This window comes from Citrobacter sp. Cf116 (genome assembly GCF_030336505.1).
In the GTDB taxonomy this organism is placed as follows: Bacteria; Pseudomonadota; Gammaproteobacteria; order Enterobacterales; family Enterobacteriaceae; genus Citrobacter; species Citrobacter freundii.
The window spans coordinates 518,450-633,792 of sequence record NZ_JAOWEQ010000034.1; the positions used below are offsets into that span (position 1 = coordinate 518,450).

Consider the following 115,343-nt stretch of genomic DNA (forward strand, 5'->3'; position numbering starts at 1 on the left):
CAGGGCAAGCGTCTGGGGCCAGACCCGGACCAGTTCGGCGGTTAACCCCTTCCCTCCAGCCCGACACTCTCGTCGGGCCTTTACTGATTTGAAATATCAGGAAACAATTCACGCACATATATTGTTGTATTTCTTGCAGTCACTGGAGCAGCATTGCGCAACATAACCTGTTAATTATCATATAAATATATTTATTTGATGAATATATTCACCATATCCATAGGTGCGTAACCGTGACTGAGAAAAAAGGTAGCGTAGTCAAATGGCTCCCATTAATTCTTATAACATTCATTTCTGCCGGGCTGTGGCAACTTCCCCCTCCATCCGGGTTAAGTGCGCCAGCCTGGCATTCAGCAATTATCTTCGTTGCGACGATTGCTTCTATCGTGGCAAAAGTTTTACCCATCGGCGCGGTCGGCATTATTGGGATTACGGTTTTTGCACTCGCCTATGCGGCCGGGGATAAAACCGCCAGCGGCGCTATCACCACGGCACTGAGTGAGCTGAACAGTTCACTTATCTGGCTTATCGTCGTGGCTTTTATGATTGCCCGCGGTTTTATCAAAACTGGCCTCGGACGACGCATTGCGCTGCAGATGATCCGTCTGCTTGGCAAGCGCACGCTGGGACTCGCCTACGGTCTGGCCTTTGCCGATCTGATCCTCTCCCCGGCAATGCCGAGTAATACGGCACGCTGCGGCGGTGTCATCTATCCGATTGCCGACTCTCTGGCACGCAGTTTCCATTCGAACCCGGAAGATGAGTCCCGCAGTAAAATCGGTACCTTTCTTATCACCTGCATTGGCAACGTCAACGACGTCACCGCCGCGCTCTTTATGACCGGCTATACCGGCAACTTGTTGGCGGTGAAGTTGGCGGCCAATGCGGGCGTCACGCTGACCTGGGGCAGCTGGTTTATGGCGGCGCTGCTGCCATGCCTTGTGTCCTTACTGCTGGTTCCACTGCTGGTCTACTGGATCGTGCGCCCGGAAATAAAGCACACGCCGGATGCCCCGAACCTGGCGCGCAAAGAGCTGGCGGAAATGGGCAGTATGTCTCGCGGCGAATGGCTGATGCTGGTTACCGTCGGCGTACTGCTGGTACTGTGGATTTTTGGCGATACGTTAGGCGTCGACGCCACTACTGCCTCGTTCGTGGGACTGTCCATTTTATTGCTAAGCGGCGTTCTGAGCTGGGAAGATGTGAAAAGCGAGAAAGGTGCATGGGACACGCTGATTTGGTTTGCCGCGCTGCTGATGATGGCGAACCAGCTGAAAAAACTAGGTTTCACTACCTGGTTTGGCAATCTGATCGGCGATAGTCTGAGCAGTACTATGCACGGTACCAGTTGGGTGATCGTCCTGTTGCTGCTGAATGCCGCCTACTTCTATACCCACTACTTTTTTGCCAGCGGTAATGCACAGATTGCCGCGCTGTACGCCGTTTTCCTCGGCGTCGGCCTGCATCTGAATATCCCCGCAGCCCCCACAGCGTTAATGCTGGCCTTCACCAGCAGTTTGTACTGCTCGCTCACCCAGTACACCCACGCTCGCGGTCCAATCCTGTTTGGTGCCGGGTACGTTCCAACGGGCGTCTGGTGGCGCACAGGATTTATCATTAGCTTGTTTAACCAGGCGGTGTTTATCACCGTAGGTCTGATGTGGTGGAAGGTGTTGGGTCTGTACTAAACTAACTGCGCCCTGACGAATCACCTTACCTGCGGAGAAAAGGAATGACCTGTATTTTCTGTCAAATTGTTGAAGGTAAAGCCCCCTGCCATAAGGTCTGGGAAGACGAGCACCATCTGGCTTTTCTGTCGATTTTCCCGAACACCGACGGTTTTACCGTGGTGATCCCGAAAAAGCATTACCCCAGCTATGCCTTCGATATGCCGCCGCAGGCGTTGGCTGACCTGATGATGGCAACCCAAAAAGTGGCTAAGAAACTGGATAAGGCTTTCCCGGATGTCAGTCGTACGGGGATGTTCTTCGAAGGTTTCGGCGTAGACCATGTGCACAGCAAATTAAGCCCCATGCACGGCACTGGCGATCTAACTCACTGGAAACCGATTGAGTCGCGGCAGACCAAATTTTTCGAGCAATATGAAGGGTATCTGTCATCACACGATCATGAACGGGCGGATGATGCAAAACTGGCCGCATTAGCGGCCAGAATTCGTGAGGCATAAATACTGAGCACTTCTGCCGGATGGCGGTGCAAGCACCTTATCCGGCCTACAAAACTGTGCTGCTCGTAGGCCTGATAAGCATTTCACCACCGGGCAAAGCAAATTAACGTCCCGCTACTTTCCCGCGTTTTTTGTTTGCGGCAGGGGTCTGGCGCTGGTGCGCCACCGGGGTGTGCTTGGTCAACGCCGGGCGGGTATGACGGTTCTGGCGACGTGCTTCGCGCATCTCTTCCAGCGTAGGCGCCGGAACCAGACATTCACGACGACCGCCGATCAGATGCTTTTTACCCATGTCTTCCAGCGCCTGGCGGATTAACGGCCAGTTAGCTGGATCGTGGTAACGCAACAGGGCTTTATGCAAACGGCGCTGCTTATCACCTTTCGGCACCACCACGTCTTCACTCTTATAACCAATTTTACCCAGCGGGTTTTTCCCGGTGTAATACATGGTTGTGGAGTTCGCCAGCGGCGATGGATAAAAGTTCTGCACCTGATCCAGACGGAAACGACGTTGTTTCAGCCACAGCGCCAGATTCACCATATCCTCGTCACGCGTACCCGGGTGCGCGGAGATGAAGTACGGGATCAGGTACTGCTCTTTACCCGCCTGTTTAGAGTAGGTATCGAACAACTCCTTAAAGCGATCGTAGCTGCCCATCCCCGGCTTCATCATCTTCGACAGCGGGCCTTCTTCAGTATGCTCTGGCGCAATCTTCAGATAGCCGCCAACGTGGTGGGTCGCCAGCTCTTTGATATAGCGCGGATCTTCAACCGCGATGTCATAGCGCACACCGGAAGCTATGAGGATCTTTTTAATGCCTTTCAAATCACGCGCCCGGCGATAAAGGTTAATCGTCGGTTCGTGATTGGTGTCCATATGCGGACAGATATCCGGATAGACGCATGACAGACGACGGCAGGTTTGCTCCGCACGCGGTGACTTACAGCGCAGCATATACATGTTCGCCGTTGGGCCGCCGAGGTCGGAAATCACGCCGGTAAAACCTGGAACGGTGTCGCGAATGGCTTCGATTTCATTGATGATCGAATCTTCAGAGCGGCTCTGGATGATGCGGCCTTCGTGCTCGGTGATCGAACAGAACGAACAGCCGCCAAAGCAGCCACGCATAATGTTGATCGAGAAACGGATCATCTCATAGGCCGGAATGCGGCTGTCGCCATACGCCGGGTGCGGCACGCGCTTGTACGGCAGCGCAAAGACGCTATCCATCTCTTCGGTAGACAGCGGAATAGCTGGCGGGTTGATCCAGATGTAGCGATCGCCGTGCTTTTGCATCAGCGCACGCGCGCAGCCAGGGTTGGTTTCGTGGTGCAGGATACGCGACGCATGCGCATACAGCACTTTATCGCCCTTCACTTTTTCAAAGGACGGCAGCAGCACGTAGGTTTTTTCCCACGGTTTCGGACGCGGCGGCTGTACGGTTACCGCTTTCGCTTCCTGCTTTTTCGGTGCGACCGGTTTGTTGTCAGCACACGGCAGATCTTCGCCGTACGGATGCGGGATCGGATCAATCTTGCCCGGCGTGTCGAGACGCGTGGAATCCACCCCACTCCAGCCCGGCAGCGCTTCTTTAACCATAATCGCGGTGTTACGCACGTCGCGGATCTGATCGATGGTTTCGCCCATCGCCAGACGATGCGCCACTTCCACCAGCGGACGTTCGCCGTTGCCGAACATCAGCATGTCGGCTTTGGAATCCACCAGAACAGAGCGACGAACGGTATCAGACCAGTAGTCATAGTGCGCGGTACGGCGCAGGCTGGCCTCAATGCCGCCGAGAATAACCGGCACATCTTTCCATGCTTCTTTACAACGCTGGGTATAGACCAGCGTGGCGCGGTCCGGGCGTTTACCTGCTACGTTGTCTGGTGTGTAGGCATCGTCATGGCGCAGTCGGCGATCTGCGGTGTAACGGTTGATCATCGAGTCCATGTTGCCTGCGGTCACACCAAAGAACAGGTTCGGTTTACCCAAACGCATAAAATCGTCTTTGTTGTTCCACTCAGGCTGGGCGATAATCCCTACACGAAAGCCCTGCGCTTCCAGCATACGGCCGCATATTGCCATGCCAAAGCTGGGATGATCGACGTATGCATCGCCGGTAACCAGAATGATGTCGCAGCTATCCCAGCCAAGTTGGTCCATTTCGTCGCGTGACATCGGCAAAAACGGTGCCGGGCCAAAACAGGCAGCCCAGTACTGCGGCCAGGAGAAAAGGTCTCTGTCCGGCTGGATCAGGGATATTGCGCTCATAATGCTTCCAAAAATGGTAAAAAAATAATCAAAGGCCGGGGATTATACGCTGTATGTCGACAAGAAATGAAGTGGAGTCTGAACCAGGGCAGTAGAAAGTTATATAAATTGTTAAATTTTACGACGCTCATTTTTATCAATCATAATTAACACCATGCCGGCCAGCTGAGATAACTCTTTTTCGGCGGGGGATTTTTCATTGCGACTCAACGATTCACTGCATATTTCCCAGTTACGGGTTGTTGTTCACCTGTGTGGGTTTCTGGTTCTTCTCTACAGCTTTTCTATGCTGCCACCGATGGCCATCGCTTTGTTAAACAAAGAGCGGAGTTTGTTCGCTTTTTTCAGCACATTTATGACTTTCTTCACCCTCGGCGGCGGAGCGTGGCTGGCAACCAAACATGCGGGTATTCAACTGCGAACACGGGATGGTTTCGTTATTATCGTCCTGTTCTGGCTGTTGTTTTCGTTTATCAGCGCGATGCCGATGTGGATGGACGATGGCTTAAACCTCTCCTTTGCGGATGCCCTGTTTGAAGGGGTTTCCGGGATTACCACCACGGGCGCAACGGTAATTGGCGACGTCAGCGCCATGCCGAAGTCGTATCTCTACTATCGGGCTCAGCTCAATTTTATTGGTGGCCTGGGTGTTATTGTCCTCGCCGTGGCGGTATTACCGATTTTGGGTATCGGCGGCATGAAGCTGTATCAGTCTGAAATGCCGGGCCCCTTTAAAGAAGAACGCCTCACGCCAAGACTTGCTGATACTGCACGTACGCTGTGGCTGACCTATGTCATTCTGGGTCTTATCTGTACCCTGGCCTACTGGGCTGCCGGGATGTCGTTCTTCGATGCCTTATGCCACGGGCTGTCGACGGTTTCTCTCGGCGGATTTTCCACTCGCAGTGAAAGCATCGGCTTCTATAACAGCCATGCGATCGAGCTGGTCGCTGGGGTGTTTTCCCTGCTGTCTGCGTTTAACTTCACCCTCTGGTACGTGGCTATCGTGAAACGTACCTTCAAACCCTTTCGTCGTAATGCCGAACTGCGTTTCTTTTTGCTTATTGCGTTGGTTGTCACTCTGATCGCCACCTGGCAAGTTTGGCGGGCAGGCATGTACGGATTAACGGACAGCCTGGTGCATGCTTTTTTTCTGGCCAGTTCGATGCTGACAGATAATGGCCTGTCGACGGCGGATTACGCGCAGTGGCCTTCGCACACGATCTTCATGCTGCTCAGCGCCAGTTTCTTCGGCGGTTGTGTGGGATCGACCTGCGGGGGGATTAAGGTGCTGCGTTTTTTGATTATGTTCAAGCAGTGCCGTCAGGAGTTACACCAGCTCGCGCATCCCCGTGCCCTGCTGAACATTAAAGTGGGCAATAGCGTGGTAAGCGACCGGGTGGTGCGTTCGGTATGGAGCTTTTTCTTTCTCTACGTTTTGTTCACCAGCTTTTTTATCTGGGCGCTCAATCTGATGGGCTACGATCTCTTCTCCTCTTTTGCCACCGTCGCCGCCTGCATCAACAATATGGGGCTAGGATTTGGCGTCACCGCCACGACATTTGGCACCTTAAATGAGGAAGCAAAGCTACTGATGTGCGCGGCCATGATCATGGGGCGTCTGGAGATTTACCCCATTCTGATCCTGTTCTCGCGCATGTTCTGGCGGGCATAACGGAAATCCCGGCGCATTACGGCGCCGGGTTCACCAACATCTGTCCGATTGAGCCACGATCTGCCATTTCCAGCGTCTGGCTATTAAAGTAGAACGGGAAATGGGCCCAGGAAGGCTGTCCGTAATAAACCAGTAATTCAACCTGGCCGTCAACCCAGACGGTATCTTTCCAGCCTCTGTCTTCCGGGAACGGCATCGCGCCATTCACATTACGGATCAGGAACGAGACGCCTTCAATATGGAAGGACTGGGGCATATCCGCCCGCACAGTCCAGCGCTCCCAGGAGCCCTGCTGAGCGGTAATATCCATACGATTGACGTCCCACAGCTGACCGTTGATGCCAGGGTCATCGTCCAGGCTGATATCACGGCTGCGAATCGGCGAACCGCTGAGGATTTCCGTTGGCAGCAGGCGCATTGGCAGGCTGTCAGTCACCAGCGGCAGAAGCCCCGTTGGACGCAGAGTCAGCACCAGCGTGGAGATGAGAATACTGGAAGGCTCAAAGAACCCGCGGATCCTGTCGACAATACTGGCTGCCTCGCCACAGGTGATAGAGACCTCATTACCGTTCGTCATATCCACCAGGATCTCACGACGCTCGCCAGGCGCCAGCGAGAGCTGCTTCACCGAAACGGGTGCAGGTAAAAAACCCTGATCGCTGGAAATCACATGCAGTGCACGGCCATCGCTCATTTGCAGCTGGTAACGACGCGAGTTTGAAGCGTTCAGTAAACGCAAGCGCACCCAGCCGCGGGAGACTTCGACATACGGGCTTTGCGCCCCATTGACCAGCAGCGTATCACCGACAAAGCCACCGCTGCCGGGCTCGCTGTATTCCGGCGTGCCAAAGTTGTCCAGCCGCTTGTCCTGGATAATGACCGGAAAATCATCCACGCCATAGTGGTTGGGAATAGACAGTGATTTACTCACTTCATCTTCAATCAGCCACATCCCTGCAAGGCCATTATAGACCTGCTGAGCAGTACGATTTGGCGTATTGGCGTGATACCACAACGTGGCGGCATTCTGGCGAATCGGTAGCACCGGCGCCCAGTCCGCATTAGGGGACATCATACGCGCCGGGCCGCCCATCAGCGGGCCTGGTACCTGTAACCCGGCGACGGTCATCGAGATATTCTCAGTCAGACGGTTGCTGTAGATAAGCTTGACGTCATCCCCTTTCCAGACGCGGATTGTCGGTCCCAGGTAGCGGCCGTTAATTCCCCAGACAGGTGCGCGCGTGCCTTGTGTAAAGGACCAGTGCGCACGTTGCAGCGTCATAAATAGCGGCTGCCCCCGGCGGGATTCCAGCAGCGGAGGCACAGGTAACGGTTGTTGCTGACCGGCAGCATTAGCCTTCAGCGGAACAGCACCTGCACACAGTGCGATCCCCGATGCCTGAATGAACTGACGCCGACTGAATGACATATAAACTCCATAAAAAACTGGCTATTAACACGCAGGAAGTCATTTCCTGTAAAAAACCCGAATTGCGCGGATTAAACCTTACCGGCGGCTTCCCGCTCAGCAACTTCTTTATCGAGCTCTGCGATTTTTTGTTCCATCAGCGTGCGGCAATGCGCTGCCAGTTCACGAACCTGATCTTTGCCAAAGTGGCTAATATCCACCGGCGGCAACATCTCGACAATCGCCAGACCATTATTGAGTCTGTTTAATTTTATCTTGTTCGAGGTTGTGGAAACGCACACCGGAATAACCGGGACACCAGCAGCAATCGCTGCATGGAACGCGCCGGTTTTAAACGGAAGCAGACCGCGACCGCGGCTACGCGTTCCTTCCGGGAACATCCAGATAGAAATGCGGCGTTTTTTGAAATGATTCACCACGGCAGCAATGGTGCTGTGTGCTTTTGCGCGGTTATTTCTGTCAATCAGCAGGTTACCGGTTAACCAGTACAGCTGCCCGAAGAAAGGGATCCACAGCAGGCTTTTTTTACCCACCGTCACCGTCGGCGGTTGAACGATATTCGCAGCAGTAACCATGTCATAGTTGTTCTGATGGTTACAAATATAGATAGCATTACCATAGTTCTGCGCGTCTGCCGGCATGCGGCACTCGACCTTCAGACCATAAAGGGGAGCCAGGCGGCCAAACATATGACCGAACGTTGCAACGTGTTTTGGATTTCGCGGGCTGAACAGACAGTATATGCAACCGAAAATACAGACCAGAACACAGTAAATAACAGTAATAATTAAACGAAAAATATATAGCATAACAACCTCTAAGGCCTAAGAGCCTGGCATTTTACGTCACCTGATTCATCACGCGGTATCAGGTTAGGGCTTTGTTAAGGGCGGCTCTCTGGAAAAGCGTATTGTTAATCGCAACGCACGAATAAACAACGGTTTCACGGGAATTTTTAACGTTGGCTCTCCCTGGGCTTTAACAGGGAGAGCCGGACGGTAGCGTTATTCTTCGCTGTCGCCGTGACTGGCGCGTCGAGGCGAGTCAATCTCAATGCTGTCGATACGCTGCAGACCACGCATTAGCGTGCCGCGACGGCCACGCTCGCCGGTCACTTTCTGCAACTCTTCGGGACGCAGTTTGATTTTGCGCTTACCGACGTGGATAGTCAGCGTGCTCTGCGGCGGCAGCACGTAAAGTTGCGCCAGACCATCCTCGCCTTTCGCCGCTTCCGCTGAAGGGATATTAATGATCTTGTTCCCTTTGCCTTTCGACAACTGCGGTAAATCGCTCACCGGGAACATCAACATGCGACCAGCCTGAGTAATCGCCAGCAGCATATCGGTTTCATCTTCAATCACCACCGGCTGCATGACGCGCGCATTCTCTGGCAGCGTAATCAATGCTTTACCTGCACGGTTACGTGCTACCAGGTCATTGAAGGTGCAGACAAAACCATAGCCCGCATCCGATGCCATCAGCAGTTTCTGATCATCGCCTTCCATCAGCATGTGCTCAACCGTCGCGCCCGGCGGCAGAGTGAGCTTCCCGGTCAGCGGTTCACCCTGACCGCGCGCCGACGGCAGCGTAATCGGATCGATGGCATAGCTGCGGCCGGTCGAGTCCACGAACACCACCGGCTGATTGCTCTTACCCTTCACTGCCGACTTAAAGCTGTCGCCCGCTTTATAGCTTAATCCCGGCGCATCGATGTCGTGGCCTTTCGCGCTACGCACCCAGCCACTCTGGGAGAGCACAATGGTCACCGGCTCAGACGGCAGCATGTCGTGCTCGCTCATCGCCTTCGCTTCTTCGCGCTCCTGCAGCGGAGAACGACGATCGTCGCCATAGGCCTCAGCGTCAGCCTGCAGCTCTTTCTTCAGCAGGTTATTCATTTTACGTTCAGAAGCCAGAATGGCCTGCAACTGATCGCGCTCTTTCGCCAGTTCATCCTGCTCGCCGCGGATTTTCATCTCTTCGAGTTTGGCAAGATGGCGCAATTTCAGCTCAAGGATGGCTTCAGCCTGGGTTTCAGAAATACCAAACCGCGACATCAGCTCTGGCTTAGGTTCATCTTCATGACGAATAATTTCGATTACTTCGTCAATATTGAGGAACGCCACCAGCAAGCCTTCAAGAATGTGCAGGCGCTTGAGCACTTTTTCCAGACGATAATTCAGGCGGCGGCGCACGGTATCGCGGCGGAACGCCAGCCATTCGGTGAGGATCTCCAGCAGGTTTTTCACCGCCGGACGACCATCAAGACCGATCATGTTCAGGTTTATGCGGTAACTTTTTTCCAGATCGGTGGTGGCAAACAGGTGGTTCATCACCTGCTCCATATCCACGCGATTGGAGCGCGGGACAATCACCAGACGAGTCGGGTTTTCGTGATCCGATTCGTCGCGCAGGTCGTCTACCATCGGCAGCTTTTTATTGCGCATTTGAGCAGCGATCTGCTCCAGCACTTTTGCCCCGGAAACCTGATGTGGCAGCGCGGAAATCACCACCGCGCCGTCTTCTTTCGTCCATACCGCACGCATACGTACGGAGCCGCGTCCGTTTTCGTAAATCTTACGAATCTCCGCGCGCGAGGTAATGATCTCCGCTTCGGTCGGGTAATCCGGCCCCTGCACGATATCCAGCAACTGATCCAGCGTCGTTTTCGGCTGCTCAATCAGAGTAATCGCTGCTTTTGCCACTTCACGCAGGTTGTGCGGCGGAATGTCCGTTGCCATACCAACGGCAATACCGGTCGTACCGTTGAGCAGAATATTTGGCAGACGCGCAGGCAGCATCTTCGGCTCCTGCATGGTGCCGTCAAAGTTCGGCACCCAGTCCGACGTGCCCTGACCGAGTTCACCCAGCAGGACTTCCGCATATTTAGACAGGCGGGATTCGGTATAACGCATCGCCGCGAAGGATTTCGGATCGTCCGGCGCCCCCCAGTTCCCCTGCCCGTCAACCAACGGATAACGGTAAGAGAACGGCTGCGCCATCAGCACCATCGCTTCATAGCAGGCGCTGTCGCCGTGCGGATGGTATTTACCCAGCACGTCACCGACGGTACGGGCGGATTTTTTAAATTTGGCGCTGGCATTCAGCCCCAGTTCGGACATCGCGTACACGATGCGACGCTGAACGGGTTTCAAACCATCGCCAATAAACGGCAACGCCCTATCCATGATGACGTACATGGAATAGTTCAGATAGGCGTTTTCCGTGAATTCATGCAGCGCCAGGCGCTCTGCCATATCGCTCATTAATCGTGGTTCCTCAACTTTGTACCCCTCTATTGAAGGGCAATATTGCCGCAGATACTACCCTATCTGGCGTGTTGAGTCACAAAGAAAAGGGCCGCGGACGCGGCCCTGATGGGGATTACTTAGCAACTTTGGTAATCTGTTTCACGTCGATTTCAACGGAGTTCCAGTCTTTATCCACTTCACCCTGGATTTCAACCACATCCTGCGGTGTGACGGTTACGCCGTTCCAGCGCTTGTGGTCGATATCCACATTCACCGTGCCGGTCGCATCTTTAAACACATACAGGTCGTCGGAAATACGCTCAACGATGTTCCCGCGCAGGGTAACCCAGGTGTCATCACGCAGTGATTTGGCGCTTTCTACTGTCGTGCTGCTACCGTTCGGGCCGACAAATCCGCCGTTTTGGCTCTGCGTAGTGGTTGTCGTTGGCCCAGAGAAGCCGCCCTGCTGAGCTGCCAGAACAGGTGCGGAACACAGTGCCATTACGGCAACCATTGCAGCTAATTTTTTCATCGTCATGTCTCCCTTTCATGTTGGTTTACGACTATTAAATAAGTTAATCCTTAACAAGTTCTTAAGGCAAAAAAAGATACTTTTTTTACTGTACAGAGACTGTAGCCACAGGTTTACTGACTGCAAATGAGTTATCGCAGGGAAGAACATATGCGTATTTTACTGATCGAAGATGACACGTTGATTGGCGATGGCCTGAAAACAGGTTTGAGTAAAATGGGTTTCAGCATTGACTGGTTTACCGAAGGTCGCCAGGGGAAAGAAGCACTCTACAGCGCACCTTATGATGCGGTAATCCTCGACCTGACACTGCCAGGCATAGACGGACGGGACATTTTGCGCGAATGGCGAGCTAACGGGAAGCAGGAGCCGGTACTGATTCTGACCGCTCGCGACGCGCTGGCGGAACGCGTTGAAGGCCTGCGCCTGGGCGCAGATGACTATCTGTGTAAACCCTTTGCGCTGATCGAAGTTGCTGCCAGACTGGAGGCACTGGTGCGTCGTGCCAGCGGCCAGGCCAGCAACACATTGCGCCATGGCCAGGTAACGCTCGATCCTGGCGCATTGGTCGCCACGGCGGCGGGTGAACCTTTGTCACTCAAACCTAAAGAGTTCGCACTGCTGGAACTGTTGATGCGCAACAAAGGTCGCGTCCTGCCCCGCAAACTGATTGAAGAAAAACTGTATACCTGGGACGAAAATGTCTCCAGCAATGCGGTTGAGGTCCACGTTCATCACTTACGCCGTAAGCTCGGCAGCGACTTTATCCGTACCGTGCATGGCATTGGCTACACCCTGGGTGACGCATGAAACTCACACAACGCCTCAGCCTGCGCGTCAGGCTAACGCTTATTTTTCTGATTCTGGCATCAGCCACCTGGGCCGTATCCAGTTTTGTGGCCTGGAGGCAGACTACCGATAATGTCGATGAGCTGTTTGATACCCAGCTGATGCTGTTCGCCAAGCGGCTTAGCACGCTGGATATCAGCGATGTCACCACCTCAAGCAATATGGCCCGCACGCCAAAGAAACTGAAGCATGGCCATATTGATGACGACGCACTGGCGTTTGCCATCTACTCCACCGACGGCAAAATGGTGCTACACGATGGCGATAATGGCCAGGATATTCCCTACAGCTACAGCCGGGAAGGGTTTAGCGACGGCCAACTCAGGGGCGACAGCGATTCCTGGCGCTTCCTGTGGCTGAATTCCGCTGATGGGAAATATCGCATTGTGGTGGGCCAGGAGTGGGAATATCGGGAGGATATGGCGCTGTCGATCCTTACGGCACAATTAACCCCATGGCTGGTTGCGCTGCCGCTGATGTTGCTGATCCTGGTGGTCATGCTGAGTCGCGAACTCAGGCCGCTAAAAAAACTGGCGCAAGCTCTGCGCTGGCGCGCCCCGGAATCAGAAGAGCCGCTCGACTCGAAAGGTGTGCCAAGCGAAGTGCGCCCGCTGGTTGAATCGCTAAATCAGCTGTTTACCCGCATCCACTCAATGATGGTGCGTGAACGCCGCTTCACTTCTGATGCCGCCCATGAGCTGCGCAGTCCGTTGACCGCGCTGAAGGTGCAAACCGAAGTGGTGCAACTGTCAGACGACGACCCGCAAACGCGGGAAAAAGCGCTGGCGCAGCTACATGCGGGAATTGAACGCGCCACCCGACTGGTCGATCAGCTCCTGACGCTTTCGCGCCTCGACTCCCTCGATAATCTTCAGGATGTGGCGGAAATTTCATTGGAGGAGCTACTGCAATCCGCGGTGATGGATATCTACCACCCGGCCCAGCAGGCGCACATTGACGTACGTTTGCAGATTAACGCACACAATATTATGCGCACAGGACAGCCGCTGTTGCTGAGCCTGATGGTACGAAATCTGCTGGATAATGCCATTCGCTACAGTCCGCAGGGGAGCATTGTGGAAGTGACGCTCAACGCCCGCAATTTCAGCGTCAAAGATAATGGTCCAGGCGTTGCGCCGGAGGTACTTACACACATCGGTGAACGTTTTTATCGTCCACCAGGACAAAGCGTGACCGGCAGCGGTCTCGGCCTGTCAATTGTCCGCCGTATCGCAACACTGCATGGAATGTCAGCCTCGTTTGGCAACGCTTCGGAAGGTGGCTTTGAAGCTAAGGTCAGTTGGTAACTGCATTATTATTGCTCAAATAGCAAAAGACTTTGCACATTTTGCTAATTTCACCGCACCGCTGGTGGGGGTAAAATCGTCCTCAAACGTATTTTCTTGAGGACACAAAATGAGCAACATTCTGATTATCAACGGGGCGAAAAAATTTGGCCATTCTAATGGTCAACTGAATGACACCCTGACCGAGGTCGCGGACGGTATCCTGCGCGACCTCGGGCATGATGTTAAAGTCGTACGCGCGGACAGCGATTATGACGTAAAAACAGAAGTGCAGAATTTCGTCTGGGCCGATACGATTATCTGGCAGATGCCTGGCTGGTGGATGGGCGCACCGTGGACCGTGAAAAAATACATCGATGACGTGTTTACCGAAGGTCACGGCACGCTGTACGCCAGCGATGGCCGCACACGTTCAGATGCCTCTAAAAAATATGGCTCCGGCGGGCTGATTCAGGGCAAAAAATACATGCTGTCCCTGACCTGGAACGCACCGATGGAAGCCTTCACTGAAAAAGACCAGTTCTTCCATGGCGTTGGTGTTGATGGCGTCTATCTCCCGTTCCATAAAGCAAACCAGTTCCTGGGAATGGAAGCGCTGCCGACCTTTATCACCAATGACGTGATTAAAATGCCGGACGTCCCGCGTTATATCGCAGAATATCGCAAGCATCTGACCGAAATTTTTGGTTAACTGGTAACCTGGAATTAGAAGGAGTTAACCATGCTTACCGTTATTGCAGAAATCCGTACACGTCCAGGTCAACATCACCGCCAGGCGGTACTGGATCAGTTTGCTAAAATCGTTCCGACCGTACTGAAAGAAGAAGGCTGCCACGGCTATGCGCCGATGGTGGATCATGCCGCAGGTGTGAGTTTTCAGACCACAGCGCCAGATTCAATCGTGATGGTTGAGCAGTGGGAAAGCATCGCGCATCTTGAAGCGCATTTGCAGACCCCGCATATGAAAGCCTACAGCGAAGCCGTAAAAGGTGACGTGCTGGACATGAATATTCGTATTCTGGAGTCGGGTATTTAAGGTTGTCGATTTGCCGGATGACGCTTTGCTATCCGGCATATAATCGCTTCGTCAGATGAGAGCCGGATAAGGCATTTTACGCCCCTCTCCGGCTTTTCTACATGCAATTAGCCTTCAAGATCCGCCAGGTCGCCTTTCTCTTGCAACCAGTTACGACGGTCTTCAGAACGCTTCTTGGCCAGCAGCATATCCATCATTGCGTTGGTACGCTGATCGTCTTCATCATCGATAATGAGCTGCACCAGGCGACGGGTGTTCGGATCCAGCGTGGTTTCACGAAGCTGCATCGGGTTCATTTCACCCAGTCCTTTAAAGCGCTGCACGTTCGGCTTACCTTTCTTGCGCTTTAACTGCTCCAGTACGCCCGCTTTCTCTTCTTCCGTCAGCGCGTAATACACCTCTTTACCGAGGTCGATACGGTATAACGGCGGCAGCGCCACGTACACGTGACCGTGTTTCACCAACGTGCGGAAGTGCTTCACAAACAGTGCGCACAGCAGCGTGGCGATGTGCAGACCATCGGAGTCCGCATCCGCCAGGATACAGATCTTACCGTAACGCAACTGGCTCAGATCGTCGCTGTCCGGATCGATGCCGATCGCCACCGAAATATCGTGCACTTCCTGCGAAGCCAGAACTTCATCGGAAGAGACTTCCCAGGTATTAAGGATCTTACCTTTGAGCGGCATGATCGCCTGATATTCACGATCGCGCGCCTGTTTGGCGGAACCGCCTGCGGAGTCACCTTCGACGAGAAACAATTCGGTGCGATTAAGATCCTGCGCGGTACAGTCCGCCAGTTTACCCGGCAGCGCCGGACCACTGGTCAGCTTTTTACGCACCACTTTTTTCGCCGCGCGCAGACGACGCTGGGCGCTGGAAATCGCCATCTCAGCCAGCAGTTCGGCGGACTGTACGTTCTGGTTCAGCCACAGGCTGAAGGCATCTTTCACCACGCCAGAAACAAACGCCGCACACTGACGCGAAGAGAGGCGTTCTTTGGTTTGTCCGGCAAACTGCGGATCCTGCATTTTTACCGACAGCACGTAAGCACAGCGATCCCAGATATCTTCCGCCGACAGCTTCACGCCACGCGGCAAAATATTGCGGTATTCGCAGAACTCGCGCATCGCATCCAGCAGACCCTGACGCAGACCGTTGACGTGCGTCCCGCCCTGCATAGTTGGGATCAGGTTCACATAGCTTTCGGTCAGCAGCTCACCGCCTTCCGGCAGCCAGAGCAGCGCCCAGTCCACTGTCTCCGTCTCACCGCTGAAATTACCGATAAACGGTTTTTCCGGCAGAGTCGGTAGGCCATTCACCGCTTCGCTCAGATAGTCATTCAGACCATCCTGGTAGCACCAGCGCTGTTCGCTGTTGTTGACCTCATCCTTGAAGGTGATCTCAACGCCCGGGCACAGTACCGCTTTGGCTTTCAGTACGTGCGTTAAGCGCGAAACAGAAAAACGCGGGCTGTCAAAGAAGCTTTCATCCGGCCAGAAGTGCACGCTGGTTCCGGTATTGCGTTTGCCGCAGGTACCGACAACCTGTAAATCCTGCACTTTATCGCCATTCTCAAACGCGATGTTGTATACCTGCCCATCGCGGCGTACGTTCACTTCCACACGTTTGGACAGGGCGTTAACAACGGAGATCCCCACACCGTGCAGACCACCGGAGAACTGGTAGTTCTTGTTGGAGAACTTGCCGCCCGCGTGCAGACGACAGAGGATCAGCTCAACCGCCGGAACGCCCTCTTCAGGGTGAATGTCTACTGGCATGCCGCGTCCGTCATCAATGACTTCCAGAGACTGGTCGGCATGTAAGATCACGTCCACGCGTTTCGCGTGGCCCGCCAGTGCTTCATCCACACTGTTATCAATCACTTCCTGTCCAAGATGGTTCGGACGGGTCGTATCGGTGTACATCCCAGGGCGACGGCGTACCGGCTCAAGCCCAGTGAGTACCTCAATGGCATCAGCGTTATAAGTTTGCGTCATGGTTTAAATAAGCAATTCGAATTGATCGTCAGAAACTGTGCAGTCCAAGGAAATCGACAATCGGGTTGAAATAATCTTCGAAGCCCGTGAATGCGTGGTTTCCGCCCTCAATAACTGTCTGACGGCAGGAGGCGTAATACGCCACCGCCTGGCGGTAGTCCAACACTTCATCGCCCGTTTGTTGGAGCAGCCAGATCAAATCCGGCGCTTCCAGCGGGTCAATCTGCATGACTTTAAGATCGTAAATATGGCGTGACTCTAGCACATATTGCTGCCCCGTGTAGGGGTTCTCGTTTTGACCGAGATAGTCGACCAGCAGTTCATAAGGCCGTACAGCAGGGTTCACCACCACTGCCGGCAGCATAAAACATTGCGACAGCCAGGTGGCGTAATAACCACCTAATGAGGAGCCGACAATCCCCAGCGACTCTCCGCCATGTTCAAGAATGATCGATTCCAGCATCTCTGCGGCCTGGGCCGGATACGGCGGCAACTGCGGTACGATCATCTCAACGTGCGGATGGTGCTCCGCCAACCAGTTTTTCAGCAAACACGCCTTCGCCGAACGAGGAGAGCTATTAAATCCGTGAAGATAGAGAAGCGTAGACATCAGTAGCCTTCTGAAGCGGTATCAGGGTGGAACCGATTACCCTGCAGACGACGTACCTGGGTCTGCAACGTCCCGTCAGCAAAAAGCTCCAGCGTCCGCCAGCCGGGGCTGATGGTATCCAATGTGAAGTTGGAACAGTGCGGCTTAAACTGCACGCAGGTCGATGGCGTCGCCAGCAGGCGGCGTCCGTTCCAGTCCAGATCCAGTTCCTGATGAATATGCCCGCACAGCAGATACTTCACGCGTGGATAGTTCACCAGCACGTTATCCAGCTCAGCGGCATTGCGCAGGCTATGCTGATCGAGCCAGCTACAGCCCGCAGGCAGAGGATGATGATGCAGAAGCAGCAAGGTATTACGCTCTGGTGCATCAGCAAGTTTACGCTCCAGCCATTCGAGCTGGAATTCACTTAATTCACCGTGGGGAACGCCGAACACCTGGCTGTCGAGCAGCAAAATTTGCCACTGTTCGCCGATGAAAACACGCTTGGCAGGGGAAATTCCCGCATCCTGCAGCGCGCTGTACATTGCCGGCTGAAAATCGTGATTGCCCGGTAGCCAAACGCAGGGCGCACGAAAGCTTGCGATGCCCTCAGCAAAATGCTGATAGGCCGCAGCGGATTGATCCTGCGCCAAATCACCCGTCGCGACGATCAGATCGTACTCAGGCGACTCTGCATGTATGGCATCCAGTACGGATTGATAACTGTCCCAGGTATTCACACCCAGCAGCGTTTCATGCTTTTCGGCAAACAGGTGAGTGTCTGTAATTTGTAAGATCCTGACTCTGGCCTCACCAGCCAAAGGAAGGGTTAACAGGCTTTCCAAATGGTGTCCTTAGGTTTCACGACGCTAATAAACCGGAATCGCCATCGCTCCATGTGCTAAACAGTACCGTAGCCAGTCGGCCAGAAACTGATTAATTTGATGCTTTTCGTCGCGTTGATGCAACTTTTTATTTGGATAATCATACCGCGCTTTGAAGCGAAAGATCTGCTGACTTGAACACACTTCAGCCACCCTCGCGTCATGATACAGGCGCACGGTCAATGACGGCAGGCTCCAGTATGTGACGACCGGCGCCGTTTGTTCGATCGCGACAAGCGTAGTGTATCGGGTCGATTCAACGATCGTTAACCGATATTGTGCGTTTGCTACCTGATAGCTCACTGTTTCACCGGCTGCATCATTACGTGGCAGCAGGCGGCGCAATTGCGAATAGTTGGTTTCGCAAAGGCGCATCATTTCAGGGAAGTCAGGTGTGTAACGCTTCATTTTTTCCACTCAGTTTTTAACTCTTGATAGTGCAGCTGTAACCATTGCAAGGCGATGACAGAAGCCGCGTTGTCGATTTTCCCCTCTTCTACCCATTGATAAGCCTGCTCCCGGCTCACCACATGAACACGAATATCTTCGTTTTCATCAGCCAGACCATGAATTCCGCTCGCGGTCGTAGCGTCCACTTCGCCAACTAAAATAGACAGGCGCTCACTGGTGCCGCCAGGGCTTGCCAGATAGCTCAGAACGGGTTTCGTACGTTTAACGTCCAGTCCGGCTTCTTCCATCGCTTCACGACGGGCCACATCTTCAACGGTTTCGCCCTCTTCGATCATTCCGGCTACCATTTCCAGTAGCCACGGGCTTTCGCTGGTATCAAACGCCGCGATACGGATCTGCTCGACCAGTACAACTTCGTCCCGCTCAGGGTCAAAGGGTAGCAAGACTGCCGCGTGTCCGCGCTCAAAAATTTCGCGCTTTACCTCACCGCTCATACCACCGTTAAACAAGCGATGGCGGAACCGATAAAGATCCAGTGAAAAAAAACCGCGGTATAGCGTTTCTCGTGCAATAATTTCTACATCATTTTTAGTGAAAGTCATTGGCAAGTTGTCTGGTTTACGCATTGTGCTGTCCTGAAACCAATAGTGATTAAAATGTGAATTTCAAGGTCGTTTGACTGATGTTTGAACGCCCTTGTGTTAAATTGATGCAAATTAACGCCGTATGGCACGTAACGCCAACTTTTTGCAGTGGCGGATTCTGCTAGAATCAGCAAATATTTTTACAATTTGATCAGCGCTAAATACTGCTTCACAACAAGGAATGCAAATGAAGAAATTGCTCCCCATCCTTATCGGCCTGAGCCTGTCGGGGTTCAGTACTTTGAGCCAGGCAGAAAACCTGATGCAGGTTTATCAGCAAGCACGCCTGAGCAACCCGGAATTGCGTAAATCCGCCGCCGATCGCGATGCTGCATTCGAAAAAATTAACGAAGCGCGTAGTCCATTACTGCCGCAACTGGGTTTAGGTGCCGATTACACCTACAGCAATGGCTACCGTGATGCAAACGGCGTCAACTCCAACGCCACCAGCGCGTCATTACAATTGACTCAGACGCTGTTCGACATGTCTAAATGGCGTGCCCTGACGCTGCAAGAAAAATCAGCGGGCATCCAGGACGTAACGTATCAGACCGATCAGCAAACGCTGATCCTGAATACCGCTACGGCCTATTTTAACGTACTGAACGCGATTGATGTGCTGTCTTACACCCAGGCACAGAAAGATGCGGTTTATCGTCAGTTAGATCAGACCACTCAGCGTTTTAACGTTGGTCTGGTCGCCATCACTGACGTGCAGAACGCCCGTTCACAATACGACACCGTGCTGGCGAACGAAGTGACCGCGCGTAACAATCTGGATAACGCGGTAGAACAGCTGCGTCAGGTGACCGGTAACTATTACCCGGAACTGGCTTCGCTGAACGTTGATGGTTTCAAAACCAACAAACCGCAGGCGGTGAATGCGCTACTGAAAGAAGCGGAAAACCGCAACCTGACTTTATTGCAGGCGCGTTTAAGCCAGGATCTGGCGCGTGAGCAGATTCGTCAGGCACAGGACGGTCATCTGCCAACGCTGGACCTGACCGCATCTACAGGCGTGTCTGACACCTCCTACAGCGGGTCGAAAACTCATGGTGGTACTACGGGTAATCAGTATGACGACAGCAACATGGGCCAGAACAAAATCGGTCTGAGCTTCTCGCTGCCGCTGTACCAGGGCGGGATGGTTAACTCGCAGGTGAAACAAGCGCAGTACAACTTTGTTGGCGCGAGTGAACAACTGGAAAGCGCACACCGTAGCGTGGTGCAGACCGTTCGTTCTTCATTCAACAACATTAATGCTTCTATTAGTAGCATTAACGCGTACAAACAAGCGGTTGTCTCTGCTCAAAGCTCATTGGATGCGATGGAAGCCGGTTATTCCGTAGGCACACGTACCATTGTGGATGTGTTGGATGCCACCACCACGCTGTACAACGCCAAACAACAATTGGCTAATGCGCGTTATACCTATCTTATCAATCAGTTAAACGTCAAATCTGCGCTCGGTACGCTGAACGAGCAGGATTTGGTGGCACTGAACAATACGCTGGGTAAACCTGTATCCACAACGCCGGATACCGTGGCACCGCAAAATCCACAACAAGATGCCGCCGTGAATGACTTTAACGGCACTGGCAATTTGCCTGCGGCTCAGCCGACAGCAGCACGTTCAACCAGCAGCAACGGCAACAACCCGTTCCGTAACTGATGCTGATGACGGGGCTTCGGCCCCGTCTGAACGTAAGACAACGTAAAGATCCGCCCCTTCCTGCGCATTCTCGCCTCTTCCCGCTTCAATTTCGACCAGTCATCCTCTATCCTGAGCATTATTTACTGTGTTTACCACTGGGTCCTGGAAGACAAAAATGAAACGGACAAAATCTATACATCACGCCTCGTTCCGCAAAAGCTGGAGCGCGCGCCATCTGACTCCTGTCGCCCTGGCAGTTACCGCAGTTTTTATGCTCGCGGGCTGTGAAAAGAGTGACGAAACGGTTTCGCTTTATCAGAACGCTGACGATTGCTCTGCAGCAAATCCGGGTAAAAGCGCCGAATGTACTACCGCGTTTAACAACGCGCTGAAAGAAGCTGAACGTACCGCGCCAAAATACGCCACTCGTGAAGACTGTATCGCTGAATTCGGCGAAGGCCAGTGCCAGCAGGCTCCTGCGCAAGCAGGTATGGCGCCGACCGGTGAAGGTCAGGCTCAGGCGCAGAATCAAAGCAGCGGCAGCTTCTGGATGCCACTGATGGCAGGCTACATGATGGGCCGACTGATGGGTGGCGGAATGGGCGCTCAGCAACCGCTGTTTAGCTCGAAAAACCCGGCCAGCCCGGCTTACGGCAAATACACAGATGCCAGCGGTAAAAACTACGGCGCAGCAACGCCGGGTCGCACCATGACCGTACCAAAAACCGCTATGGCACCGAAACCAGCCACCACCTCTACCGTAACCCGCGGCGGATTTGGTGAATCTGTGGCCAAACAGAGCACCATGCAGCGTAGCGCAAGCGGCACCACCACACGTTCAATGGGTGGCTGATCGTCATGGAAAGAGTCAGTATTGTTGAGCGCCCGGACTGGCGCGATAAAGCCACCGAATACGGTTTTAATTTTCACACTATGTACGGCGAGCCGTACTGGTGTGAAGACGCGTACTACAAACTCACCCTTGCTCAGGTTGAAAAGCTGGAAGAGGTCACCGCAGAGCTACATCAAATGTGCCTCAAAGTGGTGGAAAAGGTCATTGCCAGCGATGAGCTGATGACCAAGTTTCGCATTCCGAAGCATACCTGGGGTTTTGTCCGCCAGTCCTGGCTGACACAGCAACCGTCGCTCTATTCACGTCTCGATCTGGCGTGGGATGGAACCGGTGAACCCAAACTGCTGGAAAACAACGCTGATACCCCAACCTCGCTGTACGAAGCTGCGTTTTTCCAGTGGATCTGGCTGGAAGATCAGCTCAATGCGGGCAACCTGCCGGAAGGCAGCGATCAGTTCAACAGTCTGCAGGAAAAGCTGATCGAGCGTTTCACCGAGCTGCGTGAACAGTATGGTTTTCAACTGCTACATCTGACCTGCTGTCGTGATACGGTGGAAGATCGCGGTACGATCCAGTATCTGCAGGATTGCGCGGCCGAAGCAGAGATCGCTACAGAATTCCTCTATGTAGAAGATATTGGTCTTGGTGAAAAAGGCCAATTCACCGATATGCAGGATCAGGTGATCGCTAACCTGTTCAAGCTCTATCCGTGGGAATTCATGCTGCGTGAAATGTTCTCCACCAAGCTGGAAGACGCTGGCGTTCGCTGGCTGGAACCCGCCTGGAAGAGCATTATTTCCAACAAAGCACTGTTACCGCTGTTATGGGAAATGTTCCCGAATCATCCGAACCTGCTGCCAGCGTATTTCGCCGAAGACGACTACCCACAGATGGATAAATTCGTTGTCAAACCGATCTTCTCGCGCGAGGGAGCTAACGTCTCCATCATTGAGAACGGTAAAACGATCGAATCCGTGGAAGGACCGTACGGTGAAGAAGGTATGATCGTGCAGCAGTTCCATCAGCTACCGAAGTTTGGCGACAGCTATATGCTGATTGGCAGCTGGCTGATCAACGATCAACCCGCAGGGATCGGCATTCGTGAAGACCGTGCGTTGATCACGCAGGATCTGTCACGTTTCTATCCGCATATTTTTGTCGAATGATTGAGAGTGCCGGGTGGCGGCTCCGCCTTACCCGGCCTACGGCACGAACTTAATGCCCGATAAGCGTAGCGCCATCGGGCGTTCATCACCCAACCTGCACCGACAACATACTTAAACTTCCCATCTCGATACCATCTACAGGGATCGTAACAGACTCTTTACCATCCCATGCCCCGAGAACATACAGCAGCGGCAGATAGTGATCTGGCGTCGGGTTCGACAACGATCCACCTTCATGATCGAGATAGTTCACCAGCGGGTGCTGCTCAGCCGGTCCCTGCCAGGTCAGGTTAGCCTTAACATAATCATTGAATGAGGTTGCCCACGGATATGGCGTGTTCTCACCGTGCCAACGCGCAGTACGCAGGTTATGCACCACGTTACCACTGGCCACCAGCATAATACCCTCATCACGCAGTGCCGCCAGCTTGCGGCCCATCTCAAAATGCCAGGCCGCCGGTTTTGTACTATCGATGCTTAACTGCACCATCGGGATGTCGGCATTCGGGTACATCTTGATCAGTACGCCCCAGGAACCGTGGTCAAAACCCCACGCCTCTTTGTCTAACGCGACGGGTACAGGAGCAAGTAAATCAACCAGGTGCTGCGCCAGTTCAGGCGAACCGGGCGCTGGGTAATGGGTGTCATACAGCGCTTGCGGAAAACCGCCGAAATCGTGGATCGTTTTAGGCGCTTCCATCGCTGTCACACCCGTTCCACGGGTGAACCAGTGCGCCGAGACCACCACAATGGCTTTCGGACGCGGCAACGTTTCCCCCAGTTGCTGCCAGGCACGGGTATAAACGTTATCTTCCAGAACATTCATCGGGCTACCGTGGCCCAAAAACAATGCTGGCATACGAGTTGAAGACATGATGATATCCTTACTGAGGGAGTCATTTTGATACCATTACAATACGCTTATTCGGTTGATGAAGAACTCAGATAACCATGATGAAGATCATCAGTTATTTTGACGATCCAGTCCGGAAAGCAGATTGATAAGGAGTTTTATTTGTCGATGTCAGTACCTTTACTTCTGACTTTACTGGCAGGTGCCGCCACGTTTATCGGCGCATTTCTCGGCGTGTTAGGGCAAAAGCCTTCCAACCGCGTTCTCGCCTTTTCTTTAGGCTTCGCTGCCGGGATTATGCTACTGATCTCTCTAATGGAAATGCTACCTGCTGCGCTGGCCGCTGAAGGCATGTCGCCAGCTCTGGGCTACGGAATGTTTATCGTCGGCTTGCTGGGCTACTTTGGCCTGGACCGTCTATTGCCGCATGCGCACCCTCAGGATCTGGTACAAAAAACAACGCAGCCTCTACCCGGATCCATTAAACGCACCGCGATTTTATTAACGCTCGGCATCAGCCTGCACAATTTTCCGGAAGGGATTGCGACGTTTGTTACCGCCAGCAGCAACCTCGAGCTGGGCTTTGGTATTGCGCTTGCCGTCGCATTACACAATATTCCTGAAGGATTAGCCGTTGCAGGTCCGGTCTATGCAGCAACGGGCTCCAAACGTACGGCGATATTCTGGGCCGGGATCTCGGGCATGGCGGAAATACTGGGCGGCGTACTGGCGTGGTTAATTCTGGGGAGTCTCATCTCGCCTGTGGTGATGGCGGCAATAATGGCGGCAGTCGCGGGTATTATGGTGGCGCTGTCAGTCGATGAATTGATGCCACTGGCAAAAGAGATCGACCCAAATAATAATCCCAGCTATGGGGTCCTGTGCGGAATGTCGGTGATGGGGTTAAGTCTCGTCATCCTCCAGTCCATGGGAATCGGATAATCCAGAGGGCGGATGCCACCCTGCTATTTTACAGCATCCGCTCATCCATAGCAGAACGTGAAGGACTATTCCTGTTCCTTAATCACGCTGTTATCTTCACCAGAACGTCGGAAGAGTTTGTTTCGCGCCTCAAGCAATGCGTCTCTGTCTTGTCGGAATGCCCGACAATAACGCTTCATATGGCAATAATAACCCAATGCAACGAGTGCAATTAATACGATCCAATACCAGGCAATAAACATTCTTTCACCCTTAACATTTAACATCATTAAACATTTAACGTTAAAATTTTACATAAACTTATTCTGACATACCCCTATAGTGGCATATTTCAGAAACAAATATATGATTTCGATCATATAAACCAGCAGCTATGCCAATAGCTAAAACAGTTATAAAAAATAAAACTCTGTCGACGAGATCACACTAAGCAATAATAAACATTGTCCTTAAAATACCTCACTCATACTATCCAGAAAACAATAAAAATTAGATTTTGTAGAATAATACACTTCATCAATATTTATATACCCACAATAAAAGTGACATCAGTAGTACCATTTTCATTTTTAGCCATATCGTAAAAACATAATATATTCAGTGGAATTATATTTAAAGTTAATATAAGGAGATATATCCATGTTTAGACAATACCGAAAAACACTTCTCGCTGGCACACTCGCACTGACGTTTGGATTAACCGTTGGAAATTCGTTTGCTGCAGGTTTTCAACCCGCCCAACCCGCAGGGAAGCTGGGCGCTATAGTCGTTGATCCTTATGGAAACGCCCCGCTTACCGCACTGGTTGAATTAGATAGTCACGTTATTTCAGATGTTAAAGTCACCGTTCATGGCAAAGGCGAGAAAGGAGTTCCTGTTACTTATACAGTTGGCAAAGAGTCGTTAGCAACCTATGACGGCGTGCCTATTTTTGGTCTTTATCAAAAGTTTGCTAATAAGGTCACCGTTGAATATAAAGAAAATGGCAAAGCCATGAAGGATGATTATGTGGTGCAAACGTCCGCCATCGTTAATCACTACATGGATAACCGTTCTATTTCCGATTTACAGCAAACGAAAGTTATTAAGGTAGCGCCTGGTTTTGAAGACCGCCTCTATCTGGTGAATACCCATACTTTCACCCCACAGGGGGCAGAATTCCACTGGCATGGTGAAAAAGACAAAAATGCCGGCATCCTGGATGCAGGTCCAGCCGGTGGCGCATTACCTTTTGATATCGCACCCTTTACCTTTGTCGTCGATACGGAAGGTGAATATCGTTGGTGGCTGGATCAAGATACCTTTTACGATGGCCATGACATGGATATCAACAAGCGCGGCTACCTGATGGGTATCCGGGAAACGCCGCGCGGTACCTTCACAGCCGTTCAGGGTCAGCATTGGTACGAATTTGATATGATGGGGCAGATTCTGGCCGATCATAAGCTACCGCGCGGCTTCCTCGACGCGTCGCATGAATCGATCGAAACAATCAACGACACCGTGTTGCTTCGCGTGGGCAAACGCGATTATCGCAAAGAAGATGGCATCCATGTGCAAACCATCCGCGATCAGATAATTGAAGTAGACAAGTCCGGTCGTGTGGTTGATGTGTGGGATCTGACAAAGATACTCGATCCGATGCGTGATGCGCTTCTGGGTGCGCTGGACGCAGGCGCGGTATGCGTCAACGTTGACCTCGCTCATGCCGGTCAACAGGCGAAACTGGAGCCAGATACTCCTTACGGTGACGCCCTCGGAGTGGGTGCAGGTCGTAACTGGGCGCACGTTAACTCCATTGCCTATGATGCCAAAGATGACTCCATTATTATCTCTTCCCGCCATCAGGGTGTTGTCAAAATCGGTCGCGATAAACAGGTGAAGTGGATTCTGGCACCGTCTAAAGGCTGGAATAAGGCGCTGGCAAGCAAGCTGTTAAAACCGGTTGATGATAAGGGCAACGCGCTAAAATGTGACGAAAACGGTAAGTGCGAGAATACTGATTTCGATTTTACCTACACCCAACACACCGCATGGCTCTCGAGCAAGGGGACATTAACCATCTTTGACAACGGCGATGGTCGTGGGCTCGAACAACCGGCATTGCCGACGATGAAATACTCCCGGTTCGTCGAATATAAAGTTGACGAGAAAAAAGGAACCGTTCAGCAAATTTGGGAATACGGAAAAGAACGCGGTTACGATTTCTATAGTCCCATCACCTCGGTTATCGAATATCAGAAAGACCGCGACACCATGTTTGGATTTGGTGGTTCTATTAATTTATTTGACGTTGGACAACCAACCATCGGCAAAATCAACGAAATTGACTATAAGACTAAAGAAGTCAAAGTCGAAATTGATGTCCTTTCAGATAAGCCAAACCAAACGCACTACCGCGCATTACTGGTTCACCCACAACAAATGTTTAAATAATATCGTTAGATTAAGGATTAATTATGTCATCTAAATGGATTACTTCATTATTTAAAAGCGTGGTATTAACCGCCGCACTTGCCTCGTCGTTTGCCGCCTCCGCTTTTACAGAAGGCACTGATTATATGGTTTTAGAGAAACCGATTCCTAATGCTGATAAGACGTTAATAAAAGTATTCAGCTACGCCTGTCCGTTCTGTTACAAATATGATAAAGCCGTGACTGGCCCGGTTTCTGAAAAAGTGGCCGATCTCGTCACCTTCACACCATTTCATCTGGAAACCAAAGGGGAATATGGTAAACAGGCCAGTGAAGTTTTTGCAGTAATGATTGCTAAAGATCAGGCAGCAGGGATTTCATTATTTGATGCCAAATCACAGTTCAAAAAAGCGAAATTCGCTTATTACGCTGCTTACCACGACAAGAAAGAGCGCTGGTCAGATGGTAAAGATCCGGCCGCATTCATTAAAACAGGCCTGGATGCTGCAGGCATGAGCCAGGCAGATTTTGACGCCGCGCTGCAAGATCCCACCGTTCAGCAAACGCTGGAGAAATGGAAAGCGGCATATGACGTCGCCAAAATTCAGGGGGTTCCGGCTTACGTCGTTAACGGTAAATACCTGATCTACACCAAGAGTATCAAATCCATTGACTCCATGGCTGAGCTTGTCAGAGAACTGGCGACAAAATAAACAGGGACGAGGCTATGGTTTTCATAAAAGGATGGTGGCGGGACTTACGTACCACGCCGGTTGATACGCTGATGAGATGGCAGGAACAGCGCTTTCTGTGGCTACTGATGGCCTGCGCGATGGGCGGGTTAATAATATTGGCACACTCGTTTTTCCAAATCTATCTCTATATGGCCCCCTGCGAGCAGTGTGTCTACATTCGCTTTGCCATGTTTGTGATGGTTTTCGGTGGATTGATCGCGGCAATAAACCCTAAAAATGTTGTTCTGAAGCTTATTGGCTGCATTGCGGCATTTTACGGCAGCATCATGGGCATTAAGTTCTCGCTCAAACTCAATGATATTCATCATGCGGTACATAGCCCGGATTCGCTGTTTGGCGTCCAGGGGTGTTCCACCGATCCGACATTCCCTTTCAATTTGCCGCTGGCAAACTGGGCTCCGGAGTGGTTTAAACCCACTGGAGATTGCGGCTATGATGCCCCCATAGTGCCTGATGGCGTGGCACTCAGCAGTACGCAAAAGTGGTTTATCGATCTATACCAACAGTCTGAAGGCTGGTATCTGTTTCCACCGTGGCAATTTATGAACATGGCGCAGGCATGCCTGTTAGCCTTTGGCTTATGTTTAGTGCTGTTGGTGATAATGAGCGGCGCCTGGACTTTAAAACTGACCAGAACCAAATAATTTGAGCAAAAATAAAAAAACCGAAGCCTGGAAGATGGCTTCGGTTTTTTATGCTTACCACAACTAACGTGGTAATAGTCTATTAGCTGGCTTTGCGCTCGTGCGCCTGACGATAAGCCACTAAATCTTCGATAGTGACTACAGCCATATTGTGCTTGCCGGCAAACTCAATGCACTGTGGCGCACGCGCCATGGTGCCATCATCATTAGTCAATTCGCACAGCACACCCGCTGGTTTAAACCCAGCCAGCGTCATCAGGTCGATGGTCGCTTCAGTATGACCACCGCGGGTCAACACACCACCAGCTTGAGCACGCAGCGGGAACACGTGCCCCGGACGGTTCAGATCGGAAGGTTTAGCGCCATCCTTAATTGCCGCACGCACCGTAGTAACACGGTCTGCTGCGGAAACGCCGGTGGTCACGCCTTCTGCGGCTTCAATGGTCACGGTAAAACCGGTACCGTAAGCGCTGGTATTATTTTCCACCATCATTGGCAGATCGAGCTGTTTGCGTCGGTCTTCAGTGATGCAAAGGCATACAATACCGCTACCGTGACGGATGGTCAGCGCCATCTGTTCTACGGTCATGGTTTCTGCCGGGAAAATCATATCGCCTTCGTTTTCACGGTCTTCGTCGTCAAGCACCATTACACCGCGTCCTTCACGCAGCGCAGACAGCGCATGTTCAACACGTTCGAAAGGCGTACCAAAAGAGGAAAGTAGCGTCTGATTCATGGTAAAAAAAACCTCACTAAAATTATGGTTACCAGAATCAGGGCAGTCTTAGGAGTACCGTCTAAGCGGCAAAAAAATAACGTGAGCGGGTCCATGCCCGACTGGATCGTTACTCTCTCCCATCCGGACTCTAACCGTCGGCCCCGGAATTACACCGGATCTGCTGACCTTTTTGCCGTAACAAAAAGCGCTCGCGGGCTTTCAACATCAGTTGATTTACCGCCGGTGGGGAATTTCGCCCCGCCCTGAGAATAAGCGGGTTAACTATAACGCTATTGATTACCTTCATCAACGCCTTTACTCGTCTTAGCTTCACACAATTCTGGTTTATGCCTGTGCCAGTTCGCACTACAATAGGCAGCAACACGTACCAGTTCAGGGAAACCACAATGATTGACCCGAAAAAAATTGAGCAGATTGCTCGTCAGGTTCACGAGTCGATGCCGAAAGGGATCCGCGAGTTTGGCGAAGACGTCGAGAAGAAAATTCGTCAAACGCTGCAGTCACAGCTGACCCGTCTGGATCTGGTAAGCCGTGAAGAATTCGATGTACAGACTCAGGTTTTATTGCGCACACGTGAAAAGCTGGCGCTGCTTGAGCAACGTCTGACTGAGCTGGAATCGCGTGAAAAAACGGCAGAAGTTAAACCTGCCCCCGCGATCCCGTCAGTCGATCCGCAAGAGTAAAACGACAACGGGCCGCAAGGCCCGTTTTTCTGTTAGTGTTCCAGTTCTAGCTTCCTGGCTTCCGTCGCCTGCTGGCAGTACAGCGCATATCGTTTGCAAAACCAGCTACGATGTTCTTCATCCATATTCCCGGTTATCGCCTGGATATCAACGGGATGGCCCTCAGCCTGCATTCTGGCAAAACTACGGGCCAGGAAATCGAAATTGTTCATTGAATACATATTGCTGTTCATGAGCATACCCTCCAGTTATTGAATATCTGCTAAGGCCATATGCTTTTTCTAATTTCAGTATTTCCCTGGATACGAAGTTATTCTGTACATATTGTGCGCAAAAAAACTGCCTGCTTCACAGTTTCCTACGAAATCTAAGAGGGGGATGAGCCCCTTTTCGGATTAAAGACCTGGGTAACGCATGTTATTGTAACGTCATGTAAAAGTAAGAGGTAAAACCATTACTTTTGACACGGACAGGGAACGCAGTAACAGGAGGAAACAACTTGGTATTATTCACGGATTACAACGGCCCCTACCTGTTTGCTATTTCATTTGTACTGCTGATTGGCCTACTGGAAATCATCTCTCTTATTTTTGGCCATTTTCTTTCAGGTGCGCTTGATGCTCACCTCGAACATTACGATGCCCTGACCTCCGGCAATATCGGCCAGGCGCTTCACTATCTCAATATCGGGCGGATCCCGGCACTGATCGTGCTGTGCTTACTCGCTGGCTTCTTTGGACTCTTCGGTATCCTCCTTCAGCATGGCTGGGTCACGCTGTGGCAAGCACCGCTCAGCAACCTGCTGCTTGCTCCGGTGAGTTTTATTCTTGCCGTCTTCGCCGTGCATTACAGCGGAAAAATCATTGCTCCCTGGCTTCCGCGGGATGAAACCACCGCCCTCGCTGAAGATGAATTTATCGGCAGCATGGCGATTATTACCGGCCATTCCGCAAGTGCCGGAACCCCCTGCGAAGGCAAATTTACCGATAAGTTCGGGCAGACTCACTATGTGCTGCTGGAGCCTGAAGCGGGCAAAGAATTCAAAAAAGGAGACAAGGTGCTGATTATCTGCCGACTCTCCGCAACGCGTTACCTGGCCGAGCTAAACCCCTGGCCGACTGTTTTATAATTTTATACAGAGGGATCTTATAGATGGATGATGTTTTTGGCATGTTACCTTCATGGATGTTTACCGCCATTGTGGCGGTGGTCGTCTTAGTAATTATCGGGATTATTTTTGCCCGCCTGTATCGCCGCGCATCTGCTGAACAGGCGTTTGTGCGTACCGGCCTTGGTGGACAAAAAGTGGTGATGAGCGGCGGCGCAATTGTCATGCCTATCTTCCACGAAATTATTCCTATCAACATGAACACCCTCAAACTTGAGGTGAGCCGTTCGACTGTCGACAGTCTCATAACCAAAGACCGTATGCGCGTGGATGTCGTCGTCGCCTTTTTCGTGCGTGTAAAACCGTCTGTTGAAGGGATTGCTACCGCCGCACAGACGCTGGGACAGCGAACACTGTCACCAGAGGATTTACGTGTGCTAATAGAAGATAAGTTTGTTGATGCCCTACGTGCCACTGCGTCGCAGATGACCATGCATGAACTGCAGGATACGCGTGAAAACTTCGTTCAGGGCGTACAAAATACCGTCGCGGAAGACCTGTCCAAAAACGGCCTGGAACTCGAGAGCGTTTCACTCACCAACTTTAACCAGACCGAAAAAGTTCATTTCAACCCGAATAACGCCTTTGATGCCGAGGGTCTGACCAAGCTGACTCAGGAAACAGAACGCCGTCGTCGCGAACGTAACGAAGTCGAGCAGGACGTAGAAGTTGCCGTTCGTGAGAAAAACCGTGATGCGCTGTCGCGCAAGCTGGAGATCGAACAGCAGGAAGCCTTCATGACGCTCGAGCAGGAGCAGCAGGTGAAAACCCGCACGGCCGAGCAAAACGCCAAAATTGCCGCATTCGAAGCCGAACGTCATCGTGAAGCTGAGCAGACTCGCATTCTTGCCGAACGCCAGATTCAGGAAACAGAAATCGAGCGCGAACAGGCGGTGCGATCCAGAAAAGTCGAGGCCGAGCGTGAAGTTCGCATTAAAGAGATCGAACAGCAGCAGGCAACGGAGATCGCCAACCAGACCAAGTCCATCGCCATTGCCGCCAAGTCCGAACAGCAGTCTCAGGCTGAAGCACGCGCTAACGATGCGCTGGCCGAAGCGGTTCGCGCTCAGCAGAACGTAGAAACCACCCGCCAGACCGCAGAAGCGGATCGTGCCAAACAGGTGGCGTTGATTGCCGCAGCTCAGGATGCAGAAACCCAGGCGGTTGAACTGACCGTCCGGGCAAAAGCGGAAAAAGAAGCCGCAGAATTGCAGGCGGCGGCAATTGTGGAACTGGCCGAAGCCACGCGGAAAAAAGGTCTGGCGGAAGCCGAAGCCCAGCGTGCGCTGAACGATGCCATCAACGTGCTTTCCGACGAACAGACCAGTCTGAAATTTAAGCTGGCCCTGCTGCAGTCCCTGCCAGCAGTCATTGAGAAATCCGTTGAGCCAATGAAATCTATCGATGGGATCAAGATTATCCAGGTTGATGGTCTGAATCGTGGCGGCGCCGTCGGTGAAGTGACCGCAGGTAACGTAACCGGAGGGAATCTGGCTGAGCAGGCATTATCCGCCGCCCTTGCCTATCGTACACAAGCGCCGCTGATTGACTCGCTGTTAAATGAAATTGGTTTGTCCGGTGGTTCGCTGTCGGCACTGGCCGATCCGCTGAAAAACAGTCCACAGCCTGTTGAGAAAACGACTGAAGAATAAGAAACAGAAATGCCGGATGGCAACGCTTACGCGTTTTATCCGGCCTACAACCTCGTAGGCCGGACACCGCCATCCGACAAACATTCCAATTGTTATTTATCGCTGTCTTTCTGGATCTTCTTGATGATATTGGTCGTTGAGCAGCCATCTTCGAAGTTCAGCACCAGCACTTCACCGCCGTTCGCCCATACCTCTTTGCTGCCCGCAATATCTTCTGGCTTATAGTCACCGCCTTTGACCAGCAGATCCGGCAGGATGCCGGCGATCAGACGCTGCGGTGTATCTTCTTCAAAAGAGACCACCCAGTCGACGGATTCCAGCGCGCCCAGCACGATCATGCGCTGTTCCAGCGGGTTGACCGGACGCGTTTCTCCTTTCAGACGTTTGGTCGACGCATCGCTGTTTACCGCCACGATCAGGCGATCGCCCAGCTTGCGCGCATTTGCCAGATAGGAAACGTGGCCCGCATGCAGGATGTCGAACACGCCGTTAGTCATCACCACTTTCTCACCGCGCTTGCGGGCGCTGACAACGGCCTGTTTCAGCTCTGATTCGCTCATCACGCCAAAACCAGTATCAGCCCGACCACGCACCGCGTTTTCCAGTTCAATCGGAGAAACGGTGGAGGTTCCCAGTTTACCGACCACAACACCGGCTGCAGCGTTGGCAAAATAGCACGCCTCTTCCAGTGTGTTACCCGCCGCCAGCGTCGCCGCCAGCACGCCGATTACCGTATCGCCCGCACCGGTCACGTCATACACTTCCTGCGCCTGCGTCGGCATATGCAGTGGCGATTTGCCCGGTTGCAGCAACGTCATCCCCTGTTCAGAACGGGTAATCAGCAGTGCGGAAAGGTCGAAATCAGCAATCACTTTCATACCGCGCTCAACCAGTTCATCTTCGCTTTTGCATTTACCGGCTACCGCTTCAAACTCAGACAGGTTCGGCGTTAGCAGCGTTGCGCCGCGGTAACGTTCAAAATCGGTCCCTTTCGGATCGATAAGCACCGGAACTCCAGCCTTACGCGCCAGAGCAATCATCTGCTGCACGCTTGCCAACGCGCCTTTGGCATAGTCAGAGAGCACCAGAGCGCCGATAGAACCCAGCGCCTGGTTAATACGCTCGTGCAGCGGCTGCGGATCCACGCCTTCAAAACCTTCTTCAAAATCCAGACGAATCAACTGCTGGTTGCGGGAAAGCACGCGCAGTTTGGTGATTGTCGGATGCGTCGGCACGGACACGAAGTCGCATTTTACGTTCACATCCGCCAGCGTTTTGCTCAGCGCACGCGCCGCGTCGTCGATACCGGTCAAACCCACCAGACGGGAATTTGCGCCCAGAGAGGCAATGTTCATCGCCACGTTTGCTGCGCCACCGGGACGTTCTTCGATGGTATCAACCTTCACCACCGGAACCGGCGCTTCAGGTGAAATACGGCTGGTAGGACCGTACCAGTAGCGATCCAGCATCACATCACCGACAACCATGACTCCTGCACGTTCAAACTCTGGCAGCGTTACTTTCATTCCTGTCTCCTGAGAGATTCTCTGAGGGTCTTAAAATTTGCGCGCGATAATAGCACACTTCACTCGGCAACCAGCCACTTCTGCCAGCTGTCACGCACCAGCGTACGTTCAGCGTCAAAGTGCTCCAGCGCCACATGGCCCGGAAGTTCCTGCAACGCAAGATGGTGAAGTTCATCACGCAACGTCGTATAAGCACGGGTAAGCGCCAGCGCTTCCTGCTCGTCCATAATGTCGTTTTGCGCCAGCAATTCCAGAATGCGCACGTTATCCGACCAGCGCGTCAGCTTCGGTTTTTCATGCGCATAGCGCAGCACCAGATATTGCGTAATAAACTCAATATCGGTAATGCCACCCTCATCCGCTTTAATATCAAAACGATCCCGATGCTTATTGCCCAAATGGGCGCGCATTTTCTCACGCATTTCACGCACGTCGGTCTGCAAGGTTTTCCCATCACGGACGAGGGTCATGATATCGCGACGAATCGCATCAAACTGAGAGGTCAACTGCGGGTCGCCATATACCACACGAGCACGCACCAGCGCCTGATGCTCCCATGTCCAGGCTTCGTTGCGCTGGTAATCGTCGAAAGCGTCGGTTGATGTCACCAGCATTCCCGCCGCGCCGGATGGACGCAGCCGCGCATCCACTTCGTACAAAATACCGGACGAAGTGCGGGTGCTGAAAAGGTGCATAATGCGCTGCGACAGACGCAGATAGAACTGTCGCCCATCAATCTCACGCTCACCGTCCGTCATCACGTCCATCGGACAATCATGCAGGAAGATCAAATCAAGATCCGAACTGTAGCCCAGTTCCCAGCCGCCCAGTTTGCCATAGCCGACGACGGCAAAACCGCGCCCCTCACGTTCGCCAAGATGGGTAGGTTGCCCGTAGCGAGCAACCATCTGCGTCCACGCCTGCTGGACTACCGCATCAATAATCGCTTCCGCCAGCCAGGTTAAATGGTCGCTCACCTTCATCACCGGCAGCGTACCGGCGATATCAGCCGCGGCAATACGCAGTAGCTGCGTTTGCTTAAACTGGCGCAGTGCCTCCAGTTGCTGCTCTTCGTCATCTTCTGGCACGCGCAGCAAATACTGGCGCAGCTCATCACGGTAGGCGTCCGTCGCGGTAGGTTGATACAGGGTATTCGGATCCAACAGTTCGTCGAGCAACAACGGATACCGCGCCAGCTGGCTGGCGACCATCGGCGAGGCCGCACAGAGCGAAATCAAATGCTTCAGCGCCCCGGGGAATTCGCTCAGCAGTTCCAGATAGGTCGTGCGAGTCACAATACCCACCAGCAGCGGTGTAATGCGTGACAGCGGGACTGAGGCGTCGTCACGCGTACAGACATCGCTCAGCAGATGCGGCATTAAATGATCCAGCACCTGGCGTCCACGCGGGCCAATAGTGCGTTTATCCAGCTCTTTGCGGAAATCAGCAATCAGAGACAGCACGCGCCGCCGATCGTCATCCGCCAGATGCGTCAGCACTGGCGTGGTGTCATCTTCCTGTAAGGCATCCTGCCACAATTCGCGCCACTGTTCTGAGAGCGACTCTTCCTGGGTTTCGGCCTCGTCATCGCCAATCAGCTCGTTAAATACCCGGCGTACGTTGTCCATATGATTGGTCAGCACATCGGTTAACTGCTGCCAGTCATCAACGTTCATCCCCCACGCTAGCCGCGCGCGATTCAGTTCATCACCCGGCAGCGTCTGGGTCTGCTCATCATTGATACTTTGCAGCAGGTTTTCCAGGCGGCGTAAATAGAGATAGGCTGCGCGCAGTTGTTCCGCGTCGGTATCAGAAAGCAAGTGCAGCGCATTGATGGCGCTAAGCGTCGGTAACAGCGAGCGGGATTGCAGCGATGGCTCGCGCCCACCGCGAATCAGCTGGAATACCTGCACGATAAATTCGATTTCACGAATGCCGCCCGCCCCCAGCTTGATGTTGTCTTTCAGGCCACGACGGCGTACTTCACGCGCAATCATCCCTTTCATGTTACGCAGCGACTGGATCACGCTGAAATCAATATAGCGACGGAAGACAAAAGGCCTCAGCATGGCACGAAGCTCGCTGACGTATGTGCCGTCGGCTTCGCCCATAATGCGGGCTTTAACCATCGCATAGCGTTCCCAGTCGCGCCCTTGTTCCTGGTAATAATCCTCCAGCGCGGAGAAGCTCAGCACCAGCGGGCCGCTGTCGCCAAACGGGCGTAAACGCATATCCACCCGATAGACAAACCCATCCATTGTGGGCTGATCCAGCACTTTGATAAGCCGCTGGCCCATACGGGTAAAGAACTGCGCGTTATCCAGCTCGCGGCGCCCACCCTGTGTGCTGCCGTGTTCCGGCCAGGCAAAAATCAGGTCGATATCGGAGGAAAAATTCAGCTCGCCGCCGCCCAGTTTCCCCATGCCTAAAATCAGCAACGGCTGCGCCACACCTTCAGGATTACACGGCGTACCCCATTCGCGACAGCAGGCTGCGTACAACCAGTCGCGCGCGGCGACGATCAACGTTTCAGCCAGATGACTTAGCTGCTGCAAAATACTCTCTTCGGTCACCAGCGACAGCGTCTGTGCCCAGGCGATACGCACCATAATGCGACGACGAAACAGGCGTAACTCACGCATCAGTGTGTTTTCGTCACTAACGTCAGCCAATGCTTGCTGCAACCAGTTGGCATAGTGTTGCCATTCATCCGCCAGGGGTGGAGTGCTTTCCAGCTCAGCCAGCCATTCGGGATGGGCAATAATGCTGTCACGGACAAAATCACTGAATGTAAGTACTGACTTCGTCTGAACGCTAAGCGAGGACTCAGATATTGCTGCTGGCAGCCGCTCAACAACGGTCGGCCAGTACTGCTGTAACGGTGAAGAGAGCTGCTTCATTTACGGGTTATCCTTTGAATGGTGCCGGATGCGTCTTTTCGCCTTATCCGACCTACATGACAGTTACACACATCGCGTAGGCCTGATAAGCGCAGCGCCATCAGGCATCCCGGCCTCGGCCCTGATTATCGTTTTCCGCTGTGCAGCCAGAACGGTTCCAGCGCGATCGCCTCGTTGCGGAAGTGTTCAATTTCAATATATTGGTTGGCCGCAATGGCGCGACGTAAGCCCTGCCAAGTAGCGATCCATTCTGATGCGACATTTTCGTCGTAGTATCCCGCCAGCATCAGCATGCTATCAATGTTGCGCGTCAAACGTGGAAGCTGATCGGCGTACTGATCGCCCAACGGCTGCGCAAAAGCGGTTTTCAGCTCAGCAGCATGGCGTGAAAGATGGGTATCAGAGAAGCGCTTAAAGGAGTCGGCAATTTTGCCCTGCGCCTTCGCATCCAGGAACGGCTGCCATCCTTTGGTCACCAGCCATTCGGTCAGCGCCAGCTTGGCCATTGCCGTTTGCGTACTGTAAACCGCCGAAATAGCAGAAACGTCCGACGCAATGATCGCTTCCGATTGGGTCAGCAAATCACGTAAGTGAGCGCTCGCTTTTCGTGGCACATTACCGCCAAACAACATCAGAATGTGACGCACCAGCCCCATTGCCGCCAGCACCTCGGCTTTCGCCCCTTTAACGCCGCGTACCCACAGCTCTTCGTGGTACTGCCACTGTGATAATGCCAGCTCCAGCGCCGCTTCCAACCCCTGCTCAATGCTCGCCTTCGCCGGAACCTTCAAAATCCGCGTCGGTTTGAGTTCGCGCGGCGCATTCCCCAGGGCCAAATGATAACCGCGCGCGGCTTTGCTCAAACTGCCCTGGCGTAAACCGGTTTGCGAAACCAGCTGGTTTGCCAGCTTCAGTACCGCACGGGTATCGCCGCTTAGCAGTTCAAGTTCAAGCTCACAGATAGGTTCTGCAAACTCGCCCGCTTTCACTTCCCCCACATCGAGGGCCATTTCAATCCGGCTGCCATCAACATCAACCAACCATTTCTCACGGAAAAAATCGGTGCTGAACAACGGCTGCACTTGAGAAGCAAGTTCAGCGGGCAGTTTGCCATCAGGCCAGACTTCCGTTGGGAACAAGGCGAGATCCAGCTCAGGCGCGTCCAGCGCAACGTTAAATTCCGGTCGCTGATGCAGGCCGCCCGTCACGCGTCCGGCAATTTTCATGGTCATTTCGTAATGACCGTTTTCACCGCGAATACGCAGCCCCATATCGTGACCACGCAACCACGCATCCGGCGTTTCGTAGTAAATATTCAGTAACTGGCTGGGTGCATGATGCTCTCCCCCCAGCGTATTCAGACGTTCACGTAGCGCATCGACAGCGTCACTATTAACGATAAATTTTAATTCGATTTCCTGGGCCATGGTCTTGTACTTATGGGTTATGTCACAGTTGAGAAAACTGACTGCGAACTAAGTTCGTTCTTTATGGTCAGTAGATAGTATTTTGCGCCAAATTGCCATGCAACGAGCAATTTGACGGGCGTAAAAGTTTCGAGTGGTGGCAAAAAGGACACAGATGATTCCGATTGATGTCGAATGCTTTGCGTAGAGACACTGATGCCACTACTATCGTTCCACTTTCTATGACAATAACGACAGCCTGATGCCAAAATTACGCCTGATTGGATTAACTTTACTCGCACTTAGCGCCACTGCAGTCTCTCATGCCGAAGAAAAGCGCTATGTCTCTGACGAACTGAACACCTGGGTCCGCAGCGGTCCGGGAGATAATTATCGCCTCGTGGGTACGGTTAACGCCGGCGAGGAAGTCACGCTATTACAGACCGATGCCAACACCAACTACGCCCAGGTGAAAGACAGCACCGGACGTACCGCCTGGATCCCACTGAAAGAGCTGAACAGTACGCCGAGCCTGCGTACCCGCGTTCCCGACCTGGAAAACCAGGTTAAGATCTTGACCGATAAGCTCAATAATATCGATACCACATGGAATCAGCGTACCGCCGACATGCAGCAAAAGGTAGCGCAGAGCGACAGCGTGATTGACGGGCTGAAACAAGAAAACCAGAAGCTGAAGAACGAACTTATCGTGGCGCAAAAGAAGGTGAGCGCAGCCAACCTTCAGCTTGATGACAAGCAGCGTACTATCATCATGCAATGGTTTATGTATGGCGGCGGCGTGCTGGGTCTTGGTCTGCTGCTCGGTCTGGTTCTGCCACACATGATCCCAAGCCGTAAACGCAAAGATCGCTGGATGAACTGAATCGCCTTCTCCGCCACACTGACATATGATTAAGGGATGTTTTTTTCAAAAGGAAAGTGGCGTGAAGATTTATCTGGTCGGTGGTGCTGTTCGGGATGCGTTATTAGGGCTACCGATTAAAGATAAAGATTGGGTCGTTGTCGGTGCCACGCCGCAAGGAATGCTCGACGCGGGTTACCAACAGGTAGGCCGCGATTTTCCCGTGTTTCTGCATCCGCAAACCCGGGAAGAGTATGCGTTGGCGCGTACTGAACGCAAATCAGGTTCGGGATATACCGGATTCACCTGCTACGCCGCGCCAGATGTGACGCTGGAGGCCGATCTTCAGCGGCGCGACCTGACCATCAACGCAATGGCCCGCGATGACAACGGGGAGATTATCGACCCCTATAACGGACGCGATGATCTGGAAAACCGCCTGCTGCGTCATGTTTCCCCGGCTTTTGGCGAAGATCCACTGCGCGTGCTGCGCGTAGCGCGCTTTGCTGCCCGCTATGCGCACCTTGGCTTTCGTATTGCCGACGAAACCATGACGCTGATGCGCGATATGAACGCCGCTGGCGAGCTGGAACACTTGACGCCAGAGCGCGTGTGGAAAGAAACGGAAAGCGCCTTAACCACCCGCAACCCACAGGTATTTTTTCAGGTCCTGCGCGACTGCGGCGCACTGCACGTTCTGTTTCCTGAAGTGGATGCTCTGTTCGGCGTTCCCGCGCCCGCGCAGTGGCACCCGGAAATTGATACCGGTATTCACACGCTGATGACGCTGTCGATGGCAGCCATGTTAAGCCCGGAGGTCGACGTGCGTTTCGCCACGCTGTGCCACGATCTTGGCAAAGCATTAACGCCTAAAACGCTATGGCCGCGCCATCATGGCCACGGTCCGGCGGGCGTTAAGCTGGTCGAGCAACTGTGTCAGCGCCTGCGCGTGCCGAATGACATCCGTGATTTAGCCAAACTGGTGGCCGAGTTCCACGACCTGATTCATACCTTCCCGATCCTGCAACCGAAAACAATCGTTAAGCTGTTTGATTCCATCGATGCATGGCGCAAACCGCAGCGCGTGGAGCAAATAGCCCTCACCAGCGAGGCCGACGTGCGTGGGCGAACCGGTTTTGAAGCGGCGGATTACCCGCAAGGCAGGCTGTTGCGTGAAGCCTGGCTGGTTGCACAGGCGGTTCCCACGAAAGATGTCGTGGAAGCGGGATTCAAAGGTCAGGCAATTCGTGAAGAACTGACCCGGCGTCGCATTGCGGCGGTGGCCAACTGGAAGGAGAAGCGGTGTCCTAAACCCACCGCCTGAACGAATATCACCCGTAGGCCGGATAAGGCGAAACGCCGCCATCCGGCACCACGGTAAGTCATCAGAAGAACACGACGTAAACGGCAGCCGCCACAATAAAGCGGTAAATCGCAAACGGAATGAACGAGATACGCTTAATCAGCTGCAGGAAGGTTTTGATCGCGACAAGCGCCACGATAAACGCCGTCACAAAACCGACTGCAAACATCGGTAAATCTGATGCGCTAAGAAACGACCAGCTCTTGTAGAGATCCAGCGCCGTCGCGCCCATCATCATCGGCACCGCCAGCAGGAATGAAAACTCAGAAGCCGCATAACGGCTCACGCCCATCAGCATACCGCCAGAAATCGTCGCCCCTGAGCGAGAAAAACCCGGCCACAGCGCCAGACACTGGAAACAGCCAATCATAAATGCCTGGCGATAGGTCATATCATCCAGACCCGGCGCGCGCGGCTCTTTCGGCTTCAGGCATTCTGCAGCAATCAGCAGTACACCACCCACCACCAGCGCATACATCACGTTGATCGGGTTAAACAGCGACTTGATGGTGTCGTGGAACACCAGTCCCAGTACAACCGCCGGAATCATCCCCAACAGGATATGCCCCAGCGTCAGTCGACCTTTGCCAGTACCTTCATGCGGGGCCTTGCCGAAGTGAATGCCGATCAGGCCAAACAAACGTCGCCAGAACATCACCACCACTGCCAGAATAGACCCCAATTGGATCACCACCTCGAATGTTTTTGCGGTATCACCCTCAAAACCCAACAGGTGGCCAACAATAATCATATGGCCGGTACTGGAAACGGGTAAAAATTCCGTCAATCCTTCGACCACACCCAAAATTGCCGCCACCAGCAGCGAGTGCATATCACTCATTAATAAACCCCTAGATAGAGAAAACACGGCAAAAAAGAGCCGACGAAAGGACTCTTTTATACCCGTTTGATTTAGAAATTATTAAATTAATTATTTTCTTTCAGATTATTGCCACGCTCAATGACGACCCCGACGTTTGCCGCACGGGCTACCGCGCCAGGTTTGCTGAGTTTGATCCGCACCCACGGTGAATTAAAGCGGTTAAGTAGCAAATCCGCCACCTCTTCCGCCACACGTTCTACCAGCGCAAAACGCCCACCTTCCACATGATTAACAACCGTTTGAGCAATATCAGCATAGCTCAGGCAATCAGCCACATCATCGCTTTTAGCTGATTTGCGGTTATCCCATGCCATTTCGATATCGAACACCAACCGTTGTTCGATCGTTTGTTCCCAGTCGTAAACACCAATAGTGGTGATTACAGAAAGTTGCTCTATAAATACAATATCCATCACGACCTGCCTGCTTTTTGGCTAACCCGGATACCACTTCCGGCGAAATATGCGTATTATCCACAGAAGTAGCGTTTTACACGACATTTTCAAAACGGAACAGCTTATGAGTGCAATCGCGCCTGGAATGATTATCTTCGCGTACCTCTGTGGCTCAATTTCCAGTGCTATTCTGGTATGCCGCCTTGCTGGATTGCCGGACCCGCGCGACAGCGGCTCTGGGAATCCGGGCGCGACAAACGTGCTGCGCATCGGTGGCAAGGGAGCCGCCGTCGCGGTACTGATTTTCGACGTCCTGAAAGGTATGTTACCCGTCTGGGGTGCCTATGCGCTCGGCGTCAGCCCCTTCTGGCTGGGATTGATCGCAATCGCCGCCTGTCTGGGACACATTTGGCCGGTATTTTTCGGCTTTAAAGGTGGAAAAGGCGTTGCCACCGCCTTTGGCGCAATTGCGCCGATTGGCTGGGACTTAACTGGTGTGATGGCCGGAACCTGGCTACTAACCGTCCTGTTAAGCGGCTATTCGTCGTTAGGCGCTATCGTCAGTGCGCTGATCGCCCCTTTTTACGTCTGGTGGTTCAATCCCCAGTTCACTTTCCCGGTGTCCATGTTGTCGTGCTTAATTCTGCTTCGTCACCATGACAACATTCAGCGTCTGTGGCGTCGTCAGGAGCCGAAGATCTGGACCAAGCTAAAGAAAAAACGCGAAAAAGACCCCGAGTGATTTTATTGTCGGATAGCGACGCGTCGGCGTCTTATCCGGCCTCGGGGATGTGATACCCCTCCACCGGTTTGCCTAATCGGTTCTGACACCACGTCGCCAGAAACTCCACGCACACGCGAAGCTTCACGCTGCGATACAGCGGCTCCTGATAAACCGCCCAGATATTAGCGCTCTGCGCATAGTCCGACAGCACACGCACCAGCTCGCCGCTGGCCAGAAACTGTTGTACGTCCCATTCAGAACGCAGCATGATCCCTTTTCCCTGTAGTGCCCACTGCGGCACAATCTCACCGCTGTTAGAAGAAAGATGTCCCGCCACCTTAACCGACTTTTTCTCCTGACCGTTATCCAGTTCCCACACCCCGTGAGTCATATCCCGTTCTTTGGTGACCAGACAATCATGCCGAATTAATTCCTGTAACGTCGTCGGCTCACCGTATTTTTGTAAATACGTCGGTGCTGCGCATAATATCCTTTTATTTTTCGTTAACAAATGCGCAATATAATAATCAGGAATTTCATCATTGATACGAATATCCAAATCGATATTATCCTGCGCCAAATCAATTTGCCGATCGTAAAGTTCAAAATGTACCTGTAATTCAGGATAGCTGTGCATCAATTCTGTAATTGCCGGTGCAATATAACTGCGCCCAAAACCAAAGCTACAGCCGATACGAATCATTCCTGCCGGACGCGTTTTGAGTTGCGTAACGTCATCGACCAAATGTTGATAACCTGCGAGGATCGCTTGCGCGTGTTCATAGCAACGTTGGCCACTCTCCGTTAGCGCCACGCCGCGCGCCGAGCGGCTTAGCAATGTAGCCCCTAGCGTGGACTCGAGGATCTGAATGCGCTTCGTCACAAACGCTGGCGTCTGGCCCAGCGTCGCAGCGGCGGCGCTAAAGCTGCCGCTATGAACAATTTCAACCAGCACCTGTAGATCTTTCGCCAGGGGATACGTATTCAGCATGATCGGTAATCCGTAATGTGATTAACCGCAGTGTAATTCTCCCATACGTATTAAACCCTGCCCTGGCGCAATTTTTATTGCCTTATCTGGACATCATTCACGAACTGTTAATTAGATATTCACAGTGCCAAATAATATAAAACCACATTTTTAGTGGTAGTTTGTGGCGGAGAATTTATTTCCAGACAAATAAAAGAACTGGAGTTAATAAGATGAGCAATCAAAATAACCAACATGCGATAACTACGCTGACGAACATTGTCGCCGACTTTACCGCCATGATTTCTACCCGCATGCCTGACGATGTTGTGGATAAATTAAAACAGCTGCGTGAAGGCGAAACCTCGCCGATGGGTAAAATCATCTACCACACCATGTTTGACAACATGCAGAAAGCTATCGACCTGAACCGCCCTGCCTGTCAGGACACCGGGGAGATTATGTTCTTCGTGAAGGTCGGTTCCCGTTTTCCGCTACTTGGCGAACTGCAAAGCATTCTGAAGCAGGCTGTTGAAGATGCCACGGTAAAAGCGCCGCTGCGCCATAACGCGGTTGAGATTTTTGACGAAGTGAATACCGGAAAAAATACCGGTACCGGTGTGCCGTGGGTCACCTGGGACATCATCCCTGATAACGATGACGCGGAAATCGAAGTCTACATGGCAGGCGGCGGCTGTACGCTGCCGGGGCGCTCGAAAGTGTTAATGCCTTCTGAAGGCTATGAAGGCGTGGTGAAATTTGTCTTCGAAAATATCTCCACGCTGGCAGTTAACGCCTGTCCTCCGGTGCTGGTGGGCGTGGGTATTGCCACCTCTGTCGAAACCGCTGCCGTGCTTTCTCGTAAAGCGGTGCTGCGCCCAATCGGATCACGCCATCCAAACCCAAAAGCGGCAGAACTGGAACTGCGCCTGGAAGAAGGACTTAACCGTCTGGGCATTGGGCCGCAAGGGTTGACCGGGAATAGCTCAGTGATGGGCGTGCATATCGAATCCGCCGCACGCCACCCGTCGACTATCGGCGTTGCCGTCTCTACCGGCTGCTGGGCGCATCGTCGCGGCACGCTGTTGGTTCATGCCGACCTCTCCTTCGAAAACCTGTCTCACACCCGGAGCGCGTTATGAAAAAGATCCTCACAACCCCGATCAAAACCGAAGATCTGGCAGACATTCGCGTTGGCGATGTCATTTACCTGACCGGCACGCTGGTGACCTGCCGTGACGTTTGCCACCGTCGCCTGATCGAACTGAAGCGCCCGATTCCTTATGACCTGAACGGCAAAGCCATTTTCCATGCGGGCCCGATCGTCCGTAAGAACGGTGAAAAATGGGAGATGGTCTCCGTCGGTCCAACCACGAGTATGCGTATGGAAGCCTTCGAGAAAGAGTTCATCGAGCAGACCGGCGTCAAACTGGTGGTCGGTAAAGGCGGTATGGGACCGTTGACAGAAGAAGGCTGCAAGCAGTTTAAATCACTGCACGTCATCTTCCCGGCAGGTTGCGCCGTACTGGCGGCTACTCAGGTTGAAGAGATTGAAGAAGTGCACTGGACGGAGCTGGGCATGCCGGAATCCCTGTGGGTGTGTCGGGTCAAAGAGTTCGGCCCGCTGATTGTGTCCATCGACACCCACGGCAACAACCTGATCGCCGAAAACAAAAAGCTGTTCGCTGAACGTCGCGATCCTATCGTCGAAGAAATCTGCGAGCACGTGCACTACATCAAATAACCCTCCCGGAGGGGCGTAACGCCTCTCCCTCTTCGCAGGGATACAACAATGGCACCTTTAGCTGGTTGGTGGCGATACCTGGCTCCGCTGGTGGTCATCGCCATTATTGCTGTTCTGCCCGTCCCCACCGGTCTTGAGAGTCACACCTGGCTCTATTTTGCCGTCTTTACCGGTGTGATTGTCGGGCTTATTCTGGAACCTGTACCGGGCGCGGTGGTGGCGATGATTGGCATTTCGATCATCGCTGTCCTTTCACCGTGGCTGCTGTTCAGTCCGGAGCAACTCGCGCAGGACGGTTTTAAATTTACCGCCAAATCGCTGTCGTGGGCGGTATCTGGATTCTCAAACTCGGTCATCTGGCTGATCTTCGCGGCCTTTATGTTTGGTACTGGCTATGAGAAAACCGGCCTTGGTCGGCGAATCGCGCTGATGCTGGTGAAAAAGATGGGGCACCGGACGTTATTTCTCGGCTATGCGGTGATGTTCTCCGAACTTATCCTCGCTCCCGTCACGCCTTCCAACTCCGCGCGCGGAGCCGGAATAATCTACCCGATTATCCGCAACCTGCCGCCGCTGTATAACTCGCAGCCCAATAGCGCCAGTTCACGCTCCATTGGCTCGTACATCATGTGGATGGGCATTGTCGCTGACTGCGTTACCAGCGCTATTTTCTTAACGGCGATGGCACCAAATCTGCTGTTGATCGGCCTGATGAAGGGCGCGTCCCACACGGCGCTGAGCTGGGGCGACTGGTTCTTAGGCATGCTGCCGCTGAGCATTTTACTGGTGCTGATCGTGCCGTGGCTGGCGTACCTGCTGTATCCACCGATGCTGAAATCCGGCGATCAGGTTCCACGTTGGGCGGATACAGAGCTAAAAGCGATGGGACCGCTCTGCGCTCGCGAGAAAAAGATGCTGGCACTGATGGTCGGCGCGCTGGTGCTGTGGATCTTCGGCGGCGACTACATTGACGCCGCAATGGTCGGATACAGCGTGGTGGCGTTGATGCTGGTACTACGCATCATTAGCTGGGATGACATCGTCAGCAATAAAGCCGCATGGAACGTCTTTTTCTGGCTGGCCTCGCTGATAACGCTCGCCACCGGGCTCAATAACACCGGCTTTATCTCCTGGTTTGGCAAGCTGCTGGCGGGAGGACTGAGCGGCTATTCGCCGATGATGGTGATGGTGGCGCTGATCGTGGTGTTCTATCTGCTGCGCTACTTCTTTGCCAGCGCCACGGCGTATACCTCTGCCCTCGCGCCGATGATGATTGCCGCCGCGCTGGCAATGCCGGAAATCCCGCTACCGGTCTTCTGCCTGATGGTCGGCGCCGCCATTGGCCTAGGCAGCATTCTGACCCCGTACGCCACCGGTCCTAGCCCTATCTACTACGGCAGCGGTTATTTGCCAACGGTGGATTACTGGCGACTCGGCGCTATTTTTGGCCTGATTTTCCTCGTGCTGCTGGTGATCACCGGTCTGATCTGGATGCCCCTCGTTTTACTGTAATCTCCCTTGGGCGGCATATTGTCGCCCCTTAATCCATAAGCTTCTCATATGATCGATTTCCCGATGCGCTGAGGCATACTTTTTTGTATGCAAACACCCTCATGCTGATAGGGGAAACGCTCTGGACACGGTTGCGCACGAGACACTCACACGAGGCTGGCAGGCCGAACTGGAACTGCATTTTTCCTGCACCGGGCACAAAACGGTGCTCGCCTCGGCGCGTCATCATGGTCCATTGACAGTTCAGCGCCCGTTTTACCCGGAAGAGGACGTCTGCCACCTCTATTTGCTGCATCCACCTGCGGGGATCGTTGGCGGGGATGAGCTTCATATTGCCGTCACACTCGACGAAAACAGCCATGCGTTAATCACCCAGCCCGGCGCGGGCAAGTTTTATCGCAGTCGAGGGCCACAAGCGTTGCTGCGCCAGCATTTTACCCTCGCCTCGCACGCCACGCTGGAGTGGCTGCCGCAGGATACGATCCTCTTTCCCGGCGCCAACGCCGCTATTCAGACCGTCTTTCATCTGACATCCGCAAGTCGCCTGCTGGCCTGGGATCTGCTGTGTCTTGGCCGACCGGTTATGCAGGAAACTTTCAGCCACGGCCTGCTGCAAAATCGCCTGGAAGTGTGGCGAGATGGGCTGCCGCTGCTGATAGAACGCTTGATATTGCAGGAGGGGAATCTGAGCGGCGTCGCGCATCATCCCTGGGTCGGCACGTTGCTGTGTTATCCGGCCGACGAACACATGCTGGAGGGCACGCGGGAGCGGCTTATGGCGCTTGGCGATTACGCCGGGGCAACGCTTAACGACTCGCTGCTGACAATCCGTTTTCTTGCTAACGACAACCTGGTTGTTCAGCGCGTTATGCGTGACATCTGGCAATTTTTGCGCCCGCTGCTGACACATAAAACGCCTGTACTCCCGCGAATCTGGCAAACCTAAGAGAACCCTTATGGAACTGACCCCCAGAGAAAAAGATAAGTTGTTGCTGTTTACCGCCGCGCTGGTGGCGGAACGTCGCCTGGCCCGCGGGCTGAAGCTGAACTACCCGGAATCGGTGGCGCTGATTAGCGCTTTCATCATGGAAGGGGCGCGCGACGGGCAAACCGTGGCCGCGCTGATGGAGGACGGGCGTCACGTCCTGCGCCGCGATCAGGTGATGGAAGGCGTACCGGAAATGATCCCGGATATTCAGGTTGAAGCCACCTTTCCGGACGGATCGAAACTGGTCACTGTCCACAACCCGATCGTCTAAGGAGCGGCAATGATCCCAGGTGAATATCAGATCGCAAAAGGCAGTATCGCACTTAATCAGGGGCGAGAGATCTGCACGATCGTGGTGGAAAATCATGGCGACAGGCCCATCCAGGTGGGATCGCACTATCACTTTTTCGAAGTGAACCCGGCGCTGCACTTTGACAGGCTGGCCGCACGCGGCTTTCGTCTGAACATTGCTGCGGGCACAGCGGTGCGTTTTGAGCCAGGACAAAAACGCGAAGTCGAACTGGTGCGCGTTGCTGGCGCACAAAGGATCGTGGGTTTTCGCAGCGAAGTGATGGGCGCGCTGGAGGCAGATAATGAGTGACATTTCCCGGCAGGCGTACGCCGACATGTTTGGCCCAACCACCAGCGATAAAGTGCGCCTGGCGGATACTGACCTGTGGATCGAAGTGGAAAAAGACTTCACCACCTACGGTGAAGAGGTCAAATTCGGCGGCGGAAAAGTGATCCGCGACGGCATGGGCCAGGGGCAAATGCGCGCCGATGCATGTGTGGATCTGGTGATAACCAACGCGCTGATCGTCGATCACTGGGGGATCGTGAAAGCAGATATCGGTATCAAAGCCGGCAGGATCTTCGCCATCGGCAAGGCAGGTAATCCCGATATTCAGCCCAACGTTACGATCCCGATAGGCGTGGGAACTGAAGTCATCGCCGGGGAAGGCAAGATCGTCACCGCAGGCGGCGTGGATACGCATATTCACTGGATCTGCCCACAGCAAGCGCAAGAGGCGCTGGTTTCCGGCGTGACGACGATGATCGGCGGCGGCACCGGTCCGGCCGCAGGCACTCACGCCACCACCTGTACGCCGGGTCCGTGGTACATCGCACGCATGCTGCAGGCGGCAGACACGTTACCGGTTAACATCGGTTTACTGGGCAAAGGTAACGGCTCAAATCCTGACGCCTTGCGCGAGCAAATCACCGCGGGCGCAATTGGCCTGAAAATCCATGAAGACTGGGGTGCCACGCCCGCCGCTATTGACTGCGCACTGACCGTGGCCGACGAGATGGACATCCAGGTCGCGCTGCACAGTGACACGCTCAATGAGTCCGGTTTCGTGGAAGATACGCTGGCGGCGATTGGCGATCGCACCATTCATACTTTTCACACCGAAGGCGCGGGCGGCGGTCATGCGCCGGATATCATCACCGCCTGCGCGCATCCGAATATCCTGCCCTCCTCTACGAACCCGACGCTGCCCTATACCATCAACACCATCGACGAGCATCTCGACATGCTGATGGTTTGCCACCATCTCGATCCGGATATCGCCGAAGACGTGGCCTTTGCCGAATCACGCATTCGCCGGGAAACGATCGCTGCCGAAGATGTGCTGCATGACATTGGCGCCTTTTCCCTGACCTCGTCCGATTCACAGGCAATGGGGCGCGTGGGCGAAGTGATCCTGCGCACCTGGCAGGTGGCACACCGTATGAAGGCGCAGCGTGGACCTTTGGCAGAAGAAACCGGCGACAACGACAACCTGCGCGTTAAACGCTACGTCGCCAAATACACCATCAATCCGGCGCTAACCCACGGTATCGCCCATGAAGTCGGCTCCGTTGAGCCTGGCAAACTGGCCGATCTGGTGCTGTGGTCACCGGCCTTCTTTGGCGTAAAACCAGCGACGATCGTTAAAGGCGGGATGATCGTCTGTGCGCCGATGGGCGACATCAATGCCTCGATTCCCACCCCACAGCCGGTGCATTACCGCATGATGTTCGGCGCACTTGGCGCAGCGCGGCATCACACCCGGCTGACCTTTATTTCGCAGGCCGCTGATGCGCAAAACATCGCGCAGCAGCTCAACCTGCAAAGCGCCATCGCCGTCGTTAAAGGCTGCAGAACAGTGAAAAAGGCCGACATGATCCACAACGACCTGCAACCCAATATCACCGTCGATGCTCAGACCTACGAGGTGCGTATTGATGGCGAACTGATTACCAGCGAACCGGCAAACGTTTTGCCGATGGCACAACGCTATTTTCTGTTTTGAGGAGTGACGATGATCTACCTGACCCAACGCCTTGACCACGCTCACCGCGTCACCGCAAGCGTCACGCTACCCATTGATATGCGAGTAAAAAGTCGTGCCAGAGTGGCGCTGAACGACGGTCGCGAAGCCGGGTTGATGCTACCGCGCGGTTTGCTGTTACGCGGTGGCGACCTGCTGACCACCGACGATGGCAGCGAGGTGATCGAAGTGATCGCCGCGCCGGAGTCGGTTTCCGTGGTGCGCTGCGCCGATCCTTTCCTACTCGCCAAAGCCTGTTATCACCTCGGCAATCGCCACGTTCCGCTACAAATTCTGCCGGATGAGCTGCGCTACCACCACGATCATGTGCTGGACGCCATGCTGCGCCAGTTCAACCTCGAGGTGACGTTCGCCCAGTTGCCGTTTGAACCGGAGGCAGGCGCTTATGCCAGTGAATCACACGGGCATCATCACGGCCATGCGCACTGATGCATAACACCCAACAACTGCGTCTGATGCAGCTCGCCAGCAGCGCACTCCCGGTGGGGTCGTTTACCTGGTCCCAGGGTCTGGAGTGGGCGGTGGAGATTGGCTGGGTGAAAAGCGTCGATGACTTCTCTGCCTGGCAAATTCAGCAGATGGAGCAGAACTTTTTTACCGTCGACCTACCGCTGCTGGCGAGACTGTATCGCGCCTGCGAGCAGGACGATCTCGACGCCGCACGCCGCTGGAGCGCTTACCTGTTAGCCTGTCGCGAAACCCGCGAACTGCGGGATGAAGAACGCAGTCGGGGCGCGGCGTTTACGCGGCTGGTCACCGACTGGGAGGCGGATTGCTCGCGAGAGTGGCGCACTCTCTTCGCCGACAGCCAACTCTGCGGCATGGCCTGGCTGGCCGTGCGCTGGAGAATTCCCCTGACCGAACTGGCGTTAAGCCTCGGCTACAGCTGGATTGAGAGCGCTGTGATGGCTGGCGTCAAGCTGGTTCCTTTTGGACAACAGGCGGCCCAGCGTTTGATTATTGCGCTCTGCGGTCGCTATGCGCAGGGTCTGGCTCAGGCGCTGGCGACGCCTGACGCCAGTCTCGGCTCCGCAACGCCGTTGGCCGCTATCGCGTCTGCCCGGCATGAAACCCAATATTCCCGATTATTCCGCTCCTGAGGAGAAAAAATGAGTAACTACAAGCATCCCCTGCGTGTGGGCGTTGGCGGCCCGGTCGGCTCCGGCAAAACGGCGCTGCTGGAAGCGTTATGCAAATCCATGCGCAGCAGCTATCAACTGGCGGTAGTCACCAACGATATCTACACCAAAGAAGATCAGCGCATTCTCACCGAGGCGGGCGCACTGGAGCCAGACAGGATCGTCGGTGTGGAAACCGGCGGCTGCCCACATACCGCCATCCGCGAAGATGCGTCGATGAATCTGGCTGCCGTAGAGGCGCTGAGCGAGAAATTCGGCAATCTGGATCTGATTTTTGTGGAAAGCGGTGGCGATAACCTGAGCGCCACCTTTAGTCCGGAATTAGCGGATCTGACGATCTATGTGATCGACGTTGCCGAAGGCGAGAAGATCCCGCGTAAGGGAGGACCGGGGATCACTAAATCCGATTTTCTGGTTATCAATAAAACCGATCTGGCCCCTTACGTCGGCGCCTCGCTGGAGGTGATGGAACGCGATACCCTGCGTATGCGCGGGGAGCGTCCATGGACGTTCAGCAATTTAAAATCCGGAGAGGGTCTGGAAAAAATTATCGCGTTTCTGGAAGAGAAAGGAATGCTGCGGATGTAGCGTCTTGCCCGGTAACATTGCGCCACCGGGCAAAAAATCACGCCGCCGGTAATTCCGCCAGCGGCCAGCGTGGGCGCACGGTTACGCCAAGATCCGCCGTTGCGCCCGCTTTAAAACGCACCATGCCCGCGTAGGCGATCATCGCCCCGTTGTCGGTACAAAATTCCGGACGCGCGTAAAATACTTCGCCACGACGTTTTTGCATCATTTCAGCCAATTTTGCGCGCAGCGTACGGTTCGCGCTCACGCCCCCCGCCATCACCAGACGTTTAAAACCGGTTTGATCCAACGCGCGTTTGCACTTGATCATCAGCGTATCAACTACCGCATCTTCAAAGGCACGGGCGATATCTGCGCGCGTCTGATCGTCATTTTCGTTATTACGAATGGTATTCGCGGCAAAGGTTTTCAGCCCGGAGAAGCTGAAATCCAGCCCCGGACGATCGGTCATCGGGCGCGGGAAGACAAAACGTTTTTCAACGCCTTGCGAGGCCAGCTTTGACAACATTGGACCGCCAGGATAATCCAGCCCCAGCAGCTTGGCGGTTTTGTCGAACGCTTCGCCAGCAGCATCATCAATCGATTCGCCCAGCAGTTCATACTGACCGATACCGGTGACGCTGATAAGCTGCGTGTGACCGCCAGAAACCAGCAGCGCGACGAACGGGAACGCAGGGGGATTATCTTCCAGCATTGGCGCCAGCAGATGCCCTTCCATGTGGTGTACAGGAATTGCCGGTACGCCCCAGGCGAACGCCAGCGAACGTCCTACGGTTGCGCCAACCAGCAGCGCGCCAACCAGACCAGGACCTGCGGTATACGCCACCGCATCGATCTCTTTTGCCGTCAGTCCCGCCTCTTTCAGCGCGGCCTGGATCAGCGGTACGGTTTTACGTACGTGATCGCGCGAGGCCAGTTCTGGCACTACGCCGCCGTAGTCAGCGTGTAATTTCACCTGACTATACAATTGGTTGGCTAAAAGACCTTTTTCATCGTCGTAAATGGCGATGCCGGTTTCATCGCAGGATGTTTCAATACCCAGTACACGCATGACTTGTTTTACCTCGCTCTATTACCGCGCAGTGTAGGACCAATGCGGGTTGATGTAAAACTTTGTTCGCCCCAAGAGTTCCGCTCGTGTATACTCCTTGTCCTTATAAAAGTCCCTTTCAAAATCGCGTCGGTGCTTTACAAAGCAGCAGCAATTGCAGTAAAATTCCGCACCATTTTGAAATAAGCTGGCGTTGATGCCAGCGGCAAACCGAATTTATTAAAGGTGAGAGTTACATGCCGGTAATTAAAGTACGTGAAAACGAGCCGTTCGACGTAGCACTGCGTCGCTTCAAGCGTTCATGCGAAAAAGCAGGTGTTCTGGCGGAAGTTCGTCGTCGTGAGTTCTATGAAAAACCGACTACCGAACGTAAGCGCGCTAAAGCTTCTGCTGTGAAACGTCACGCGAAGAAACTGGCTCGCGAAAACGCACGCCGTACTCGTCTGTACTAATCCATTGAGAGCCAAAGCTCTCAATTCAGACTGAGTTGTAGTTGTAAGGCCGTGCTTCCGGAAGGAATGCGCGGCTTATTTTCGTTTATACACGTCATCATTCAAGCTGCCTCAGTGTTGGCTGCAGTCGCTCACCCCAGTCACGTACTGATGTACGCTCCTGAGGATTCGCTTCCTTGCCGCCTTGATGCATCCTGAATGATTTTGTGTATATGAGTCATCAAAAAACAGGGGCTTATGGCTGGACGAATTCCTCGCGTTTTTATCAATGACCTGCTGGCAAGAACCGACATCGTCGATCTCATCGACGCGCGGGTAAAGCTGAAAAAGCAGGGCAAAAATTATCACGCGTGCTGTCCGTTTCATAACGAAAAAACCCCCTCTTTCACCGTAAACGGTGAAAAACAGTTTTATCACTGCTTTGGGTGTGGCGCGCATGGCAACGCCGTCGACTTTCTCATGAACTACGACAAGCTCGAGTTTGTGGAAACCGTCGAAGAACTGGCCGCAATGCACAACCTTGAAGTGCCCTATGAAGCAGGCAGTGGCCCCAGTCAGATAGAGCGCCATCAACGGCAAAGCCTTTATCAATTGATGGATGGCCTGAACACTTTTTATCAACAGTCTTTGATGCAACCCGCCGCTACCCCTGCGCGCCAGTACCTGGAAAAGCGAGGATTAAGTAGCGACGTTATCACCCGTTTTGCTATTGGTTTTGCGCCCCCCGGCTGGGACAACGTCCTGAAACGGTTTGGCGGCAATGCTGAAAATCGCAAATCGCTGGTTGATGCGGGGATGTTGGTCACCAACGATCAGGGACGCAGTTACGATCGCTTCCGCGAACGGGTGATGTTCCCCATCCGCGACAAACGTGGTCGGGTCATTGGTTTTGGTGGACGCGTGCTGGGCGATGCCCTGCCGAAGTATCTGAACTCCCCGGAAACCGATATTTTCCATAAAGGTCGCCAGCTGTATGGTCTTTATGAAGCCCAGCAGGATAACGCCGATCCACAGCGTCTGTTAGTGGTAGAAGGCTATATGGATGTGGTGGCGCTGGCGCAATACGGCATTAACTACGCCGTGGCATCCCTTGGGACGTCAACCACCGCCGATCACATCCAACTGTTGTTCCGCGCAACGAACAACGTAATTTGCTGTTACGACGGCGACCGTGCCGGACGCGACGCAGCATGGCGCGCGCTGGAAACCGCACTGCCCTATATGACAGACGGACGCCAGCTACGCTTTATGTTTTTACCTGACGGCGAAGATCCCGATACGCTGGTGCGCAAAGAAGGGAAAGAGGCCTTTGAAGCGCGGATGGAGCAGGCGTTGCCGCTCTCTGCGTTTTTATTTAACAGCCTGTTGCCGCAGGTGGATTTGAGTACCCCAGACGGACGCGCACAGCTCAGCACGCTGGCATTACCGCTGATTACTCAGGTACCAGGCGAAACGTTGCGCATTTACCTGCGACAGGAGTTGGGAAACAAGCTCGGCATTCTGGATGACAGCCAGCTTGAACGTTTAATGCCAAAACTGGCAGAAAATGGGGCTTCCCGCCCTGTTCCACAGCTAAAACGTACGACCATGCGTATACTTATAGGGTTGCTGGTGCAGAACCCGGAGCTTGCCCCGCTGGTTCCACCGTTAGGCGCACTGGATAGCAATAAGCTGCCTGGACTTGGCTTATTCAGAGAACTGGTCAACACTTGTCTGGCTCAGCCAGGTCTGACCACCGGGCAACTTTTAGAACACTACCGTGGCACAAATGATGCTGCGACCCTTGAAAAACTGTCGATGTGGGACGATATAGCAGATAAAGATATCGCAGAAAAAACCTTCACCGACTCACTCAACCATATGTTTGATTCGATGCTTGAACTGCGCCAGGAAGAGTTGATAGCTCGTGAGCGCACACACGGTTTAAGCAGCGAAGAACGCCGGGAACTCTGGACGCTGAACCAGGAACTGGCCAAGAAATAAGAGAAAGACAAAACAAAGACAAAATCATTCGCGTTGTATCAAGGCAGCAAGTAAACGAACGCAGCTAACGCAGAGACAACGTGAAAGATGAAGTATTTAACGGCTTAACTGCCGAATATCGATCGGGAAGCCCCCGACAGCCGCACGGAGAGGCAGCGGCAAAATATAAGTATGCCCTCGTTTTGCCGTTGGCGGTTTTACCGCCCAACACCAATCAAACGAATTAAGTGTGGATACCGTCTTATGGAGCAAAACCCGCAGTCACAGCTGAAGCTTCTTGTCCAACGTGGTAAGGAGCAAGGCTATCTGACCTATGCCGAGGTCAATGACCATCTGCCGGAAGATATCGTCGATTCAGATCAAATCGAAGACATCATCCAAATGATCAATGACATGGGTATTCAGGTGATGGAAGAAGCACCTGATGCCGATGATCTGCTGCTTGCTGAAACCTCCAACAGCACCGATGAAGACGCGGAAGAAGCGGCTGCCCAGGTTCTGTCCAGCGTTGAGTCCGAAATCGGTCGTACAACTGACCCGGTCCGCATGTACATGCGTGAAATGGGTACCGTTGAACTGTTAACCCGCGAAGGCGAAATCGACATCGCTAAACGCATCGAAGACGGGATTAACCAGGTTCAATGCTCCGTTGCCGAATACCCGGAAGCTATCACCTACCTGCTTGAGCAGTACGATCGCGTAGAAGCTGAAGAAGCACGTCTTTCCGATCTGATCACTGGCTTTGTCGATCCAAACGCGGAAGAAGACATGGCGCCAACGGCGACCCACGTCGGTTCTGAACTCTCTCAGGAAGAGATGGATGACGATGAAGACGAAGATGAAGAAGATGGCGACGACGACAGCAGCGATGATGACAACAGCATCGACCCTGAGTTAGCGCGTGAAAAATTCGGTGAACTGCGTACTCAGTACGAAATCACTCGCGACACCATCAAAGCGAAAGGCCGCAGCCATGCTGCCGCGCAGGAAGAAATTCAGAAGCTGTCCGAAGTGTTCAAACAGTTCCGCCTGGTGCCGAAGCAGTTCGACTACCTGGTAAACAGCATGCGCGTCATGATGGACCGCGTGCGTACTCAGGAACGTCTGATCATGAAGCTCTGCGTTGAGCAGTGCAAAATGCCGAAGAAAAACTTCATCACCCTGTTCACTGGCAACGAAACCAGCGAAACCTGGTTCAACGCGGCAATCGCGATGAACAAACCGTGGTCTGAAAAACTGCACGATGTGGCAGATGACGTTCACCGCGGCCTGCAGAAACTGCAGCAGATTGAAGAAGAAACCGGCCTGACCATCGAGCAGGTTAAAGATATCAACCGTCGCATGTCCATCGGTGAAGCGAAAGCCCGCCGTGCGAAAAAAGAGATGGTTGAAGCGAACTTACGTCTGGTTATCTCTATCGCTAAAAAATACACCAACCGTGGCCTGCAGTTCCTGGATCTGATTCAGGAAGGTAACATCGGTCTGATGAAAGCGGTTGATAAGTTTGAATACCGTCGTGGTTACAAGTTCTCCACCTATGCAACCTGGTGGATCCGTCAGGCGATCACCCGTTCGATCGCGGATCAGGCGCGTACCATCCGTATCCCGGTACATATGATTGAGACTATCAACAAGCTCAACCGTATCTCCCGTCAGATGCTGCAAGAGATGGGCCGCGAGCCTACGCCGGAAGAACTGGCTGAACGCATGCTGATGCCGGAAGACAAGATCCGTAAAGTGCTGAAGATCGCTAAAGAGCCTATCTCCATGGAAACGCCGATCGGCGACGATGAAGATTCGCATCTGGGTGATTTCATCGAGGATACCACCCTCGAGCTGCCGCTGGACTCTGCGACCACCGAGAGCCTGCGTGCCGCAACGCACGACGTTCTGGCTGGCCTGACCGCCCGTGAAGCGAAAGTTCTGCGTATGCGTTTCGGTATCGATATGAACACCGACCACACGCTGGAAGAAGTCGGTAAACAGTTCGACGTTACCCGTGAACGTATCCGTCAGATCGAAGCGAAAGCGCTGCGTAAACTGCGCCACCCGAGCCGCTCTGAAGTACTGCGTAGCTTCCTCGACGATTAATCGTTTCTGTTATTAAGAAGCTCCCTCCGGGGAGCTTTTTTTTGGGATTTTCCGCAGTGTACAAAAATTGGTAGGGGGCATTGCCCATACATGCAATTGTAAATGATATTTATTTTCATTATCATTTTTCTTTTCGTAAACAACTGTAAAGAAAAATGACATGAATTTAAAAACATTAAAAAATCAGTCCCTCTGCGCGCTTGCGATTTCACTGGCACTTTATACCGGTTCAGCCCTGGCAAAAGACTTTACTGAGGATCAGTTCGCCTCTCAGACGCTTGGTCATGGCGTTTACGAACTGGCTTATGACGCCGGACAACAGGCTATCTATGCAGCCTCTGCCCCCTCTTTCGACAAAGATAAAACCGCCGGTGAAGTGTTCCTGTTTTCAACTGAATCATTAAAAGTCGATGAGCGGATCGCCACCGAACGCCGTCCTTTTGCGGTCTCACTGGATGAACCTAACCACATTCTCTGGCTAGGTAATGCGCTGGATGGCTCACTGACCCTGCTGGATACCCGCACCCATAAAGAAGTGAAAATGCTTCAGCTTGCAGACGAAGAAAATAAAGCCCACGTTCGTGAAGTGGTGCTCGACAAGAAGCACCACCGTCTGTATGTCTCCGGTATTGGCAGTGAAAATAAAGGTGTGCTGTGGGTTGTCGACACGTATAACCAGAAACTATTACACGCCCTCAAAGGGATGGATCCGGTCGGTTTCGCCGTTGATGAAGCTGGCGATAAAGTTTACGCCGTCACTGGCAAAGGCGAACTGGTTACCCTGGATGGCAAAACGTCGCAGGTTCTGTCGCGTGTGAAGGTTGACCCCTCCGAGCCGAAGCATTACTTCCTGAACATCGCGTTGAACACGGCCAAAGGCGTCGGATTTATCGCCGATACCAACACCGCCGACGTGCTGGTAGTCCAACTGGGCAGCGGTAAAATTGTTCACCGCGTTCCCACGCCAAACTCTATCGCTGCGGTCTATAACCCTGCCCGCAACGAAGTGTATGTTACCCATCGCAATGCCCGTCAGATTAGCGTTATCGATGCCAACACTTACAGCCTGAAGCACACCATCAAAACGGCAGCAATGCCAAACAGCATGGTGCTTTCTCCTGACAGCAAAACGCTCTTCGTTAGCGTGAAGCAGGATGAAAAAGCCAACAAGGCTGACTATGTACTCAAGCTCGATTTAACCCAGTTCTGAGGAATGCGTTGTGATTAACCAGACTCGTACCGCGCTGGCGATTTCGCTCGCCCTTGCCAGCCTCCCGGCGACTGTTTTCGCCGAAGAAACCACACCAGATAATGAAGATCAACTGGTGGTCACCGCCACCGGTTTCGCACAGGAACGCCGTGAGGCACCGGCGACCATCTCCGTCGTCGGCGAGAAAGAACTGAACACCCGCTCTAACCAGAACGTCACCGAAGCCCTTCGCGAGATGCCCGGCGTATTGGTGGGTAATGGCAACGGTAGCCTTGCCACAGGCGATGTGCAGATGCGCGGCATGGACTCGACCTATACCTCCTACATGGTCAACGGCATCAAACAAGGCACCCGCGAATCGCGTCCTTACGGACACCATATCGGGACAGAGGCTGCCTTTTTACCGCCGCTTGCTGCTATCGAGCGAATCGAGGTGATTCGCGGACCGATGTCCTCACTGTATGGCTCTGACTCCATCGGCGGCGTGGTCAATGTCATCACCAAAAAAGGCTACAACCTCGATAAATGGACGGGTGTGCTGGAAGATAACTACTTCCTGCAAGAGAAGAGCGAGTACGGTAACACCAACCAGACTAATGTCTTCCTGATGGGGCCAATTATCCCCAGCAAGCTCGGAGTGAGCGTAGCGGCGGATTATCTTGATCGCCGTGATGACGACAGCATCTCCGATGAGCGCTTTGTGAAGCACCAGGCTGGCAATCTGGATGCCACCATCAACATGTCGCCGACCGACACCCAACTGTGGGATTTGAACGTCGTCAAAGGGCATCAGGTAAAATCACACAATGATAAAGCCTGGCAATGGGACTTTGACCGCGATGCCGCTTCACTTGCGCAGCATGCCTGGTACGGCGACGATCTGCTGGAAGTGAAGAACTTCATCAGCTACGAGAACGCTAAAACCGAGTATCGTGTGCCGGGCATGAGTTCGCAGTTCATCAAGCAGAAAAACTATGAAGCCAACAGCGCGAACACCTTTACGCTGGGCGACCACAAGCTGACGCTGGGGATCAACTTCACCCGTAATGAGCTGGACGACACTTTCGGCATCGAAAATAAAGAAGTGCCGGGCATAACGCCGGTCAGCAAGATCACCCGTGACGGCTGGGCCATCTTCGCGGAAGATGCCTGGATGATGGTTCCGGACTTCACCCTCACCACCTCGGCGCGTCTCGATCACGACAGCTACTTTGGCTATCACGTCACGCCAAAACTCTACGGTAACTGGACGATTGACGAAAGCTGGGCGCTGAAGGGCGGCGTATCGGCGGGCTATAAAAAACCGGACCTGCGTGAGAACAATGAAGGTTTCACCAGCGTCTACGGTTCGTATCCGTATTCCTTCATTGGGATCGGCAACGATGACCTGAAACCTGAGCAGAGCGTCAACACCGAGCTGGGCGTCTACTGGCAACAGGACACACTGGCACTGGATGCAACCGTGTTCTTCACCAAATTCAAGGACAAGATCAGCGACTACACCATCTGTACCGCAACGGCCACGCAGAAGTGCATTTACAACGGGTATGAAGCGGAAGAAGTCTCGCAGTATTTCAACGTCAGTGACGCGGAAATCTATGGCCTGGAGCTGAACGGCGACTGGCAGGTCACTACCGCGCTGAAAGCGAACGCGAACTACACCTATACCCACAGCGAGCAAAAGAGTGGTCAGTACAAGGGAGAGGCACTGAACGAGTTCCCGACGAGCATGGCCAACCTGTCTCTGACATGGAATGCACTTAACGATCTTGAACTGTGGAGCAAAGCCAGTTGGCGCAGCAATACGCCTGACATCGGCAAATCAACGTCAACCGACGCCTATGCGCTGGTCGATTTAGGCGCACGCTACCATCTCAACAAGAGCATCACATTGATGGCGGGGGTTTATAACCTGTTCGACGTGAACCCAATCTACAAAACGTCCTATAACCAGTCTTCCATCCTGGAAGGACGCCGCTACAACATGGGCGCACGCTTCGAGTTCTGACAGTGACGCCGGAGCCTAAGGCTCCGGCAGTTACAGGCCGCGCGCCTTCAACGCCACATTCACTTCCCGATACGCCTCTACCAGTTTATCCAGCGTGATCCGGCTTAACCCGCTGGGATTCGGCAATACCCATATTTGCGTCGCGCCAATGGTCAGCGTCTGTTTTCCCCACTGCGCCCCACGCTGGCTAAGCCCCTGCTCAAATGCCTGCTTCCCGAGGATAGCGAGCGCGGCTGGTTGATACTCTTCTATTTTCTCAATAAGCAGACGACCGCCGCTACGCATCTCTTGTAGCTTTACCTCATTGGCTTGCACCGTTGGTCTGTCGACAAACTTAGTCACGCCGCAGCGGAAGTCCAGCAGATGCTGTGCCTCTTCAGGTTTAAGCTGGCGATCGGTAAACCCCGCCTGATGGATAACCTTCCAGAAGCGATTAGCGGGGTGTGCAAAGGGGAATCCTGTACCTGCGGAAGATAACCCCGGATTGATGCCGCAAAACACCACCCGCAGCCCCGGTGCCAGTATGTCCTTAACCATAATTACTCCGAACAATACATCAGAGGAACAAGTATAACGGACTGAAAATACATTGTTTATAAAAACAGCATCCGTACGCTTATGTCTGGATTGCAACGCGGAGTTACTTTATAATCCACCGCCACGGCCCCTTAGCTCAGTGGTTAGAGCAGGCGACTCATAATCGCTTGGTCGCTGGTTCAAGTCCAGCAGGGGCCACCAGACTTCAAGGACTTGCGAGAAATCGCAGGTCCTTTTTGTTATTGGAAATATATGCAATTGTTGGCAAAGCCAATAATTGGATGGCTCTGAATGCGTAGCGGGGGATGGCGAGGGAATAAGGATATATCATGCGATACGCCAGCCCATATCGCTGGCATTCCATTTGGACGCCGCCATCCCGAGATGGAAACGTCCGTTAGAGTTTGATTCGATAGTCAGCTCACACTAGCTCTTTGAGCTGCTCCTGCATATAGGTTGAAAAATACTCTGGGTTCTTGATAAGGATGCGGTTACCGGAGGCAACTTTTTCTGCCCATCCGGCCACTTTTTTCGTGAACTCGGGATTCCATCCCTCCTGCTCACCCCGTGCCATCACAACTTCCGGACTCGCTGGCACACCTAAGTCATGCAAATACTTTAAGATTCCCTTAGCGGTGCTTTCATCCATTGAATGGGGTACTGACGCCGAAGTGTTCATACCACCAATAAAATCCAATGCTTTCTCAATTGCTGTTGGCATGCTCTTATCCTTAAAATTAACCACGTGAGAGACACATTTATACTATGTACCCAACTCCGCCGGGATATCAAAGAGAACATCGCCTTTATTTGACTTACCCCGCAGCTAAACGCTTGCGCGGCTGTTTTCTGCGCTATTTTTTTGCATCTCCGGCTAAAACCAGTCCAGTTGCCACCGCATTACGCGGCCCTTCGGTACCTCGAATATTGCCCTGCCCGGCGACAACGCCGTAATGCGCCAGCGCATCGGTGATCATCTGCGGGATTTCGAAATCCAGAGAAGAACCGCCTACCAGCACCACAAAAGTCATATCGCGAATAGATCCACCGGGTGACACCTGGCGTAACGCGCGCAGGCAGTTGGTCACAAAAACCTTCTCTTTGGCCTGTCGGCGCACCAGACGTATTTTTTCCAGCGAGGTCTGGTTATCTACCGGGATCAGCTCGCCCTCTTTCAAATACACAACTTTGGCAAACACCGACGGGCTGAGCGGTTCGCGGAAAAACTCTACCGCGCCGTTCTCATGGCGAATGCTGAACAGGCTCTCCACTTTTGCCAGCGGGTATTTTTTAATTTCCTCCGCCAAAAATGTATCGCTTAAGCCCAGCTCTGTTTGAATCAACAGACTGACCATATTCCCCGCCCCGGCCAGATGTACCGCTTTCACTACGCCATCGCTATTGATGACGGCTGCATCGGTAGATCCTGCGCCTAAATCGAGGATTGCCAGCGGCGCAGCGCATCCAGGCGTTGTTAACGCACCCGCTACAGCCATGTTGGCCTCCACGCCACCAACCTCAACCAAAGTGTTTAACCGGGCGCTCAGTTCACTGGCGATGGCCTGCATCTGTAAGCGATCGGCTTTCACCATCGCCGCAATGCCCACGGCGTTCTCCATTGAACACTCTCCGGCGATGCCGCCCTGCACCTTACGCGGAATAAATGTATCGACCGCCAACAGATCCTGAATATGCACCGTGTTCATGTCATGACCGGTCAGCGAGGCCATCACCTTTCGCACCCGCTCCAGCATGCCGCCTGCGTGCGTACCAGCTTCCCCAGCAATATCGCGCACGGGCGCGCAGGCGCTCATCGCCAGCATAATGGCCTGCGCGCCTTGCGCTACGTCGGCTTCACCGCCACGCTTTTCACCACGGATAAAGATCTTACCCGCCGGGATCACTCTTGATTGCACATCGCCCTGCGGGGTTTTCAGCACCACGGCGGAACGGTTGCCAATCAGCGCTCTGGCGATGGGGACGATAGTTTGCGTTTCCTCGGGCGTCAGGGCAAAGAAGGTCGCAATGCCGTAAGGGTTCGACAGCACCCGTACCACCTGTCCCGGGGCCGCCACTTCCACCGCCGCCAGCACACCTTCCGGCACCTTCTCCAGCAGGGTGACTTCATCAACCACCGGCATTGGCCGACGCAGGCGATTATTCACCAGTACCCCATCATCTTTTTTCAGGATGGCCGCCACCACATTGACGCCGCGATCCAGCGCTTCATTGATAAACCAAACCGCCTCAAGGAAATCCATCTCCTCACCTACCAACGGGATCCAGCCCTGGGCAAATCGATCCTCGCTCAACGCCGCCAACTTCTCCACGGCGATGGTGGTTCCCATGCCCACGCCAACGCCACCGGGCGTTTGCGGGTTATGACCAATCATCGTCGATTCGGTAATGATGGTTTCAGTGATGGTTTCCATCGCCACATCGCCAATCACCGGTGCGGCCTCGTTGATGCAAATTTTTGCTACGTCCTGCAGCGACCACGGCGTGTTATTCAGCGCCTGCTGCAGGGACGCGACTACCCCGGCGATATTATCCCGCGTGCCTTTCATACCGGTCGTGGCGACAATCCCGCTGCCGATAAACCGGCCATCCTGCGCCAACGCCACTTCGGTGGTGGCGTTGCCGATATCGATCCCTGCAATTAACGGCATGCTGCCTCCGTCACTGGCTGCCTTTACGCAGCTTATTTCTCTGCTGGTATACCTCTGCCGATTCGCGGACAAACCCAGCGTTCACCGTGGCATGCCATGTGTGTTCCAGTTCATCGGCAATGGCCTGCAACTCGGCGAACGAAGAACGAAACGGCCGCAGCGCGTTGTAGATCTCCAGAATGCGGGCATCCGGAATCGCAATCAGCTCTGCCGCACGACGAAAATTGCGCGCCACGGCATGACGCTGCATCTGCTCAGCAATCTGCGCCTGGTACTCCAGCGTTTGCTGAGAAATACGCACATCCTGCGGTCCTACGCGGCCCGCCAGCACATTCTCAAGAGTAATGTCGGTTAGCGGCTTGCCGGTAGGCGTCTGGATTTTCTCCGGGCAGCGGGTCGCTAATGGGTAATCCTGCGCAGTCATGATGTTGTCGTTCATGGTCATTCCCTTACCAGTGCAATATGCAACGTGACAGGCGCAGCATCCTGCACCACGTGTTTGGTTTCTTTGATATGAAACAGCGCGGCCTTGGCCATAAATTTAGGGCGCACCATCTGGTCATTGACCACTGGCACCGGCGAAGGCGACTCTTTGCGTGCATATCGCGCGGCGTTTTTACCAATCTGACGATAGGTTTCCAGCGTCAGCAGCGGAGCCTGAGAGAACAGCTCGAGGTTGCTTAACGGCAGCAGATCGCGCTGATGAATCACCGTGGTTCCTTTCGACTGGATGCCAATCCCGATGCCTGAGCCGCTGAGGTTTGCCGCATCCCATGCCATAAAAGAAACATCCGAGGTGCGCAGGATCCTCACTACCCGCGCATGCAATCCCTCTTCTTCAATCCCTGCCACCAGCTCTTTCAGAATCGCGTTGTGCGGCATATCAATTAGGGTTTTATGCTGGTGCTTGCCAAAGGCCGGGCCGACGCCAATCACCACTTCATCCACGCGTTCATCCGCGTTCGCCGCCTCGCCTTCGCTCACCTGTAAGGTGAAAACTGGCTTACGTTCAGTTGTGCATTCCACAGTGTTCCGCCTTATTCGATCGAGCCGGGCTGAACCACGCCCGCAATATTTTTAATTTCCGCCCAGCGTTCGGCACTGATGCGATAGCCGGTACCAGGTCCCTGATAATCATTGATGTCGTTGACGGCGCTGACGACGTCGAACTGGCGATCCAGAATGGCTGACGTTTGCAGGTAATCACCAGTAACACGCTGTCTCAGCATATTGAGGATATTGCTGGCGATATCTTCAAAACCGCTGCAACTCAACGCGCCGACGATATCCAGCCCGGTGATATTGCGCTTCATCATCTCTTCCACGGCCGCCAGATCCTCCACTACATTGCGCGCAGGCATATCTTTGCTGCCATGAGCATAAGTAGCGGCTTCCACTTCTTCATCGCTAATCAGCGGCAAGCTCAGTTCGCGGAACACCGCCTGAATGGCGCGTGCAGCCTTATTGCGTATAGCGATAGTTTCTTCTTCAGTCACCGGACGCAGACCGCCGTCAACCATCAGATCGCGTTGCAGGATGTTGTAATCATCGAAGTCTTCAGCGTCGAAATTCGACCCGGCAAACATGTTGTCGTAGTTGGGTACCGCGCTGTAACCAGAGAAAATAAAGTCGGTACCCGGCAGCATCTGCATCAGGGTGCGGGCAGTACGGCGAATATCGGAGTGAGAAAAGGTCTGATCATTGGCGGAGGCCACTTCAAGGTCGAGCATTGAGGCAATCAGGTTTTCCGCCAGCACCGCGCGGATCCCCGAAGGCACAGCGCCGGTCATGCCGATACAGCTGACCGCACCGTTTTGCAGCCCCTGTACGCCCGCGCCTTTAGTGATAAAAATGCAGCGCGACTCCAGATATAGCATCGATTTACTTTCGGAATAGCCCATCAGCGCTTCCGAGCCAGTGCCGGAGGTGTAGCGCATCTTCAGGCCGCGGGACGCATAAGCCGAGGCGAGAAACGCTTTGGACCACGGCGTGTCATCACCGTCGGTAAACACCGATTCTGTGCCATACACCGACACCGTTTCGGCATAACTGGTTAGCCCACGCATGCCCAGCTCCAGCTCCGTGGCCTCTTCAACGGAACATTGCGTCAGCACACCAGGACGACCGCACTGGGAACCCACCAGCAGCGCCAGGGCGTTAAACGGCGCGTAGCGGGCGATCCCGACCGTCGTTTCTTGCTCGGAAAAGCCACGGATCCCCGCTTCAGCAGCGTCGGCGGCAATCTGTACCGGGTTATCTTTCAGGTTGGTTACGTGGCACTGGTTGGAGGGCGTGCGTCTGGCACGCATTTTTTGCAGCGCCATCATCATCTCCACCACGTTCATTTTCGCCATCACTTCCACCGCTTTCGCCGGGGTGATGGCGGTGGTAATGGCAATAATCTCTTCCCGACTGACGTGGATATCCACCAGCATTCTGGCGATCTCCAGCGCGTCGAGCTGCATGGCGCGCTCGGCCTCAGCCACGTTAATGGCGTAGTCGGCAATGAAACGGTCAATCATGTCGAACTCGGCGCGGCTCTTACCGTCCAGCTCAACAATACGACCATTTTCCACCTTCACCGACGACGCTGGATCGTAGGGGCTTTCCATGGCGATCAGCCCCTCTTCAGGCCATTCGCCAATCAGCCCATCCTGATTTACAGGCCGCTTCGCAAGCACTTCGAATCGTTTTGATCTTCTCATGATTTATTGACTCAAAAGATAAAAAATAGGGACGCCGGGCCGCATTGCCGGGGACACAACACCCGGCATTCGCCTTTCATCAGCAATGGTCGAACTCTAAATGAGCAGAACAATAAAAAAATAAAATTAATTTTGTTCCAATTTGGTACCTAATAAAAACGCATCGTTTCATATTGAAACGCAATTCAGGAATATCCATCGTGAATTGTGACGATGTTAAATGATCATTATCAATAAACGCCAAACCGGGAAGGTGAATTTAATATCTTTGAAATTTTCGCCCTATTGACTTAATAACGTGCGGCGAGAAAATAAGGTAAAGCCAATGATAAAAATAGCTGTTGCGCGATATGTTTCGTGACCTCAGCCCTACAACATTTTCAGGAGAGACTGTGAATAAGAGCCAACAAATTGCCACCATTACGCTGGCGGCTGCAAAAAAAATGGCGCAGGCCGTTGAGGCTAAAGCGCTTGAGATCAGCGTTCCGGTGGTCTTTTCCGTGGTAGATCGCGGTGGGAATACGCTGCTAATGCAACGCATGGACGATGCGTTTGTCACCAGCTGTGATATCTCTCTTAATAAAGCGTATACCGCCTGCTGCCTGCGCCAGGGTACCCATGAAATTACGGACGCGGTACAACCCGGTGCTTCGCTATATGGTTTGCAGCTTACCAACCAACAGCGCATCGTTATTTTCGGCGGCGGTTTACCCGTCATATTAAACGGTAAATTAATTGGTGCCGTTGGCGTTAGTGGCGGCACCGTTGAACAAGACAGATTATTAGCAGAAACCGCACTGAATTGTTTCTCTGAATTATAATTTAAATCTAAGAAGGTATATTATGAGCTATCGTATGTTTGATTACCTGGTGCCAAATGTGAACTTCTTTGGCCCCAATGCTATTTCCGTTGTCGGCGAACGCTGCAAACTGTTAGGCGGTAAAAAAGCGCTGCTGGTTACTGATAAAGGTCTGCGGGCCATTAAAGACGGCGCGGTAGATAAAACTCTTGCCCATCTGCGTGAAGCCGGTATTGAGGTGGTGGTTTTTGACGGCGTTGAACCTAACCCCAAAGACACCAACGTGCGCGACGGTCTGGAAGTCTTTCGCAAAGAGCATTGCGATATCATCGTTACCGTCGGTGGCGGTAGCCCGCATGACTGCGGTAAAGGCATCGGTATCGCGGCAACTCACGAAGGCGATCTCTACAGCTATGCCGGGATTGAAACCCTGACCAACCCGCTGCCGCCGATCGTTGCGGTGAATACCACTGCCGGTACCGCCAGCGAAGTCACCCGCCACTGCGTGCTGACCAATACCAAGACTAAAGTGAAGTTTGTGATTGTCAGTTGGCGCAACCTGCCGTCGGTCTCCATTAACGATCCGCTGCTGATGCTCGGCAAACCCGCCCCGCTGACCGCCGCGACCGGTATGGACGCCCTGACCCACGCCGTGGAAGCCTATATTTCCAAAGATGCCAACCCGGTCACCGACGCTGCCGCTATTCAGGCTATTCGCCTGATCGCACGCAACTTGCGTCAGGCCGTAGCGCTGGGCAGCAACCTGAAAGCTCGCGAGAACATGGCCTACGCCTCTCTGCTGGCGGGTATGGCTTTCAACAACGCCAACCTCGGCTACGTTCACGCGATGGCGCATCAGCTTGGCGGTCTGTACGACATGCCGCACGGCGTGGCGAATGCCGTACTGCTGCCGCACGTGGCGCGCTATAACCTGATCGCTAACCCGGAAAAATTTGCCGACATTGCAGAGTTTATGGGCGAAAACACTGACGGACTTTCCACCATGGATGCCGCCGAACTGGCCATCCACGCCATTGCCCGTCTCTCTGCTGACATCGGCATTCCGCAGCATCTGCGCGATCTGGGCGTTAAAGAAGCCGATTTCCCGTACATGGCGGAAATGGCGCTGAAGGACGGCAACGCCTTCTCTAACCCGCGCAAAGGGAACGAGAAAGAAATTGCCGAGATCTTCCGTCAGGCATTCTGATAGTACAGGGGGCGCAATGTCACTTTCATCACCGGGCGTACATCTGTTTTATCACTCGCGCTGGCAGGATACTCGCGTGCTTGATGAGCTGTGCTGGGGACTGGAAGAGCAAGGCGTCCCTTGCCGGGCAATCTGTTGCGACGAACATGACTGCGCACTAGCATTGAGCAAACTTGCGGCCAAAAGCTCAACGCTACGTGTCGGTCTGGGTCTTAACGCCACGGGTGATATTGCTTTAACCCACGCCCAGTTGCCCGAGGATCGGGCGCTGATCCGTGGTCATATCCGCGCCGGTGCAGCCCGGCTCCGCGTCCTCGGTGCTAATGCTGGTCAACTGGTCAAAGTGCTTCCCTTCAGCGAGATAAAATAAATGTACCGCATCTACACCCGAACCGGCGATAAAGGCACGACCGCACTGTTTGGCGGCAGCCGTATCGACAAAGACGACATCCGCGTTGAGGCCTATGGCACGGTGGATGAACTGATTTCCCAACTTGGCGTCTGCTATGCCAGCACGCGTCAGGCCGGGCTACGCCAGGATCTGCACGCCATACAGAAAATGCTGTTTGTTCTGGGTGCGGAACTCGCCAGCGATGAGAAAGGACTCGCTCGCTTACAACAGCGTATTGGTGAAGAGGATACTCAGGCGCTGGAGCAGCTTATTGACCGTAATATGGCGCAAAGCGGCCCGCTCAAAGAGTTTGTTATTCCGGGGAAAAATCTCGCATCGGCACAGCTACACGTTGCGCGAACCCTGACGCGCCGACTGGAGCGGGTCCTCATCGCGATGAGCAGATCGCTAACGTTACGCGATGAACCCAGGCGTTATATCAACCGACTGTCAGACGCGCTGTTCTCGATGGCGAGAATTGAAGAAACTAGTCCAGATGCTTGCGCTTAAACTGGCTGGCATCAATGTCGTACTGCTTCATCTTGCGCCACAAGGTAGTGCGACCGATATTCAACAGTTGCGACATCTCCTGCACGCGCCCGCTGGTGACGCGGGCAGCATGGATAATCGCCTCTTTTTCGATAGCGGTAAACGTCAGACTAGCAGGCAGCAGTGAAGACGCCGTCTCCAGACCAGGACGTTCGGCAAACAAATAATCCGGTAGATTGCTCAGCCGAATATGGCCGTTATCACTGCTGATGGCGATGTTTTCGATAATGCTGTTCAGCTCAAAGTCATTGCCCGGCCACGAATAGGCCACCAGTTGCGCCAGCGCGTCGTCGTCGATCTTCAAACTGTATGAAAAGCGTTTTTTCAGGCTATTCAGCCGCGTATAAATCAGCGAGGGAATACTACTGCGCCGCGCCCGCAGCGGTGGGATCACTATCTCAAAAGAGTGCAGCGCATAATACAGCTGACGGCTAAAGCGGTTTTGCTCCACCAGATTGGCGAGATCAACCGTGGTGGTGGCGATCACTTTGACATCCACCGGAATCAGCCGACGGGCATCCAGGCGGGTTAATACCCCCTGTTTGATCACCTGTAACAGCGCGGATTGCAGCTCCGGTGCCAGATATTCAATTTTTTCCAGAAACAGCGTGCCGCCGTTCGCCAGTTCAAGACGGCTCAACCGCCCATTTTCATCGTCGGTGGGCGCACTGCCCATAAAATCCTGCCCCAGTACGCTGTTGGCATACAGCTGACAGTTCACGGCGATATACGGCCCGCTGGCGCGCTCGCTTTCATTGTGGATGGCCTGACTCAGCAGCTCTTTACCAACACCCTCTTCCCCGCACAGCAGGATCGGGAAACTCCCCCTCGCTGCCTGGCGTCCAAAATGGATCAAGCGGCGGGTTTCCGGATCGTCAGTCGACATCTGCTCAAAGGTGTGGCTCACCTTGCCGAGCTGGCTGGTCATCAGCTGGCGCATTTGTTCCACCGGATGCAGTAGCAGAATAAAGCTGTTGCCCTGCTCCTCAACAATCGGCTTCAGGGTAATGACGGCATCAACAAACTGATGCTGGCTTTCAAAGGTAACTTCGACGTGATTCAGACCGCGGGCATGTTTGATCGCCCGGCGCAGCAGCATGGGGAGATTGAGCAGATCGTGAATGTTTTTCCCCTGACTGGCCTGCGCATCGAGATGCAAAAGCAGCGCCGCTCGCGCATTGAGGAACTGCAATACGCCCTGTTCGTTCCAGGCCATCACACCATCATCCATACTCTCCAGCAGCCCGTACATCTGGTTCAGATGGCGGTTGGATTCAGCCAGCAGGCTGTCGGTCAGCAAAGAGTTGCCGACTTCTCTGGCAATCGCCAGCGTCAGGGATAAATCAGAAACGCACTCATGCTCCACCAGACAACACAGCGAAATGGAGCCGAACAGTCGACCATGGTTATCGAAGACCGGCGTCGAGCAGAACGACCACGGATGCAGCGCCTGTTTAAAATGCTGCTCGCCAGAGGTTTTTGTCGGCTGGCCCGGCATCGTCGCCAGCGACAGGGCACAACTGCCAATGATGCTTTCTGCACAGTAGCTGCCGTCACGAAACCCAAGCTCCGCCAGCTGTTCTACCGTCTGCGGATCGCCGCAACGGCTGAGAATACAGGCTGATTCATCCAGAATCAGCAGCGCGCACGGGCGGCCGTCCATAAACTCCCAGGCATCTTCCAGCGCAGCCTGAGCAATCGTCAGCAACGCCGTCTTGCGACGACAAATCGACTCAAAGGTCAGTCCCTGCGCCTGATGCGGCGCCTGCCAGGTTTCCCGCTGCATAAACTTGCTGCAACGATGCCATGACTGGGCAATGACTGAAGAGACTTCCTTCCCGATGCTATGCGTGTGCGCCGTCATATCCCTTTCCGCTGTTTAACCATAGACAACCCCTCCGGCAGAAACTGTCAGAGGGGGAGAAGATGCCGGATAAAAACCTACCGACGACTGATTAACGCGCCAGCCACTGCTGTCCCAGCAGATCTGCCGTCAAGATAGCGGCATGTACGCTTTCAGGCGTTACCGGGAACGGCATATTGTGGATGGTTTCACCTTCTGCGCAGGTCGCTTTCGCCACGGCCATGATCTTGCCGTCAACGTCTTCTTTCACGCCCATTTCCGCTAACGTTACCGGCAGGCCTACTTTCTGACAGAAATTCAGCACGGTTTCGATCTCTTCCATCGGGCTGTTTTGCAGCACCAGTTGCGCCAGCGTACCAAAGGCGACTTTTTCACCGTGGTACAAATGGTGGCACTCTTCCAGAATCGTAAAGCCGTTGTGGATCGCATGCGCCCCTGCAAGACCGCTGCTTTCAAAGCCGATGCCGCTGAGGTAAGTGTTAGCTTCGACAATACGCTCCAGCGCATCGGTCACCACGCCAGCCTGCGCAGCAAAGCGTGCCTTCTCGCCTTCCGCCAGCAGGGTATCATAGCACAAGCGCGCCAGGCTCAGCGCCGCCACGGTGGACTGTCCGCCCGCCATGCTGGTCGCTCTGGCGTCATAACAGGCTTTCGCTTCAAACCAGGTCGAGAGCGCATCGCCCATCCCGGCCACCAGCAGACGTACCGGCGCTTTGGCAATGATCGCAGTGTCCATCACCACCATATCCGGGTTTTTCGGGTAGATCAGATACTCTTCAAACTCACCGGCTTCGGTATAGATAACGGACAGCGCGCTGGTTGGCGCATCGGTAGACGCGATAGTCGGGATCACCACCACCGGCAGCTTCTGGTAGTAACCAATCGCTTTGGCGGTATCCAGCGTTTTCCCGCCGCCAATCCCAACCACGCCGCGACAGCCGTGCTGTTTCAGAATGGCAATCAGTCGATTAATTTCAACATGGCTACATTCACCGTTAAAGCGTTCCGCATGGCAGCTAATGTCGTGGCTGTGCAGGCCGTTGAGTACTTTCTCTCCCGCCAGCTTCATCACGAAGTCATCCGCAATCACAAAAAAGCTGTCCGCCAGATTTTTAGCGTATTGACCAAACAAGGTGGAAGCGTCAGGACCCTGGAGATATTTGGCTGGAGATTGAATAACTTTTAGCATTCCTTTCATCCTCAAATAAGTACATGTTTTTACATGGTGAGCCCTGGCGTTAACCTGTTTGGCCTGATGCAGACGGCGAAAACGGGAGGTACCGGAGCGATGCAATAACTGTATGGCGAGGCGTGCACAAAAAAATCTTTCGTCTTTTTGTTCTGATATGAAACAGATAAAAACGGAGTACGTTCCATATTGGAACGCTTATCCACAAAAATGATAAGGTTTGCGATCCCGATCCGCTCATTTGCCACCAAATCTCCGGCACAGACGAATCTCACTTTCTTTTTTACCTACTCACTTGCCAAAAAACCGGCAAAAAAAAAGCTGACAGTGCCGTATCAGCTGCATTCATCGCGAGAGAAAAAAGTCGAGCGATCTCGCATTGTGATCGTTCTTCGTTCTTTTCGGTTTCATTACGAAACAAAAAACAATGACAACGTTCCGTAATGAAACTCATTTTAACGTTGTTTTTTTCCGCGCTGACTTCGCCAGAATCTCTCTATCGCCTCCGTACCATGACCATGCTTCCGGGGGTTTGTCTTACACTCAACCTCAAGGAGCCGTTATGTCTCAATTCTTTTTTAATCAACGCACCCATCTCGTGAGCGACGTCATCGACGGTACGATTATCGCCAGCCCGTGGAATAACCTGGCGCGTCTGGAAAGCGATCCGGCCATTCGCATCGTGGTCCGTCGTGACCTCAACAAAAATAACGTGGCGGTAATTTCCGGCGGTGGTTCAGGGCACGAACCCGCGCACGTTGGGTTTATCGGTAAAGGTATGCTAACCGCTGCGGTTTGCGGCGACGTTTTCGCTTCCCCGAGCGTGGATGCGGTACTGACCGCCATCCAGGCGGTAACCGGTGAGGCGGGCTGTTTATTGATCGTGAAAAATTACACCGGTGACCGTCTTAATTTCGGTCTCGCCGCCGAGAAAGCCCGTCGCCTTGGTTACAACGTTGAAATGCTGATTGTTGGCGACGACATCTCCCTGCCTGATAACAAACACCCACGCGGCATTGCGGGAACCATCCTGGTGCATAAAATCGCAGGCTATTTTGCCGAACGCGGCTACAACCTCGCCACCGTCCTGCGTGAAGCGCAGTACGCGGCCAATAACACCTTCAGCCTGGGCGTTGCGCTTTCCAGCTGTCATCTGCCGCAAGAAGCCGACGCCGCCCCGCGTCATCATCCGGGCCACGCGGAACTGGGCATGGGCATTCACGGCGAACCAGGCGCATCGGTTATCGACACCCAGAACAGTGCGCAGGTGGTGAACCTGATGGTGGATAAACTGATGGCAGCCCTGCCTGAAACCGGCCGTCTGGCGGTGATGATTAACAATCTTGGCGGCGTTTCTGTTGCCGAAATGGCCATCATTACCCGCGAACTGGCCAGCAGCCCGCTGCACCCACGTATCGACTGGCTGATTGGCCCGGCCTCACTGGTCACCGCTCTGGATATGAAAGGCTTTTCACTGACGGCCATCGTGCTGGAAGAGAGCATCGAAAAAGCGTTACTCACCGAGGTGGAAACCAGCAACTGGCCGACGCCGGTCCCGCCGCGTGAAATCAGTTGTGTACCATCATCTCAGCGTAGCGCACGCGTGGAATTCCAGCCTTCGGCGAACGCCATGGTGGCCGGGATTGTGGAACTTGTCACCACAACCCTTTCCGATCTGGAGACTCATCTTAATGCGCTGGACGCCAAAGTCGGCGATGGCGATACCGGTTCGACCTTTGCCGCTGGCGCGCGTGAAATTGCCAGTCTGTTGCATCGCCAGCAGTTGCCGCTGGATAACCTTGCCACGCTGTTCGCGCTGATTGGCGAACGTCTGACCGTAGTGATGGGTGGTTCCAGCGGTGTGCTGATGTCTATTTTCTTTACCGCTGCGGGGCAGAAACTGGAACAGGGAGCTAGCGTTGCCGAATCCCTGAATACGGGACTGGCGCAGATGAAGTTCTACGGCGGCGCAGACGAAGGCGATCGCACCATGATTGATGCGCTGCAACCAGCCCTGACTTCGCTGCTCACGCAGCCGCAAAATCTGCAGGCCGCATTCGACGCCGCGCAAGCGGGAGCCGAACGAACCTGTTTGTCGAGCAAAGCCAATGCCGGTCGCGCATCGTATCTCAGCAGCGAAAGCCTGCTCGGAAATATGGACCCCGGCGCGCACGCCGTAGCGATGGTGTTTAAAGCGCTGGCAGAGAGTGAGTTGGGATAAGCCATAAGTGCCTGATGCGCTGCGCTTATCAGGCCTACGAGTGCAAAGCTTTGTAGGCCGGATAAGGCAACACCGACATCCGGCGGACGTTAACGATAAACGCGGATCCCGCCCTCTACGCCGCGGCTAAACAGCACCTGCCAAAGCTCAATATCTCTGGCGCGGAAAGCCCCTGCGCACGCGCATAAATAGTAATTAAACATTCTTCTGAAGGTGGCGGAATAACGTGATGACAGCTCCGGCCATGCCTGATTAAAGCGCTCATGCCAGGCCATCAGCGTTTTATCGTAATCGCTGCCGAAGTTATGCCAGTCTTCCATCACAAACCGTGATTCGCTGGCCTCGGCAATATGGGAAATCGCCGGTAAGCAGCCATTTGGGAAAATGTATTTATTGATCCACGGATCGACGCTCATCCCTTTTTTATTGCTACCAATGGTATGCAGCAGGAACAGTCCGTCTGGTTTTAAACAACGGTCGGCGATACTGAAATAGGTGTCGTAGTTTTTCGGCCCGACATGTTCAAACATCCCCACGGAGACAATGCGATCGTAGTGTTTATTAAGATCGCGATAATCCTGCAGCAGAATGTTAACGTCCAACCCTTCACAGCGCTGCTGCGCCATTTTCTGCTGCTCTTTGGAAATGGTAACGCCTTCTACTGCCACGCCATAATGACGCGCCGCATATTCCGCCAACCCGCCCCAGCCACAACCGATATCGAGTAAACGCATACCCGGTTTAAGCTGCAGCTTCTCGCAGATCATTTTTAATTTGGCATTTTGCGCATCGTTTAATGTGGTTGCATCTTTCCAGTAACCGCAGGAATATTGCATATGCGGATCAAGCATCAGCGCAAAGAGATCGTTACCAATATCATAATGCTCTTTACCGACGATCCATGCACGGCTACGTGACTGCAAATTAAACAGGCGCGCGCTGGCAATGCGTAAAATATCTTTCAGATTACCTGGCATCTGCTGGTCGAGTTTTGCTTTCAGGATTTTGCAGAACAGAATATCGAGCCGTTCGCAGTCCCACCAGCCTTCCATATAGCTTTCGCCAAGCCCTAATGAGCCTTGCTGCAATACTCGTTTAAAGAAACCGGTATGATGAAGTTGAATGTCCCAGGCGCGTGAGCCATTAATTCTGATATCCGCTTGTGAAAGCAGCTCTTTTCCCATTCGGGTCCAGTTATCATTTGTTTCATTGACGATGACAGCATCTGAACAAAGCGAGTTCATGGTATTTACCAAAAGTGGGCTAAAAATTATTACGCAAGATTATTATGGAAAAAAGAGTGTATGTATTATGATCCGCGGACAAGATCTATCGAGCAGCGGACACATCATCGGGAGCATTGACGATTCATTTATGGAAACTCTGGCGCAAAAACAGTGGAACTCCTTCCCGGATAACTCCATGACCGAACTGCCGCAGGATGTATTCTTTCGCTCTTATGTCCTGGAAGCCAACCACCATGTACCGCAGCATTCACACTCTTTTATGCAATTTCATTTCGCCCGCAAAGGCAGCATGCGCATTGATGTTGCCGGTAAGTGCTGGATAATCCCGGCGCATTATGGCATCTGGATCCCCAATAATACTGAGCATGCAGTTTGGGCATTGGATGATGTGTATTTAGAAAATCTGGATATTAAACCGGGCTTTCTTGAAGAGAGCATCAATGAATGCAAAGTTGTGGCTATCAGTGATTTCGCCAGAGAGTTTATTCATTACGCCACGAATTCAATTTCAGGTCATTATGATAGCCAGTCAAAAGAGGGCAAACTGGTTAGCGTACTGGTCGATATTATTCTGCAACTCCCGGAAGTCGCCTTTGTATTACCCTGGCCGCAGGATCGCGAATTAACCAAAGTATGCCGAACCATACAAGAATCCCCCGCCCTGGAGCATTCAGTTGAATACTGGGCGCATCATCTGGGTATGTCTGCCCGTACCTTTTCACGCCATTTCAAAAAAGAAACCGGATTGCCTTTCAGCGTCTGGAAGCAAAAAATGCGTATTCTGGAATCCGTATTAATGCTGAAAAAAAATAAAAGCGTGACCGCCGTGGCGCTCGACGTAGGATATTCAAGCACCGCGGCATTTAGCTATGCCTTCCGCCAGGCGTTTGGCGTTCCGCCATCTAATTATTAATCTGCCGCTTTATGCTGATGCCAGTAGGCTGCCGCACGCACCCGTTGAGGGTCAAACGCCTCGGTTTCAAAGCGAGCACTCAGGTTTTTTACCACCTTGCCTTCGCCAGTAATCCAGACGTAATAATCATCTGCGGGCACGGTTAGTCGCGATAAGCGTTCATTCACCGCCTGCGCGTCATGGCCGATAAACCACTCAATAGTAAACCCGTCGAGATGGGCAAGATAATCCTGGTACGCCGCATCCTGCACGCTGACCAGCGCCGTGACGTTTGGACGTACCGCTAAACGGCTGAGCGACTCCAGGCGTCGGCGTAGCGCAGGCATTCCCGACTCATCGCACACATAAACCTGATACGCATAATCCTCTGGCACCACCAAAGAACCGCGCGGCCCGCCGATTGTCAGCTTGTCGCCCTCGCGGGCATTCATCGCCCATGTACTCGCCACGCCGCCATCATGAATATAGAAATCGAGCGCCAGCTCATGGCGCGCTTCGTCATACAACGGTGTGTAGTCACGGGAAAGCGGACGCACACCGTCAGCCCAGACAATGCCTTCATCGGTGACGACAGGCGGCACAAAGTGGCTGCCCGGTTCAGGGAAAAAGACCTTGGTATGGTCGTCAAAGCCGTGTGAGCTAAAACCGTCCAGAGCGTCCCCGCCCAGTACAATGCGCTGAAAGCCCGCACTAATACGCTCTACGCGCAGGACGGTAAGTTCTCGAAAACGCAGTTCATTACGAACGCGCTGCGGGTAGCGTGAGGTGTTTTTTGTCATGTTTTCGCCTTCGTGAAAATAATAAGATATATCTAAATTCATTTTTAAATGATAATGATTGCTAATCAAGAAGATTGCAAGCACTTTTTTGATATAGTCACCGTCTGATTAAACAGCTATCAAAAACCAATAAAAACATTTAATAATCATAACCTTAAATAGCATTTAATTTGTAGACTTGCAAAACACCAGTTTTTAGATATAAATTAGATATATCTAAACAACATCAGGAGACGATGATGCAAAACCATCATGAAGGTTGCTGCAAAAATACAGAGCACCAACACGAAGGCTGCTGCAAGGGTGAAGGACATCACCACGAAGGCCGCCACAACGAGCACCATGCAGGTTGCTGCAAAGGTGAAGAACATCGCCATGAAGGCTGTAACAAAGATCACCACCACGAGCACGGCTGCGGGCACCGCCACGGTCGCGGCGGCGGTGGTCGTCGCCAACGCTTCTTCGGTCACGGAGAATTACGCCTGGTCATTCTGGATATCTTGACCCGCGACGCCAGCCACGGCTATGAGCTGATAAAAGCGATTGAAACCCTGACTCAGGGTAACTATACCCCGAGCCCGGGCGTTATCTATCCGACGTTGGATTTCTTGCAGGATCAGGCACTGATCACCGTCAGCGACGAGGAAGGTGGGCGTAAACAGATTGCGATCACGACTCAGGGCCAGCAATGGCTAGATGAAAACCGTGAGCATCTGGAACATATCCACGAACGGATCAAAGCCCGCTGCGTGGGTTTTGAATTACGCAAAAATCCACAGATGAAACGCGCGCTGGAAAACTTCAAAGCCGTGTTGGATCTACGCGTTAATCATGGTGATACCAGCGATGCGCAGATCAAAAAAATCATCGGTATTATCGATCGCGCTGCGCTGGATATTACTCAGCTGGATTAATCTGCACAGCAGGCGGAACCCGTTTGCCCGACGTTTCGCCTGTATTATTAGTATTAATGCAGCACCGTGACCGCATCTTCCAGACGACCCGCGCGATGCTTCACCATTGCGGAAATCTGCGCACTCTCTTCAACCAGTTCGGCGTTTTTCTGCGTAATGTTGCTCAGCTCATTCACCGCGCGGGTCAGGCTGGAAAGACCATCCGACTGTTCCAGCGTTGAGTGGCTGATTTGGGCGATCAGCTGAGTGACGTTTTGCACCTGCGCCACAATATCGTCCATCGTGCGTCCTGCGGCGTGAACCTGGTCGGATCCGGACTGCACTTTGTCGGCGCTGGCATCAATCAGCTTGCGGATATCATTGGCCGCACTGGCGCTGCGGCTGGCAAGATGACGCACTTCTCCCGCCACCACGGCGAACCCTTTCCCCTGCTCGCCCGCCCGCGCGGCTTCAACAGCGGCGTTCAAAGCCAGAATGTTGGTCTGGAAGGCAATATCGTTAATCAGCGTGGTAATAGTGCCTATCCGCTGGGTGCTGTTGGCGATATCGTCCATGGTTTTGATGACGGTATCCATCGCCTCACCGCCGTGCGTTGCCGCGCTGCTGGCGGCAATAGAGAGCTTATCAGCCGCCGCGGCGGTCTCTGAGTTTTGTTTTACCGATGCCGCCATCTGATTCATGGTGGTCACCGTTTCCTGCACGTTCTCAACGGTCTGCTGCGTATGCTTATTTAAATCATCGCTACCTTTTGCCAGCGTTTCGCTGTCGCTGCGCACGCAACTCACCTGGCTGGAGACATCATGAATAAGCCAGCGACACATTAATCCCAGTTGGCCCACTGCTCGCAGCATCAGTCCCAGTTCATCGCTGCGGTTAAGATGCGACACGCTGTTCCGCTCACCGGTCGCCACTTTCAGCGCCTGACGGGTGACATTCTCAATAGGACGCACAATCTGCCATTCGAAAATAGCCGTTCCTAAAAGCATCACCAATGCACTCATCAACAGTAATGGCCATTCAGCACCCATTTGCTGCAATGCGACCGCTAGCAGGACAAACATGAATGCCATCACGCTGCGTACCCGCCAGCGAATCGGCATCGCCGGCAGTCTACCCAGCCAGCCTTTGCGTACCACCAACCCCTTATGGATACGCCGGTTGCAACGTCCTTCGTTCAGCGCTTTATATAAAGGCTCTACCGCTGCAATTTCCTCGTCAGTTGCCCGGGTACGAATCGACATATACCCGGTCACGCGTCCTTCCCGCACCATCGGCACCGCATTGGCCCTCACCCAGTAGTGATCGCCATTCTTACGCCGGTTTTTCACAATCCCGCTCCATGGCTCGCCCTGCTTCAGCGTGTACCACATATCCGCAAACGCCGCTTTTGGCATGTCCGGATGACGAACCAGATTGTGCGGCTTTTCAAGCAACTCATTCAGTTGATAGCCGCTGACCTGAACGAAGGTGTCGTTCGCATGGGTGATATAGCTTTGCAAATCGGTGGTCGACATGAGGGTGATATCATCATCCAGCGGTGTATTTTGCTGACTAACGTAGGGATGAGAAGACATGATTGCGTCCTGTGCAGGTTATCTGGTTGTTAACTCTTTCGGCTTATGTTATTTCGGCGATAATTTTTTTATCTTTAGTTGTTAAATTTGATTTAGATCGCAATTTGCGATTAAACCTCAAAAACTGTACGCATTCTAATCCATTGATTTAAAATACTTTCATCCAGTAACTATTCAATATTACTTCTACCAGCGCACTGTCACAGTGCAAATATTGCCCATTTTTAGAGCAAATTTGCGTTTATTCGATCTGTTTTCAGGCTCCTGACTTGGGCAAAATGCCAGCAAATGTTAAATAATGGCATTAAATGTTGCGCAAATAAGATGTTTCCTGGTGTTTATCCCGATTTTTGCTAAGCGCGCCGGAATGGCGCAATCCCTGCAATACTTAAATCAGTATCATGTGATACGCGAGCTCCGGGAGCATATTTTGAACAGGTTACCTTCCAGCGCATCGGCCCTGGCCTGCAGCGCACACGCACTGAATCTCATCGAAAAGCGCACGCTTGATCATGAGGAAATGAAATCGTTAAACCGAGAGGTGATTGAGTACTTCAAGGAGCATGTCAATCCGGGGTTCTTAGAGTATCGAAAATCTGTAACTGCAGGCGGGGATTACGGAGCCGTAGAGTGGCAAGCGGGAAGCCTGAATACGCTTGTCGACACCCAAGGGCAGGAGTTCGTCGATTGCCTGGGTGGTTTTGGAATTTTCAACGTGGGGCACCGTAATCCAGTCGTGGTTTCCGCCGTACAGAATCAACTCGCGAAACAACCTCTGCACAGCCAGGAGTTACTTGACCCTCTGCGGGCCATGCTGGCAAAAACTCTCGCCGCACTGGCGCCCGGTAAACTGAAATACAGTTTCTTCTGTAACAGCGGGACCGAGTCGGTTGAAGCCGCCCTGAAGCTGGCGAAAGCGTATCAATCACCGCGCGGTAAATTTACGTTTATTGCCACCAGCGGCGCATTCCACGGTAAATCACTGGGCGCGCTGTCCGCCACGGCTAAATCTACCTTCCGCAAACCCTTTATGCCGCTGCTGCCGGGCTTCCGTCATGTGCCGTTTGGCGATGTTAACGCGATGCGCACCATGCTCAGCGAGTGTAAAAAGACCGGTGACGATGTCGCAGCCGTGATCCTCGAACCCATCCAGGGTGAAGGGGGGGTGATCCTGCCGCCACAAGGCTATTTAACCGCTGTTCGTAAACTTTGCGATGAGTTCGGCGCACTGATGATCCTTGACGAAGTGCAGACCGGGATGGGGCGTACCGGCAAGATGTTCGCCTGTGAGCACGAAAATGTGCAGCCCGACATTATGTGTCTGGCCAAAGCGTTAGGCGGCGGCGTGATGCCCATTGGCGCAACCATTGCCACCGAAGAGGTGTTCTCCGTCCTGTTCGACAATCCTTTCCTGCATACCACCACGTTTGGCGGCAACCCGCTCGCTTGTGCGGCTGCGCTGGCCACCATTAACGTCCTGCTGGAGCAAAATTTACCGGCTCAGGCGGAGCAGAAAGGCGACATGTTGTTGGATGGTTTCCGTCAGCTTGCGCGGGAATACCCGGACCTGGTACATGATGTACGCGGCAAAGGCATGCTGATGGCGATTGAGTTTGTCGATAATGAAATCGGCTATAACTTTGCCAGTGAGATGTTCCGCCAGCGGGTGCTGGTCGCTGGGACGCTGAACAATGCCAAGACGATCCGCATCGAACCGCCGCTAACGTTAACGATCGAGCAATGCGATCTGGTGTTGCGATCAACACGCAAAGCCCTGGCAGCATTACGGGTGAGCGTGGAGCAGATGTAACAGATGTCTGTCCGGCCTGCGTGAGCAAACGTAGGCCGGATAAGGCGTAGCCGCCATCCGGCATCAGCACAATTTAAACAATCCGTACGCCTGCAGGCATCACCCGTTCTGGCGTTAACAGCACGCTTTCGCTGCCATCGTCCGTCTCAGCGCACAGCAGCATACACTCTGATGTTTCACCGCGCATTTTGGCCTTTTGCAGATTACACAGCACCACCACCGTTTTCCCCATCAGCTCCTCTTCGCTGTAATAAGGCACCAGGCTGGTCACGGTTTGCAGCGTACGCTCTCCCACATCAACCTGTACGATATACAGCTTATCGGCATTGTCATGGCGCTTAACCTGTGCGATTTTTCCAACACGTATTTCCATGCGGGCAAAATCAGCAAATGCGACAGTATCCATTGTTTTCTCCTTTGGTAAAATTTTACTAAATACTAGCAAACTATTTTCCGGGCATTGTTCTCAAAAGCGGGGAAATGACGTATCCATCACACTCTGCAAGCCCAGTTTTACCCCGAGCATGTCAATTAAACGTGCTTTTTTTACTGAAAACAGATGAATAGATAAGCACTTCATTTACAATGCGCAGGTAACTCAGGGAAAAGGCAAACATGGCAACACTTAAAGACATCGCAATCGAAGCTGGCGTGTCCCTGGCGACAGTGTCCCGGGTTTTAAACGATGACCCCACGCTGAATGTAAAAGAAGAGACCAAGCATCGCATTCTGGAGATCGCGGAAAAGCTGGAGTACAAAACCAGCAGCGCCCGTAAGAACCAGACCAGCGCACTCGGCCCCCAGCATATTCTGGCGCTCTACAGCTATCAGCAGGATTTGGAAATCAACGATCCTTACTATCTCGCGATCCGCCATGGGATTGAAACCCAGTGCGAGAAGCTGGGGATTGAACTGACCAACTGCTATGAGCACAGTGGGTTGCCGGAGAGCAAAAACATTACCGGCATTCTTATTGTCGGCAAGCCTTCTCCTGCGCTGCGCGAGGCGGCAACAGCGCTTACCGACAACATCTGCTTTATCGATTTTCATGAACCCGGCAGTGAATATGACGCTGTCGATATCGATCTGGCCCGCATCAGTAAAGAGAGCATCGACTACTTCATCGCCCAGGGCGTGACCCGCATTGGCTTCATCGGCGGCGAAGATCAGCCTGGCAAGGCTGATATCCGCGAAGCCGCGTTTGTCGAATACGGTCGCCTGCAGCAGGTCGTTTCAGAACAAGATATTTATCGCGGTGGCTTCTCCAGTTCATCAGGCTATGAACTGGCCAAAAAAATGCTGGCGAAAGCCGACTATCCCAGCGCCCTGTTTGTAGCTTCTGACTCGATTGCTATTGGCGTTCTGCGCGCCATTCACGAGCGTGGACTGAACATTCCGCAGGATATTTCGCTGATTAGCGTTAATGATATCCCGACGGCGCGCTTCACCTTTCCTCCGCTTTCCACCGTACGCATCCATTCAGAAATGATGGGCAGTCAGGGCGTCAACCTGCTGTTTGAGAAAGCCCGCGACGGACGTGCACTTCCCCTGCTGGTTTTTGTTCCCAGCAAGCTGAAACTGCGCGGCACCACCCGCTAAAATCCCCCGTTAATCCGTCCGGTTTCTGCTGAAGCCGGGCGCGCATTGTCATGCATTTTTTTCTGCGCCCGAATTATTTTCGTGATCCAGTTAAAGTAAATCACCTCACTCGCTATATTTTAGTAAAACTTTTACTAAAATCACCATCAATTACACTTACTCACCATTAAAATGAATGGTTCCGATTTTTCTCCACCGGGAGGCCTTATGAATCGCTGGGAAAACATTCAGCTCACCCACGAAAATCGACTGGCGCCACGCGCATATTTTTTCTCTTACGACTCCGTTGCGCAGGCTCGCTCGTTTGCCCGCGAAACCAGCAGCCTCTTTCAGTTGCTGAGCGGTCAGTGGAATTTCCAGTTCTTTGAGCATCCGCTGCAGGTGCCGGAAGCCTTTACGTCGCAGTTTATGAGCGACTGGGGCAACATCACCGTCCCCGGTATGTGGCAGATGGAAGGGCACGGCAAGCTGCAGTATACCGACGAAGGTTTTCCTTTCCCGATTGATGTCCCCTACGTGCCGACCAATAACCCCACCGGAGCCTACCAGCGTATTTTCTCTCTCAGCGAAGGCTGGCAGGGCAAACAGACGCTGATTAAATTTGATGGCGTAGAAACCTACTTCGAAGTTTACGTGAATGGTCAGTATGTTGGCTTCAGCAAAGGCAGTCGCCTGACGGCCGAGTTTGATATCAGCGCAGTGGTGAAAACCGGTGACAACCTGCTGTGCGTTCGCGTCATGCAATGGGCTGATTCCACCTACGTTGAAGACCAGGATATGTGGTGGTCGGCGGGAATTTTCCGCGACGTCTATCTGGTCGGCAAACAGGCGACCCATATCCAGGATTTTACCGTTCGTACCGATTTCGATGATGACTATCGCGATGCCACCCTCTCCTGCGACATCGTGCTGGAAAACATCGCCTCCACGCCAACGATGGCATCGCTCGAATACACTTTGTTTGACGGTGAGCAGACGCTGCATAGCGGCGTGATTAACGCTCTGACGGTGGATAAACTCACCCGCACCGCGTTCAATTTCAAGGTCAGCGCACCACAGCAGTGGTCGGCGGAATCGCCGTATCTCTATCATCTGGTGATGACCCTGAAAGATGCCAGCGGCAACATCCTTGAGGTTGTGCCGCAGCGCGTCGGATTCCGCGATATCAACGTTCGCAACGGTCTGTTTTACATCAATAACCGCTATGTCATGCTGCATGGCGTCAACCGTCATGATAACGATCATCTCAAGGGTCGCGCGGTCGGTATGGATCGCGTGGAAAAAGATCTGCTGTTAATGAAGCAGCACAACATCAACTCCGTACGCACCGCCCATTACCCGAACGATCCACGTTTCTATGAATTGTGCGATATCTACGGTTTGTTCGTCATGGCCGAAACCGACGTTGAATCTCACGGCTTCGCTAATATCGGCGATATCAGCCGGATCACCGACGATCCGCTGTGGGAAAATGTCTACGTTGAGCGCATCGTACGCCACGTCCACGCGCAGAAAAACCACCCGTCGATCGTCATCTGGTCGCTCGGCAATGAATCCGGCTACGGCTGTAATATTCGCGCCATGTACCACGCGGCAAAAGCGCTGGATGACACGCGTCTGATCCACTACGAAGAAGATCGTGACGCCGAAGTGGTGGATATCATTTCCACCATGTACACCCGCGTACCGTTGATGAATGAGTTTGGTGAATACCCACATCCTAAACCGCGCATCATCTGCGAATATGCTCACGCAATGGGCAACGGCCCCGGCGGGCTAACGGAATATCAGAACGTCTTCTATCAGCATGATTGCATTCAGGGACACTATGTCTGGGAGTGGTGCGATCATGGGATTCAGGCCAAAGATACCGACGGTAACGTCTGGTACAACTATGGCGGTGACTACGGCGACTACCCGAACAACTACAACTTCTGCCTTGATGGCCTAATTTATTCCGATCAAACCCCAGGCCCGGGTCTGCAAGAGTACAAGCAGGTAATTGCACCAGTGAAAGTGCGCGCGCAGGATCTGGCTCGCGGCGAGCTGCGGGTAGAAAACAAACTGTGGTTTACCACGCTTGACGACTACACCTTGCATATTGAGGTTCGCGCCGAAGGAGATACGCTCTCTGCTCAGCAGATAAAACTGCGCGACGTTCCTCCCAACAGCGATACGCTGCTGCAATGCACGTTGCCGGAGCTGGATGCGCGCGAGACGTTCCTCAACGTCACCGTGACGAAAGATTCCCGCACGTTATACAGCGAAGCCGGGCATCACATCGCGACTTATCAGTTCCCGCTGAAGGCCAGAACGGTGACTGCCGTACCGTTCAGTCTGCAAAACGCCACCCCTTTGACGCTGGAAGAGAACCGCCAGAGCTGCACCGTTCGCGGTTATAACTTCCATCTGACGTTCTCAAAGCTGACCGGTAAACCCATTAGCTGGAACGTCAATGGTGAAGAGCTGATTACCCGCGAGCCGAAGATTAATTTCTTCAAACCAACCATAGATAACCACAAGCAAGAGTTCGAAGGCCTCTGGCAGCCAAATCATATACAGATAATGCAGGAGCATCTGCGCGACTTTACCTTTGAGCAAACCGAAGATGCGCTGCTCATCACCAGCCAAACGATTATCGCCCCGCCGGTATTTGATTTCGGTATGCGCTGCACCTATCGCTGGCGGATTGCCGCAGACGGTCAGTTGAATGTGGAGCTTTCCGGCCAGCCTTACGGCGAGTACCGGGACATTATTCCGTGTATCGGCTTCACGATGGGCATCAGCGGTGATTTGGGACAGGTGGCCTGGTACGGACGTGGTCCTGGTGAAAACTATGCCGATAGTCAGCAGGCCAACATCATCGACATTTGGCGCAGCAGCGTGGATGAGATGTTCGAGAATTATCCGTTCCCGCAAAACAACGGCAATCGTCAGGACGTGCGTTGGGCAACGCTAACCAGTCGTCACGGTAACGGTTTGCTAGTGATTCCGCAGCGCCCTGTCAACCTGAGCGCCTGGCGCTATACGCCAGAAAATATCTTTGCCGCACAGCACTGTAATGAGCTGCAGCACAGCGATGACATCACCCTTAATCTGGACCATCAGCTACTGGGCTTAGGTTCTAACTCGTGGGGAAGCGAGGTACTTGATTCCTGGCGCGTCTGGTTTACGTCATTCAGCTACGGCTTCACGTTGTTGCCGGTTTCCGGCAGTGAGTCTGGCGCTCAAACCACCGCCAACCGTGCTTTTGGCACCGGATTCTTTTCCACGAATATGCACAGCGAGAATACAAAATGAGGATCATCGACAACTTAGAGCAGTTCCAGCAACGCTATGCTTCGGGTCGGAAATGGCAACGCTGCGTCGAGGCCATTGAAAATATTGACAATATTCAGCCAGGCGTCGCTCACTCTATCGGTGATTCTCTGAGCTACCGTGTAGAGACAGACTCTGCAACCGATGCGCTGTTTACCGGTCATCGTCGTTATTTTGAGATCCATTACTACCTGCAAGGACAGCAAAAAATAGAGTATGCCGCCAAAGAGGATCTCCAGGTGGTTGAATATTATCGCGATGAAACCGACCGCGAATATTTGAAAGGCTGCGGAAAAACCGTAGAAGTGCACGAAGGACAAATGGTTATTTGTGACAACCATGAAGCCTATCGTTTTATCTGTAATAGCGTAGTGAAGAAAGTCGTACTCAAAGTCACCATCGAAGATGGTTATTTTCATAACAAATAAAAAGCACAGGCGGCGCCGACGTTGCGCCGCCAGTACCCTATAATAATCAGGAATCGGAGATGTGCTATGTCTGATACCAAACGTAATACCATCGGCAAGTTCGGCTTACTTTCACTCACCTTTGCCGCGGTTTATAGTTTTAATAACGTTATCAACAATAATATTGAGCTTGGTCTGGCATCCGCACCGATGTTTTTCCTCGCGACAATTTTCTACTTTATTCCATTCTGCTTAATCATCGCCGAATTTGTTTCGCTGAATAAAAACTCCGAAGCCGGTGTCTACGCATGGGTGAAAAGCTCGCTGGGCGGGCGCTGGGCCTTTATTACCGCCTACACCTACTGGTTCGTTAACCTGTTCTTTTTTACCTCGTTACTCCCGCGCGTTATCGCCTATGCCTCGTACGCATTTTTAGGCTACGAATACATTCTGACGCCGTTCGCCACAACCGTGTTAAGTATGGTGCTGTTTGCCTTCTCGACCTGGGTTTCGACCAACGGTGCAAAAATGCTGGGGCCGATTACCTCCGTCACCTCCACGTTAATGCTGCTGCTGACGCTGTCCTACATTTTACTGGCGGGTACTGCGTTGGTGGGCGGCGTGCAGCCTGCTGACCCCATCACCGTTGATGCAATGATCCCGAATTTTAACTGGGCATTCCTCGGTATTACCACCTGGATATTCATGGCGGCAGGCGGCGCGGAGTCCGTGGCGGTATATGTCAACGACGTCAAGGGCGGGTCAAAATCGTTCGTGAAGGTTATTATCATTGCCGGGATTTTTATCGGCGTGCTTTATTCCATCTCCTCGGTGCTGATCAACGTCTTCGTCAGCAGCAAAGAGCTGAAGTTTACCGGTGGATCGGTGCAGGTATTCCACGGTCTGGCGGCATACTTTGGTCTGCCGGAACTCATCGTTAACCGCTTTGTCGGCCTGGTCTCCTTTACCGCGATGTTCGGCTCTCTGCTGATGTGGACCGCAACGCCGGTGAAGATCTTCTTCTCTGAAATTCCGGCGGGTATTTTCGGTAAAAAAACCGTCGAACTGAATGAAAACGGCGTACCGGCCCGCGCAGCGTGGATCCAGTTTCTGATCGTTATCCCGCTGATGATTATCCCAACGCTCGGTTCCAATACCGTGCAAGACTTAATGAACACCATCATCAACATGACCGCCGCCGCATCGATGCTGCCGCCGCTGTTTATTATGCTGGCCTACCTGAATCTGCGCGCAAAACTGGACCACTTACCGCGCGACTTCCGTATGGGTTCGCAAAAAACCGGCATTATTGTGGTATCAATGCTGATCGTCCTGTTCACTATCGGATTTATTGCCTCTACCTTCCCGAGCGGCGGAAATATCATAACCATTATTTTCTATAACGTCGGTGGGATTGTTATTTTCCTCGGTTTTGCCTGGTGGAAATACAGTAAATACATCAAAGGGCTAACTAAAGAAGAAAAAGCTATTGAGGCTGCTCCCGCTTCAAATATCAATTAATGACTAAAACATAATAACAATAAACAATATTCTCCAAGGCTATAACCAAAATAATTCGAGTTGCATGAAGGCGGCAAGTGAGTGAATTCCCAGGAGCATAGATAACTATGTGACTGGGGTGAACGAACGTAGCTAATGCACATGCAGCTTGAAGTATGAAGGGTATATAACAATAAAAATTATATTTTATTTGCTTAGGATCGAAGCATGAATAACATTAGCCATTATTGCAGGGCAATTATTGCCCTGCCCTTTTTCTGCGTCTCTTCTCTGGGTGCAGAAGAAGTTCGCCCTGCTGAACACGACGATACGAAAACACCTGCCATAACCTCCCCCTCTTTTCGTTTTTATGGCGAATTGGGCATGGGTGGATATATGGATTTAGAAGGAAAAGATAAGCATAAATACAGCGACGGTACTTACATTGAAGGTGGCCTGGAGATAAAACACGGTTCATGGTTTGGTCTGATCTACGGCGAGGGCTGGACCGTGCAGGCCGACCATCAAGGCAATGCCTGGGTTCCTGACCATAGCTGGGGCGGATTCGAAGGCGGGATCAACCGCTTTTACGGTGGTTACCGTACCGATGCTGGAACAGAGGTGATGCTCAGCCTGCGCCAGGACTCCTCGCTGGATGACCTGCAATGGTGGGGGGATTTCACGCCAGACCTGGGCTACGTTATTCCGAATACCCGAGACATCATGACCGCCATTAAGGTACAAAACCTGACCGGCCCTTTGCGCTATAGCGTGACCGCTACACCCGCCGGACATCACGATGAAAGCAAAGCCTGGTTGCACTTTGGTAAATACGATCGCTACGACGATAAATATACCTATCCGGCTATGATGAATGGCTACATCCAGTACGACCTGACTGAAGGCGTAACCTGGATGAACGGTCTGGAGATAACGGACGGTACCGGACAGCTGTTCCTGACCGGCATCCTCTCGCCCAACTTCGCCGCCCGCGCGTGGCACCACACGGGTCGCGCCGACGGGCTGGATGTATCCGGCACCGAGACCGGCTATATGGTCAGCGCGATGTATGAAGCGCTAAAAGGCGTTTACCTCTCCACCGCATATAGCTACGCCAAACACCGACCGGATCGCGCCGAGGAAGAAACCACGTCCTTTATGCAGTTCGGTATCTGGTATGAATACGGCGGCGGACGTTTCGCTACCGCCTTCGACAGCCGGTTCTATATGCAGAATGCATCTGGTGATCCGAGCGACCAAATCTTCCTGATGCAATATTTCTATTGGTAACAAGGACCGGAACCCATGAATATCAAACCTCTTCTTACGCCGCTGGCCTGCCTCCTGCTGATGAACGTCTCTGCGCATGCCGCCAGCGTTAATGACTTCAAAAACATCATTAATCGCACCGGTGCGCCGGACTACATGCATGACTACGATCACGACGACCACCAGCGTTTTAATCCCTTTTTCGACCTCGGCTCATGGCATGGGCATCTGTTGCCAGATGGCCCCGCAACAATGGGCGGCTTTCCTGGCGTCGCACTGCTGACCGAAGAGTACATCAACTTTATGGCCAATAATTTTGACCGGCTGACGGTGTATCAGCACGGTAAAAAGGTCGATTTTGCCCTCGAGGCTTACAGCATTCCCGGGGCGCTGGTACAGAAATTGTCATCAAAAGATGTACAGGTAGAGATGACGCTACGCTTCGCCAGTCCGCGCACTTCGCTGCTGGAAACCAAAATCACCAGCAACTCGCCGCTGGATCTGGTTTGGGACGGCGAACTGCTGGAAAAACTGGAGGCAAAAGAGGGAAAAGCCCTGTCGGATAAAACCATTGATGGCGAGTTCCCTGGCTATCAGCGCAAAATCACCGCCACGCACGACGGCCTGAAAGTCACCTTCGGCAAGGTGCGTTCAACCTGGGATCTGCTCACCTCCGGCGAGTCGGAGTATCAGGTGCATAAATCTGTCGCCATGAAAACCACGGTTAATGGTCATCGCTTCACGGGGAAGACCCATATCAACGGTTCGACGACGATTTACACCACCTGGTCTCATCTGCTTACCGCCGAAGATGTGGCAAAAGAGCAACCGCAGATCCGCGATATTCTGGCGCGTCCTTCTTCTTACATGCTCGCCTCGCAGCAGCGCTGGGACGACTATCTCAAGAAAGGCTTAAACAACCCGGACGCCACGCCAGAACAAACCCGAGTGGCGGTGAAGGCGATCGAAACGCTGAACGGTAACTGGCGATCGCCGGGCGGCGCGGTAAAACACAATACCGTGACACCGTCGGTTACCGGCCGTTGGTTCTCCGGCAACCAGACCTGGCCGTGGGATACCTGGAAGCAGGCCTTCGCCATGGCGCACTTTAACCCGGAGATCGCCAAAGAGAACATCCGCGCCGTCTTTTCATGGCAGATTAAACCCGGCGATCCCGTTCGCCCGCAAGACGCCGGATTCATTCCCGACCTGATTGCCTGGAACCTTAGCCCCGAGCGCGGCGGCGACGGCGGCAACTGGAACGAGCGTAACACCAAGCCAAGCCTCGCGGCCTGGTCGGTAATGGAAGTCTACAACGTCACCAAGGATAAGGCCTGGCTCGAAGAGATGTATCCAAAGCTGGTTGCATATCACGACTGGTGGCTGCGAAACCGCGATCATAACGGCAACGGCGTACCGGAATACGGCGCGACTCGCGATAAAGCCCACAATACCGACAGCGGTGAAATGCTGTTTACGGTGAAAAATGGCGACAAGGAAGAAACCCTATCCGGACTGAAAAACTACGCCAACATCACCAGTAAAGGCCAGTATGACAGCCTCGAGATCCCAGCACAGGTTGCTGCTTCCTGGGAATCCGGGCGTGACGATGCGGCAGTCTTTGGTTTTATCGACAAAGAGCAACTGGATAAATACGTCGCTAACGGTGGGAAACGCAGCGACTGGGTGGTGAAATTTGCCGAAAACCGCAGTAACGACGGTAAGTTGCTGGGTTACTCGCTGCTGCAGGAATCGGTCGATCAGGCCAGCTATATGTACAGCGACAACCATTATCTGGCGGAGATGGCGACCCTGCTCGGTAAACACAAAGAAGCGCAGCGCTACCGCCAGTTGGCGCAAAAACTGGCGGATTACATCAATACCTGCATGTTCGACCCAGACACCCGATTCTTCTATGACGTGAGGATCGAAGATACCCCGTTGACCAACGGCTGTGCGGGTAAACCAATCGTCGAACGTGGCAAAGGGCCGGAAGGCTGGTCGCCGCTGTTTAACGGGGCGGCAACGCAGCCCCATGCGGATGCGGTGGTTAAGGTGATGCTCGATCCCAACGAGTTCAACACCTTTGTCCCACTTGGTACTGCAGCGCTGACCAACCCCGCCTTCGGCGCGGACATCTACTGGCGCGGGCGCGTCTGGGTGGATCAGTTCTGGTTCGGACTAAAAGGGATGGAGCGTTACGGCTATCGCGATGAAGCGTTAAAACTGGCGGATACCTTCTTCAGCCACGCCAAAGGCCTCACCGCTGACGGTCCGATTCAGGAAAACTATAACCCATTGACCGGTGCACAGCAGGGCGCGCCAAACTTCTCCTGGAGCGCGGCGCATCTCTATATGCTGTACAACGATTTTCTTAAAAAACAGTAATCTGTGACATACCGCCGGATGGCGCTTCGTTTATCCGGTCTACAAAGACACATTTTCACAGGCCGGATTAGGTGCTTGCACCGATATCCGGCATATTCATTCTCTGGCCCCACTCCTTTTTTGAATCCCATCACAATCACGGCATTCCCCTTTTCCCTTTTACGTGGCGACGGCTAAATTAGAACTCATCCGACCACATAACAATAATTTTACATACTGGACACCTTTATGAGCTATCCGTCGCTGTTCGCCCCGCTCGATTTAGGCTTCACCACGCTTAAAAACCGCGTGCTGATGGGTTCAATGCATACCGGGCTGGAGGAGTATCCCGACGGTGCAGAACGACTGGCCGCGTTCTACGCCGAGCGCGCTCGCCACGGGGTCGCGTTAATTGTGAGCGGAGGCATTGCGCCTGCGCTTTCCGGCGTGGGGATGGAAGGCGGCGCGATGCTCAACGACAGCAGCCAGCTTGCACACCATCGCGTCATTACCGATGCCGTGCATGACGAAGGCGGCAAAATCGCCCTGCAAATCCTACACACCGGGCGTTACAGCTACCAGCCGCATCTGGTGGCACCATCTGCTATTCAGGCCCCCATTAACCGCTTTACGCCACATGAGCTGACGCACGATGAAGTGCAGCAGTTGATTGAAGATTTTGCCCATTGCGCCCAACTGGCGCGGGAAGCGGGCTACGATGGCGTAGAAGTGATGGGGTCGGAAGGGTATCTCATCAACGAATTCCTGACTCTGCGTACCAACCAGCGCGATGACCAATGGGGTGGTGAGTATGCCAACCGCATGCGTTTTGCCGTTGAGGTGGTGCGAGCGGTACGTCAGCGTGCCGGTAATGACTTTATTATTATCTTCCGCCTGTCGATGCTCGATCTGGTAGAAAACGGCGGAACCTTCGACGAAACCGTCCAGTTGGCGCAGGCTATAGAAGCCGCCGGGGCCACCATTATTAACACCGGTATTGGCTGGCATGAGGCGCGTATTCCCACTATCGCGACCCCGGTACCGCGCGGCGCGTTTAGTTGGGTGACGCGTAAGCTGAAAGGGCATGTGACGATCCCACTGGTCACCACCAACCGCATTAACGATCCCCAGGTCGCCGATGACATTCTGGCCCGTGGCGATGCCGATATGGTGTCGATGGCCCGTCCGTTCCTCGCCGATGCCGAACTGCTGTCAAAAGCGCAAACCGGACGAGCGGATGAGATTAACACCTGTATCGGCTGTAACCAGGCCTGTCTGGATCAGATCTTTGTCGGCAAAGTCACCTCTTGCCTGGTGAATCCGCGCGCATGCCATGAAACCAAAATGCCGATCGTTGCGGCAGCTGTGCCGAAGAATCTGGCGGTTGTCGGTGCGGGTCCTGCGGGCCTCGCCTTCGCCATTAATGCCGCTGCACGCGGACATCACGTCACGCTGTTTGACGCACATGGCGAAATTGGCGGGCAGTTTAATATCGCCAAACAGATCCCCGGCAAAGAAGAATTCTATGAAACCCTGCGCTACTACCGCCGGATGATCGACGTGACTGGCGTGACCCTGAAGCTGAATCATTTTGTCAGCGCACACGATCTGCACACTTTCGACGAAGTGATCCTTGCCAGCGGGATCGAGCCACGTATGCCGCCGATCGAGGGGATCGAACATCCAAAAGTGCTGAGCTATCTCGACGTTCTGCGCGATAAAACGCCAGTGGGCAAACGCGTAGCGATCGTTGGCTGCGGCGGGATTGGTTTCGATACAGCCATGTATCTGAGTCAACCCGGTGAAGCCACCAGCCAGAACATTGCGGAGTTCTGCGTGGAATGGGGGATCGACACCAGCCTGCAACAGCCTGGCGGCTTACGCCCGGAAGGTCCGCACTTATCCCGCAGCCCGCGCCAGATAGTGATGTTGCAGCGTAAAGCCAGCAAACCGGGGCAAGGTTTAGGTAAAACGACGGGCTGGATCCATCGCGCCACCCTGCTCTCACGCGGCGTGAAAATGATCCCGGCAGTCAGCTACCAGAAGATTGATGATGATGGGTTACACGTCGTGTTGAATGGCGAACCGGTGATCTTTAACGTGGATAACGTGGTGATTTGCGCCGGACAAGAGCCACGCCGTGAACTGGTCGATCCGCTGCACGCGGCAGGTAAAACGGTGCATCTGATCGGCGGCTGCGATGTGGCGATGGAACTGGATGCCCGACGCGCTATTGCGCAGGGGACCCGCTTAGCGCTGGAGATTTAACACGTTGTATCCCGTAGGTCGGATAAGGCAACTGCGCACATCTTTGCCTGATGGCGCTACGCTTATCAGGCCTACGATGCAGCTCGTGTAGGCCGGATAAGGCGTTAACCGCTATCCGGCACAAGGGCTTAACGACGGCGACCGGTTTTGACCGCTTTTAGCACCACGAATTTATTATTGGTGGCGATGGTTACGCAGTTGCCGAAAATCTTCTTCAACTTGTGGAAGTAGTCGAGGTGACGGTTAGCCACAATGTACAGCTCACCGTTGATTTTCAGGCAGCGGCGGGCGTGGTGGAACATCTCCCAGGCGATATTATCGGTCAGCGCATGCTTCTGGTGGAACGGAGGGTTGCAGAACACCGCGTTGAAGCGGAACGGTTCTACGCCGGAGAGCGCGTTATTAATCATAAATTCGCTGCGATCCAGCGCGTCCGGCAGGTTGGTTTCCACGTTCAGACGGCTGGAAGCGACCGCCATCGGTGATTCATCAACAAACACCACGCTGGCTTCTGGGTTCTTCGCCAGCAGCGTCATGCCCAGCACGCCGTTACCGCAGCCGAGATCGACAATCTCGCCTTCCAGGTTTTCCGGCAGATGTTCCATAAAGAAACGTGCGCCGATGTCCAGCCCGGTACGGGAGAAGACGTTGGCGTGGTTGTGGATGGTCCAGTCGGTGCCTTCCAGCTTCCAGCTCAGGGTCTGGGCGGTATCGGCCAGCGCCGGTTTGGTAAAGGTGCCGTTGATCAGGCGCGCCTTTTTCCATGCCAGCGTGGTGGTGGTTGGTCCCAGCACTTTCTCAAACAGCTCCAGCGTAGAGGTGTGGATATCACGCGCTTTTGCACCGGCGATGATACGCGTCTGAGGCGTGACCACTTCACGCAGGGCGCGCAGTTGCTGCTCCAGCAGCGCCATGGTTTTTGGCAGCTTAATCAGCACCACGCCCGGCGCCTGCGGATAGTCAGCGGTACTGTCGAGGAACTTGACGCTCGACTCGGCAATATCGTTGTGACGCAGGTTCTCACGTGTGGCAAGCTCGCTGAGATAGGAGTCGCCAATGCTGTACGGCGTATGTTCCGCCAGCGCACAGCCCAGCGCACCGAAGGTATCATTCAGGATCAGCACCGGGCCGCTAATCTCGGTATCGTCCAGCTGTTGCAGCAGATATTCATCTGCAGCTTCCCACGCCAGCAGCGGGTTAACGTCATCCGTTTCCGGGAAACGTTTAAGTGACAGCGAACGGAAACCGTTGTCTATGTGGCTCATCGGCCCTCCTGAATGGTAAAATTTCGGCGTATCCCTGAAAAGGGTGCGTGAGTATACACTTTTTATACTTTATATGGGGCACTAATGAGTCAGTTGATCTATCTGCAAGGATATCCGGAGAATTTACTTTCCCAGGTGAGAACGCTGATTGCTGAGCAACGCCTGGGCGCAGTGCTGGAGAAGCGCTATCCGGGTACGCATGACTTCGCGACCGACAAAGCGCTCTGGCAATATACTCAGGATCTGAAAAATCAGTTTCTGCGTAACGCCCCGCCGCTGAATAAAGTCATGTATGACAGCAAGATCCACGTTCTGAAGAATGCGCTGGGACTGCATACCGCCGTATCTCGCGTGCAGGGCGGAAAGCTCAAGGCTAAAGCGGAGATCCGCGTGGCGACCGTTTTTCGCAATGCCCCCGAACCCTTTTTGCGTATGATTGTCGTTCATGAACTAGCGCATCTGAAAGAAAAAGAACACGACAAAGCGTTTTACCAGCTGTGCTGTCATATGGAGCCTCAGTATCACCAACTGGAGTTCGATACCCGCCTGTGGTTAACGCAACAATCGTTAAAGCAAACTGCGTAGTCGCGCACTGGCTTTGTCTTCAGGGCATGCTAAATTGACGAAAGAATCCCTTTTCGCAGCCTGAAGGCCTTTATGATACGTTTCGCAGTAATTGGCACAAACTGGATCACCCGCCAGTTTGTCGATGCCGCCCATGAAACCGGCAAGTATAAGTTAACCGCAGTCTATTCTCGTAGCCTTGAGCAGGCACAGACCTTCGCCAACGATTATCCCGTCGAACATCTGTTTACTTCGCTGGAAGCGATGGCGCAAAGCGAGGCGATCGACGCCGTCTACATCGCCAGTCCAAACTCCCTGCACTTCCCGCAGACCGAGCTGTTTTTGCGGCACAAAAAGCATGTTATTTGCGAAAAGCCACTGGCCTCCAACCTGGCGCAAGCCGAAGCCGCTATCGCCTGCGCACGTGAAAACCAGGTCGTGCTGTTTGAAGCGTTTAAAACCGCCAGCCTGCCTAACTTCCTGCTGTTACAACAATCGCTCCCAAAAGTTGGAAAAATCAGGAAGGCATTTATCAATTACTGCCAGTACTCCTCGCGTTACCAGCGCTATCTGGATGGTGAAAATCCGAACACGTTTAATCCGGCGTTCTCCAATGGCTCGATTATGGATATCGGTTTTTACTGCCTGGCCTCGGCGGTTGCGCTGTGGGGCGAACCACAGAGCGTTCAGGCCAGCGCCAGCCTGCTGGAAAGCGGCGTGGATGCTCACGGTGTGGTGGTGCTGAATTACGGTGATTTCAGCGTTACGCTCCAGCACTCAAAAGTAAGCGACTCGGTATTAGCCAGTGAAATTCAGGGCGAGTCGGGATCGCTGGTCATCGAGCATATTTCCGAATGCCAAAAGGTGTGCTTCGTTCCACGCGGGGGGAAAACGCAGGATCTGACGACGCCTCAACACATCAATACTATGCTGTATGAGGCAGAGGCTTTTGCCCATTTGGTTGAATCCGGCGAAGTGGATCACCCGGCACTGGCCGTCAGCCGTATCACCGCTAAACTGCAAACGGAGATTCGCCGCCAGACCGGCGTGGTTTTCCCTGCAGACGAAACGGTAACCTCGCTGACTGCGTAAAAGTGTGTAAATGGAATGTTGCAGGCCATTGACTGAATGCATGGCCTGTAATATTTTGTAACCCGCAAAGGGGAGTAACTTCGTTGTCGGTTGATCGTCATTACGATGTGTGAAAAATCACATCCGGTCACCGGGCGATAACAAAGGAATACGCCATCGTATTCCTTTGTTGTTGTAAGTGAGACCTTGCCGAATGGCAAGGTCTATGCATAAAAAGCAGCGGCTAACGTCATTCGGCGTTGGCCGTTTTTTTATGCATGGGGAAATACAATGAATACTGTCGGCACACCGTTGTTATGGGGTGGCTTCGCTGTCGTAGTGGTAATTATGCTGGCCATCGACCTGCTGTTGCAGGGTCGTCGTGGCGCACATACGATGTCGATGAAACAGGCTGCGGCCTGGTCAATCGTCTGGGTAACGCTGTCGCTACTGTTTAACGCCGCCTTCTGGTGGTACCTGGCGGAAACCCAGGGCCGCGCCGTTGCCGACCCACAGGCACTGGCGTTCCTGACCGGCTATCTGATCGAAAAATCGCTGGCAGTAGATAACGTCTTTGTCTGGTTGATGCTCTTCAGTTACTTCTCAGTGCCGCCTGCGTTGCAGCGCCGGGTATTGGTGTATGGCGTGCTGGGAGCAATTGTTCTGCGTACGATCATGATCTTCGCCGGCAGCTGGCTTATCACCCAGTTTGAGTGGCTGCTGTACGTGTTCGGCGCGTTCCTGCTGTTTACCGGCGTGAAGATGGCGCTGGCGAAAGAAGATGCCTCCGGTATCGGTGACAGACCGTTAGTACGCTGGCTGCGCGGCCATTTACGCATGACCGATACCATCGAAGATGAAAAATTCTTCGTGCGTAAAAACGGTCTGCTGTTTGTCACGCCGTTGATGCTGGTGTTGATTCTGGTTGAGCTGAGCGACGTGATTTTCGCCGTCGACAGTATTCCGGCTATTTTTGCCGTTACCACCGACCCGTTCATCGTGCTGACCTCGAACCTGTTTGCTATTTTGGGGCTGCGTGCGATGTACTTCCTGCTGGCGGGCGTGGCAGAACGTTTCTCCATGCTGAAGTACGGCTTGTCAGTCATTCTGGTGTTTATCGGTATTAAGATGCTGATCGTCGATTTCTACCATATCCCGATCGCTATCTCGTTAGGCGTGGTATTTGGCATTCTGTTTGTGACGCTGATTGTTAACGCATGGGTCAACCACCAGCACGATAAAAAGCAGCAAATACAGTAAGTTTCATCTGCTAGCTGAAAAGCCCGACAGCACACTGCGTGCGTCGGGCTTTTTGTCTATCATGTCAAAATAATGTTAACTCAAAGTTATAAAATATGATCTCAGCGCGGAATCCAGTATATTTCGCTTCCAGAACCCCGTTCTTTCCTTATACTCAGCCATGCAAACATTTGCCCCATCCTGAAAGATGCGTCAACAGAACGCACAAAGGTAAGGCAACAACACAATGAAAGGATCACGACATGACTACGCAACGTTCATCGGGGCTACTCTCGCGTTTGGCGCAAGGGAGCCTGGTTAAACAAATTTTGATCGGTTTGGTACTGGGGATTTTACTGGCACTGGTGTCAAAACCTGCGGCAGAAGCCGTTGGTTTACTGGGTACGCTGTTCGTCGGCGCATTAAAAGCCGTCGCGCCAATTCTGGTTCTGATGCTGGTCATGGCCTCTATCGCCAACCACCAACACGGGCAAAAAACCAATATCCGCCCCATTCTGTTCCTTTACCTGCTCGGAACATTTTCAGCGGCATTAGCCGCCGTTGTCTTCAGCTTCGCCTTCCCGTCGACACTGCACCTTTCCAGCAGCGCTGGCGATATCGTGCCGCCGTCCGGCATCGTTGAAGTAATGCGTAGCCTGCTGATGAGCATGGTTTCTAACCCAATTGATGCCCTGCTTAACGCTAACTATATCGGTATTCTGGTCTGGGCCGTTGGTCTGGGCTTTGCACTGCGCCACGGTAATGAAACGACCAAAAATCTGGTCAATGATATGTCCAACGCCGTCACCTTTATGGTAAAGCTGGTGATTCGTTTCGCGCCAATCGGTATCTTTGGTCTGGTCTCATCCACGCTGGCAACCACCGGTTTCGCAACGCTTTGGGGCTACGCCCAACTGCTGACCGTACTGGTAGGCTGTATGCTGCTGGTGGCGTTTGTGGTCAACCCACTGCTGGTCTTCTGGAAAATTCGCCGTAACCCGTATCCGCTGGTGCTGGCCTGTCTGCGCGAAAGCGGCGTGTACGCTTTCTTTACCCGCAGTTCTGCCGCCAACATTCCGGTGAATATGGCGCTATGTGAGAAGCTGAATCTGGATCGTGATACCTACTCGGTATCTATCCCGCTGGGCGCCACCATCAATATGGCGGGTGCGGCGATCACCATTACCGTGCTGACGCTGGCGGCGGTGAATACGCTGGGTATTCCGGTCGATTTACCGACGGCGCTGTTACTGAGCGTGGTGGCTTCGCTTTGCGCCTGTGGCGCATCTGGCGTGGCGGGTGGATCTCTGCTGCTGATCCCACTGGCGTGTAATATGTTCGGTATCCCGAATGATATCGCCATGCAGGTAGTTGCCGTCGGCTTTATCATCGGCGTATTGCAGGATTCCTGTGAAACGGCGCTGAACTCTTCTACAGATGTCTTGTTTACCGCGGCAGCCTGCCAGGCTGAAGACGAGCGTCTGGCAAATAACGCTCTGCGCGGCTAATCCCTGCGCCCCTCCGTTATCGGGCAGAGGGGCTCTTTTCTTGTACGCTTTTTTCAATTTTGAACGGATCAATTCCGCGTTTTTGCATCCGCCGGAAGCGAATAATGTTCAGGCCATTCATCACCAGAAAACTCCCTTCGATCATCGTCCCGCCAATCGATCCCAGCCAGAAATTATGGATAACCCAACAGGCGGTTGCGCACCACATTACGCAACGCACGGTTAACCCTTTGCAGCGAAACAGCGCCCAGGTGCTGGCCAGCGTGCCAATTACCGGTAACAGCTCCATCGCATGCTGTAATTTCGCCAGACCGAGAACCAGGGTGAGGATAATAAAAACGGTCATCACCCACAGTTTGCGGGTATGCATTGAGACAAGTGTGCGGATGGTGTTGAGTTCTGCGCTCATTCCCGCGGGCCAGGCGCCCATCAGAAAAAAATGCACGCCAATGGTGGCGCTATAGACAGCAAGTTGCAGCCGGAAGCGGCGCTCATCGCGATTGAAAAAGGTGGTAATGCCGATCAGAAAGGCGATGACACCTACGCCCTGGGCCAGCCAATACGCGGTCATGAATGATCCTTGTCAGGTAATGCAAAAACAAACGGCGCTCCATATTATGAAACGCCGTTTTTAGATTCCACCATAAACAAACTTACCCAAAAGATTTTGTGCTACAGCAAGGTGGCAAGTTCGCACATCCCCGAGAGCTTACATGAGTAAGTGACCGGGGTGGGCGAACGCAGCCAACACAGCTGTGGTGCAAAAGATGAAGGGTAATTACAACGTTACGCCGCTTTTAAAGATAGCCAGTTCCCGGAAATCGTTGCGCTCGTTGCAGGTTTGCTTACCGTTGGCGAACTCAACGATCGTATCGACAAACTCGCTCAGCAGTTGAGGCATCGCTTTACCGTGGATCAACTGTCCAGCGTCAAAATCGATCCAGTGCTTTTTCTTCGCTGCCAGCTCGCTGTTGGTGGCAATTTTCACCGTCGGTACAAAACCACCGTACGGCGTACCGCGACCGGTACTGAACAACACCATATGACAGCCCGCGCCCGCCAGCGCGCTGGTGGCGACGGCATCGTTGCCCGGTGCGCTCAGCAGGTTCAGGCCGTGGGTTTTCAGACGCTCGCCGTAGCGCAGTACGTCCACCACCTGACTGGAGCCTGCTTTTTGCGTACAGCCCAGCGATTTATCTTCCAGCGTGGTGATACCACCCGCTTTGTTGCCCGGCGATGGGTTCTCGTAGATCGGCTGATCGTGGGCAATGAAATACTGCTTGAAGTCATTGACCATGGTGACCAGCTTGCCAAACGTTTCTTCATCGCGGCAGTGGTCCATCAGCAGCTGTTCGGCGCCGAACATTTCCGGCACTTCGGTCAGCACTGTAGTTCCGCCGTTAGCAATCACGTAGTCGGAGAAACGGCCCAGCATCGGGTTGGCGGTAATACCGGAGAGGCCGTCAGAGCCGCCGCATTCCAGACCAAACTTCAGCTCGCCCAGCTTACCCGGTTCACGCTTATCGTTACGCATCACGTTGTACAGCTGGTGAAGATGTTCAATCCCCGCTTCCACTTCGTCTTCCTGATGTTGGCAGACCATGAAGTGAACGCGATCAGGATCGTACTCGCCTAAGGTTTCGCGGAAGGCATCCACCTGATTGTTTTCACAGCCCAGACCAACCACCAGCACCGCACCCGCATTCGGGTGACGCACCATGTTTTGCAGCATGGTGCGGGTATTAATGTGGTCGTCGCCGAGCTGTGAACAGCCGTAGGTGTGGCTGAAGAGATGCACGCCGTCGATTCCTTCGGCGTCGTTAGTCTCTTTCAGAAAACGGTTCTGCATCTGGCGTGCCATCGCGTTAACGCAGCCTACCGTTGGTAGGATCCACAGTTCGTTGCGCACGCCAACATCGCCGTTGGCACGACGGTAGATCTGCACATCGCGATCCGCCGGTTGTGCAACTTCCGCCTGAAAATCAGGTTGGTAGCGATACGTATCCAGGTCGCTCAGATTGGTACGCGTGTTGTGAGCATGAATATGCTCACCCGCCGCAACATCCACCAGCGTATGGCCAATTGGCAAACCGTATTTAATGACGTTTTCGCCTTTCGCAATATCGCATAAGGCGAATTTATGGCCACGAGAGACCGCCTGACGCAGGATTACCGCCTGCCCATCAACGGTGACTTCGTTTCCTTCAGCCAAATCAGCAAGCGCAACCGCGACGTTATCCAGCGCATGGATCTTGATGTATTGCATACCTTCACCCAGGCCTTAGTTCAGTTCAATGGCGAAATAATCGCGCGCATTGTTGAAGCAAATATTTCTGACCATTTCACCCAGCAGCTGGATATCTGCCGGTGCTTCACCTGCAGCAACCCAACGGCCAATCATCTGGCACAGAATACGACGGAAGTATTCATGGCGCGTGTATGACAGGAAGCTACGGCTATCGGTCAGCATGCCGACGAAACGGCTCAGCAAACCGAGCTGGGCCAGCTGCGTCATCTGACGTTCCATCCCGTCTTTCTGATCGTTGAACCACCAGCCGGAACCGAACTGCATTTTGCCCGGCATACCTTCGCCCTGGAAGTTACCGATCATAGTGCCCAGCACTTCGTTATCACGCGGGTTCAGGCAGTACAGAATGGTTTTCGGCAGCAGGTTTTGTTCATTCTGCTTGCTCAGCAGTTTGGACAGTTCTTCCGCCATCGGACGATCATTGATGGAGTCGAAGCCGACGTCCGCGCCGAGCAGTTTGAACTGACGCAGGTTGTTATTACGCAGCGCGCCGATGTGGTATTGCTGTACCCATTCGCGACGGGCGTATTCAGCGCCGAGGAACACCAGAACGGCGGTTTTGAACTGCGCCACTTCATGTTCACTCAGGGTTTCACCCGCCAGGCGACGCGCCAGAATGCTATCCAGTTCAGATTCGTTAGATTCGGCAAACAGCACCACGTCCAGCGCGTGGTCAGAGACTTTACAGCCGTGAGCTGCGAAGTGATCAAGACGTTTGGTCAGTGCAGCTTGCAGGTCGCTGAAGCGGCGGATATCCGTGTCAGACACTTCACCGAGCTTCGCCATGTAGTCATTAAAGGTCGCCAGCTCAATGTTAAAGGCTTTATCCGGACGCCAGCTCGGCAGCACTTTCACATCAAAGCTTCCGTCTTTAGCAACGGCCGCATGGTGCTCCAGAGAGTCGATCGGATCATCGGTAGTGCCGACCATTTTCACATTCATCTGCTGCATGATTCCGCGCGCGGAGAATTTGTCCTGCGCCAGCAGCTCATTGCACTGGTTCCAGATTTCGTCAGCCGTTGCCGGAGACAGCAGCTTACCTGTAATACCAAACGGACGACGTAATTCGAGGTGGGTCCAGTGGTACAGCGGGTTACCGATAGTGTGCGGAACCGTGGCGGCCCATGCGTCAAACTTCTCGCGATCGGACGCATCGCCGGTACACAAGCGCTCAGCGACGCCATTGGTACGCATCGCACGCCATTTGTAGTGATCACCCTTCAGCCAGATGTCATACAGGTTATTAAAACGGTAGTTTTCAGCGATTTGTTGCGGTGGTAAATGGCAGTGGTAATCGAAAATCGGCTGGTCTTTGGCGTAATCATGGTACAGACGGCGGGCAAATTCGGTGTCCAGCAGGAAATCTTCAGTCATAAACGGGGTCATTATCGTCTTCCTCTCAACGAGTGCGTCAGATTGCTTATGTTTTGATGTTGACAAAGTTATCACACCAATTTCTATACGCTGAAGATATTTTCGTGAGTTAGATCAACAAATGGTGACAAAAAAATTACTCTCAAAGAGGTAAATCACGCGTCAAGCCGCGCCAGTTCTGGCTTTGCTGAATCGAAATAATGACCACACGAAGATTCACACTTTTGTGATGGCACTCACCTTTTAAAGCTGTATGACAAGTTATCTTTTGGCCGTCGCGATACATAAGCCGACGGAATGCAAATTACCGATGGATATCCATCGGATTGACCGGTACGGAAACCGAATTAGCACAATTATTGACATGGCAAAGTTCGGGGAGTACCGGCTTTTTTTCGGTCCCCCCTCGTAAAAGAACATCCTCCGCCCTGAACTGGAAGATGACCGCTCGTTCGCGGACATAACAAAACGATGAGGTTTTACATGCGTAAAATTAAAGGGTTACGTTGGTACATGATTGCACTGGTGACACTTGGCACCGTGCTGGGTTACCTGACACGTAACACTGTGGCGGCAGCTGCGCCAACTCTGATGGAAGAGTTACACATCTCCACTCAACAGTATTCCTATATCATCGCAGCGTATTCTGCTGCTTACACCGTAATGCAACCCGTTGCCGGCTACGTGCTCGATGTGCTCGGCACAAAAGTGGGTTATGCGATGTTCGCCGTTCTGTGGGCCGTCTTCTGTGGCGCGACCGCACTGGCTGGCAGTTGGGGTGGACTGGCACTGGCGCGTGGCGCGGTAGGTGCCGCTGAAGCCGCAATGATCCCTGCGGGTCTGAAAGCCAGTTCTGAATGGTTCCCGGCAAAAGAGCGTTCAATTGCCGTAGGTTACTTTAACGTCGGCTCTTCTATCGGCGCGATGATTGCTCCACCGCTGGTGGTCTGGGCCATCGTCATGCACAGCTGGCAGATGGCATTCATTATTTCCGGTGCGCTGAGCTTCATCTGGGCGATGTGCTGGCTTGTGTTCTACAAACACCCGCGCGACCAGAAAAAACTGTCTGATGAAGAACGTGATTACATTCTGAATGGTCAGGAATCACAGCATAAAAACGCGACCTCGAAAAAAATGTCGCTCGGTCAGATCCTGCGTAACCGCCAGTTCTGGGGCATCGCGCTGCCGCGTTTCCTGGCAGAACCGGCATGGGGGACCTTCAACGCCTGGATCCCGCTGTTCATGTTTAAAGTCTACGGCTTTAACCTGAAAGAAATTGCGATGTTTGCCTGGATGCCGATGCTGTTTGCTGACCTGGGCTGTATCGTTGGGGGTTACTTACCGCCGCTGTTCCAGCGCTGGTTCGGCGTTAACCTGATCGTTTCGCGTAAAATGGTCGTCACCATGGGTGCATTGCTGATGATTGGCCCAGGGATGATCGGTCTGTTCACCAGCCCATACATTGCTATCGCCCTGCTGTGCGTCGGTGGCTTTGCTCACCAGGCGCTGTCCGGTGCGCTGATCACACTCTCTTCTGACGTGTTTGGTCGTAATGAAGTGGCAACGGCGAACGGTCTGACCGGTATGTCCGCCTGGCTTGCAAGTACGCTGTTTGCGCTGGTCGTCGGCGCACTGGCTGACACCATCGGCTTTAGCCCACTGTTTGCCGTACTGGCGGTATTCGACCTCCTCGGCGCGTTAGTCATCTGGACAGTATTGCAGAACAAATCGGCCAGCGAGGTAGAGTCAGAGTCGCAAACTGGCGATCCCGCTGCGCAAAGTTAACCGGACAAGATTTAACAAGGTTTTGTCATGCTAAGCCGCCAGTTATCTGGCGGCTTTTTTGACGTCGCGAGTGGAGCCGTAATCGTAAAAGTGGTATAACAAATAGAGTCTGCCGTATCATGCCTGGAGCGCATATGGAAATCACTGAACCACGACGTTTGTACCAACAACTTGCCGCTGATCTGAAAGAACGCATTGAGCAGGGCGTCTATCTGGTGGGTGAAAAACTCCCCGCAGAGCGCTTTATCGCCGATGAAAAAAATGTCAGCCGTACCGTGGTTCGTGAAGCGATTATCATGCTCGAAGTTGAGGGCTATGTAGAAGTGCGCAAAGGTTCTGGCATTCATGTCATTTCGAACCAGGCCCGTCACCAGCAGGCCACCGACGAATCGCTTGAATTCGCCAATTATGGTCCTTTCGAGCTGCTTCAGGCTCGTCAGTTGATTGAAAGCAATATCGCTGAATTTGCTGCTACGCAGGTTACCAAGCAAGACATCATGAAACTGATGGACATTCAAGAGCATGCGCGGAATGAAAAATGCTTCCGCGATTCCGAATGGGATCTGCAGTTTCATATTCAGGTCGCGCTAGCCACGCAGAACTCAGCGCTGGCCGCCATCGTGGAAAAAATGTGGACCCAGCGCAGCCACAACCCGTACTGGAAAAAACTGCACGAGCATATCGACGCACGTACCGTCGATAACTGGTGTGATGACCATGATCAAATTCTCAAAGCACTGATCCGTAAAGATCCCAATGCGGCAAAATTGGCGATGTGGCAGCACCTGGAGAATACCAAAATCATGTTATTCAACGAGACCAGCGATGATTTTGAGTTCAACGCCGATCGTTATCTTTTTGCAGAAAATCCGGTCGTTCATCTCGATACGGCAGTTAACAGCGCTAAATAAGCAATCTTTTCGATGCAGGCGCGACAAAGCGCCTGTTTCTCCTGCTTGGTAAGCATTAGGTATAAAGTGTCAGCCTGTGTAAATCCTCTCGCCTCCCTCCATTGCGATAAGCAAAATCACAGTTCAACAACCGTAATTTCTATAACGGACAACGTTGACCTTTGTTACAATTAGATGCTATTTGAATTTTTGTGTTTGAGAGCTTGCTTACTTCACAACTTTACAGGGAATAGTTCAGGCCGTGAATTTGTGTCAGACCGCGATCCATGTAAAAAACACCAATAAAATTGCGGCGTTACAAACTCCAGAAAACCGGCATGACGACAACCGATTCTCCAGGAATATTGAATGGAACTACTGACTCAATTACTGAATGCTTTATGGGCTCAGGATTTTGAAACGCTGGCCAATCCTTCCATGATTGGCATGCTCTATTTCGTACTATTTACCATTTTGTTTCTGGAAAACGGACTGCTGCCAGCGGCCTTTTTACCTGGCGACAGTCTACTGGTGCTGGTCGGCGTACTTATCGCCAAAGGCGCGATGGGTTTCCCGCAAACGGTGCTGCTGCTCACTACCGCAGCCAGCCTGGGTTGCTGGCTTAGCTATATCCAGGGGCGATGGCTGGGGAATACCCGCACAGTACAAAACTGGCTATCTCATCTGCCCGCGCATTACCATCAGCGCGCGCATCATCTGTTCCATAAGCATGGCTTGTCTGCGCTGCTGGTCGGTCGCTTCATCGCGTTTGTCAGAACATTACTGCCAACCATCGCAGGATTGTCCGGCCTGAATAATGCGCGCTTTCAGTTCTTCAACTGGATGAGCGGACTGCTTTGGGTTCTGATTCTCACAACACTTGGTTATCTGCTGGGCAAAACGCCGGTGTTTCTCAAGTATGAAGATCAGCTGATGTCTTGTCTGATGCTGCTTCCTGTGGTGTTACTGGTGTTTGGTCTGGCAGGTTCACTGGTTGTTCTTTGGAAGAAGAAATACGGGAACCGAGGGTAAATTATGCTGAAATCATGCATAACGCTCCGACGACTTGCCTGGTCCACCACTTTTATGTTGTTCATTGGCGCGTTGCTCCTGACCTGGTCTGTCATTCGCCAGCAGGAATCAACGCTTGCCATTCGTGCCGTAAACCAGGGAGCCAGCATGCCTGATGGCTTCTCTATCTGGCATCACCTGGATGCCAACGGCATTCGTTTTAAAAGCATCACTCCGCAAAATGACGCACTGCTGATTACCTTTGATTCCAGCGCGCAGAGCGCAGCGGCAAAGGTCGTACTTGATCGAACGTTACCGCACGGTTTCGTTATCGCTCAGCAGGATGATGATAATCAGGCGGTGCAGTGGTTATCCCGCTTACGTGATACTCCACACCGCTTTGGTTAATTTCCAGGAATCTGAATTAGATCACTCACTTTGGTGATTTCACCGTTTAGCGCCTATGATTAATAAACTGGGCTTATGACCCAACGTTTTATTATTCTGGAGCATCGACCCTAAACGACAAGGTCGAATCACAATGGAAGGTTCAAGAATGAAATACCGCATCGCTTTGGCAATTAGCCTTTTCGCTCTAAGTGCCGGCAGCTACGCCAACACCCTCTGTCAGGAAAAAGAACAAGACATTCAGCGGGAGATTAGCTATGCCGAAAAACACAATAATCAGAGCCGCATCAATGGACTGAACAAAGCGCTGAGCGAAGTCAGGGCAAACTGTACTGACAGCAAACTGCGCGCCAACCATCAGAAAAAAATCGCCGAGCAGAAAAATGAGATTGCCGAGCGTCAACGTGACTTAGCCGAAGCTAAGCAAAAAGGCGATGCGGATAAGGTAGCTAAGCGCGAACACAAGCTTGCTGAAGCTCAGAAAGAGCTAAAAGAACTCGAGACCCGCGATTACTAAGTACGGTAACTAGCCACTCAACTGGAGAAAACTATGTCGAAAGATAATGCTACGGAAAACCTGCGCGCTGAGCTGAAATCTCTTGCGGATACGCTTGAAGAAGTACTTAGCTCTTCTGGCGATAAGTCGAAGGAAGAGATGAGTAAAATTCGCAGCAAAGCCGAACATGCGCTGCGCGAGAGCCGCCATCGTCTGAGTGAAACCAGCGATGTGATTGCCAAACAGACCCGTGAGGCCGCGGCTAAAGCCGATAACTACGTGCGCGAAAACCCATGGACAGGCGTCGGCATTGGCGCTGCAGTCGGTGTGGTGCTTGGTGTACTGCTGTCGCGCCGTTAACAATGGCTGATTCTCAACACGCACAAGGTCCAGGCAAAGGCGTACTGGGTATTGGACAGCGGATCCTGACGATTCTCGTTGAGATCGTAGAGACGCGGCTGCGGCTGGCCGTCGTTGAGCTGGAAGAGGAAAAAGCCAACCTCATCCAGATCCTGCTGATGCTTGGGCTGACTATGCTGTTCGCGGCGTTTGGCCTGATGAGCCTGATGGTACTTATCATCTGGGCCATTGACCCTCAATACCGCCTGAACGCCATGATTGCCACCACCGTAGTGCTGTTGCTGTTAGCGCTGATTGGCGGGATATGGACGCTGCGTAAAGCGCGTAAAACAACGCTGCTACGCCATACGCGCAATGAACTCGCGAACGACAGGCGGGCTCTGGAGGATGACGCATAATGAGCAGTAAAGTCGAACGTCAACAACGTAAGGCGCAACTGCTTGGACAGATCCAGCAGCAACGGCTGGATCTGTCTGCTACTCGCCGCGACTGGCTGGAAGCCATCGAGGTCTACGATCGTGGCTGGAAGACGCTGTTGAACCTGCGCGGCTGGGTGTTAGTCGGGAGCAGTATTATGGCGGTTCGCACCATCCGTAACCCAAATCTGCTGGTACGCTGGGCCAAACGCGGCTTTAGCGTCTGGAGCATCTGGCGTCTGGTGAAATCGACCATCAGGCAGCAGCAGTTGCGCGGCTAATCCCCCTACTCCCACCTAACCTCAAATTTTTTGATAATTTCTGACAGTTTTCCTTGCTAACAATTGTCACTAAGCACGTTTATGATTCTCTCCATCGACAGCAACGACGCGCTCTGCAGCGCCGGTGCACAAAAAAACACAATAAGCCGCCTGAGTGGTTTCCTGGAGAGTATGATGAAGAAATTAGAAGATGTTGGTGTACTGGTAGCGCGCATTCTGATGCCAATCCTGTTTATTACCGCAGGTTGGGGAAAAATCACCGGATATGCAGGTACCCAACAGTACATGGAAGCCATGGGCGTCCCTGGATTTATGCTGCCGCTGGTGATTCTGCTTGAGTTTGGCGGCGGCCTGGCAATTCTGTTCGGTTTCCTGACCCGTACTACCGCGCTGTTCACCGCAGGCTTCACGCTGCTGACGGCGTTCCTCTTCCACAGTAACTTTGCGGAAGGTGTGAACTCTCTGATGTTTATGAAAAACCTGACCATCGCAGGCGGCTTCCTGCTGCTGGCTATCACCGGTCCGGGCGCATTCAGTATTGACCGCGTACTGAATAAAAAGTGGTAAGCAAACTATACTGAACACATCAAAAAGCGAGGAGATATCTCCTCGCTTTTGCTATCTGAGGAGACGATAAAATGGGACAACTGATTGACGGCGTCTGGCATGACACCTGGTACGATACCAAATCAACCGGTGGGAAATTTCAACGTTCTGCATCGGCTTTCCGTAACTGGCTCACCGCAGATGGCACGCCTGGCCAGACCGGTGAAGGTGGCTTTGCTGCCGAAAAAGACCGTTATCATCTGTACGTTTCTCTGGCCTGTCCGTGGGCACATCGCACACTGATTTTGCGTAAACTTAAAGGGCTGGAACCGTTTATTTCCGTTTCCGTTGTGCATCCGCTAATGCTGGAAAACGGCTGGACCTTTGACGACAACTTCCCAGCGGCAACCGGCGATACCCTGTATCAGCACGAATTTCTTTATCAGCTCTATTTACACGCCGATCCGCACTACAGCGGTCGGGTGACCGTTCCGGTACTGTGGGACAAAAAAAACCACACTATTGTCAGCAACGAATCTGCAGAAATCATCCGCATGTTTAACACTGCGTTTGATGCGCTGGGTGCGAAAGCCGGGGATTACTATCCACCTGCCCTGCATAGCAAAATCGACGAGCTGAACGGCTGGATTTATGACAACGTCAATAACGGCGTGTATAAAGCGGGATTTGCCACCAGCCAGGAAGCCTACGACGATGCCGTGGAAAAAGTCTTTCAATCTCTGGCACGACTGGAGCAGATCCTTGGTCAGCATCGCTTCCTGACCGGTGACCAGCTAACTGAGGCCGATATTCGCCTGTGGACCACGCTGGTGCGCTTTGATCCGGTTTATGTCACCCACTTCAAGTGCGACAAACACCGCATCAGTGATTACCTGAATCTGTACGGTTTTCTGCGCGATATCTACCAGATGCCGGGCATTGCGGAGACCGTCAACTTTGACCATATCCGTCATCACTACTTCCGTAGCCACAAAACAATCAACCCGACCGGTATTATTTCAATCGGCCCGTGGCAGGATCTCAGCGAACCTCATGGGCGTGACGAGCGTTTCGCCTGATTTACACTGGCCTCCGTTTGGGTAATGCTGTTCAGTTAACGCCTCAGTTTCGAAAGGCATCAACATGTGCTGGCGGAGGTAATGAATATGCTATTTCAGGGAAAGGGTTCCGTTCACCTCATGTTCATCGTTTCTCTGAAGCACCGATTCCTGTGAACGTGTAAAGGGCGTTCTCCGCCACGCCCTTTACAATCCCGGCTCCCGGCAGGAAAATTGTTGCTATGCAATACCCTCCGCTTATTCCTCCAGGCTACCGGGTCGGGCGCGAGGAAACGTCCCTGTAAAACGCGCCCTGAACCCGCATCCATGCGGGCAGAGGGGACGGCCTGCATGGACGCAGGCTCGGCTCCGACCCGACAGGCAGACGGAATAAGACGAATACATCGCGCAGCGACGATTTTCCCGCCGGGAGCCTGGGTTGCAAGGGAGGCGGCGGTGAGCCTCCCTTGCCCGTTCACGGGTATAAAGATATCAGAGAAGCAACGCACATGAGGTGAACGGAACCCTGAGCAAGAATCACATGTTCACCATACATGCTTAACTGATCGGCATTGCCCGTTTGGAGGCCAAATAATTAACAACACAAATATTTACCAGCATTCCATTCGCAGCTATTCTTAATTTGATTGCTTTAAAAACAAGTAATTGAACGCAGAACGAGGCAAAAATGGATTGGTATTTAAACGTATTAAAGAACTACTTTGGGTTTGGTGGCCGCGCGCGTCGTAAAGAATACTGGATGTTTGTGCTGGTCAACATCATCTTCACGTTCGTGCTGGGCATTCTGGACAGAATGCTTGGCTGGGAACGCGCCGGAGGAGAAGGCATATTAACGACGATTTACGGGGTTCTGGTCTTTATCCCGTGGTGGGCGGTACAGTTCCGGCGTTTACATGACACCGACCGTTCAGCCTGGTGGCTGCTGGTGCTGCTGATCCCGATCGTCGGCTGGTTGGTGATCATCATTTTCAACTGTCAAAACGGCACTCCGGGGAGTAACCGCTTCGGCGCTGACCCCAAACAGTTGTCCTGAATTTAAATACGCCCCTTCCGTTGGAGGGGCGTATTTCTTATTTACCCGCAAACAGCTTGGGAATTTCTCGCAGACACCAGGATTTCGCCTCGCCCATGCTGTCACGACGCCAGGCCATAATAATATCTATCTCGCTTGTCGATTCCGGACTAACGACCCGCAGTCGACCAGCTGCAATATCCTCTTCCACCAGCGGGTACGGCATTGTCGCTACGCCCAATCCGGCCAGCAGCGCCTGACGTTTATCTTCTATCGTACTCACCGTCAGACGCGGCTGTTTATCCAGCAGTTGAACGGTCAGCACCGGACGTTCACGTGCGGTATCCGCCACAGCGATCCCACGGTATTTCACACGGGTGACTTCCGATAACGGTTCCGGCTCCTGGTGGATAGGATGATCCGGTGCCGCCACATACACGTTCATCAGCGAGTACAGCTTGCGCGAGTTGATTTCGGAAGATGAGCGAAAATGCATATCCGGCGCAATCACGATATCCGCCCGCCCCTGCTCAAGACGCTCCCACGCCCCGGCCAGAACTTCGGTAATAACGGAAAGCTGGGTATTGGCCTTCCCGGCCAGTCTGTCGATCAGCGGGAAAAACGCCGCCGTTGGCACCAGTGCTTCGGTAACGATAGTCAAATGCGTTTCCCATCCGCGAGCCAGCGCTTCGGCATCGGTAGTCAGTTTATCCGCAGCTTCCAGCAGTACGCGCCCACGCTCCAGCAGCATACGCCCGACGTTAGTGAATTTTGTGCGGTGGCCTGAACGGTCAAACAGCACTACGTCCAGCTCTTCCTCCAGCTTCTGCATGGTATAGCTAAGTGCGGAAGGCACGCGCCCCAGTTCGTCTGCGGCGGCGGCAAAGCTGCCGCGCCTGTCTATTGCGTCCATGACGCGTAACGCCTCAAGCGTTAAAGCCCTTTCTTTAGCCATCTCGTTCTCATTCAGGAAATTTGAACATACCGGGCAGAATATCTGGCTAACAATGCAGCGTCTAGCCATTTAACATAAAAGGAAGTAAAGAGAGGTCAAGAACTATGATTACTACCCGTACAGCCAAACAATGCGGGCAAGCAGACTACGGCTGGCTGCAGGCCCGTTATACCTTCTCCTTTGGACACTATTTTGATCCTAAACTGCTGGGTTATGCCTCGCTGCGTGTTCTGAACCAGGAAGTTCTGGCACCGGGGGCCTCTTTCCAGCCGCGGACCTATCCGAAGGTGGATATCGTCAATCTGATCCTTGAAGGGGAAGCAGAGTACCGAGACAGCGAAGGCAACCATATCAAGGCCAAAGCAGGCGAAGTTTTACTGCTCGCGACACAGCCCGGGATTAGCTATAGCGAACACAATATCAGCAAAGACAAACCGTTAACGCGGATGCAGCTCTGGCTGGACGCCTGCCCGCAGCGTGAAAACGCCTGCGTACAGAAAGCCACGCTGGGTACCGGTAAGCATCAGCTGCTGGCCTCGCCGGACGGTGAACAAGGCAGCCTGCATCTGCGCCAACAGGTATGGGTGCACCACGTTGAACTGCAGCAAGGTGAATCACTGAGTTTTCAGTTACATGGGCCACGCGCTTATTTACAGTCGATTCACGGCAGATTCCATGCGGTGACGTCTGGCGCCGAAAAAGAAGCGCTCACCTGTGGCGATGGGGCATTTATTCGTGACGAAACTAACATAACGTTAGTCGCCGATACCCCGCTGCGCGCTTTGCTGATAGATTTGCCCGTATAGTCAGGGAAAACAATGGAGTACGACTATTGAGCAAGAAATCATCAAAAAAACGCCAGCCACAGGTTGAGCTGAAAAAACGGGAAACGGTTCCCTTCGGCTATGAAGAAATGCTGACTGAGCTGGAAGCGATTGTGGCCGATGCCGAGCTACGGCTGGAAGACGAAGAAGCCGCCTGAAAAGGCGGCTTAGACTTATGCCGGGTGGCGGCAACGCCTTACCCGACCTGGAGATTAATGCGCCTTACTGGCCATGATCTCAATGATCTGCTTGTCGGTTTCCTGCATCGACCGACACGCCAGTGCACACAGGTTAGCGATAGATTGTTCCACGTTATGCGCCACAATCCCTTCGTTTCCGGTTACGGCAGTATCATCCAGTGCCATCAGTACCGCTTTCCACGCCGCAGATGCGCTGGTTGAGACTTTCATCGCGCAGCTGTTTGAAGCGCCATCGCAAATCATTCCGCTCACGTCGCCAATCATGCTGCTGATCGCCATCGCGATGGTGTTGTAGCGGCCATCCACGATCCATGCCATCCCCGCTGCTGCGCCCATCGCCGCCGTGGTTGCCGCGCATAGCGCAGACAAACGCGGAAGCTGATGATGGATGTAAATAGCGCTCAGGTGAGACAACATCAGCGCCCGCGCCAGTTTCTCCTCATCCGCGCCAAAGTGCTCGGCCACCACCATGACCGGAACAGTCGCGGTAATACCCTGATTGCCGGATCCGGAGTTGCTCATGGCCGGCAGCGTCGCCCCGCCCATTCGCGCATCCGATGCCGCACTGGTACGGATCAAAATAGAGGTGGAGAGATCGTTCGCCAGCAGGCCACGCGCGCACTGCTTCTCAAGCGTGGTTCCGATGTGCAAGCCCCAGTTACCGCGCAGCCCTTCCTGAGACAGCGCACCGTTCAGCTTTGCCGCATCAAGAATAAAGCGGATCGACTCAAACGGTACCGCGTTCACGAACGCCAGAATCTCTTCCAGCGATGTGTGAGACAATACCGCCAGCGGCGACTCCAGCTCCTCTTCCTGAGTATTCTGTTCTGTGGTGAACACTACACCCTTATTGGTCTCGATGTGGACGATGTTGGTATGACCGCCCACAATCGTCACGCACGCCCATCCTTCAGCGCTGTAAACCTTCG

General features: G+C 53.2%; 106 protein-coding genes, 1 tRNA gene and 1 riboswitch (2 of these 108 running past the window's edge). Of the genes, 69 read left to right on the forward strand and 38 right to left on the reverse strand.

Features of this window, described 5'->3' with window-relative positions; genetic code table 11:
- From dkgA to OGV74_RS07895, 3 genes are all read left to right on the forward strand, one after another.
- Positions 1-45 carry the end of a 2,5-didehydrogluconate reductase DkgA gene (gene dkgA / locus OGV74_RS07885; RefSeq protein WP_003024520.1) on the forward strand. It extends 783 nt beyond the left edge of the window, so the window shows 45 of its 828 coding nt (coding positions 784-828); the start codon falls outside the window, past its left edge; the stop codon is at positions 43-45.
- Between the two features lie 188 nt (positions 46-233).
- Complete coding sequence (locus OGV74_RS07890; RefSeq protein ID WP_086504570.1) at positions 234-1,688, forward strand: DASS family sodium-coupled anion symporter; 1,455 nt, start codon at positions 234-236, stop codon at positions 1,686-1,688.
- A 44-nt stretch (positions 1,689-1,732) separates the two neighbouring features.
- A complete protein-coding gene (locus OGV74_RS07895) occupies positions 1,733-2,188 on the forward strand; it encodes an HIT family protein (protein WP_003024529.1) in 456 nt (151 codons plus the stop codon).
- 103 nt (positions 2,189-2,291) lie between these two features.
- Here OGV74_RS07895 and OGV74_RS07900 read toward each other — a convergent pair whose 3' ends face one another.
- Positions 2,292-4,463, reverse strand: a complete 2,172-nt coding sequence (locus OGV74_RS07900; protein ID WP_003024532.1) for a YgiQ family radical SAM protein — start codon at positions 4,461-4,463, stop codon at positions 2,292-2,294.
- A gap of 199 nt (positions 4,464-4,662) precedes the next feature.
- Between OGV74_RS07900 and OGV74_RS07905 the strand changes: the two genes are divergently transcribed.
- The gene (locus OGV74_RS07905; protein WP_086504571.1) at positions 4,663-6,138 is read left to right on the forward strand and encodes a TrkH family potassium uptake protein; all 1,476 of its coding nucleotides are present in this window, start codon (positions 4,663-4,665) and stop codon (positions 6,136-6,138) included.
- A 16-nt stretch (positions 6,139-6,154) separates the two neighbouring features.
- On the opposite strand, the gene ftsP is transcribed toward OGV74_RS07905, so the two are convergent.
- From ftsP to OGV74_RS07925, 4 genes are all read right to left on the reverse strand, one after another.
- The gene (ftsP, locus tag OGV74_RS07910) at positions 6,155-7,567 is read right to left on the reverse strand and encodes a cell division protein FtsP (protein WP_086504572.1); all 1,413 of its coding nucleotides are present in this window, start codon (positions 7,565-7,567) and stop codon (positions 6,155-6,157) included.
- 71 nt (positions 7,568-7,638) lie between these two features.
- Positions 7,639-8,376, reverse strand: coding sequence for a 1-acylglycerol-3-phosphate O-acyltransferase (gene plsC, locus OGV74_RS07915; RefSeq protein WP_003024540.1), 738 nt, complete (start codon positions 8,374-8,376; stop codon positions 7,639-7,641).
- A 195-nt stretch (positions 8,377-8,571) separates the two neighbouring features.
- Complete coding sequence (gene parC, locus OGV74_RS07920; protein WP_003024543.1) at positions 8,572-10,830, reverse strand: DNA topoisomerase IV subunit A; 2,259 nt, start codon at positions 10,828-10,830, stop codon at positions 8,572-8,574.
- 118 nt (positions 10,831-10,948) lie between these two features.
- Positions 10,949-11,347 carry a YgiW/YdeI family stress tolerance OB fold protein gene (locus OGV74_RS07925; protein ID WP_003024544.1) on the reverse strand — a complete coding sequence of 133 codons (399 nt, stop codon included), beginning with the start codon at positions 11,345-11,347 and terminating at the stop codon, positions 10,949-10,951.
- A gap of 150 nt (positions 11,348-11,497) precedes the next feature.
- Here OGV74_RS07925 and qseB point away from each other — a divergent pair, with 150 nt between their 5' ends.
- The 4 genes from qseB to OGV74_RS07945 all read left to right on the forward strand — a co-directional run bounded on the left by qseB (position 11,498) and on the right by OGV74_RS07945 (position 14,539).
- The gene (gene qseB / locus OGV74_RS07930; RefSeq protein ID WP_003024547.1) at positions 11,498-12,157 is read left to right on the forward strand and encodes a quorum sensing response regulator transcription factor QseB; all 660 of its coding nucleotides are present in this window, start codon (positions 11,498-11,500) and stop codon (positions 12,155-12,157) included.
- Positions 12,154-13,503 carry a quorum sensing histidine kinase QseC gene (qseC, locus tag OGV74_RS07935; RefSeq protein ID WP_003846328.1) on the forward strand — a complete coding sequence of 450 codons (1,350 nt, stop codon included), beginning with the start codon at positions 12,154-12,156 and terminating at the stop codon, positions 13,501-13,503. Before qseB ends, qseC begins: the two co-directional genes overlap by 4 nt.
- A gap of 109 nt (positions 13,504-13,612) precedes the next feature.
- Positions 13,613-14,194: an NAD(P)H-dependent oxidoreductase gene (locus tag OGV74_RS07940; protein ID WP_071696292.1), complete on the forward strand. Its 582-nt coding sequence runs from the start codon at positions 13,613-13,615 to the stop codon at positions 14,192-14,194.
- 30 nt (positions 14,195-14,224) lie between these two features.
- The gene (locus OGV74_RS07945) at positions 14,225-14,539 is read left to right on the forward strand and encodes a putative quinol monooxygenase (protein WP_003024557.1); all 315 of its coding nucleotides are present in this window, start codon (positions 14,225-14,227) and stop codon (positions 14,537-14,539) included.
- A 107-nt stretch (positions 14,540-14,646) separates the two neighbouring features.
- Here the strand turns inward: OGV74_RS07945 and parE are convergent, their stop codons facing one another.
- Genes parE through nudF form a run of 5 tightly spaced genes read right to left on the reverse strand, consistent with a single transcriptional unit; the run spans position 14,647 to position 19,052 of the window.
- Positions 14,647-16,539, reverse strand: coding sequence for a DNA topoisomerase IV subunit B (parE, locus tag OGV74_RS07950; RefSeq protein WP_003024571.1), 1,893 nt, complete (start codon positions 16,537-16,539; stop codon positions 14,647-14,649).
- A gap of 28 nt (positions 16,540-16,567) precedes the next feature.
- Positions 16,568-17,149 (reverse strand): esterase YqiA, encoded by a 582-nt coding sequence (yqiA, locus tag OGV74_RS07955; RefSeq protein ID WP_003024575.1) that lies wholly within the window; start codon positions 17,147-17,149, stop codon positions 16,568-16,570.
- Complete coding sequence (cpdA, locus tag OGV74_RS07960) at positions 17,149-17,976, reverse strand: 3',5'-cyclic-AMP phosphodiesterase (RefSeq protein ID WP_003838143.1); 828 nt, start codon at positions 17,974-17,976, stop codon at positions 17,149-17,151. The genes yqiA and cpdA overlap by 1 nt, the downstream gene beginning before the upstream one ends.
- Positions 17,977-18,000: 24 nt before the next feature.
- Entirely contained in the window at positions 18,001-18,423 is a 423-nt protein-coding gene (locus OGV74_RS07965; protein ID WP_086504573.1) for a DUF1249 family protein, read from the reverse strand.
- Positions 18,420-19,052, reverse strand: a complete 633-nt coding sequence (nudF, locus tag OGV74_RS07970; protein WP_003024585.1) for an ADP-ribose diphosphatase — start codon at positions 19,050-19,052, stop codon at positions 18,420-18,422. Before nudF ends, OGV74_RS07965 begins: the two co-directional genes overlap by 4 nt.
- Before the next feature lie 205 nt (positions 19,053-19,257).
- Here nudF and tolC point away from each other — a divergent pair, with 205 nt between their 5' ends.
- The 3 genes from tolC (at position 19,258) to OGV74_RS07985 (ending at position 22,743) form a co-directional block, all read left to right on the forward strand.
- Positions 19,258-20,742: an outer membrane channel protein TolC gene (gene tolC / locus OGV74_RS07975; protein ID WP_032937374.1), complete on the forward strand. Its 1,485-nt coding sequence runs from the start codon at positions 19,258-19,260 to the stop codon at positions 20,740-20,742.
- A 157-nt stretch (positions 20,743-20,899) separates the two neighbouring features.
- Positions 20,900-21,577 (forward strand): DUF1190 family protein, encoded by a 678-nt coding sequence (locus OGV74_RS07980; protein WP_003024591.1) that lies wholly within the window; start codon positions 20,900-20,902, stop codon positions 21,575-21,577.
- 5 nt (positions 21,578-21,582) lie between these two features.
- Positions 21,583-22,743, forward strand: coding sequence for a glutathionylspermidine synthase family protein (locus OGV74_RS07985; protein WP_003024594.1), 1,161 nt, complete (start codon positions 21,583-21,585; stop codon positions 22,741-22,743).
- An 85-nt stretch (positions 22,744-22,828) separates the two neighbouring features.
- On the opposite strand, the gene ygiD is transcribed toward OGV74_RS07985, so the two are convergent.
- Positions 22,829-23,617: a 4,5-DOPA-extradiol-dioxygenase gene (gene ygiD / locus OGV74_RS07990; RefSeq protein ID WP_003024597.1), complete on the reverse strand. Its 789-nt coding sequence runs from the start codon at positions 23,615-23,617 to the stop codon at positions 22,829-22,831.
- 147 nt (positions 23,618-23,764) lie between these two features.
- On the opposite strand from ygiD, the gene zupT reads away from it, so the two are divergent.
- The 4 genes from zupT to dsbI all read left to right on the forward strand — a co-directional run bounded on the left by zupT (position 23,765) and on the right by dsbI (position 28,352).
- On the forward strand, positions 23,765-24,538 hold the full coding sequence (gene zupT / locus OGV74_RS07995; RefSeq protein WP_086504574.1) for a zinc transporter ZupT: 774 nt from the start codon (positions 23,765-23,767) through the stop codon (positions 24,536-24,538).
- Positions 24,539-25,177: 639 nt separating this feature from the next.
- Complete coding sequence (assT, locus tag OGV74_RS08005) at positions 25,178-26,974, forward strand: arylsulfate sulfotransferase AssT (protein WP_286520630.1); 1,797 nt, start codon at positions 25,178-25,180, stop codon at positions 26,972-26,974.
- Positions 26,975-26,997: 23 nt separating this feature from the next.
- Positions 26,998-27,666: a thiol:disulfide interchange protein DsbA/DsbL gene (locus OGV74_RS08010; RefSeq protein ID WP_003024608.1), complete on the forward strand. Its 669-nt coding sequence runs from the start codon at positions 26,998-27,000 to the stop codon at positions 27,664-27,666.
- Positions 27,667-27,680: 14 nt separating this feature from the next.
- On the forward strand, positions 27,681-28,352 hold the full coding sequence (gene dsbI / locus OGV74_RS08015; RefSeq protein WP_086504576.1) for a protein-disulfide oxidoreductase DsbI: 672 nt from the start codon (positions 27,681-27,683) through the stop codon (positions 28,350-28,352).
- An 82-nt stretch (positions 28,353-28,434) separates the two neighbouring features.
- Here the strand turns inward: dsbI and ribB are convergent, their stop codons facing one another.
- Complete coding sequence (gene ribB, locus OGV74_RS08020) at positions 28,435-29,088, reverse strand: 3,4-dihydroxy-2-butanone-4-phosphate synthase (protein WP_032950128.1); 654 nt, start codon at positions 29,086-29,088, stop codon at positions 28,435-28,437.
- Positions 29,089-29,195: 107 nt separating this feature from the next.
- Positions 29,196-29,345, reverse strand: a riboswitch (FMN riboswitch).
- Between the two features lie 132 nt (positions 29,346-29,477).
- Between ribB and ubiK the strand changes: the two genes are divergently transcribed.
- Positions 29,478-29,774 (forward strand): ubiquinone biosynthesis accessory factor UbiK, encoded by a 297-nt coding sequence (ubiK, locus tag OGV74_RS08025; RefSeq protein ID WP_003024618.1) that lies wholly within the window; start codon positions 29,478-29,480, stop codon positions 29,772-29,774.
- Between the two features lie 32 nt (positions 29,775-29,806).
- Here the strand turns inward: ubiK and glgS are convergent, their stop codons facing one another.
- A complete protein-coding gene (gene glgS, locus OGV74_RS08030) occupies positions 29,807-30,013 on the reverse strand; it encodes a cell surface composition regulator GlgS (RefSeq protein ID WP_019077704.1) in 207 nt (68 codons plus the stop codon).
- Between the two features lie 260 nt (positions 30,014-30,273).
- On the opposite strand from glgS, the gene OGV74_RS08035 reads away from it, so the two are divergent.
- Both OGV74_RS08035 and OGV74_RS08040 read left to right on the forward strand, forming a co-directional pair.
- Positions 30,274-30,903, forward strand: a complete 630-nt coding sequence (locus OGV74_RS08035) for an OB-fold-containig protein (RefSeq protein ID WP_086504577.1) — start codon at positions 30,274-30,276, stop codon at positions 30,901-30,903.
- 23 nt (positions 30,904-30,926) lie between these two features.
- Positions 30,927-32,594 carry a flotillin family protein gene (locus tag OGV74_RS08040; protein ID WP_003024632.1) on the forward strand — a complete coding sequence of 556 codons (1,668 nt, stop codon included), beginning with the start codon at positions 30,927-30,929 and terminating at the stop codon, positions 32,592-32,594.
- Between the two features lie 92 nt (positions 32,595-32,686).
- Here OGV74_RS08040 and hldE read toward each other — a convergent pair whose 3' ends face one another.
- From hldE to OGV74_RS08055, 3 genes are all read right to left on the reverse strand, one after another.
- Entirely contained in the window at positions 32,687-34,120 is a 1,434-nt protein-coding gene (gene hldE / locus OGV74_RS08045; RefSeq protein ID WP_286520633.1) for a bifunctional D-glycero-beta-D-manno-heptose-7-phosphate kinase/D-glycero-beta-D-manno-heptose 1-phosphate adenylyltransferase HldE, read from the reverse strand.
- A gap of 59 nt (positions 34,121-34,179) precedes the next feature.
- Complete coding sequence (gene glnE / locus OGV74_RS08050; protein ID WP_086504578.1) at positions 34,180-37,020, reverse strand: bifunctional [glutamate--ammonia ligase]-adenylyl-L-tyrosine phosphorylase/[glutamate--ammonia-ligase] adenylyltransferase; 2,841 nt, start codon at positions 37,018-37,020, stop codon at positions 34,180-34,182.
- 125 nt (positions 37,021-37,145) lie between these two features.
- On the reverse strand, positions 37,146-38,447 hold the full coding sequence (locus OGV74_RS08055) for a CYTH domain-containing protein (protein ID WP_044700902.1): 1,302 nt from the start codon (positions 38,445-38,447) through the stop codon (positions 37,146-37,148).
- Positions 38,448-38,688: 241 nt separating this feature from the next.
- Here OGV74_RS08055 and OGV74_RS08060 point away from each other — a divergent pair, with 241 nt between their 5' ends.
- Entirely contained in the window at positions 38,689-39,309 is a 621-nt protein-coding gene (locus tag OGV74_RS08060; protein ID WP_003024650.1) for a TIGR04211 family SH3 domain-containing protein, read from the forward strand.
- A gap of 61 nt (positions 39,310-39,370) precedes the next feature.
- On the forward strand, positions 39,371-40,612 hold the full coding sequence (locus tag OGV74_RS08065) for a multifunctional CCA addition/repair protein (RefSeq protein WP_286520636.1): 1,242 nt from the start codon (positions 39,371-39,373) through the stop codon (positions 40,610-40,612).
- Positions 40,613-40,673: 61 nt separating this feature from the next.
- Here OGV74_RS08065 and bacA read toward each other — a convergent pair whose 3' ends face one another.
- A complete protein-coding gene (gene bacA / locus OGV74_RS08070) occupies positions 40,674-41,492 on the reverse strand; it encodes an undecaprenyl-diphosphate phosphatase (protein WP_048218609.1) in 819 nt (272 codons plus the stop codon).
- 86 nt (positions 41,493-41,578) lie between these two features.
- Entirely contained in the window at positions 41,579-41,947 is a 369-nt protein-coding gene (folB, locus tag OGV74_RS08075; protein WP_003838117.1) for a bifunctional dihydroneopterin aldolase/7,8-dihydroneopterin epimerase, read from the reverse strand.
- Between the two features lie 106 nt (positions 41,948-42,053).
- On the opposite strand from folB, the gene plsY reads away from it, so the two are divergent.
- Positions 42,054-42,671: a glycerol-3-phosphate 1-O-acyltransferase PlsY gene (gene plsY / locus OGV74_RS08080; protein ID WP_003024662.1), complete on the forward strand. Its 618-nt coding sequence runs from the start codon at positions 42,054-42,056 to the stop codon at positions 42,669-42,671.
- Between the two features lie 31 nt (positions 42,672-42,702).
- On the opposite strand, the gene ttdR is transcribed toward plsY, so the two are convergent.
- Positions 42,703-43,644: an L-tartrate utilization transcriptional activator TtdR gene (gene ttdR / locus OGV74_RS08085; RefSeq protein ID WP_286520638.1), complete on the reverse strand. Its 942-nt coding sequence runs from the start codon at positions 43,642-43,644 to the stop codon at positions 42,703-42,705.
- Between the two features lie 212 nt (positions 43,645-43,856).
- Here ttdR and ttdA point away from each other — a divergent pair, with 212 nt between their 5' ends.
- The 10 genes from ttdA (at position 43,857) to ureG (ending at position 51,930) form a co-directional block, all read left to right on the forward strand.
- Entirely contained in the window at positions 43,857-44,765 is a 909-nt protein-coding gene (gene ttdA, locus OGV74_RS08090; protein ID WP_016150995.1) for a L(+)-tartrate dehydratase subunit alpha, read from the forward strand.
- Positions 44,762-45,367, forward strand: a complete 606-nt coding sequence (gene ttdB, locus OGV74_RS08095; protein WP_086504580.1) for a L(+)-tartrate dehydratase subunit beta — start codon at positions 44,762-44,764, stop codon at positions 45,365-45,367. The genes ttdA and ttdB overlap by 4 nt, the downstream gene beginning before the upstream one ends.
- A gap of 48 nt (positions 45,368-45,415) precedes the next feature.
- Positions 45,416-46,879 (forward strand): anion permease, encoded by a 1,464-nt coding sequence (locus tag OGV74_RS08100; RefSeq protein WP_086504581.1) that lies wholly within the window; start codon positions 45,416-45,418, stop codon positions 46,877-46,879.
- A 121-nt stretch (positions 46,880-47,000) separates the two neighbouring features.
- Positions 47,001-47,825, forward strand: a complete 825-nt coding sequence (locus OGV74_RS08105; RefSeq protein WP_199880213.1) for an urease accessory protein UreD — start codon at positions 47,001-47,003, stop codon at positions 47,823-47,825.
- Between the two features lie 10 nt (positions 47,826-47,835).
- Positions 47,836-48,138 (forward strand): urease subunit gamma, encoded by a 303-nt coding sequence (locus OGV74_RS08110; protein WP_003024678.1) that lies wholly within the window; start codon positions 47,836-47,838, stop codon positions 48,136-48,138.
- A 9-nt stretch (positions 48,139-48,147) separates the two neighbouring features.
- Entirely contained in the window at positions 48,148-48,468 is a 321-nt protein-coding gene (locus OGV74_RS08115; protein WP_003024680.1) for an urease subunit beta, read from the forward strand.
- Complete coding sequence (gene ureC, locus OGV74_RS08120) at positions 48,461-50,164, forward strand: urease subunit alpha (RefSeq protein ID WP_086504583.1); 1,704 nt, start codon at positions 48,461-48,463, stop codon at positions 50,162-50,164. The genes OGV74_RS08115 and ureC overlap by 8 nt, the downstream gene beginning before the upstream one ends.
- Positions 50,165-50,173: 9 nt before the next feature.
- On the forward strand, positions 50,174-50,632 hold the full coding sequence (gene ureE / locus OGV74_RS08125) for an urease accessory protein UreE (protein ID WP_003024684.1): 459 nt from the start codon (positions 50,174-50,176) through the stop codon (positions 50,630-50,632).
- Positions 50,632-51,303, forward strand: coding sequence for an urease accessory protein UreF (locus tag OGV74_RS08130; RefSeq protein ID WP_003024687.1), 672 nt, complete (start codon positions 50,632-50,634; stop codon positions 51,301-51,303). Before ureE ends, OGV74_RS08130 begins: the two co-directional genes overlap by 1 nt.
- Positions 51,304-51,312: 9 nt before the next feature.
- Entirely contained in the window at positions 51,313-51,930 is a 618-nt protein-coding gene (gene ureG, locus OGV74_RS08135) for an urease accessory protein UreG (protein WP_003024692.1), read from the forward strand.
- 37 nt (positions 51,931-51,967) lie between these two features.
- Here the strand turns inward: ureG and tsaD are convergent, their stop codons facing one another.
- Positions 51,968-52,981: a tRNA (adenosine(37)-N6)-threonylcarbamoyltransferase complex transferase subunit TsaD gene (gene tsaD, locus OGV74_RS08140; RefSeq protein ID WP_003024694.1), complete on the reverse strand. Its 1,014-nt coding sequence runs from the start codon at positions 52,979-52,981 to the stop codon at positions 51,968-51,970.
- A gap of 236 nt (positions 52,982-53,217) precedes the next feature.
- Between tsaD and rpsU the strand changes: the two genes are divergently transcribed.
- The 5 genes from rpsU (at position 53,218) to OGV74_RS08165 (ending at position 60,725) form a co-directional block, all read left to right on the forward strand.
- Positions 53,218-53,433: a 30S ribosomal protein S21 gene (gene rpsU, locus OGV74_RS08145; protein ID WP_001144069.1), complete on the forward strand. Its 216-nt coding sequence runs from the start codon at positions 53,218-53,220 to the stop codon at positions 53,431-53,433.
- Between the two features lie 237 nt (positions 53,434-53,670).
- Positions 53,671-55,416: a DNA primase gene (gene dnaG, locus OGV74_RS08150; protein ID WP_003024697.1), complete on the forward strand. Its 1,746-nt coding sequence runs from the start codon at positions 53,671-53,673 to the stop codon at positions 55,414-55,416.
- 243 nt (positions 55,417-55,659) lie between these two features.
- On the forward strand, positions 55,660-57,507 hold the full coding sequence (rpoD, locus tag OGV74_RS08155) for an RNA polymerase sigma factor RpoD (protein WP_003024699.1): 1,848 nt from the start codon (positions 55,660-55,662) through the stop codon (positions 57,505-57,507).
- A gap of 160 nt (positions 57,508-57,667) precedes the next feature.
- On the forward strand, positions 57,668-58,717 hold the full coding sequence (gene yncE, locus OGV74_RS08160; protein ID WP_086504584.1) for a 7-bladed beta-propeller protein YncE: 1,050 nt from the start codon (positions 57,668-57,670) through the stop codon (positions 58,715-58,717).
- Between the two features lie 10 nt (positions 58,718-58,727).
- Positions 58,728-60,725, forward strand: a complete 1,998-nt coding sequence (locus OGV74_RS08165; protein WP_003838090.1) for a TonB-dependent receptor domain-containing protein — start codon at positions 58,728-58,730, stop codon at positions 60,723-60,725.
- Positions 60,726-60,755: 30 nt separating this feature from the next.
- On the opposite strand, the gene mug is transcribed toward OGV74_RS08165, so the two are convergent.
- The gene (mug, locus tag OGV74_RS08170; RefSeq protein ID WP_048218614.1) at positions 60,756-61,262 is read right to left on the reverse strand and encodes a G/U mismatch-specific DNA glycosylase; all 507 of its coding nucleotides are present in this window, start codon (positions 61,260-61,262) and stop codon (positions 60,756-60,758) included.
- A gap of 125 nt (positions 61,263-61,387) precedes the next feature.
- On the opposite strand from mug, the gene OGV74_RS08175 reads away from it, so the two are divergent.
- Positions 61,388-61,463 (forward strand) — tRNA-Ile (locus OGV74_RS08175).
- A gap of 220 nt (positions 61,464-61,683) precedes the next feature.
- Here the strand turns inward: OGV74_RS08175 and OGV74_RS08180 are convergent.
- From OGV74_RS08180 to OGV74_RS08200, 5 genes are all read right to left on the reverse strand, one after another.
- A complete protein-coding gene (locus OGV74_RS08180; RefSeq protein ID WP_001573898.1) occupies positions 61,684-62,007 on the reverse strand; it encodes a DUF1889 family protein in 324 nt (107 codons plus the stop codon).
- A 109-nt stretch (positions 62,008-62,116) separates the two neighbouring features.
- A complete protein-coding gene (locus OGV74_RS08185) occupies positions 62,117-63,931 on the reverse strand; it encodes a diol dehydratase reactivase subunit alpha (RefSeq protein ID WP_086504585.1) in 1,815 nt (604 codons plus the stop codon).
- Between the two features lie 10 nt (positions 63,932-63,941).
- Complete coding sequence (locus tag OGV74_RS08190; RefSeq protein ID WP_003024721.1) at positions 63,942-64,370, reverse strand: diol dehydratase small subunit; 429 nt, start codon at positions 64,368-64,370, stop codon at positions 63,942-63,944.
- Between the two features lie 2 nt (positions 64,371-64,372).
- Positions 64,373-64,957: a propanediol/glycerol family dehydratase medium subunit gene (locus tag OGV74_RS08195; protein ID WP_003024724.1), complete on the reverse strand. Its 585-nt coding sequence runs from the start codon at positions 64,955-64,957 to the stop codon at positions 64,373-64,375.
- Positions 64,958-64,968: 11 nt separating this feature from the next.
- Positions 64,969-66,636 carry a propanediol/glycerol family dehydratase large subunit gene (locus tag OGV74_RS08200; RefSeq protein WP_086504586.1) on the reverse strand — a complete coding sequence of 556 codons (1,668 nt, stop codon included), beginning with the start codon at positions 66,634-66,636 and terminating at the stop codon, positions 64,969-64,971.
- A gap of 392 nt (positions 66,637-67,028) precedes the next feature.
- Here OGV74_RS08200 and OGV74_RS08205 point away from each other — a divergent pair, with 392 nt between their 5' ends.
- Genes OGV74_RS08205 through OGV74_RS08220 form a run of 4 tightly spaced genes read left to right on the forward strand, consistent with a single transcriptional unit; the run spans position 67,029 to position 69,544 of the window.
- Complete coding sequence (locus OGV74_RS08205) at positions 67,029-67,457, forward strand: GlcG/HbpS family heme-binding protein (protein ID WP_003024730.1); 429 nt, start codon at positions 67,029-67,031, stop codon at positions 67,455-67,457.
- Between the two features lie 22 nt (positions 67,458-67,479).
- Complete coding sequence (gene dhaT / locus OGV74_RS08210; protein WP_086504587.1) at positions 67,480-68,643, forward strand: 1,3-propanediol dehydrogenase; 1,164 nt, start codon at positions 67,480-67,482, stop codon at positions 68,641-68,643.
- A 16-nt stretch (positions 68,644-68,659) separates the two neighbouring features.
- Positions 68,660-69,013: a glycerol dehydratase reactivase beta/small subunit family protein gene (locus OGV74_RS08215; RefSeq protein ID WP_032950260.1), complete on the forward strand. Its 354-nt coding sequence runs from the start codon at positions 68,660-68,662 to the stop codon at positions 69,011-69,013.
- Positions 69,014-69,544 carry a cob(I)yrinic acid a,c-diamide adenosyltransferase gene (locus OGV74_RS08220; protein WP_003841452.1) on the forward strand — a complete coding sequence of 177 codons (531 nt, stop codon included), beginning with the start codon at positions 69,014-69,016 and terminating at the stop codon, positions 69,542-69,544.
- Here OGV74_RS08220 and dhaR read toward each other — a convergent pair.
- Both dhaR and OGV74_RS08230 read right to left on the reverse strand, forming a co-directional pair.
- Positions 69,522-71,447, reverse strand: a complete 1,926-nt coding sequence (gene dhaR / locus OGV74_RS08225) for a dihydroxyacetone kinase operon transcriptional regulator DhaR (protein WP_003024742.1) — start codon at positions 71,445-71,447, stop codon at positions 69,522-69,524. The two genes, OGV74_RS08220 and dhaR, sit on opposite strands and share 23 nt — an antisense overlap.
- A gap of 91 nt (positions 71,448-71,538) precedes the next feature.
- On the reverse strand, positions 71,539-72,636 hold the full coding sequence (locus OGV74_RS08230) for a glycerol dehydrogenase (RefSeq protein WP_003024745.1): 1,098 nt from the start codon (positions 72,634-72,636) through the stop codon (positions 71,539-71,541).
- 562 nt (positions 72,637-73,198) lie between these two features.
- Here OGV74_RS08230 and OGV74_RS08235 point away from each other — a divergent pair.
- The gene (locus OGV74_RS08235; RefSeq protein WP_071684999.1) at positions 73,199-74,857 is read left to right on the forward strand and encodes a glycerone kinase; all 1,659 of its coding nucleotides are present in this window, start codon (positions 73,199-73,201) and stop codon (positions 74,855-74,857) included.
- Positions 74,858-74,946: 89 nt separating this feature from the next.
- On the opposite strand, the gene cfa is transcribed toward OGV74_RS08235, so the two are convergent.
- Positions 74,947-76,101: a cyclopropane fatty acyl phospholipid synthase gene (cfa, locus tag OGV74_RS08240; RefSeq protein ID WP_003846231.1), complete on the reverse strand. Its 1,155-nt coding sequence runs from the start codon at positions 76,099-76,101 to the stop codon at positions 74,947-74,949.
- Between the two features lie 67 nt (positions 76,102-76,168).
- Here cfa and OGV74_RS08245 point away from each other — a divergent pair, with 67 nt between their 5' ends.
- Entirely contained in the window at positions 76,169-77,017 is an 849-nt protein-coding gene (locus OGV74_RS08245; protein ID WP_003024755.1) for a helix-turn-helix domain-containing protein, read from the forward strand.
- Here the strand turns inward: OGV74_RS08245 and OGV74_RS08250 are convergent.
- Positions 77,014-77,796, reverse strand: a complete 783-nt coding sequence (locus tag OGV74_RS08250) for a siderophore-interacting protein (RefSeq protein ID WP_003024758.1) — start codon at positions 77,794-77,796, stop codon at positions 77,014-77,016. The genes OGV74_RS08245 and OGV74_RS08250 overlap by 4 nt on opposite strands.
- A gap of 236 nt (positions 77,797-78,032) precedes the next feature.
- On the opposite strand from OGV74_RS08250, the gene OGV74_RS08255 reads away from it, so the two are divergent.
- Positions 78,033-78,710 carry a PadR family transcriptional regulator gene (locus OGV74_RS08255; RefSeq protein WP_162138602.1) on the forward strand — a complete coding sequence of 226 codons (678 nt, stop codon included), beginning with the start codon at positions 78,033-78,035 and terminating at the stop codon, positions 78,708-78,710.
- A gap of 53 nt (positions 78,711-78,763) precedes the next feature.
- Here OGV74_RS08255 and OGV74_RS08260 read toward each other — a convergent pair whose 3' ends face one another.
- Positions 78,764-80,284: a methyl-accepting chemotaxis protein gene (locus OGV74_RS08260; protein ID WP_003024763.1), complete on the reverse strand. Its 1,521-nt coding sequence runs from the start codon at positions 80,282-80,284 to the stop codon at positions 78,764-78,766.
- Between the two features lie 430 nt (positions 80,285-80,714).
- Here OGV74_RS08260 and ygjG point away from each other — a divergent pair, with 430 nt between their 5' ends.
- Entirely contained in the window at positions 80,715-82,094 is a 1,380-nt protein-coding gene (ygjG, locus tag OGV74_RS08265) for a putrescine aminotransferase (RefSeq protein ID WP_168150126.1), read from the forward strand.
- Between the two features lie 73 nt (positions 82,095-82,167).
- On the opposite strand, the gene OGV74_RS08270 is transcribed toward ygjG, so the two are convergent.
- Positions 82,168-82,500 (reverse strand): tRNA-binding protein, encoded by a 333-nt coding sequence (locus OGV74_RS08270; RefSeq protein ID WP_003024768.1) that lies wholly within the window; start codon positions 82,498-82,500, stop codon positions 82,168-82,170.
- 209 nt (positions 82,501-82,709) lie between these two features.
- On the opposite strand from OGV74_RS08270, the gene ebgR reads away from it, so the two are divergent.
- The 7 genes from ebgR to OGV74_RS08305 all read left to right on the forward strand — a co-directional run bounded on the left by ebgR (position 82,710) and on the right by OGV74_RS08305 (position 94,822).
- Positions 82,710-83,693: a transcriptional regulator EbgR gene (gene ebgR, locus OGV74_RS08275; protein ID WP_003024771.1), complete on the forward strand. Its 984-nt coding sequence runs from the start codon at positions 82,710-82,712 to the stop codon at positions 83,691-83,693.
- Positions 83,694-83,900: 207 nt separating this feature from the next.
- Positions 83,901-86,993, forward strand: coding sequence for a beta-galactosidase subunit alpha (gene ebgA, locus OGV74_RS08280; protein WP_086504588.1), 3,093 nt, complete (start codon positions 83,901-83,903; stop codon positions 86,991-86,993).
- Positions 86,990-87,439, forward strand: coding sequence for a beta-galactosidase subunit beta (locus tag OGV74_RS08285; RefSeq protein ID WP_003024776.1), 450 nt, complete (start codon positions 86,990-86,992; stop codon positions 87,437-87,439). The genes ebgA and OGV74_RS08285 overlap by 4 nt, the downstream gene beginning before the upstream one ends.
- 66 nt (positions 87,440-87,505) lie before the next feature.
- On the forward strand, positions 87,506-88,939 hold the full coding sequence (locus tag OGV74_RS08290; RefSeq protein WP_003846220.1) for an amino acid permease: 1,434 nt from the start codon (positions 87,506-87,508) through the stop codon (positions 88,937-88,939).
- A gap of 207 nt (positions 88,940-89,146) precedes the next feature.
- Positions 89,147-90,208 (forward strand): protein YgjJ, encoded by a 1,062-nt coding sequence (gene ygjJ, locus OGV74_RS08295; RefSeq protein ID WP_003841480.1) that lies wholly within the window; start codon positions 89,147-89,149, stop codon positions 90,206-90,208.
- 15 nt (positions 90,209-90,223) lie between these two features.
- Positions 90,224-92,575: an alpha-glucosidase gene (ygjK, locus tag OGV74_RS08300; RefSeq protein WP_003024783.1), complete on the forward strand. Its 2,352-nt coding sequence runs from the start codon at positions 90,224-90,226 to the stop codon at positions 92,573-92,575.
- A gap of 228 nt (positions 92,576-92,803) precedes the next feature.
- Positions 92,804-94,822: an oxidoreductase gene (locus tag OGV74_RS08305; RefSeq protein ID WP_086504590.1), complete on the forward strand. Its 2,019-nt coding sequence runs from the start codon at positions 92,804-92,806 to the stop codon at positions 94,820-94,822.
- 128 nt (positions 94,823-94,950) lie between these two features.
- Here OGV74_RS08305 and rlmG read toward each other — a convergent pair whose 3' ends face one another.
- Entirely contained in the window at positions 94,951-96,087 is a 1,137-nt protein-coding gene (gene rlmG / locus OGV74_RS08310; protein WP_003024789.1) for a 23S rRNA (guanine(1835)-N(2))-methyltransferase RlmG, read from the reverse strand.
- A gap of 84 nt (positions 96,088-96,171) precedes the next feature.
- Between rlmG and OGV74_RS08315 the strand changes: the two genes are divergently transcribed.
- From OGV74_RS08315 to sstT, 4 genes are all read left to right on the forward strand, one after another.
- Positions 96,172-96,672, forward strand: a complete 501-nt coding sequence (locus OGV74_RS08315; RefSeq protein WP_003024792.1) for a M48 metallopeptidase family protein — start codon at positions 96,172-96,174, stop codon at positions 96,670-96,672.
- Between the two features lie 72 nt (positions 96,673-96,744).
- Positions 96,745-97,743, forward strand: coding sequence for a Gfo/Idh/MocA family protein (locus OGV74_RS08320; protein ID WP_003846207.1), 999 nt, complete (start codon positions 96,745-96,747; stop codon positions 97,741-97,743).
- A gap of 270 nt (positions 97,744-98,013) precedes the next feature.
- Entirely contained in the window at positions 98,014-98,982 is a 969-nt protein-coding gene (locus tag OGV74_RS08325) for a TerC family protein (protein ID WP_003828551.1), read from the forward strand.
- 242 nt (positions 98,983-99,224) lie between these two features.
- Positions 99,225-100,469 carry a serine/threonine transporter SstT gene (gene sstT / locus OGV74_RS08330; protein ID WP_003024801.1) on the forward strand — a complete coding sequence of 415 codons (1,245 nt, stop codon included), beginning with the start codon at positions 99,225-99,227 and terminating at the stop codon, positions 100,467-100,469.
- Positions 100,470-100,485: 16 nt separating this feature from the next.
- On the opposite strand, the gene OGV74_RS08335 is transcribed toward sstT, so the two are convergent.
- The 3 genes from OGV74_RS08335 to uxaC form a co-directional block, all read right to left on the reverse strand.
- On the reverse strand, positions 100,486-101,040 hold the full coding sequence (locus OGV74_RS08335) for a YgjV family protein (RefSeq protein WP_086504591.1): 555 nt from the start codon (positions 101,038-101,040) through the stop codon (positions 100,486-100,488).
- Between the two features lie 207 nt (positions 101,041-101,247).
- Positions 101,248-102,735, reverse strand: coding sequence for a UxaA family hydrolase (locus OGV74_RS08340; RefSeq protein WP_003024809.1), 1,488 nt, complete (start codon positions 102,733-102,735; stop codon positions 101,248-101,250).
- Positions 102,736-102,750: 15 nt separating this feature from the next.
- A complete protein-coding gene (gene uxaC / locus OGV74_RS08345) occupies positions 102,751-104,163 on the reverse strand; it encodes a glucuronate isomerase (RefSeq protein WP_003024811.1) in 1,413 nt (470 codons plus the stop codon).
- A 471-nt stretch (positions 104,164-104,634) separates the two neighbouring features.
- Here uxaC and OGV74_RS08350 point away from each other — a divergent pair, with 471 nt between their 5' ends.
- From OGV74_RS08350 to OGV74_RS08400, 11 genes are all read left to right on the forward strand, one after another.
- Positions 104,635-105,936, forward strand: a complete 1,302-nt coding sequence (locus tag OGV74_RS08350; RefSeq protein WP_003024814.1) for an MFS transporter — start codon at positions 104,635-104,637, stop codon at positions 105,934-105,936.
- Between the two features lie 134 nt (positions 105,937-106,070).
- Positions 106,071-106,847, forward strand: coding sequence for a transcriptional regulator ExuR (gene exuR, locus OGV74_RS08355; RefSeq protein WP_003024817.1), 777 nt, complete (start codon positions 106,071-106,073; stop codon positions 106,845-106,847).
- Between the two features lie 348 nt (positions 106,848-107,195).
- Complete coding sequence (yqjA, locus tag OGV74_RS08360) at positions 107,196-107,858, forward strand: DedA family general envelope maintenance protein YqjA (protein WP_003024820.1); 663 nt, start codon at positions 107,196-107,198, stop codon at positions 107,856-107,858.
- Between the two features lie 18 nt (positions 107,859-107,876).
- Positions 107,877-108,245, forward strand: a complete 369-nt coding sequence (mzrA, locus tag OGV74_RS08365) for an EnvZ/OmpR regulon moderator MzrA (RefSeq protein ID WP_162838710.1) — start codon at positions 107,877-107,879, stop codon at positions 108,243-108,245.
- Positions 108,246-108,393: 148 nt separating this feature from the next.
- Positions 108,394-108,762: a DUF1090 domain-containing protein gene (locus OGV74_RS08370; RefSeq protein WP_003024825.1), complete on the forward strand. Its 369-nt coding sequence runs from the start codon at positions 108,394-108,396 to the stop codon at positions 108,760-108,762.
- 33 nt (positions 108,763-108,795) lie between these two features.
- Positions 108,796-109,101 (forward strand): ElaB/YgaM/YqjD family protein, encoded by a 306-nt coding sequence (locus OGV74_RS08375; protein ID WP_003024832.1) that lies wholly within the window; start codon positions 108,796-108,798, stop codon positions 109,099-109,101.
- A 2-nt stretch (positions 109,102-109,103) separates the two neighbouring features.
- A complete protein-coding gene (locus OGV74_RS08380) occupies positions 109,104-109,499 on the forward strand; it encodes a phage holin family protein (RefSeq protein ID WP_003024834.1) in 396 nt (131 codons plus the stop codon).
- On the forward strand, positions 109,499-109,798 hold the full coding sequence (locus tag OGV74_RS08385) for a YqjK-like family protein (protein WP_086504592.1): 300 nt from the start codon (positions 109,499-109,501) through the stop codon (positions 109,796-109,798). The genes OGV74_RS08380 and OGV74_RS08385 overlap by 1 nt, the downstream gene beginning before the upstream one ends.
- 174 nt (positions 109,799-109,972) lie before the next feature.
- Positions 109,973-110,365: a DoxX family protein gene (locus OGV74_RS08390; RefSeq protein WP_003024847.1), complete on the forward strand. Its 393-nt coding sequence runs from the start codon at positions 109,973-109,975 to the stop codon at positions 110,363-110,365.
- Between the two features lie 71 nt (positions 110,366-110,436).
- Complete coding sequence (locus OGV74_RS08395) at positions 110,437-111,423, forward strand: glutathione S-transferase family protein (protein ID WP_003024851.1); 987 nt, start codon at positions 110,437-110,439, stop codon at positions 111,421-111,423.
- A gap of 667 nt (positions 111,424-112,090) precedes the next feature.
- Complete coding sequence (locus OGV74_RS08400; protein ID WP_003024853.1) at positions 112,091-112,456, forward strand: DUF805 domain-containing protein; 366 nt, start codon at positions 112,091-112,093, stop codon at positions 112,454-112,456.
- Between the two features lie 37 nt (positions 112,457-112,493).
- Here OGV74_RS08400 and yhaJ read toward each other — a convergent pair whose 3' ends face one another.
- The gene (gene yhaJ, locus OGV74_RS08405) at positions 112,494-113,390 is read right to left on the reverse strand and encodes a DNA-binding transcriptional regulator YhaJ (RefSeq protein ID WP_003024855.1); all 897 of its coding nucleotides are present in this window, start codon (positions 113,388-113,390) and stop codon (positions 112,494-112,496) included.
- A gap of 104 nt (positions 113,391-113,494) precedes the next feature.
- Between yhaJ and OGV74_RS08410 the strand changes: the two genes are divergently transcribed.
- Positions 113,495-114,196: a pirin family protein gene (locus tag OGV74_RS08410; protein WP_003024860.1), complete on the forward strand. Its 702-nt coding sequence runs from the start codon at positions 113,495-113,497 to the stop codon at positions 114,194-114,196.
- A 26-nt stretch (positions 114,197-114,222) separates the two neighbouring features.
- Positions 114,223-114,372 carry a protein YhaL gene (locus tag OGV74_RS08415; protein WP_086504593.1) on the forward strand — a complete coding sequence of 50 codons (150 nt, stop codon included), beginning with the start codon at positions 114,223-114,225 and terminating at the stop codon, positions 114,370-114,372.
- Between the two features lie 54 nt (positions 114,373-114,426).
- On the opposite strand, the gene OGV74_RS08420 is transcribed toward OGV74_RS08415, so the two are convergent.
- Positions 114,427-115,343 carry the 3' portion of an L-cysteine desulfidase family protein gene (locus OGV74_RS08420; RefSeq protein ID WP_086504594.1) on the reverse strand. The gene runs 394 nt beyond the window's last position, so only the last 917 of its 1,311 coding nucleotides appear in the window; its start codon lies off the right edge, out of view; it ends in the stop codon at positions 114,427-114,429.

What these genes read in the sequence shown, in the direction of transcription:
- OGV74_RS08010 (WP_003024608.1), top strand. Translation starts at nt 26,998, where the DNA reads ATGTCATCTAAATGGATTACTTCATTATTTAAAAGCGTGGTATTAACC.
- ygiD (WP_003024597.1), bottom strand. Translation starts at nt 23,617, where the DNA reads ATGTCTTCAACTCGTATGCCAGCATTGTTTTTGGGCCACGGTAGCCCG.
- ureG (WP_003024692.1), top strand. Translation starts at nt 51,313, where the DNA reads ATGAGTAACTACAAGCATCCCCTGCGTGTGGGCGTTGGCGGCCCGGTC.
- ribB (WP_032950128.1), bottom strand. Translation starts at nt 29,088, where the DNA reads ATGAATCAGACGCTACTTTCCTCTTTTGGTACGCCTTTCGAACGTGTT.
- OGV74_RS08220 (WP_003841452.1), top strand. Translation starts at nt 69,014, where the DNA reads ATGTACCGCATCTACACCCGAACCGGCGATAAAGGCACGACCGCACTG.
- OGV74_RS08340 (WP_003024809.1), bottom strand. Translation starts at nt 102,735, where the DNA reads ATGCAATACATCAAGATCCATGCGCTGGATAACGTCGCGGTTGCGCTT.
- qseC (WP_003846328.1), top strand. Translation starts at nt 12,154, where the DNA reads ATGAAACTCACACAACGCCTCAGCCTGCGCGTCAGGCTAACGCTTATT.
- OGV74_RS08390 (WP_003024847.1), top strand. Translation starts at nt 109,973, where the DNA reads ATGAAGAAATTAGAAGATGTTGGTGTACTGGTAGCGCGCATTCTGATG.
- OGV74_RS07925 (WP_003024544.1), bottom strand. Translation starts at nt 11,347, where the DNA reads ATGAAAAAATTAGCTGCAATGGTTGCCGTAATGGCACTGTGTTCCGCA.
- OGV74_RS08305 (WP_086504590.1), top strand. Translation starts at nt 92,804, where the DNA reads ATGAGCTATCCGTCGCTGTTCGCCCCGCTCGATTTAGGCTTCACCACG.
- parC (WP_003024543.1), bottom strand. Translation starts at nt 10,830, where the DNA reads ATGAGCGATATGGCAGAGCGCCTGGCGCTGCATGAATTCACGGAAAAC.
- OGV74_RS08185 (WP_086504585.1), bottom strand. Translation starts at nt 63,931, where the DNA reads ATGCCGTTAATTGCAGGGATCGATATCGGCAACGCCACCACCGAAGTG.
- dhaT (WP_086504587.1), top strand. Translation starts at nt 67,480, where the DNA reads ATGAGCTATCGTATGTTTGATTACCTGGTGCCAAATGTGAACTTCTTT.
- sstT (WP_003024801.1), top strand. Translation starts at nt 99,225, where the DNA reads ATGACTACGCAACGTTCATCGGGGCTACTCTCGCGTTTGGCGCAAGGG.
- dhaR (WP_003024742.1), bottom strand. Translation starts at nt 71,447, where the DNA reads ATGACGGCGCACACGCATAGCATCGGGAAGGAAGTCTCTTCAGTCATT.
- exuR (WP_003024817.1), top strand. Translation starts at nt 106,071, where the DNA reads ATGGAAATCACTGAACCACGACGTTTGTACCAACAACTTGCCGCTGAT.
- hldE (WP_286520633.1), bottom strand. Translation starts at nt 34,120, where the DNA reads ATGAAAGTAACGCTGCCAGAGTTTGAACGTGCAGGAGTCATGGTTGTC.
- plsY (WP_003024662.1), top strand. Translation starts at nt 42,054, where the DNA reads ATGAGTGCAATCGCGCCTGGAATGATTATCTTCGCGTACCTCTGTGGC.
- OGV74_RS08260 (WP_003024763.1), bottom strand. Translation starts at nt 80,284, where the DNA reads ATGTCTTCTCATCCCTACGTTAGTCAGCAAAATACACCGCTGGATGAT.
- OGV74_RS08255 (WP_162138602.1), top strand. Translation starts at nt 78,033, where the DNA reads ATGATGCAAAACCATCATGAAGGTTGCTGCAAAAATACAGAGCACCAA.
- OGV74_RS08380 (WP_003024834.1), top strand. Translation starts at nt 109,104, where the DNA reads ATGGCTGATTCTCAACACGCACAAGGTCCAGGCAAAGGCGTACTGGGT.
- OGV74_RS07965 (WP_086504573.1), bottom strand. Translation starts at nt 18,423, where the DNA reads ATGAAGCGTTACACACCTGACTTCCCTGAAATGATGCGCCTTTGCGAA.
- dnaG (WP_003024697.1), top strand. Translation starts at nt 53,671, where the DNA reads ATGGCTGGACGAATTCCTCGCGTTTTTATCAATGACCTGCTGGCAAGA.
- OGV74_RS08130 (WP_003024687.1), top strand. Translation starts at nt 50,632, where the DNA reads ATGCATAACACCCAACAACTGCGTCTGATGCAGCTCGCCAGCAGCGCA.
- assT (WP_286520630.1), top strand. Translation starts at nt 25,178, where the DNA reads ATGTTTAGACAATACCGAAAAACACTTCTCGCTGGCACACTCGCACTG.
- OGV74_RS08215 (WP_032950260.1), top strand. Translation starts at nt 68,660, where the DNA reads ATGTCACTTTCATCACCGGGCGTACATCTGTTTTATCACTCGCGCTGG.
- ureC (WP_086504583.1), top strand. Translation starts at nt 48,461, where the DNA reads ATGAGTGACATTTCCCGGCAGGCGTACGCCGACATGTTTGGCCCAACC.
- yqjA (WP_003024820.1), top strand. Translation starts at nt 107,196, where the DNA reads ATGGAACTACTGACTCAATTACTGAATGCTTTATGGGCTCAGGATTTT.
- OGV74_RS07900 (WP_003024532.1), bottom strand. Translation starts at nt 4,463, where the DNA reads ATGAGCGCAATATCCCTGATCCAGCCGGACAGAGACCTTTTCTCCTGG.
- OGV74_RS08235 (WP_071684999.1), top strand. Translation starts at nt 73,199, where the DNA reads ATGTCTCAATTCTTTTTTAATCAACGCACCCATCTCGTGAGCGACGTC.
- ebgA (WP_086504588.1), top strand. Translation starts at nt 83,901, where the DNA reads ATGAATCGCTGGGAAAACATTCAGCTCACCCACGAAAATCGACTGGCG.
- ureE (WP_003024684.1), top strand. Translation starts at nt 50,174, where the DNA reads ATGATCTACCTGACCCAACGCCTTGACCACGCTCACCGCGTCACCGCA.
- tolC (WP_032937374.1), top strand. Translation starts at nt 19,258, where the DNA reads ATGAAGAAATTGCTCCCCATCCTTATCGGCCTGAGCCTGTCGGGGTTC.
- plsC (WP_003024540.1), bottom strand. Translation starts at nt 8,376, where the DNA reads ATGCTATATATTTTTCGTTTAATTATTACTGTTATTTACTGTGTTCTG.
- rpoD (WP_003024699.1), top strand. Translation starts at nt 55,660, where the DNA reads ATGGAGCAAAACCCGCAGTCACAGCTGAAGCTTCTTGTCCAACGTGGT.
- yncE (WP_086504584.1), top strand. Translation starts at nt 57,668, where the DNA reads ATGAATTTAAAAACATTAAAAAATCAGTCCCTCTGCGCGCTTGCGATT.
- OGV74_RS08200 (WP_086504586.1), bottom strand. Translation starts at nt 66,636, where the DNA reads ATGAGAAGATCAAAACGATTCGAAGTGCTTGCGAAGCGGCCTGTAAAT.
- OGV74_RS08410 (WP_003024860.1), top strand. Translation starts at nt 113,495, where the DNA reads ATGATTACTACCCGTACAGCCAAACAATGCGGGCAAGCAGACTACGGC.
- yqiA (WP_003024575.1), bottom strand. Translation starts at nt 17,149, where the DNA reads ATGTCTACGCTTCTCTATCTTCACGGATTTAATAGCTCTCCTCGTTCG.
- glgS (WP_019077704.1), bottom strand. Translation starts at nt 30,013, where the DNA reads ATGCTCATGAACAGCAATATGTATTCAATGAACAATTTCGATTTCCTG.
- OGV74_RS08055 (WP_044700902.1), bottom strand. Translation starts at nt 38,447, where the DNA reads ATGGCCCAGGAAATCGAATTAAAATTTATCGTTAATAGTGACGCTGTC.
- OGV74_RS08320 (WP_003846207.1), top strand. Translation starts at nt 96,745, where the DNA reads ATGATACGTTTCGCAGTAATTGGCACAAACTGGATCACCCGCCAGTTT.
- tsaD (WP_003024694.1), bottom strand. Translation starts at nt 52,981, where the DNA reads ATGCGTGTACTGGGTATTGAAACATCCTGCGATGAAACCGGCATCGCC.
- OGV74_RS08375 (WP_003024832.1), top strand. Translation starts at nt 108,796, where the DNA reads ATGTCGAAAGATAATGCTACGGAAAACCTGCGCGCTGAGCTGAAATCT.
- OGV74_RS08270 (WP_003024768.1), bottom strand. Translation starts at nt 82,500, where the DNA reads ATGGATACTGTCGCATTTGCTGATTTTGCCCGCATGGAAATACGTGTT.
- uxaC (WP_003024811.1), bottom strand. Translation starts at nt 104,163, where the DNA reads ATGACCCCGTTTATGACTGAAGATTTCCTGCTGGACACCGAATTTGCC.
- ftsP (WP_086504572.1), bottom strand. Translation starts at nt 7,567, where the DNA reads ATGTCATTCAGTCGGCGTCAGTTCATTCAGGCATCGGGGATCGCACTG.
- OGV74_RS07945 (WP_003024557.1), top strand. Translation starts at nt 14,225, where the DNA reads ATGCTTACCGTTATTGCAGAAATCCGTACACGTCCAGGTCAACATCAC.
- qseB (WP_003024547.1), top strand. Translation starts at nt 11,498, where the DNA reads ATGCGTATTTTACTGATCGAAGATGACACGTTGATTGGCGATGGCCTG.
- ttdR (WP_286520638.1), bottom strand. Translation starts at nt 43,644, where the DNA reads ATGCTGAATACGTATCCCCTGGCGAAAGATCTACAGGTGCTGGTTGAA.
- bacA (WP_048218609.1), bottom strand. Translation starts at nt 41,492, where the DNA reads ATGAGTGATATGCACTCGCTGCTGGTGGCGGCAATTTTGGGTGTGGTC.
- OGV74_RS08350 (WP_003024814.1), top strand. Translation starts at nt 104,635, where the DNA reads ATGCGTAAAATTAAAGGGTTACGTTGGTACATGATTGCACTGGTGACA.
- OGV74_RS07985 (WP_003024594.1), top strand. Translation starts at nt 21,583, where the DNA reads ATGGAAAGAGTCAGTATTGTTGAGCGCCCGGACTGGCGCGATAAAGCC.
- OGV74_RS08325 (WP_003828551.1), top strand. Translation starts at nt 98,014, where the DNA reads ATGAATACTGTCGGCACACCGTTGTTATGGGGTGGCTTCGCTGTCGTA.
- OGV74_RS08230 (WP_003024745.1), bottom strand. Translation starts at nt 72,636, where the DNA reads ATGCTAAAAGTTATTCAATCTCCAGCCAAATATCTCCAGGGTCCTGAC.
- rpsU (WP_001144069.1), top strand. Translation starts at nt 53,218, where the DNA reads ATGCCGGTAATTAAAGTACGTGAAAACGAGCCGTTCGACGTAGCACTG.
- OGV74_RS08335 (WP_086504591.1), bottom strand. Translation starts at nt 101,040, where the DNA reads ATGACCGCGTATTGGCTGGCCCAGGGCGTAGGTGTCATCGCCTTTCTG.
- folB (WP_003838117.1), bottom strand. Translation starts at nt 41,947, where the DNA reads ATGGATATTGTATTTATAGAGCAACTTTCTGTAATCACCACTATTGGT.
- OGV74_RS07980 (WP_003024591.1), top strand. Translation starts at nt 20,900, where the DNA reads ATGAAACGGACAAAATCTATACATCACGCCTCGTTCCGCAAAAGCTGG.
- OGV74_RS07940 (WP_071696292.1), top strand. Translation starts at nt 13,613, where the DNA reads ATGAGCAACATTCTGATTATCAACGGGGCGAAAAAATTTGGCCATTCT.
- nudF (WP_003024585.1), bottom strand. Translation starts at nt 19,052, where the DNA reads ATGCGTAAACCAGACAACTTGCCAATGACTTTCACTAAAAATGATGTA.
- ubiK (WP_003024618.1), top strand. Translation starts at nt 29,478, where the DNA reads ATGATTGACCCGAAAAAAATTGAGCAGATTGCTCGTCAGGTTCACGAG.
- ygjJ (WP_003841480.1), top strand. Translation starts at nt 89,147, where the DNA reads ATGAATAACATTAGCCATTATTGCAGGGCAATTATTGCCCTGCCCTTT.
- yhaJ (WP_003024855.1), bottom strand. Translation starts at nt 113,390, where the DNA reads ATGGCTAAAGAAAGGGCTTTAACGCTTGAGGCGTTACGCGTCATGGAC.
- OGV74_RS08290 (WP_003846220.1), top strand. Translation starts at nt 87,506, where the DNA reads ATGTCTGATACCAAACGTAATACCATCGGCAAGTTCGGCTTACTTTCA.
- parE (WP_003024571.1), bottom strand. Translation starts at nt 16,539, where the DNA reads ATGACGCAAACTTATAACGCTGATGCCATTGAGGTACTCACTGGGCTT.
- OGV74_RS08245 (WP_003024755.1), top strand. Translation starts at nt 76,169, where the DNA reads ATGATCCGCGGACAAGATCTATCGAGCAGCGGACACATCATCGGGAGC.
- OGV74_RS08190 (WP_003024721.1), bottom strand. Translation starts at nt 64,370, where the DNA reads ATGAACGACAACATCATGACTGCGCAGGATTACCCATTAGCGACCCGC.
- OGV74_RS08060 (WP_003024650.1), top strand. Translation starts at nt 38,689, where the DNA reads ATGCCAAAATTACGCCTGATTGGATTAACTTTACTCGCACTTAGCGCC.
- OGV74_RS08100 (WP_086504581.1), top strand. Translation starts at nt 45,416, where the DNA reads ATGGCACCTTTAGCTGGTTGGTGGCGATACCTGGCTCCGCTGGTGGTC.
- mug (WP_048218614.1), bottom strand. Translation starts at nt 61,262, where the DNA reads ATGGTTAAGGACATACTGGCACCGGGGCTGCGGGTGGTGTTTTGCGGC.
- OGV74_RS07895 (WP_003024529.1), top strand. Translation starts at nt 1,733, where the DNA reads ATGACCTGTATTTTCTGTCAAATTGTTGAAGGTAAAGCCCCCTGCCAT.
- ygjK (WP_003024783.1), top strand. Translation starts at nt 90,224, where the DNA reads ATGAATATCAAACCTCTTCTTACGCCGCTGGCCTGCCTCCTGCTGATG.
- OGV74_RS08370 (WP_003024825.1), top strand. Translation starts at nt 108,394, where the DNA reads ATGAAATACCGCATCGCTTTGGCAATTAGCCTTTTCGCTCTAAGTGCC.
- OGV74_RS08385 (WP_086504592.1), top strand. Translation starts at nt 109,499, where the DNA reads ATGAGCAGTAAAGTCGAACGTCAACAACGTAAGGCGCAACTGCTTGGA.
- OGV74_RS08115 (WP_003024680.1), top strand. Translation starts at nt 48,148, where the DNA reads ATGATCCCAGGTGAATATCAGATCGCAAAAGGCAGTATCGCACTTAAT.
- OGV74_RS08395 (WP_003024851.1), top strand. Translation starts at nt 110,437, where the DNA reads ATGGGACAACTGATTGACGGCGTCTGGCATGACACCTGGTACGATACC.
- OGV74_RS08040 (WP_003024632.1), top strand. Translation starts at nt 30,927, where the DNA reads ATGGATGATGTTTTTGGCATGTTACCTTCATGGATGTTTACCGCCATT.
- OGV74_RS08285 (WP_003024776.1), top strand. Translation starts at nt 86,990, where the DNA reads ATGAGGATCATCGACAACTTAGAGCAGTTCCAGCAACGCTATGCTTCG.
- glnE (WP_086504578.1), bottom strand. Translation starts at nt 37,020, where the DNA reads ATGAAGCAGCTCTCTTCACCGTTACAGCAGTACTGGCCGACCGTTGTT.
- ttdB (WP_086504580.1), top strand. Translation starts at nt 44,762, where the DNA reads ATGAAAAAGATCCTCACAACCCCGATCAAAACCGAAGATCTGGCAGAC.
- cfa (WP_003846231.1), bottom strand. Translation starts at nt 76,101, where the DNA reads ATGAACTCGCTTTGTTCAGATGCTGTCATCGTCAATGAAACAAATGAT.
- dsbI (WP_086504576.1), top strand. Translation starts at nt 27,681, where the DNA reads ATGGTTTTCATAAAAGGATGGTGGCGGGACTTACGTACCACGCCGGTT.
- zupT (WP_086504574.1), top strand. Translation starts at nt 23,765, where the DNA reads ATGTCAGTACCTTTACTTCTGACTTTACTGGCAGGTGCCGCCACGTTT.
- OGV74_RS08315 (WP_003024792.1), top strand. Translation starts at nt 96,172, where the DNA reads ATGAGTCAGTTGATCTATCTGCAAGGATATCCGGAGAATTTACTTTCC.
- ebgR (WP_003024771.1), top strand. Translation starts at nt 82,710, where the DNA reads ATGGCAACACTTAAAGACATCGCAATCGAAGCTGGCGTGTCCCTGGCG.
- OGV74_RS08400 (WP_003024853.1), top strand. Translation starts at nt 112,091, where the DNA reads ATGGATTGGTATTTAAACGTATTAAAGAACTACTTTGGGTTTGGTGGC.
- OGV74_RS08250 (WP_003024758.1), bottom strand. Translation starts at nt 77,796, where the DNA reads ATGACAAAAAACACCTCACGCTACCCGCAGCGCGTTCGTAATGAACTG.
- ttdA (WP_016150995.1), top strand. Translation starts at nt 43,857, where the DNA reads ATGAGCAATCAAAATAACCAACATGCGATAACTACGCTGACGAACATT.
- rlmG (WP_003024789.1), bottom strand. Translation starts at nt 96,087, where the DNA reads ATGAGCCACATAGACAACGGTTTCCGTTCGCTGTCACTTAAACGTTTC.
- OGV74_RS08110 (WP_003024678.1), top strand. Translation starts at nt 47,836, where the DNA reads ATGGAACTGACCCCCAGAGAAAAAGATAAGTTGTTGCTGTTTACCGCC.